The following is a 115,343-nucleotide window of genomic DNA, read 5'->3' as shown; positions in this document are numbered from 1 at the left end:
GACGACCTGGATGCTCGGAACCGCAGGCATGGGACCTGTACAAGCCTATCTGATTACGACCTACGGCAATTACTGGGGCTATGCCATCACGTTCAGCATGACAGGTGTGTTCTATATTTTGTCCTCCCTCGTCTACTATTGGATGTTCCGAGAATCTCAGGATACATCAAAGGGTGGTTAGAAAATGCTTTAGCACGCATTCTGTAACCACCCTCCACTATCATTACAACTTTATATCGTCCAGCTATAATCTCCAATAGAAAGGAACCCGCTAATGTCTTAGCTGTTTCAGCAGCTTGTTATGTACTCCGCTTAACAGAATCACGGCTGTCAGGGCACCAATCAAAGCAAGAAGCATATCCCATTGGGTATCCCATATATCCCCTTGGGTTCCCAAAAAGGCTTCTGCGGCCGTTCCAGTCGCCTTGGCTACGGCAAACTCAATCAGCTCATATGCAGCACTAATCGCAAGGCATACACTAACCGTGAGAAAGGTCAGCCAACCTCCGCTTCCCAAGGTCGTTTTACGCAGCAGCACTTCTCTGACAATAAGCGCAGGCACAAAGCCTTGCACAAAATGCCCAAGTCGGTCGTAATAGTTACGCTCCAGCCCGAAGGTATCCCGAATCCAGTTGAACAGGGGCATTTCCGCATAGGTATAATGCCCGCCGACAATCAGAATGAGCGCATGCAGCCACATCAGGGTGTATACCAGATTCGTAAACCGGAATTGGCGGTAAACCGCCACCAGCAGTACAGTTCCCACAATCGCCGGGAGAACTTCCAGTACCCAGGTAAAATGATCCGCCGGATGGATAAAGGACCAGATGAGAGCAAGCACCAGTAATACAAGCAAAACAAACGGATAGCGATCATGTTTCGACCTTGTCGTTGCCTGATTCATACGTCATTCCCCCTCAACCCGCAGTCTCTATCCTTCATTGGTTACGATATGTTTGACACGCCCAACCTGTCCGTCTGCCAAACGCACTTTAATTCCATGCGGATGACGTGGAGAATTGGTCAAAATATCCTTCACCGTTCCTCGCGTCAGCTTTCCGGTAGGCTGATCTTTTTTAAGCACAATATCCACCTGAAGCCCTGCGCGAATATCTGATCGGTTCTGTCCGTTCATTGTCTCTATCCCTCCTTTCTATTCAAGCTTATGAAGCTACTCAGCCACTTGGTCTTATTGACATTACCAGTTACGCCATTCATCCCGACGGCTGTTGCCGATCCAAACCACGCACATCGTGGATACATAGCTAATGAACAAAATAGCGAATACCATCCCGCTAAACTCCATAAAATGAGTACGCTGTAGGGTATCTGCCCATATGGAGGACACCTGCGTATATAACTGGGAAGGCGCAGATATAATATCCCATGTGTTCCCCCGAAAGAAACGGCCGATATAAATGCCCAAGCTACTTAGCAGCAGTACAGCCAGCACAAACAGCCAGCTTATAAACCCGCCGCGTGCACGCTGTACTAGCTGTCGTACAGATTCGAGCGATACAAATCCCATCGTCAGCCCCAGGACAGCGACCAACAGCATCCCCAGTACATGATTCCAGAAATACGGCTCTCCCCAAAAGCGTTGCTCCCCAAGAAAAGGATATCTCGCGAACACATGCAGCAAATCTGTGATTAAATACGGTGTGTTGGGATAAAAAAAGAACCATACCGCTCCCGTTATCCAGAGCAAAAATGTTCTCGTTCCCCGCCGCCAGGAACTATAAATCACATCAAGCAGCAGCGTTAAAAGCATCGGAATCCAGGCCAGCATCATATTCCACCAAATAAAAAGATAAGGGCGGCCTCCCGAGGGCAGCCGCACGTTAATGATCCACAAGGTGCTTATCACTGAGCATACGGCCAATACAATAAAAACATACCCTTTTACAGGATAATTCAACGATCTTAAACGGGCATACATAAGTGTCCTTCCCTCCTTTGCAACCGTCCATCCTTCCTGACGTTCCAATTTACACCTGTTCTGGACAGTGTACACCACAATCGCTTCAAGCTCAATGGAAGCGCTCCATTCAGCATGACTCAAGACACCAAAAAGCACCTGTTTCCGAGACTGACCTCATTCCCGGAAACAGGTGCTCATCGTACCTCAAATTTCACTCACAGGCAAAGGAGACATACGGATCGTGATCGTCTGATCGAACGGAGCCATCCAATTGACCAGCAATGTGTGACAATCCACAGGGTGAGCAGCCCCCCGAACCGAGGTAGCCGAATGCTCCATCGCTGTTCCTGTCAGCTCAAACCATGCATTTCCCGATTCATAGCGCGCCATACCCCCAGTCCAGCATTGCACCGCTCCATTAACCAGCCTGTATTCCCCGCAAGTGAATTTCCCTTCACGTCCAAAAACAAATAAAATCTGTGTCATACAATCCATCGGGCCTTCTGAGCGAAAACGAAGCGTCCACACATCCTCCTGACGATCCACATCCACCCGGATTTCATGCTTCTGTTCATGGGTAAGTGGCCGTTTGTGGTGCGGGAGCAAATACCACGGACTAATTTCCTCCTGCGAGGTGGGCGGCAGATCAGCCGCTGCAACAGGCCCGTAGTAGCCTTTGGCCTGCTGACCCGATAGGGCCCATCCGGTTTCATGCGCAGTCAGCTCCTGCATAGGCACGAAGCCTGGCGAGAAATACGAGGCTGCCTGAACCGCCAGCAGACGTGCATCTCCATGCCGCAACGACAGGAACGACGAAGCCTCAGTCATGAGTGTCGCGCTGGTATCCTTCTGCCGATATCGAGCAACCGGAGCGCCAAAGTCCGTATGCAGCCTGCTGTGATAAATGTGCTGATGATGCCCTGCCTCATCCATCCGGCTCAGATAGTCAGCCCTCGGAAAACCTCCGTTCAGCAGCTTGTTATAGGTGACAGGTAATGCAGCTGGCGGTAGTTTGCGGGTTTGCAAACGTGGCTCCAGCAAAAAGCGCACAGCCGCATTAATCGGAGCACCGCCCGGATGATCCGTTACTTGAACCGCGGCGACAGCCATCGCTTCGAATATAGTATCCTCATCCTCGGTAGCCAGCATGGCATACGGGAGAAGATAGGAGGATAAATTCATAATCACGCCGAAGTCCTGTCTTCCTGAATACTCTGTGACCACTTCCCCATCGGGATGGACAAGGTACACCATCATGTGCAAATTGCGCCGTACCGGCTCCAGCAACTCCGGCAGCTTCAATAAACGGGCGGCATGAATCAGCATAATATCGCTGACAGCATTATAAATTCCATTGCTGCGTTCCGTCCATTCGCCATCCGGCGTTTCGTCCAGCCCTTCTGCCAGCCACATACCGGCCCGGGCGAGCGCCTCGGGCAGATCAAACAGCTCGTGCAGGAAGCCCAGAGCAGCGCACAGCACCCAGCGATGATTCGGCGTATGGCACCCCCCGGTCAGCATGACCGGAATCGTCCGCTCCAGAAACAGGCGGATCGCGTCAGTCACCCGGTGCAGCTCCAGCCAGTCGTCACCGATCAGCAACTGGTAGACCTGAGCGTAGCCCACTACCACGAACGCCGTATCCGGCGGCGAGTGAAAATTGGTCCAGCCCGGCGAAATAGAACCGTCCTCATGCTGTACACGCAGCATGTACTGTGCCGCCAGCTCCAGCCGGATCAGCACATCCTCATTCCGGTAATAGGCGGAATCCGGATTGACGAGCGCGGCCGCCCAGATTGCCATTGCCGCAGGAGTGCCAACCGAATGATTAGGCCAGGCAATCCCGTTCTCATCATCGGTCACCCCGCCGTAATAACGGCTGTCGACATCCAGCACCTGATGATCCATGCCCGGTTTCACCCAGGCATCGTTGACCGCTATGATTTTACTGTACATTCCCTCAACCCCTGTGATATGCATAATCGTTGATCATCCTTGCATCTGAAGTTTCGCTATCTTACTTGTCAGCAACTCATGGCTGCGTTCAATGTCCTCTGGCTGGCAAGCCGCTTTCAGCTCATACACCTTGATCGGCGCCTGCCGGATGATATGAATGAAACGATCAAAGAACTCCAGATCACCGCTATGAATATAAGGGCACCAATGATCGGATAATCCTATCGTTTCATGGATGTGGACACCGAGAATATAGTCGATCATTTCATTGGCTTCCTTGGCATTATCGTACAATCCCATCCGATCCATGATCATGCCGTGTCCAATGTCATACCATAGATACACGGGTGCGCCCTTCAAATCGTCTATGATCGTCTTGGCCTCCTGTAAGGTAGGCATCTGATAACAGCGTGAACGAGTTTCGATACCAATTGCTACATCATAGCCCTTGGAGGCGATACGGTCACACACCTCTTCCAGACTGTCGCGGATACGTTGTACATAATGCCCACTCAGCGCATTCCGCCGCTCCAGCATTTGTGTCCACAGCGCTTGATAAGCAGCCGAATCCCTGCCCTGCTCACGGTAAATCACTTCCAGCTCTCCGCTGATATCGTAAGGAAACGGAACCTCTCCGGGATGCACAACCACCGCCTTTGCACCATATCGATGCGCATATTCCGCAGATTGTACCAGCAGCTCTATCGCGCGTTTTCGCTTCGTCTCATCATCAAACCCGAGCAGAACGGAATCCGTACCATAATCCGGGTCAGGCGTGTGAGGAAACGTATTATGCACACTCGATATGCCGATTTCTCCCCGCTCAATCATAGGCTCAATCGTCGTCAGCATTTCCCGGGTAATGTTATAATTCAGCTCCACCCGGCCAAAGCCCAGCTCACGGATTTCCTCCACAAGCTCTCGGCCGACTGTATGCCTTTTTATATTCCAACAGGTGGAAAAGGAGTATTCCCCCTTCGCCTTCATCGTCATCATCCTTTCACCGCTCCAAGCATCACGCCGCTGACAAAATATCTTTGCAGCCACGGATAAACAAGCAGGATCGGAACCGTTGCGAAAATAACACTCGCCGCCTTCAGCCCTTCAGGTGTAATTCTCGCACCGCTTGCTCCTTCCAGCCTCGACAGCTCGGACACCATGTTATTTTGAATCATTTGATACAGCTTGAGCTGCAACGGGAATAAATCCGGGTTTTGAATATACATCAGCGTATCCTGAAACCCATTCCAGCGCCCCACACCGTAAAACAGACTTAATGTCGCCAGCACAGGCAAGGACAGCGGAAGCACAATCCGAATCAAAGTGCCGAATTGACTGCTGCCGTCAATCTCTGCCGCTTCCCCCAGACTCTCTGGAATCCCGTTAAAGAAGGAAATCAGAATAATCAGATAAAACGGACTGATCAGACCGGGTAAAATAAGGGACCACATATTATTCAGCAAATGCAAATCGCGAACCAGAATGTATTCTGGAATGATGCCGCCACTGAAAAACATCGTCACCACAATCATAAACATAATCGTTTTGCGGCCCTTTAAATTTTTCTTCGTTAACGGATATGCAGCTATCACTGTCATCAGCATACTCAGCACCGTCGTGATCACAGTCAGCATGACCGTAAACCCGAGCGAACGAATCATGCTCAAATCGGAGAAAACCTTCCCGTACGCCTTCAGATTGAACTCAACCGGGAACAAGGTAACTTCTCCGGACGTAATAGCCCGGTTTGAGCTGAAGGAAATAGACAAAATATGAATAAACGGGGCCAAACACAGCAGTACAGCCACAGCCACCAATAGGGTGGTTACAATATCAAAGGTGCGGTTCGCAGTACGTTCACTCATCAGGTGCCAGCTCCTTTACCACTTACAAAATACTTTCATCCGTCAGCTTCTTGGAAGCATAGTTCGCGCCCAGTACGAAGATCAGACCGACCACCGCCTGAAACAGCCCCACCACCGTTGCCAGCGTATATTGCCCGGATTCCATTCCGATACGATATACAAACGTACTTAGTACATCGGAATAGTCCCGAACCGCCACGTTGCCAATAACATAAGGACGATCAAAGCCAATGGTGATCATATTGCCCAGATTAATGATGAGCAGCGTAGCAATCGTCGTTTTCATACCTGGGATCGTAATATGCCAAATTCGTTTCATGCGCCCTGCACCATCCACCTCAGCGGCCTCGAACAACTCCCGGTTAATTCCGGTCAGTGCAGCCAGGTACAAAATCGTTCCCCAGCCTGCACTTTGCCACACACCCGTAAGCAGATAGGTGATCACCCAATCATTTTTATCCGTCAAAAAAGGAATCGCCTGAAATCCGAGCGAGGTCAGCACATTGTTGATCATGCCGGACTGCGTACCAAATACCTGGTACACAATCCCGCCGATAATCACCCACGAAATAAAATGGGGAATGTACAAAATCGTTTGCGACAGCTTCTTGAACCAGACCACTTTCATTTCATAAAGCAAAATCGCCAAGATTAAAGGTGCCGGAAAAGAAACCAGCAGATCCAGCAGATTCAGCACGATGGTATTGCGCAGTGTTCTATAGAAATCGTCCATGCGAAATACTTCCCGAAACGCGTCAAACCCGATCCATTCACTTCCGGTAATTCCCTGAAAAAAGTTGAAATCCTTAAATGCAATCTGCACGCCCCACATCGGGCCATATTTGAACACAATGAAGTAGGCCAAGGGCAGCACAAGTAACGTGTATAATTGCCAATATCTGCGGAAGTAAACGTTCCCTTTCATGCGCTGTCTCCTCCTTTACATTCCGCCTTCTTACTTGCCTGTCATGGCCTTGTAAGCCTCTGTGTGCTCATCCAGTATCGCTTGACCGCCGCTTGCCATATAATCCTTCAATGCCGCTTCAAAGGTCGCATCAAATTGTGCCGATGGTGCCATCACCGATTTCACAACCATTTCATCAAACTTGTCCAGCAGCGAGTTGCTGTATTTGGACTCGGATTTGATTGGATGGTCAAATTTCAGCGGAGGCACGGTATCCGTGTTGGAAATATCCATCGCTTTACGTACATCCTCCTGGAACTGAGACGGCATGCCCAGAATAAAGGCTTCCTTGTTTTTCTCATCATCGCCTGCAATTTTGCCGTTCGCAACGATAACCACATCGCCCTGATTATAGATACGGTCTTGTGATTCTTGTGTCGGGTTTTCCTTGGCGACTGGAATTCCGTCTTTCAAGGTATAATTTTCGCCTTCCACACCATTTTGCATATCGAGCAGCACCTTTTCGGAAGACATCCAGTCGAGGTACTTGATCGCCTCAATCGCATGCTCACTGGATTTAGGCACCATAATGTAGAGTCCATTGGATGCAAATTCCGGCTTGGCATGCTTGCCCTCGCTGTTGGTGTACGGGTCCATCGGAGTCAGCTTGGCTTTCGGCTGGTTGGCCAACAGGTTTGCATAAGCGGAGTCGTTGTAAAAAATGTTGTCGTAATCTTCACTGAAAAAGCCGGTATTACCGCTTTGAATATCCTGAGTCAGTTGTTTTTTATCCTTATCCAGACCGAAGTCCTTGCTGATCAGATCTTCATTGTAAAGCTTGTTCATAAACTGAACTCCATCCTTGAATCCAGGCAGCAGGATCGGATAATCACGGGAACCCAGCTTTTGAGTCAACGTATATTTCTGCTCATCCGTCACCGGCTTGATAAAAGACCACAGCAGCGAATCATATTGTCCCGGCTCCATCGTCATACCCAGTGGAACCACCTTGCCGCCGGTCTTGCCGGGGTCTTTTTCCTTGAACGCTTTGAGCGTGTTATATAATTCGTCTGTCGTTTTAGGGACAGGCATTTTCAGTGTATCGAGCCAATCCTGGCGTATGAAGGAAGAATATTTCCCTAAAATAGTACGCTTACCCGGAATGGCGAACTGCTTGCCTTCCACCTGACCGTAGCTCAGCGTATCTTCACCGAGGAATTTTTTGAGATTCGGGCCATACTCATTCAGCAATGGGGTCAAGTCCGTCAATCCCCCCTGCTCTGCGTACCGCTCAAAAGTGCCGGAATCGTAAGTGAATACGATATCAGGTACATCGCCGCCGCTCGCCATCAGGACATTCAGCTTGGTGACCTCTTCCGAGCGCTGAACAGGCACATACGATAGATCAATATTGTTGGGTTTGCCAAAGTTCTCTTTTGCATAACGGGTTAAATAGCTGTCAGTAATGGTGTAGCCTTGAGGTGTGTTGCCTCTGTCAAAAATTTCAACCTTCAATGAACCACCCTTGTCTCCGGCAACCGTCGAATTTTTGTCCGCCTCACCCGACGAGCATCCGCTCAATACAACCGACAGTGCAACCGTAGCTGCAAGCAGCAGACGCAGCTTCTTCAAAGTTCCTCCAGCCTTATTTCCTCTCATTCCTGAACACCCCTTTGTCTGCTTTTTCCCGTTCGCCCTTCTTCTTATCAGAAGGTTATGGCATATCATGCATCGGCATGTGTCTGTCCCTTGTGGGTCCGGGATGTGCCTTAGTATGACATGACCGTAGGAAAACTGACAATAAACTAGTTTCCCGGTCATAAACAGTTTAGATGAAAGCGATTACCAAATACGATAAAACGCTTACTTTTATAAAAGATCACTATTTTCCTGCGAATAAACTATTTTCTCTGTTCAAATCATGTTAGGTATATTGTCATATCAAGTAACTTAAAAGTTGCTTTTATGCAAAAAAAGCATCCTCCCTCTCATCAGGGTTAGGATGCTCTCTGTGTTTTGTTAAGTTTTAACGATGCAGTAGCTTCACTATGCTACTCCTGCGCCGAAGCCTCTGATGGAAGACTCATGGATAACTTGCGCACCTTCCCCGTCTTCCCATCCTTACGGCTGCGTGATACATAAACCATCATTAACGCACCTAAGGTCGCGCTGATCAGACAAGCCAGGTTCATAAGCTGCGGTCCCCCGGCATGAAGGAGGTATCCATTCAACAGATTACCTACAATGCCCGCCAGTCCGGCGAATACCATATTGAACACGCTTTGTCCGGTGGCCTGCATATCCTTCTCCGTCACATGCGATACATATTCAACGGCCGCAATGTAGAAAAATCCAAACGACAGCCCGTGCAACACCTGCACAGCAATCATAACCGCAGGATCAGGAAACGCCAGTTGAACTCCCCAGCGCAGCATATAGGCTACAGCCCCTAGCAAAAGGGTTCTCTCCAGCCCAATCCTGCGAATCACCCGGGAAGCCAGCAGCATGGAGGGCACATTCGTAATGGAAGCAACCAGCAGAGCAACCCCGACCAACCCCGTAGGTCCTCCCGACATTTTAAAAGCCAGTACAAAATAGGTGTTAAATGCGGTCAACGTCTGATTCACCAAAAAGCTGCCACCCAAAAATATTAAAAACGTCCTGTTACGGATTAATTGACCGATACCGTCAGAAAACGATTTGCGCAACGCCAGATCTTCCTCCGTATTTTTCGGAAGCGCCAGTGCCGTCAAGGCCGCAAGACCGTTCAGTACCAAAAAAGGCACCCAAATCATGGACACCGATAGAAGCGACACGAACAGCCCCCCGGCATAACCGCCCACCGCGTTACCTATACTCGCCATAAATCGTATGCTGCCGTAGGTCGCCCCTGCCTTTTTTGCTGTCACGATCGCATAAGAATCAGCGATCGGCGCCTGTGTTGCCGTGAATATAGCCATGATCGAATAGACAAGCGCCATCAGCACAAAATGCTCCGACTGATAACATACCGCTATGACTCCTGGGACCGCTACACTCAAAATAAGCACCAGCCGCATTTGACGGTATTGATCCACAATAATTCCCCATATTGGCTGAACCAGAATGGATACCAGCGTACCGATCGCCATCAGCGCACCAACACTGGTACTCGTCAACCCATTCTGAACCAGCAATAAGGTCAAATACGGGTTAAACATTCCCCCTGCCAAACCAATAAACAAATAAAAGCCTCGCAGCTTCAGCATTTGTGAGCCAACCATCTGGAATCCTCCCTGTTGTTTAGCGTACCGCGCTGCCCAGAATCGTCGCCAGCGCTCCGATGGCCCCGGCTTCATTACCCAGCCCAGCAGGTACAATGGTACAAGGAATGTCCGTCCATAAGGCTACTCTTTGCCGAATTTCATCCAAATAATACGTGCTCCCTTCAGCCACACCGCCGCCTACAACGATCATTTCCGGGTTCAGCAAGCTGATCACATTCGTCAGAGCCATCGCCATATGAGCCAGCGCAGGCTCCAGAATCGTCTGTGCTTCCACATCTCCTTCGGCTGCCGCTTGCAGAACATGTCGCGCCCCAACATGGTCCCGTTGGCCATCCGCCAGCCGTACCATGTGCGTACCTGGTATGCCGGACGCAAGCGCCGATTTTACACTGTACGTTATTGCCGTACCCGACGTTAAAGATTCGAACACACCGAACTCGTCCGTCCCTCTTCGCTCTGCCGCTTGCCGCGCCTGTTCTTCACCTGCAATCCAGTAGGCCATTTCCCCAGCTCCGCCTGCGGCTCCCTTGTATAGCTCCCCGTTCAAAATAAGACCACTTCCAATGCCTGTGCCTACCGTTACCATCAGTACATGACGTAATCCCCGCGCTGCGCCCAGCCATTGCTCTCCCAACGCAGCCATATTTACATCATTATCCAGCACCAAGCGTCCGCTATAGCGCTGTCCAATGACAGATCGTATACCGCCATGCGTACCACTGTCATGTGCACTGTCGTGCATGCTCCATTGGAGCGCCGGGGCGTGAGTGATCCTGCCGCTATCGTTATCTACCACACCGGGAAAGCCGATCCCGATTCCTTGTAATTGCTCTAGCGTCAAGCCTTCCTGCTCCAGACAGCTTTCCAGCTCCCCGAACAGACTTTCAAAGAAAAAGGCTGCATCCTTCGTATGCACCGTCGGAATTCTATGCCTCACCACCACTTTCCGTTCCGCTGTACCGATACAGATCAGCGTCTTCGTCCCGCCGACATCAATGCCTGCCGCCCAGCCGGAAGCCTTCGGCTCATCCCCATATTGCTTTTGTACATCTATGTCCGCCATAGCCCATCCTCCGTCATTCCGGTTCGCCCTCATGCCTGCCAATACATCGGCCGTTGACGCCCTGTAGGTTCAAGATATGGACATAAGTATCGCATTTGTCCTCCTGTGCCGCAATAAACTAAATTCCGCTCCATAAACCGACACCGTCTGCCCGCCTTTTAACGAATAAAATGCTAAAAAGGCGAGCGCCTAAAGCGCTCCCCCTGTTAATGATGAATCTTCCGGCTTCAATCTCAGCTTGCGATAATCTCCCGGCGTGACACCAACCACACGCTTAAACACCCGTCCAAAGGTAATCGAATTGGCATAACCGACCTGGGTTGCAATGTGCTGAACCGTCTCTGTAGTGTTACACAGCATTTGCTGGGCATGGTTCATACGCAACCGGGTCAAAAAATCCACGAATTTCATATCAAACTCGGTTTTAAACAAATGACTGGCATATTTAGGCGACACATCAAAACGTTCGCTCAAATGATTCAAAGATAAATCCGGATTCGTATAATGCTCTTCAATATATTGTTTCATCTCACTGACCATAGCCCGATAGCTCTTGGTTTCACTGGCTGCAACATAAGTACGGTACACGGTGGTCATGTGCTCCAGCAGCAGAGTGTGCATCAGGGCCAGCGAAGGAGCAGACTCTACCTCAAATCTCCATCTCTCCGCCTCCGGCCCGTTAAAATAACGATCCAGCGCACCCGACACGTCCTTCATCTCGCGCATTTCCCGTTCCAGCAGCTCTTGTAGCCACTGAATCACGGTTAAAATATCCCCATCCTTCAACTTGTCCGTTTCCATCGATGCGAATAGACCTTCCAACCGTCCACGCCAATCATGGCTGGCCAACCGAAAAGAACGGATGGTCTCCGAAATCAGCGGCAGATACGTATATAACGGAATTTCATTGTCCTGCGGAACCTGGTCACTAATCACAATATCGTGCACCCCGAGCGTTAACCGATACCGAAGGGCAGAAACAGCCGCCCGATAGGAATCCTTAATATACTCCAACTCGTGAGTTTGACCGCCAATTCCGATGGTGAGCTGTACACCCAGATGGCCCTGTAGCCACTCGCAGCCCGTTTGCGCCATCTCCTGCAGCTTCACAGCCAGCAACCCTTCCCCGTCATCATCCTCTTTTCTTAGCAAAATGGCAATTCTTTCGCGGCTCATCCATTCTGCCCAGCCCTGCCAACCATAAGTGGCTGCAAGCTCCTGCATCACACCCAGCAACGACAGGCTCAGACGTTGATCTTCACTTCCATGCTCATTCGAACTTCTGTTGCCCGCTTGTGGTCCTTCGGTTGTGTACGGCTGCTCCAGTTCCAGATCATGCAGTTCTACCACCATGACAGCGTAGACACGGATAGCCTCTCTCTGAGTATCGTCCACAAAAGGAGACAGATTATCCAAACGCACTGTGGCCGTTTCCATGGTTGTACCTTCCATCAGATCAAGGAACAATTGCCGTCGCCGAATAAGTACATTCGCATACTCTTGCTGTTCATAATCGACCGTTTGCCGAATCAGACTTTGCAGCGCGTGATCAATCATCCACAGCTCATCCTTGTTGGTTCCCTCATCAGGACTGCCTGGCAATTGTTGAATGCGCTGCATCATCAGTTGAATCGGTCGGTAATTTCTGCGTGTTACATAGATAATGTAAACTACTGCCAAGACGACAACAGCCAGCCCGAGCACAATCCAAACGTAAGAAATGACAGACACCCACTCGAACAGTTGCCCGGCACGAATGCCACTTTCGAAGCTCCAGCCTAGTCTAGCCGACGGCAGATGAGTCAATTGCTGTCCGTCTTCCTCTTTTACAGCTCCTCCTGCGTCGGATGCAGCCGGGTAGATCGTATGCCCTTCGCCATCCTTAATCACCAGATAAGAAACCGCCGGATTCGTCATTTGACCGATCATTTGCTCCAACGGATACACACCGATATTGATCACCAGCAGCCCTTGCCCCCCGAACGGCAACGGAAGCCGCTTATGCATCGAAATCACACGATCTGACGTATGTTTGCCCGGCTCCTTCCATTCCCGCACAGGTGACCACTGCCGATCCTCAGACCGCAGTGCCTGCTCGATATACGGATAATCGCCAAATGTCTTGGCATCCTGAAGGCCGCTCCTGGTTAGTATCTTTTGATCCTTCATCCTGTAAATATAAATGGAATGTACCAATTCATGATTATCCTTGAGCGCACGCAAGCTTCCTGCCAGTCCATACAACATCGTGCTGCCGCTCTGCGCCTGTCCATTCAAAAAGTAGCTGTAGCTCTTATTGGTTTCCGCCTCGCTTAATACGTCCATTTCTACCTTCGTCAGCGACTTTTCCACACTGTCCATCACAAATCCGGTCGTGATCCGATTCGCCTTCCCCGTCTCATTACGTGATATCTCATTCACGATCAGGAAGGATAAAAAAATGAGAATGGACACGGTCAACATAAAAATCGGGAAATAGGAAAAAAGCAATCTCCTGTACCAGCTCTTTCTCATCATATCCCTCCTGCCGCCTAATGCTTCCATGACCCTCTTTATAGAGCTTCGTTCAACAATAAGCATACTCGTGATGTCAGCTTTAATGCGGTCTTGATTATACTTTGAACCTATTCTACCAAAATTAGAGGCTAAATAGATAGATTTCTCACAAATATCCGTTGATATTCAATTCAAAAACTCATTTCTGTTAAATATATTAACATAATGAAAACGCTATACATATCATCACAAAATCATTTATACAGCAAAAAGGGCTTATCCGCCTAAATGAAGTACGGATAAACCTAAGCTGTTCTCTAACCTTGTATCCAATCTACCAATGAACATACCGTCAGCTTGCCCGGCGAAGCTGTCTCAAAGGCCGAATCCCCCCTGCCCAGAGCCAAAAATTCCACCGTTTTCGGAATACCAGGAGCCAGATCCAGATGATTATCGCTGAAAATGCCTTCCTGCTCCGCTGACAGCCATACATGCCTCGCCAGTACATCCGAGCGAAGGTTAAAGCGGCTTCCTCCACTTCCCTGTACTTCTATCACTTCAATATTCGGCTGTGGCAAATCCATCTCTTTGGTGTCAGCAAAATAAACCTCACAGGAAGCCACCTGTTCACCGTTCTCTATCAGACGTGCGACCAGCATATGCTCCGCAGGGCTCTGTCCATTCAGCCATTTGTCGGCAGGCAATATATGTACCAGCCCCGCTGCATTAGCTTGCTGCTCTACCTGGATATCCTCTTCATGGATGGCCTTGCTACCCCGAATATGCAAAAGCGTCAGCCGCAGCGTGCCCTGAACAGGTTTTAGCGTATCGTTGACAATATGCAGCTCCTTATTACCCTGCTCCGTATCCGCTACGCTCAGCAGTACATCGGCAAAGCTGCGCTTAGCCGTATATTGCAGCGCCTTCCAGCGACCAAAATAGTCCATACTCGACCAGGAGGCAACGGGCCAGCAATCATTCATTTGCCAATACAATGTGCCCATGCAGTAAGGCTTGCGACGCCGATGGGCCTCGATGGCCATTTTCATCGCTTCCGCCTGTAAAATCTGACTCATGGGAAGAAAAGCTTTAAAATCCTTCGGCTCCCGCATGTACCGTTCCATATATTCTTTAATCAGGCGATTGCCTGCCCCGTTCTTCTGATGCGCCAGCATTACTGTTGATTCCAGCTCCAGCTCATTCTCTTCTGCATAGAAGCGCACGGACTTGTATTCGGGAAAGGATTGAAAGCCATATTCACTCATAAAACGCCCCACATGCACATGGTAATTCTCAAACGCCTCAGATGCGTGCCATACGCCCCAGTAATGAACATCCCCCGCCGTCGAAGACGGATGAGCATGCTGATTTCGGTCTCCAGACAGGCCGATCAGCGGAGACGAGGGCCAATATGCCGTCTGCGGGGACCAGATGTGTACCACTTCCGGTAAAATCCGGTGGAAAAGTGTCTCATAATCAGACCACAAGCGCTCTCGCTGCGCTGGCGTGTAATCCTTTTTCCAGCCCCAGCCCCCGTTCTCCTCATAATGCGCCCAAGCCGAATCAATCTCATTATTGCCGCACCATAATACGATACATGGATGATTCCGCAGACGCTTGATATTGTCCTCCGCTTCCTTTGCCACATTGTCCAAAAAAGCCTGATCTCCCGGGTACATGCTGCACGCAAACATAAAATCCTGCCATATCAATAAACCGTATTCGTCACAAAGCTCATAAAATATGTCTTCCTCATAAATACCGCCGCCCCAGACCCGCAGCATATTCATATGAGAGGCAGCAGCGCTGGCAATCTCATGCCGATATCTCTCCCGTGTCACTTCCGTCGGAAAGCTGTCATTCGGAATATGATTGGCTCCCTTCGCAAACACCGGAACCCCGTTCAGCTCAAAATAAAAGCTCTCTCCCGCCGCATCCCGTTCACGCACAAGACGAATCGAACGCAAGCCCGTCTTCACCGTTTTTTCCGCGATGACAGCTCCTTCATCCCGCTCCACAAGCTCGGCTGCAAACGTATATAGATGCGGCTCTCCCAGCCCCTGGCACCACCACAGCTTTGGCTGCTCCATATACAACTCCAGCTCCACCGTTTGCCTTCCCTTCAACAAAGGAACAGGCTTCGACCACTCCCTCCCGTCAGCGGAAATACGAAGATCGGCTTCCCTGATCTCACCCGCATTTTCGATCTCTGCCACAGCCGTGAGTCTGGCTCCGTCTGCACTGATTTCATCCTGCCGGATAAACAAGTCTCTAACAATAAGACCAGACCATGCCTCCACCCGCACCTCTCTCCAAATGCCGCTCGTCACCAGCCTCGGTCCCCAATCCCAGCCGTAGTGGTAAGGAGCCTTACGTGCGAAAACGCTTACCTTTTTGTCCGCCAAACCACCTGCTTCGGACTGATCATTTGGCGCGGGAAGAGCGTAACCCAGTTGCTCCAGCTTGGGTACATCCACAGCTATCGGAGAATGGAACACGATTACCAGCCGATTCTCTCCCTGCTGAACCCATGCCTTCACATCCCGCCTCCATATCCGAAACATATTGTTGGCTGACAAAACGGGATGCCCGTTCACTTGTACCTCCGCATACGTGTCCAAGCCCTCCAGCACCAGTTCTACACATGGGCACTGAAGCTGATCCGCTTTCATTTCAAAACAGGCTTCGTATACCCAGTCCTGTTTGTCAATCCATTGTACCTCCGCCTCGTTCGTTCCGATAAAAGGATCAGGAATTTTGCCATGTCGTAAAAGATCCGTATGCACACATCCCGGTACTTTCGCGCTAAGCCACTCATCACCTGATGCGTTCCTAAACCTCCAGTTATCCAACCCTGTCACATTGAACATCGTCGCAAGCCTCCCTGTAAAGATGATTGGGAACATCTGGACTCCTATATAAACATAACAAAAATAACATTAAGCTAACAAAATAGTCAAATCGTTTTTGTGACAAAACAAATCGAAAAACAACAAAGAAAAGTCGCCTCGCCCCAAAAGGCTAAAAAGCGACTTTTTATCTTCCCCCGTGTACGGAGCTCGATCATCTATATCTGGACGTCAACTATATTTGATTGTGCTGATTGGGTGTTCATGATCATCATTTCCCTGACTGAGCCGCGGCGCATACCCCTCCCGTACGACCAGTTCCGCGTGCAGCAGCTTTTTCTCGACAGGCGAATCCGGGTTAGTTATACGCCATAGCAGTTGATCCACCGCACGCATGCCCAGCAGTTCCTTATCCACTCTCACCGTCGCATAAATCGGCATCTGCTCGCTCGTATCGTCAAAACCAGTCACTCCACAGCGCCTTGGGACGTCAATTCCCTTTTGTTTGAGCGCATCCACCACTTGCCCGGCAGTCACATCATTCACACATACAAACATCTCCGGCAATTCATCCTCGGTCAGCTTGTCCAATTCCTCGGCAAGCTCCTGCGCTGCTCCCATATGTAGCAAAGCTCTGTTTTGCTTTAAGGATATTCCCCCAAGCTCCAGTGCGGAGCGAAAAGCTTCCCAACGTTCATAAAAACTGTGAGCATCGTTGATATTTCCGACAAATTGAAAGCGGGTATAGCCTCTGCACAACACATTTCTCATGAGTTCACCCATGCACGTTCGGTTATCCGTGAACACCGTATCGCTTAAAAATGCAGAATCCCAATGATCCACCATGACGACCGGGATGCTCATCCGATAAATATTCAGCAATATTGAAGTGGAAATGGACCCCACCGTGATAATGCCCGTGATCGCCTCCGGATTCAGCAAAGAAAACATATCCTCTGTCGAAGGCTCCGTTAACGTGAGCATGTTCATCCCCTTTCGGTTCAGACGCTCGGAAATACCTTCAAATACAGGGCCCCAATACCTGGATTCTCTGTTCTGGTACCGTATATTCGGAAATAACACCAGCACAGTACCCGACCATTCCCCGGCATCCGTGTCCCGAGGTTCCACCCCCGTTGTCTTTGGATGATTGCGAAAATAGCCCATCTGGGCAGCCAGCTTGACCAACACTGCCCTCGTCTCCTCACTTACTCCGGGCTTGCCGGACAATGCACGCGAAACAGCGAACTTTGAAACGCCCGCCGCATCCGCAATTTCCTGCAACGTTACTTTTCCACGCATCTTCTCACCCAACCCTATTCGGAATCTTTTTTCTGCCTCTGCCTTTCCAATACATGGGCGTGCCAATAAACTGGTATCATCGTAGCACACTTTGTTTTAGATCATCAAACGATAGATTTGCACAAATCCACACCATCCACCAAAATATGTTTGCATAATAAAAAAACAAACACATAACAAATCAACAGAAATAACTTGACGGCAGGTTCGCTATTTCCTACAATTTACTATTGAAAGCACTTAAATTATGTGAATCATACTTATAAAGGGGGATTTTGCAGATGTTCAAAAACAGGTCGGTACGACAAGGCTCCATCCTGCTCCTGGCTTTGCTGCTGCTCGTGACAACGGGCTGCGCGAATGGAACGGGCGGTACGGCAGAAAAGGAAAATCCCGATGACACCAGCCCTGTCACACTTACTTTTTTTGGTGGTGACGCCAGCTCCAACTGGAATAATATGAAGGATGCAGTCGGGCAGGAAATCATCAAAAAAACGGGCGTCACACTGAACGGGGAGCATGCCGTCAATGGCCGGAGTGAGGAAAAGTTTGCTCTGATGGCTGCCAGCGGAGAGTATCCTGATCTGGTCTATCCCAAAAATGATGTCGGTAAGCTGGTCGATGCCGGGGCACTCATTGACTTAACCGACCTGATTGACAAATACGGCCCCAATATCAAGAAAGTGTACGGAGACTATTTTAACCGTATTAAATATAGCCATGACGACCCTGCCATCTATACGATCCCAACCAATTTGGGCGTAGATCACATCGCATTTGACGCACAAACCGGGTTCGAAATCCAGCATCAGGCACTTGAGAAGCTCGGTTATCCGAAAATTCGCACTGTTCAGGATTTTGAAAAAGCGCTCAAGGACTATGTCGCCAAATACCCCACCACTAACGGTCAGCCTACCATCCCCCTCTCCCTTGACGCCGAAGATTGGAAAATTCAAATTACTGTAACCAATCCGGCAGTTACCGCTACAGGCGGACCGGATGATGGAGAGTATTATATCGACCCCAAGACGCATAAAGCCATTCTCCACTACAAACGCCCGGAGGAACGGGAATATTTTCGCTGGCTGAATCACATGTACAACGAAGGACTGCTGGATAAGGACACTTTTGTGCAAAAAAGCGATCAATACAAGTCCAAAATCGCCGCAGGTCGTGTGATTGGACTCATCGATCAGGAATGGAACTATCAGGATGCCGAAAACGCACTCAAAGCGTCGGGCAAGGATGAATTTACCTACGCGCATTTTCCAGTCACGTTAAGCGAGAAATATGAGGATCATTCCCTCCAGCCACTCGGCTTTGATGCTGCATACGGGATCGGAATTACAACCTCGTGCAAAAATCCCGTGCGTGCCATCAAGTTTCTGGATTTTCTGGCCTCCAACGAAGGACAAATTTTGCGCAACTGGGGAATCGAAGGCCAGCATTACAATGTAGAGAACGGCAAACGAGTTATTCCGGACGATGTGCAGCAACGTAAAAACACCGATAATTCCGCTTTTACGAGAGAGTCAGGCATCGGTTTGTACTGGATGTGGGGGCCGCATTACGGTGACGGCATCAAGGACCCTTCCGGCAACTACTATACGACGAACTATCCGGAGATGATTACCGAAAATTACAGCCCGGCCGAAAAAAAATCCTTGCAAGCCTACAATGCTCGAACGTGGAAGGACCTGTTCCCGAACGAGAAGGATTTTCCGGTAAAAGAATGGGGCGCCGCCTACAACATGCCTGTGCCGACCAATACAAACTACAATGTTATTTATCAGAAGTCGCAGGATATTGTGCGCAAACGGATTCCCGAAGCCGTACTCGCCAAACCGGATCAATTTGATGCTGTCTATGACCGCATGCTCCAAGAGCTGGATCAGGCAGGTGTGCCGAAGGCTGAAGAAATCTACACCGGACTGATCCAAAATCGGCTCAAGCTGTGGAACGGGGAAAAATAACGATTAAAGGGGCTGACAGCCTGATGCTGTCCAGCCCTTTTACATGGAATGTTCTTTTTTGTTGCTTTCTTCTTTCCAAGAATTACTTTTGTTGGACATCCGATTGACGTACAACAATAAAAAGATTGGAATCAACGCAATCCCGCCACACATCACCCAAGATATTTGAATGGGTGTTTGGTCCGAAGACAAATCCGTAAAATTACGACTGATGATCCCCGTCACGATTAAACCAATACACATGCCTAATTGGGAAATTGCAGAATCCAAGGATAGTAATGTAGAACGATATTCATTAGAGATTCTTTTATTCAGGAAAATTTGTTTGGCTACCGGGTACATTCCTCGCCCAATCTCATAGATTAAAAAGGTAAGCAGTACAGGATAAAAAGTGTTGAAAGCCCCGGCTAAAATAAGCCAAACAGCGATCATTCCGCAAGCGCCCATGAGTATATGTACATCACTGTATCGCCTGCCCAACTTTCGAACCAGATAGCTGCCCAAAGTCATACATAATGAATAGCCTGCCTTGATAAATCCCATAATCCAAATCCCCTGTTCGGAAAGACCGACAAGACGTGGCTGTTGAAATGTATTACCCGCCGAGTTCGAAAAGCTGATAAATAAACCGATGATAAACACAATCCAGATCGACTTATTTTCCAGCCCGATACGGATGCTTTCTCCGATAATTGTTTTAATACGAGTACCAGACATTCTTCTATGGGCTATATTCTCCTCATTCATGTAAAAATAGCACAGAAAAATGCATAGGATAATAGATAAAATGCTGGCCAACCAAGGAAGTGAATAGTTGAAGGTTGCAAGAAAAGCTCCCAACAGCCCACAAATAAATCCCGAAATATACTGTATGCTGTTTGAGGTTGTAAAAAGGACTTCCATTGGCTTATCACTATTTTCCACAACCCAGGATTCCAACGAACCTGATTGTAAACATATAGCCAGACCACCAAAGATTTGCGCTAAAACAAGCACCACGATATGATCCGTCCAAACGAACAGCACACTATAGACTAAAAAACAACAAAGTCCCAAAACAACAGAAATTTTCCTTCCATACTTATCTGCAATCGCACCTGTAGGAATTTCAAACAAAAAAATACTTACAAAATATACAACCAACAGGAAATTCGCACTTTGTAGGGAAAGGCCTTTCGCTAATAGAAATAAGATGAGCGTAGTCCCCGTAATCTCACTCATAAAAAATTGAAGAAAGCTGACGGAATAAAATAACTTATGTGCTTTCATTATCGAGATTCCGTCGTTTGTTCCGCAGCCTCATACTCACTTCGCAAAATCCCCATCTGGATGATGTCATAGTATTGGCCTTCCCTGAACAGCTTTTGCCGCAGCCGACCTTCCTCCTTGAAGCCGCAGGCCAGATAGCAGCGATATGCACGCTCGTTGTATGCATAGACCTCCAGCTCCAGCCGATTCAGGTTCAGCGTATGAAATACAAATTTCTGTAATAGCCGGATCGCTTCACGTCCGTAGCCTTTGCCTAGATTATCGTCGCGTCCAATCACAATGCCGAGCGTGGCATGCCGATTCATCCAGTTGATTTTAAATAAATCCAGTTGTCCAATATAGTCCAGTGTGTCTTTATGCGCAATAACAAAGCCCTTCATCTCGGAGTTACCGTCGATCATCATCTGTACGTAGGCTTCGCTATTCGTCTGAGAATGAGGATAAGTAAAAACATCACTCAAACCGCGTGTAATATCCGGGTCATTGACCCATTTTCGTATTTCCGGTATATCCTCCTGACGATACTCCCTCAATACGATGCGTTTCCCAATAATATGTGGCATAGTACATCTTCCCTTCGGTTATGTATGGGTATCCTGGCAGTTACCCGCCCCCAGCTAATATGGCTTACGCTTCCATCGCTCTCACGAACTCCAGAAAGCGCGTGCCTTTATAACGAAGCTCCCCCCGATCTCCAGTAACAATCATGCCAAAATCCCTATCCTTCACCTCCAGCTCCTTGCGCTCGCCCCCATCAAACTCAAAAGTAACATAATAATCTGTCGAAGCTGAAAAATCGCCTGAGCCCCCGCGAACCCTCGTTCTCTTGTCCACCACCTTGCATGAACGTTGTTCCAACTCAGCGGCTTGATTCGAAAGCCCCGTACCGATTGCCTTGGCAATGATAGCGATAAATCCAATTGCAATGATTCCAAAAACGATAAAAAATATGGCATCAAACGACCCTGAATCCATAAATCCATTTCCCATCATACGTATTCCCCCTACAGTAAAAGGTAGATTTACCACTGTATCTCCTATTGACAAATCGTACATCTTCACGCTCCAAAACTCCAGTACATTTGTAAAATTCGCACGAAAAAAAAAGTTATTCCGCTTATCCCGCACCCCGCTTGGACTTGCCCCCAATCCTTGTGCCCAACCTTTTAAAAGTGATTGACCTCACCTATATATAGATATAAAATAGAAATCGTACTCTAAATATAGTGTATAGCGCGTATTTTACACATATATCTTGAAAATACAGATATGGAAGTACCGATATAAATAGGCGTTAAAATTTTGGCGAAGCGCAGCCAGCAAGGGTTTGCGAATCTTTACAGGATTTCGAGCCTTGGGCAGATGCCGTTTTGCCAAATGTCAAGGAGGATGAATACAATGCTGATTGCTTATGATTCCAAGACCGGCAATGTAAAAAGATTTATCGGGAAGCTCAAGCTTCCGGCGGTCCAAATCCAGGAGCAAATGACTATAGAGGAACCATACGTACTCATTACATATACAACGGGGTTTGGACAGATACCTGAAAGGGTATCTTCCTTTTTGCAAAAAAATGCTCAAAACCTCGTGGGTGTGGCTGCCAGCGGCAACCGTAACTGGGGCGAGTGCTTTGCCAAAAGCGCGGATTTGATCTCCGACCATTACAACGTGCCTGTCATCAGTAAATTTGAATTATCCGGAACGTTCGGCGATGTAGAGCGTTTCAAACAGGAGGTGAGCCGAGTTGCGGCATATTGAATTGAACAACATGTTGATGAAACGCGATACAGACGGCTTTTTTCAATTGGAAAAGGACCAAGAGGCTGTAGACGAGTTTATGAAGGAAGTCGATGAACGGAGCTTGAAGTTTGCGGATACAGCGGCTCAAGTGCTCTACATGATTGAGAATGATTATTACGAAAATTTCTATAGTAGCTATACGGCTGACGAAATTAAGGATATTTTCCATATCACTCATAGTTATAATTTTAAATTTCCTTCCTATATGGCAGCATCCAAGTTTTATACAGATTATGCAGTGAAGAGTAATGACCGTAAGGTCTATCTGGAGCACTATCCTGATCGGGTGGCGGTCGTCGCCCTGCATTTGGGACGCGGTAACGCCGATACGGCGCGCCTGTTGTCCCGCTCGATGATGGAGCAGCGTCTCCAGCCGGCAACGCCAACCTTCCTGAATGCAGGCAAAAGCCGTCGTGGAGAACTGGTGTCCTGCTTCCTGCTCGAAATGGATGACTCCCTCAACTCGATCAACTACGTGCTGAACACATGCATGCAGTTGTCCAAAATCGGCGGCGGTGTCGCGGTCAACCTGTCGAAGCTGCGGTCACGCGGCGAGGCGATCAAAGGTGTAGAAGGCGCGGCTAAAGGAATTATGCCTGTGCTGAAGCTGATGGAGGACGGCTTCTCTTACGCGGATCAGATGGGTCAACGTAAAGGTTCTGGCGCAGCATACTACAACATTTTCGGATGGGATGTACTGGAGTTCCTGGATAGTAAAAAAATCAATGCCGACGAAAGAGTACGCCTCAAGACACTCTCCATCGGACTGATTGTGCCGAACCGCTTTTATAAGCTGGCTCAGGATAATGAGCCGCTGCATGTATTCGCTCCTTATAGTGTGTACAAGGCCTACGGTACGCATCTGGACGATATGGATCTGGATGAAATGTACGATACACTGCTCGCTGACGACCGGGTGAAGAAAAAGGTAGCGATGAGCGCGCGTGACATGCTGACCAAAATTGCCATGATCCAGTTGGAATCCGGCTATCCATACATGATGAACAAAAGTAACGCGAATCAGGCACATGCTCTTAAAAACGTGGGCCAGGTTAAAATGTCAAACCTGTGCACAGAAATTTTCCAATTACAGGAGACCTCTGAAATTACAGATTACGGCCAACAGGATACAATCCGTCGGGATATTAGCTGTAATCTGGCTTCTCTCAACATTGTAAATGTGATGGAGCATGGCAAAATCCGCGAATCCGTTCACGAGGGTATGATTGCCCTGACCTCGGTCAGCGATATGACCCAAGTCGCGAACGCTCCGGGTGTTGCCAAAGCAAACCGTGAAATGCATTCTGTCGGTCTGGGTGTCATGAACCTGCACGGCTACCTTGCCAAGAACAAAATTGCTTATGAAAGCAACGAAGCGAAGGATTTTGTCCGTACCTTCTTCATGACGATGAACTATCACTCGCTGGAGAAAAGCATGGAGATTGCGCAAGCGGCCGGACAAAGCTTTTATGGCTTTGAGGAATCGGATTACGGGACTGGTGTGTATTTTGACCGTTATCTGAATACAGATTACCGTCCGACAACGACACGCGTACAAGAGCTGTTCAACGACATCTATATTCCTTCTCCGGAGGATTGGGGCAAGCTGAAAGCAGACGTGCAGAAGAACGGCCTGTATCACGCTTACCGTATGGCGATTGCGCCGACGGCCAGCATTTCATATATTCAAAATGCGACGTCCAGCGTGATGCCAATCGTGGAACAAATTGAAACACGTACCTATGCGAATTCGACGACCTATTATCCAATGCCTTACTTGCAAAGAGATAATGTGTTCTTTTATAAATCCGCTTATCAAATGGATCAGTTCAAAGTGCTTGACCTGATTGCAGAAATCCAGCCTCACGTGGATCAAGGGATTTCGACCGTGCTTCATGTGAACAGTGACGTGACTACACGCCAATTGGCGCGTTGCTATCTGTATGCTGCTCACAAAGGACTCAAATCGTTGTACTACACACGTACCAAAAAGCTGTCTGTAGAAGAGTGCCTCACCTGCTCGATCTAAGACCGTGCTCATAAATTAACATTAGAAATCCTCATATATATGGATGCTTTTCATTAGAAGCTGTATCCAGCGCGATGTTCCGCCCTTTATGGGTTGGGACACGGCCTCGCGGATGCAGCTTCCGTATGTCAAGCATACGATGATTCGCCTACATCACCTTATTGTGACTCTAGGAAATCTCGGAAGCTGAAGGGAGAATGCTAAACAATGACAGGTATACAAGCTGTAAACTGGAACCGCTCGGACGATGATTTCACATTGATGTTCTGGAATCAGAATATTATGCAATTTTGGACGGATGATGAAATTCCGCTGTCCGACGATAAAATGAGCTGGGTCACCCTCAGTGATATTGAAAAAGATGCCTACATGAAGGTGCTCGGCGGTTTAACGCTGCTGGATACGATTCAAGGCGGCGTAGGTATGCCGCAGATTATGGAGCATGTGGACGGGCTGCAACGCAAAGCTGTACTGAGCTTTATGGCGATGATGGAGCAAATTCATGCGAAGTCGTACAGCAGCATTTTTACAACCCTGGCTTCTACCGAAGAAATTGATGGTGTATTCCGTTGGGTAGAGGAAAATCCACACCTTCAGAGCAAGGCGGAAACCATTCGTCAGTATTATATGAATATCCATACACCCAAAGACCTGTATCTCGCGATGGCAGCGTCGGTGCTGTTAGAAAGCTATTTATTTTATAGCGGCTTCTTCTACCCTCTCTATCTGGCGGGTCAGGGCAAGATGACATGCAGCGGAGAAATTATCGACCTGATTTTACGGGACGAAAGTATTCACGGTGTTTATGTGGGTGTGCTGGCACAGGAGATTTATGCAGAGCTGGACGAGGAAGATCAACGGGATCTGTACCAGACGCTGGTAGGGTTGCTGCGCTACCTGCACAATAACGAGGAACAATACACCGAGCAAATTTATGCTCCTATCGGGCTGGTGGACGATGTCAAAGTCTTCTTGCGCTACAACGCTAATAAAGCCATGATGAACCTGGGCTTTGATCCGTTGTTTGAAGAAGAAGAAGTCAATCCAATTGTATTCAACGGCATCAGCACCCACACTAAGCAGCATGATTTCTTTTCTAAAAAAGGAAACGGCTACGTGCGGGCGATGAATGTGGAGCCGCTGACAGATGATGATTTTAATTTTGGCGTATAAATACAAAATACGTGAAATTAATTTAGCAAGGTGATACTATGAAGAGCCATCCGCATGCGGATGGCTCAGACTGTAGACAAATAGGGTTTCAGAACTTGTCCCTAAGTTCTGAAACCCTATTGCCTAAAGAAAGTAGGTAGTTTACATATTTATATTCGTTCTCTTATACAAAACTGGTATTGCCGCTGCTATAAGGATCATACCCATAAAAGCGGGTGCGGCATGACCAAGTGATACATAGATTTGACCTCCAATGATAGGCCCAATCATTCTTGCTAAAGCCTGAATAGATTGGCTACCTCCTTGAATCCTTCCTTGTTCACTAGAATCGACAGACTTGGAGAGCATCCCATTGAATGAAGGCCCGAAGATCGAATCACCAAAACCAAATATAAACATGCCAGCGATAAGAAGAGGATAGAATGAGAACAAAGTAGATAGCGCAATAAGACTGTAGCCTATAATCTCCGAAACCATTCCAAGAATTGCTATCTGTTTATCATTAAGCTTTATCAAAAGCTTTGGCATGATGAAACCTTGTGAAATGATGTCTTGGACGCCCATAATTGAGAACATAAGTCCGATTAGTGCAGGCTTCCAACTGAAAGTATCCATTGTAAATTGTGAAAAAACGGCCTGTAAAGATCCGTTGGGTATCCAAAGTAAGAACGCTGAGATAAGTAGCCTGTTTAAGTTTTTCATGGAAAGCAGGTTTGCAAGCTGTATGAATGGATTAAGTCTTACAAAAGTAATTTCTTTCAGTCTATGTTTCTTGTCAAGGCTCTCAGGCATAAAAAAGAATCCATATATAACATTTACTAAAGTTATGATTGCTCCAAAATACATGGGTGCAGAATAATCAAACTTGGCGAGTAATCCGCCTAGAGTTGGGCCAATGATAGTGCCTACACCTACAACCGCACTCACCCATCCAAAGTATTTGGTTCTCTGTTCTTGAGGAATGATGTCTGCAAAATATGCGAAGATCGTGCTTATGCTCCCACCTGTTATACCCTCTATTATGCGCCCCGCAAATAGTACCCATAGAGCTCCTCCTATGCCAAAAACCAAGTACCCGATTGCGGAACCCAAAAGGCATACTAAGAGCAATGGACGACGGCCATATTTGTCGCTCAGAGCTCCAAGTACGGGGGCCGCAAAAAACACGCAGAAGGCATAAACAGAGGTCAGCAGCGTGACAACGATAGCTTGTTCTCCCGGATTGCTTATATAAGGCTGTACTAAGAATGGGACGACAGGTGCTATGATACTGAAGCCTATTCCGCAAAGAAACACAGAGATAAGACCGAATATTAAAGCGTGTTTATCTACGGTTTGTTCTGTGTTCTGTTTATTGTGTGATCTAAATTTGAACATTAAATTCTCCCCTCAAAAGCTGTGGTTTTATTTCCTTGGAAACATTATTATCGTATCGCTATTTTGTTTCCTTGTCAACAAAATAATAACGATAAAAAGGCAGCCTGTTCTCAATAGAGCCCGGCTGCCTGTGGTTTCATTTTCATTATTCAAATTTATTCCGACTTAATATCTACACCCAGTTTCTTTATTTCTGCATCCAAATGCCTATTATACTTTTCCACGAAGTTAAGCATACTGTCAAATTGTTCCTCGGTTACCTGCTTAAATACGACTTTATCTCGCTCTTGAAACTCTTTGTGCAGGTCCTCATGGATTTTATAAATTACTTTCCCTTGCTCCGTAAGCCTAAAATAGATTTCTTTCTTGTTATCCGACTTTTGGTAGCTTTCGATAAGGCCTTTTTTTATGAGCTTCTTCGTTATTTTACTTATGGCACCGCTAGTCATATAAAGGGACTCCGCAAGTTTTGTCACATTGGAATCTACATTTTTTTCAATGTATTCGATGCAATGTACTTCAGAAGGCTTATAACCCTTAAGACTGTCTTCCATCTTATCCTTATTAAGCCAAACCATCTTGTTAAATAAGTCCCTGAAACCGATTATGACCTGTTCTTCTTTGTTCATGGCCTATCCTCCCACCCGTTGGTGCATTACAATATTATATTAAATTTTTGTTTCCAGTTCAAAAATATTAAAATATTTTATTTTAGGAATTGAGCTAGAGGACATGCACGCAAAAAAAACGGCCAGATCGCTAAAGTAGCGAAATCGAGCCGTTTTCCAATTCTTAAGACCGAGCCTCTGTGAACATTTGAAAGGTGACACCAAACTTGTCTGTTACATTCCCATAAGCTGGGCTAAAATGGGTTTCCTGCAAAGGCATTCCCACCTGTCCTCCTTGCTGTAGAGCATCAAACATTTTTTGAGCTTGCTCCACACTATCGGTTGTAATACAGATGCTCACCTGATTCCCGCTGCTAAACGGTGATCCGGGAAAGGTATCAGAAAACATGAGCTCTGTCTCACCCACTTTAAGGGTGGCATGTCCAACACGTTCCTTGACCTCTGCGGGAATGGGAAAATCGGGGTTTTCCGGCATTTCCCCAAAGGTTTGAATAAAAAGCAGTTGAGCATCCAATGCCTCTTCATAAAATTCGATTGCTTCTTTTGCATTTCCATCCATCGTGATGTAAGGAATCAAACGTTTGGACATCTTCAACACAGCTCCTTTAATTCGAGGTAATTAACTCAGCCATTTCTCCTGTATTATATACAAAACTTGTCAAGAAAAACAAATCTGTATTCTTAGCTCTCATGCACCTGAACGCCAAGCTGCTTTAGCTCCTTTATCGCTTCCGTAACATCACGCTGTGGATGAAGTGCAGAGATCATCTGTATAGTGATCGGAACGCCGTTGAAAATGTGGCTTACCACCCCTAGAGAAATCGGCAACTCATAGTAACTTTCAGCCCAATCCTGATATTCCTCCGGTGTAACTATAATTTTCCCCAGCAAAAAGGATGAGCCATCGTCATACGCCTCGGGGATGTTCACCTTGCCCATACGCCATGCCGTATCTCCTGCTTCCCTCCACATACAAAAGGTAACGTCCTCTTTCTCCAGTGCTTCATCTTCCAAGAGCTCCATCATATTATCAGGCACACCGTCATACATGCCCGGCCAGACCTCATATTCGTCTCTCGCATGAGGACTTACAGGGGATTCGTGGTCAAAACCCTTCAACAGCACACCTCCACGCGTCCACAACATATGGATCGTATCTCCAGCACCGTTGTTCACCTCACCCAGGCACACATCACCAGACCAATCAGACTGCATACGATACGTGCGTAACCAATCTTCTGGAGACAATATAATGTCCAGCGCTGACAGCAGCATCATTCTGTCTTTTAAACCATTCGGCGTTACCTGTGCATCAAGCATCATATTCTTCATCATTCCTCCACCTTGTCCATGAGAGCCTCTGCAATTTTACTTTGCTCTTGCATATACTCTTCAGCCCACTGCGGGTCATACCCGGATATTTCCACCTGCGAGGACATACATGAACACACCTCCACTAGCTTTCTAAAAAATGCCTTCTAATCGTGCTTGGCACAAATCAGAAGGCACTCTCTTGTTCAAATTAAAAATCATTCAGCAACTCCAGCCCTATTATTATTCGGTCTCTCAATCACGATCAGACAGGTGCTGTCTGGCAAAGGAACCCGCTGGCCCTGCTCATCCATGAACTCAACACGGCTGGACAGCGCCTCGGCATAGCCCTCCTGTAAATAGTGGCGGCTCACCCGGATAATCGCTTGTGATCCAAGTGTGTTACGAATACACTCTTCAAACTGTGACGGGGTAAAATACCCAAACTGCTCCTGCACTTCATGCACATAGGCTTCCGCCCCCCAAGTATAGGTATATAGAAATTCCATCGCATCGTTCACAGGCAAAATAGCCTCATGCTCCCCCACACGCTCTATTTCAATGTGGCGGCCCGCAAAATCTTGCGCATACCGTATCAGCCATTCCATTCCATCCGGCTCCAAGAATCGAATTCGTCTGCGCTGCTCTGCTGGTTCGGTCATAATACCGTCACGGATAATGATCCGTCCGCCTGGTGCCAGCACATGATAGGCGCTTTGCAAAGCAGCCTCTACCGTATGCAGATTGAACCGTGCCCCATCCCGTTCGATGTAAGAATACAGCTCATGGAGAATGGAAGAGAAAATGACCGTGTCCATGCTCCCTGTTTCCACATATTCCTCCAACCGGAGCGCATCTCCTTTGATGACATCCCAACGATGGCGCTCCAATTGCTTTTTACGTTTAAGTGCCTCAATGACATTCACAGAAATATCAAGACCTAATGGCTTCGCATCTGGTCTTTCCTGTTCGATCAGATCCAGCAGCACGCCCCCGCCGGGTCCAATATCCAGTATGCGGGTTCCAGTCACGTAATCCAAAATGACCCTTTTGTAATCTACGGTCTGGTTCATATCTGTAAGGTACGTCTCCTCATTGTGAAAGCGATCATAAGCATCGCGCCGTAATCCGAACAGATCGAACAGCAGCAGGACTGCTTTGTCATACAGAGGAGTTTTTTCTGCCTCAATACAAAAGTCGATCAGTTTCTCGGCCGCAGATGAAAATACAAAATTAAAAAATACAGTACTCGGCAGTTCCTCTTTATGTTCCACGATCACACTCAAATGAGGATTATGCTTCCGTTTCCCTTTTGAAATGTCCTGCCAGGACAACGCGCTTAAATATTTTTCTATCATTCGTTTTTTGTATACGTTAATTTTCTTGAGACCACGATAGTCATAATACATCGTATTCATGAGCGATTCGAAACTGATATGGCGAACGGTCGTAGGCTGTTCCTGCCCCGTGCCATCCCTCAACGTGAGTAAGAATACCTTTACCAGTTCTTGAAGTGAAAAATCCTGCAAAGCTGATTCCACATACCACAGTGTCCGATTCTCCAACGGGGCCAGCACCTTCTCTACATTCAACTCCCGCTCTAGTTCTGTGTAAGCCTGCTCGAACGGCTCCCCTTCATGAATCGAAACCGACCGTAATCTCTCCAGTCGCTCCTTTACACTCCAGACTACAGGTGCGTTATCCCATGCAATCCAGCCGATCAGCTGCTCCACTTCACTGCGTACTTGGTCCCATAATGCAGGTTCTACCCCGGCGATAATACACTCGTTCAGGGCCCGTAAAACAAGCTCCAGTTCCTCAGGGCTCAGCCAGCCCTTACGAGTAATTTCGAGCAGCAGTCGATTTTCCGCAAAAGGAATTTCTCCCCGTATATATTGCCCGATCAATCCATGCGTCTCAATCAGAATTCGGGTCATGCTGTTGCGCGGGTATGCAGGGGACTCTGCTTGAGCCTGTCTGACATATAGCTGGGAGGAGCCAATATTATGTACAAACAAATTAATGCCCTCATGCTGCCAGCGTAGCCGTTCGCGGACTGTACCTCCTTTGGCTGTCTCAGACCATACCAACACATCTTCCAGTAGCTCTTTAACCCAGAATGACAATGGAAGTCCGTCCAAAATAAGCAACGTGCGCTCCACATAATCCAGTACAGGATTGGCATCCTTTAACTCACCTATGGATCGAATGCGTTCCAGATTAACAATACGCTCCTCAGCCGAAACAAGCAGCTTTAGCCAAGTCGGTGTATCCCAGGCCAGATCATTTTCTTTCCTGTAGTTAGCAATGGCTTTTAACGATTGCAGCATTTTTCTCACCTCGTGTGATTCGGATTCGGTATGCACAGGAGACTTTGGATAAGACATTTGGATAAAACCTTGTATATACTACACTTTACCATACATTTGTAGCTTCCATCTCGTGGAAAATATTAAACATTTTTATCAATCAAGCGCTTGACATGCTCGCCAAACGCATACATAACCCCCAAATGTACTTTGGCTTGTGTATATTTAAACAATTACGGCCAGACTTGCCGTCCCAAAAGCAAAAAGATATCCTCCAGCCTGAAGGCTCAGAAGATATCCTATTGCTCTTGTTATACGCAGCAAAATCATGATTTCCTATGATTTCTAGAAAGTTACAGTGCCGCTGTACAACACGTCAACCATCTATAATAGATTTCGCTTATCTATCAACAGAAACGCCATCTGGTACTGGAATACCAAAATCAGGTGTTCCATCTTCCTTCCAGTTGAACGGCTGAACACGTGTATGGCGATTCGGATCATACAGCGGGTCGCCTGTAATTTCCTTGTAATTCCGGGCGTGATATACGATAACATCGCTACCGTCAGCAGCAACCGTAAAACTGTTATGACCTGGCCCAAATTGTCCTGTTTCCTCATTCGTACAGAATACCGGCTCAGGTGATTTTGTCCATGATTTCGGATCAAGTAAATCCGCATTCTCATCTGCCGTCAACAGGCCCATGCAATAATTGTGGTCTGTGGCGCTAGCTGAATAACTGATAAAGATCCGCCCGTTCCGTTTCAGAACTGCCGCTCCTTCATTCACCTTAAAACCGATGACTTCCCAATCATATTCAGGGGTCGAGATCATGACCTGCTCACCGCGCAGCGTCCACGGATTGCTCATTTCGGAAATATACAGATTGGAATTACCGACGATGTCCGGGTCCTTCTGTGCCCACACATAATACAGAACTCCATGATGCTGGAAGGTTGTGGCATCAAGCGCGAACGTTTCCCAACGGGTTTTGATCTGCCCCTTTTCCACCCATTCTCCTTCCAGCGGGTTGTCCGAAGCATTTTCCAGCACGAACATCCGGTGGTCGAACAGGCCTTCCTTCGTTTCCGTTGTACGAGCTGCTGCAAAATAAATGTACCATTTGTCGTTAATATAATGAATTTCCGGTGCCCAAATGTTCGCACTTAACGGGCCCGTTTCATATTTGTGCCACACTGCGACAGGCTCTGCTGTACTTAAATCTTGAATATTACGTGCTCGTCGAACCTCAATGCGGTCATACTCTGGTACAGATCCGGTAAAATAATAGTATCCGTCACTATGCTTGTAAATCCAAGGGTCTGCCCGTTGCTCAATGACCGGATTATTAAAGGGTACAGATTGATTCATGGTTATTCTCTCCTCTATGTGTAGTATATAGTTCATACAATTAATCGCCGATACGCTTACCCCAGATGGAAATTCCCTTGTCGTCCATCCCTGTAAAAATTAAAGTTTGGCGACCCAGCTCCCAATCCCATGAAGGAAGCAATAACAATTCTTCCTTTGTTCCTTCGGATGTATCGCTCCAATCCATTGTTAGAGTACGCTTGCCATCAAAGCTCCAGTGACCTTCAAGAGAACCACTGGTTGCCCGCCCTCCATCTTCCAGCCGGAGCGGTTCAGCTTCCACTTGACCGTCCACTTCCTGCTTCATCACGATGCGTTCCCAACTGCCGGATAATAATCTTTGAGGTATGTCCTGTTCCTTCTCGCCCGCATACCGTTCCGGTGATACGACAGGCCAGCCCTCAGCGGTCCATAATATTTTGCGTACATGCAGGTACGGCCAGCTCTTGTCCGTTTCTCCCCGCGCATGATGTACAATATAATAATCCGCACCGTCCTTCAGGACAGAATTGTGACCTGGCGCAACCCAGCCTTCTCCTTGACTGAACCGATAACCGCCCAGTACCTTGTTCCCAATCTCGTATTGGGGCAAATAGCTGGTATCTGCCATATCATGTCCATTGATATCCACATACGGCCCTGTGATCGAATCCGAGCGGGCAACGCGTACATTATAATCCTCGAACAAAGAATCATACGAGACAAACAAGTAATATTTGCGGAATGCGGGATTATACACAATGTACGGCCCTTCCACAGCACCGTCCTCTGTTGCCCGATCTCTGGCGGCAATATTTTTGCCATAGCCGGATTCTTTGAGCTTTCCAGTCTGGGGATCAAGCGGTGTAATATAGATGCCTCCAAAAAACGAGCCGTACACCATCCACGAATTCCCCTCCGCATCCAGCACCGGATTGGCATCAATCGCATTCAGCTTGTCATGCTCCTTCGTTTTAATGACAAGCCCTTCATCCTTCCACGGGCCTTCCGGCGAGCTGGATGTCTGCAATCCGATGGCTGATCGTGTGCTTCCAAAGGTAGAGGCTGAATAATACATCCGATAGGTATCGCCCATCTTAATAACGTCCGGTGCCCACAGATTGGTTGCTGACGACCATGCCTCCGCTTCCTTGGGAATGCCAGGCAGTGCATACTGTACCCAGTTCCAGTGAATCAGATCAGTCGATTTGCGTACCATGACACCGGGTCTCAATTCTCCACCTGTCTTTACATCCGTTGAGTAGACATAATAGCCCTGATCTGTTTTGATAATCGCCGGGTCATGTGCATTGTTAATGGTCCAGCGCTGTTCATCGTTAATCGTACTTTGATCATACAAGTGATCGGGAGGCGGAGCCTGCGGATACACAGGATCCGGAGTGTTATCCCCACAGCCGGATAGACCCAGCATGAGCAGCATCACCATAACTGTTATTCTCCTCCTTCCTTTACCCCTTACAGATTGTGATTGCCTTGCATCATTCATCCGTACCCTCCAGTGGCTACACTTAACCTTTTACACCGGAAATAGCAACCGACTCAATAATCTGTTTCTGGAAGATCAGGAATATAATCAGCACAGGTAACAAAGCGACTATGGAAGCTGCCATAATGAGCGGATAATCCGTCTGAATGGCATAGGTCGCATTAAAGTTTGCTATGACCAGCTGCAATGTCTGCGTTTCCGGTGAATTCAAATAAATAATAGGTGCCAGATAATCGTTCCAAATCCCCATGAACCATAAAATAAGCTGCGCGGCGATAGCTGGCTTAATGAGCGGGAACGTAATCGACGAGTAGAGTCGGAAATAAGAGCTTCCGTCAATTTTGGCAGCTTCGATAATGGCATCAGGTATGCTAAGTAAATACTGCCGCAGGAAAAAGATCATGACCACATTCCCAAACAGACCCGGAACGATCAGCGGAAGAAGCGTGTCTACCCAACCGAGCTTGGAAAACATCATAAACTGTGGAATCATAACCGTCGGATACGGAATCATCATCGATGCGATCAAGGCCAGAAACAGTTTGTTTTTATGAGGAAATCTCAGCTTTGCGAATGCAAAAGCGGCCACACTGGATGTAAAAGTACCAATAACGGTAACACTTACGGCCACAATCACACTGTTTTTAATCCCGCTGAGCAAAGGCCCTGCTTCCCAAATCTCCTTGTACTTGCTGAACTGGAACACTTCTGGTATCCATACTGGCGGAAGAGCAAAAACATCCTGCTTTTCCTTAACCGAGGTGGACAGCATCCAGAGCAACGGTGCGATCATCACAATCGCTCCAATGGCCAGAGCAATAAAGATAATCGTATTGGTAACTTTTGTTCTTTGACTATGGGACATAATCAGACTCACTCCTTTCCGCGAAAATCAATCCCCATCAAAGGATGACTTTTCATTCATTTTGAATTGAATCAACGTTACGATAAAAATGAAGATGCCGAGAATCATAGCCATCGCGGAGGCATAGCCCATTTGCAGGTTTTTGAATGCCTTATCCCAAATATAGAAGACGATTGAAGCGGAGGAGTATTCTGGACCACCCGTTGGTGTCATAATGTTCATTTCGGTAAAAATTTGCGAACCGCCAATGATATTGGTTACGACTAGGAAAAAGGTTACCGGCTTCACCATTGGCCATGTAATGTTGCGGAACATTTGGAATCCGCTGGCTCCATCCAGCTCTGCCGCTTCATAATAAGAACGAGATACACTTTGCAATGCCGCCAGATACAGCAACATGGTGTAGCCAAGACCTTTCCAAACTGTCATGAGAATCAAGGCTGGCTTGACTGTATCCTTATCCATCAGCCAGTTAGGACCTTTGATGCCGAACAGCTCAAGAAATTGGTTCACCAGACCATAGTCTCCGTTGTATGCCCAGTTCCACATTATAGAAACGGCAGCCAAAGAGGAAATAACCGGAATATAGTAGATCACACGAAATGTCGTCGTGCCTGGAATCTTGCGATTCAACCCCAGTGCTAGCAGTAAAGCTAATACTAGACCAATTGGAATACCCAGCATTAAGAAAAGAGTATTGTACATCGATTTGTAAAAGAGCTCATCGCTAAATAAATCCCTAAAATTGTCGAGACCAATAAAGTTCATTTGTCCCAATCCGTCCCAATCTGTAAAAGAGCCGTATAACGAATAGAGAAACGGGAACAACGTAAAGATTAGCAGACCGAGAATAGGAGGAAGAATAAATAAGTATCCATATATCTTCTCTTTGCGGTAGAGATTAGATTTGGTTATCACAGGGCTCACCTCTGTTTCTAATTTGGAATGAAGATGATGTCAGCAGCATGGTATCAGCCACTAACATCATCCCTTATCCGCTATTTACGCATTATTTCTGTGATTTTTTCTCTTGCTCCACCGCTTTATCCAGCAGTTTCTGCATCTTTGGTTGTTCCTGTTTCACATAATCCGCTGCCGTAATCTTACCGTCCAGCACAGGTTGAATATCAGTGAAGAAAATATCGTACCATTCGGCATTATACGTATAGTTGCCTGGCAACGAGCGACCATAGTCATTCACAATATCAATAAATTCTTGTTTGTTAACAGGCTTGGTTTTCGTATCTTTGGCCCACTCATCCGCCATATCCAGCAGATTCGGAATTTGTACCTTTGCGTCTACGAGCTGCTTCATTCCTTCTTTGGAAGTCGTCAGATAGTTGACCAGAGCTACAGATTCATCCGGGTACTTTGTTTTAGAGGAAACACCGATACCCAGAGAACCAATCCATGTTGCCGATTTGCCAGTCGATCCTGCCGGGAAAGGCAACAGATCATATTCAAATGGCAGTTTTTCAAATGTACTCATATCCCAAGGACCTACCGGGAAGAATGCCATTTCGCCCTTCATCCAGCGTTGATAGGTGTCCAGTGTTTGTGATTGTTCAATACCAGGTGTAATTTTATATTTGTTTTGCATATCAGCAAAGTACTGAAGCGCTTCCGCAAATTTCGGATCATCAATCGTTACTTTAGTTTTGCTCTCATCCAGCCAATCTGCCCCATTGCTCCATACAAAGGCTTGCAATGCCCACTGAACGTTAAAGCCTGTACCGTATTGATCTGGCTTGCCGTCACCATTGGTATCTTTGGTCAACTCTTGGCTGACCTTGATGAATTCATCCCATGTATACGGTTTGTCTTTATCAGGCAAGGGAACGCCCGCTTTTTCGAACATCGTTTTGTTGTAGCCGAGTGCGAATGGACCCAAGTCCTTTGGCATACCGTAAATATTTCCTTGGCCAGCCATTTTACCGTCATAGCGATACAAATCCACACCGTATTTCCAAATGTTATCCAGGTTTATATCCTTGTTCTTCTCAATGTAAGGGGTGAGGTCCTTCAGTACCCCACTATTTACATAAGCCTTCACATCTCCAGGGTTAAAATAAAAGACATCTGGAAGATTATTCCCTGTGATCGCAGCTCTGAGCTTTGTAGCATATTGATCCGCTGCTGTCACGACCATTTTAACCTTTACTCCAGGATGTTCCTCTTCAAATTTCTTGATAACTTCCTTATATGCCTTCTGCTCATCTGTTCCGCCACGGAACATGAACGTCAGCTCCTTGCTTCCATCACTACTGGAGCTTCCTCCACTACAGCCAGCCAGTGCAGCAACCATCAACAACAACACAACCATTGTCATTGCAAAACCTTTTTTCTTTATCAACGCGACCCCTCCTAAAATTGAAATGAAACCGCATACATATAGTGTTAAAATAAATTCATACCACTTGGCCTGTATTCACCTGTGCGGTACATCATCTGTTGTTCACTCCACCCTGTGATCATCATCCCTCTCATGCTCCATATAATTAACATTTTACTTTATTAATAATGTATTCGTTTACAAACAAAATATAGCATGCCGTTCAACGGTTCGTCAATGTATTTTTAGATCTTTTTAAACAAATATAAAGTATAGAATTGAATAGCATGAAAAGTTAAATTAAAACGTATTTAAGTTCATTTTAACTGTATAATTCAATCGAATAACTTTAATACGTTTTATTTTGATGAAAATCGATTCTGGGGTTCGTTTCACTCTCCTTTTTATTTTCATAAAAATAATTTACAGCAAAGCAGTTTACTTCTTTCTGATTTTATTTTAACATAAGTCAAAACAAATATATAAGCGCTTACAATACATTTTTTAGAGATAAGGAAGGTCTATAGCTATGATTTATATTAAGGACTTAATGTCAGGGCTAGACATTTTCAAAGCGCTCGGTTCGGAAATCCGCATTCAAATTCTGGAATTACTCGCCGCCCATCAAGGACAAAGTATGAATGACATCGCTAACAAGCTTGATCTGAGCAACGGCACGATTACGATGCATATTCGTAAGCTGGAGGAATGTGGCCTTGTCGAGATCAATACCGTGAGTGGCAAGCACGGAACCCGAAAAATGTGCTATCTGAATAAGGAAAAGCTGATGGTGGACTTGCGTAGCAGAGAGCAGAAGAATGTGTATGAGGTTGAAATTCGCATCGGGCATTATAGTAACTATCAGGCAGTACCTACCTGCGGCTTGGTGACCAGAGACAGCATTATTGGCGATTTTGATGATCCCCGCTATTTTGCAGATCCCGGGCGGCTGGATTCTGAAATGATCTGGATGGCAGATGGTTTTCTGGAATATCGGATTCCTAACTATCTCAAAGAGAATCAATCCTTTACCGAAATTCAATTTTCCGCAGAGCTGGGCTCAGAAGCACCGGGTTATTGTGAGGAATACCCGTCCGATATTTGTTTTCATGTGAATGATATTCCCATCGGTCACTGGACCAGCGCCGGAGACTTTGGAGAAGTGCCCGGGGTCCTCAATCCCGATTGGTGGCCGCCGCACTTGAACCAATACGGCATGCTCAAATTAATCCGCATCAATCAACACGGAAGCTTCATCGACGGATGCCGTATATCCGAGGTCACACTGGAGGATATCGGCCTGAACTATAAAAGTGATATTACATTACGTTTATCCGTATCCGATCAGCCGCAGAACAAAGGGGGGCTCACCATTTTCGGCAAAAGATTCGGCAATTTCAGTCAGGATCTGCTGGTGCGTGTGCTTTATGAAGAACACAGGGAGGACAACCTTAGCTGATGGCTTCCCACATGTAAAAAGGCCGAGGCCCGTATTCGTGGAATACGTATCCTCGGCCTAAGCGTGCTTCTCCTCACTTAAAGAGATATAGATCAACAAATAAAAAATGACCACGATTCCAAACACCAGCCAGCTAAATGACAACAAATGAAGCCTTGCTCCGGCATGTACGACCCATTTCCAAACATCCATCACGATCACCATGGGTTGCAACGCCACATCCCAGCTATTCCAGCGAGCAAATCTGCCGATATATACACCTACACTGGACAGCCACAGGAACATAAAAACGGTAGCCCACGCAAGCCAGCCGGAACAAACCTTTTGCAGCATACGGTGGATCATAAATATACAAATGGAAGTAAGAAAAAGACCAATTCCTGCCGCCGAAAAAGACGTAAATAAGATCAACCAAAATTGAGTATTCAGCCAAAAACGCGAGTCAGGATTCACATCATAAAAACGGAATGCATGTAGTAATTCAGTCAGCAAATACAGCGCATTCGGCAGAAAAAACAACCATACGACTCCGGCAATTAATAAAAGAAGCCTTCTCACTTTTATGTTTCCCAGCCTGGATAAGGCGATCATTCCCAGAGAAATCAAGACTGGAACCCATGCCAGAAATAGATCCCAGTACAAAAATTGATACATTTTCGTCCCACTTGTGGACTGCACATACATAATAAGCCCATAACATCCCAACGTAGCTACAAGCAGTACACCCAATAAGCCGGGTAGCTTATATCTCTTTCCTTTAAACAACAAACTCTTGTCCAGCCCCCTGCCTGAATATACGTATATACATCATGCTGCCATACTTGTTTATAGAAATGCTCACTCCGTTTATTACACAGTTCGTATGTCCCCGGATACGTGATTCTCCACAGTCAAAACATCAAAAGTAACATCACAACCTTCTCCGACCGGAGATTGTGCAACGACCCCAACCTTTAGCTCGTTTGGAACATCCATGCCAAAATATCTCGCCAACTTCCATTGCTGCCCGTCTGATGAATAATGAAAAGCAAAGCAATTGCCGGCTCTTGCCACTCGCAAATACGGATTGGAAACGTCCATCGTCCCAGATATACAATCATCGGACGTATCCCGTGTGACCACACTAAGAATAGAGGGAGTGCTTTCAAAATATTCAAAGCATAGCTTGGCCCAATGGGTATCATCCGCCATAATCATCAAGCATCCTGAATCATAAGGCTGCTTCATATCGACACGAACCCTCGTCCATATTGTAAAATCACCTTGAAGCGTTGTATGCAAAAAGGGTGCGGACGATTTTATCGCTGCGCCGGACGGATCTCTAAAGAAATCCGCCTGTGAAGGTGCAGATACCTGTAAAGCCTTGGATTCATCGAATCTCCATACAGTCGGTTCGTTGATCCAGCCCCATCCCGCAGGCAAAACCTTGCCATTAAAGCGTTCAAATACGTTCATATGGATACCATTCCTCTCTAGCCAATATTGTCAAATATCATGGTGAAATCGGAGGCCCAATCCCCCTTGATACCACTATATACGTTATTTTCCAATCGTCAATGATGATGCTCCTGTCTTTAAATTTATAAAAAAAGACTTGCCATCCTGAAATGTTGTGCTTATAATTACACCTAACTTGATACGGTAACAAATTTCAATGACGAGAACGAGTAAGCTATACAGCGGATTTGCAGAGAGTTGGGGCAGGTGAAAGCCAACATTCCGAGGGTAGCCGAACGCCATCTCCGAGAAGCGGGCTGAACTTGAAGTAAGCTCTGCCGCCTTTCCAGCGTTAACCGGAACACGTATTGATGGATACGTGAACAGAGTGTCATTTCTTATGGAATGAAACTAGGGTGGTAACACGGGTATAAACTCGTCCCTTTACAGGGGCGGGTTTTTTTGTTTTTCAAAAAGGAGGAAATCAACATGACGAACGTATCGACCACAGTATCTATAAGCGATTTTTTAACTCCAGCTGTACGGGAAATGCCGCCTTCAGGCATCCGTAAGTTTTTTGAATATAGCGCAGGCAGAAAAGATATTGTTTCGCTTGGTGTCGGTGAACCGGACTTTGTGACCCCTCAACATGTCAGAAAGGCTTGTATCACAGCACTGGAAAATGGCAAGACCTCGTACACACCGAATGCTGGCCTTCCCGAGCTGCGTGAGGAGATTGCCGGGTATCTGGAGAGCAGCTTTAACACGTCCTACAATCCGGCAAATGAAATCATGGTAACAATCGGTAGCAGTGAAGCGCTGGATTTGGCGCTCCGTGCCCTGATTACGGAACACGATGAAATTCTCATTCCTGCTCCCTGCTATATTTCGTATTCACCGATCACATTCCTGAATGGAGGGCATACGGTAACGGTTGAGACCTCTGCTGATCAGCAGTTCAAGCTGACGGCTGAAGCGCTCAAAGCCAAGCTGACTCCACGATCCAAAGTGCTTATTCTCTGTTATCCGAACAATCCGACAGGTGGAGTAATGACTTATGAGGACTGGCTACCGATTGCCCGCTTGGTGGAGGAGCATAATCTAGTCGTGATCTCCGATGAAATTTATGGTGAACTGACCTATGGACAGAAGCATGTAAGCTTCGCCGCTTTGCCGGGCATGAAAGAACGAACCCTGCTCATCAGCGGCTTTTCCAAAGCCTTTGCGATGACGGGCTGGAGAGTCGGCTATGTATGCGGCCCGCAGGAGCTAATTTCAGCCATGCTGAAAATCCATCAATATACCGTTATGTGCGCTCCTATTATCGGGCAAATTGCCGCTATTGAGTCCCTGCGCCACGGGCTGGAGGAAAAAGACCGCATGATGGAATCGTACAATCTGCGCAGAAAATGGTTTGTTGAAAGCTTGCGTCAGACAGGACTGCCGTGCCATGAACCGAACGGTGCCTTCTACGCTTTTCCATCCATTACACACACGGGCTTAAGCTCAGAGCAGTTTGCCAAGCGGTTACTGGAAGAAGAGGGTGTCATTACCGTACCCGGCTCCGCATTCGGACCGGGCGGCGAGGGCTTTATCCGCTGCTCGTACGCATCGTCACAGGAACAACTGGAAATCGCCTTGGAGCGCATCAGCGTATTCTTGAAACGTCTGTAATCAGCCGGCCATTCCCCTATCCAGCGATTCTACCTTCTATAGTAACAATGTGAAAACCCGGGATGTCCGGCCGTCCTAATCTTTAGGATGGTCCGGCATCCAGAACGTTTTGCACAAAATCGGTTTTAGCGTCCGTGTACGCTTCACGATCATGCTGATTTTCCATTGCCAGCTTCCTTTTTAATGCATCATATTGCTGAACCAGCTCAGGCCGTTCACGAAGACGGTTCCGAAACAACAGTTGTTGATCCCAATGCTCCTCATGTTCCAGCATCAGATGCAGATGTCCCTTTCTTTGATCCTGTTCCACTTTAACCAAAAATCTTCTCCATTCCCGACCGTCCAGCTCAGGCGGAACATAGCTCCAGCCTGTTGGTTGCAAAGCAGATACAATCTGTTCCAGCCTATCCCAGGATTCCAATTTTGCCATAATGTCTATGATGGGCTTGGCGGAAAGATTGGGAATTGCCGTGCTTCCTATGTGCTCCATTTCCGTCACATTAAACGGCAGTAGCAGCTCCCGCAACTCGTGAATAACCTGCAAGCCCTGCTCTGACCAGTCAGGATCAGGATTCACTATTTTTACAGGCTCCGTAGCCCACACTGGCCATTGTTCCTGATTTTGCTCCTCATGCATTCACTTATCCCCCTTATACCCACTCAAAAATAATTTCATTCAAAGCAGTATGCTTCTGTACAAAACGTGTCACTTCCCGCAGTGCAATATCCGCTGCCGTCGCTCCCGTATAATGTCTGGATCTTTTTACCATCGTTGGTGCCACAGCATTAACCCTTACATAAGGTGAAAAATTCATGGCACAGCTTTTAGTAAAGCCAAAATACAACTCTCAAGTACTATCAGTTATATGAAAGAAGTTACTTCAGTAACATAAGTGTAGTCGCAACCGCATGATCCACAAAGGAACGCTCCGGACGTGACTTCATCATTACGGTAATCCCGATTAACAACGAGATCATCGTATGAGCCAAAGCTCGCGCGTCCGTAGTAGTCTCAAGCTCCCCTGATCGTATACCACGCTCGATGGTTTCTTGAAATACAGTAGAAAGATACATCTGATGTTCCCTCGTCAAAATTTCAAACTTCTCATCATGTGGGGCCAATTCTACCATTGTATTGATGCAAAAGCACCCCCGGTTAGGGCCTTCATCATATTCTTCTGCCACTATCCCTTCAAAAAAATTGCAAATTGCCTCTTTGACAGAAGCGCTACTTAGCAGTCTGGACTGTACATAAGCAGCGTGGGATTGTGTATATTTGCGCAGCGCGGCTTCGAATAATTGCTTTTTATCCCCAAAGGCAGCATAAATACTGGGGCGCTGAATTCCCATTTTGGAGGTTAAATCGCTTAAAGACGTAGCCTCGAACCCTTTTTCCCAAAAAAGCTGCATCGCTGCATCCAATGCCTTTTCCTCATCAAATTCCCGTGGTCGAACCATAAATAACCCCTTCTTTTCGTATCGTTCAGTATATTAAGATTGTATGATTATCAGAAGCGACTGTCAAATATGTACATGATAAACTCTTGACATCTCATATGGACGCAAGTTATATTAACCTAAAATCATTACGTACCAATCGGTATATTATACTTGTCGGTATGTAACTTACAGAAAGTGATGTGGTATGTGAAAATGAAGACGTCAGAAGAAAAAGCAGTACTCCTGCCCCATCAAACTGTAGCCAACGCTGCCGAAACAGCCCCCGTTCGTTCCATGTCCCGATCTGTGGCACTCCTATTTGCCATAGCCTGTGGGCTGGCTGTCGCCAACATTTATTACGCGCAACCATTACTGGACGCGCTGGCGCACGAGTTTGGCATCACACATTCATCGGTTGGCATCGTCATTACAGTCACGCAGATTTGTTATGCATTGGGACTGTTTCTGCTCGTCCCGCTTGGCGATCTTTTGAATCGGCGGCGGCTGATTACCGGACAAATGCTCCTATCCGTGTTGGCGTTAGTCGCGGTTAGCCTGGCTCCCACGCGTACAATCCTGCTCATGGGCATGGCAACGGTTGGGCTGCTGGCTGTCGTCACACAGACACTTGTTGCGTTCGCCTCGACCTTGGCCGCCCCGGCTGAACGCGGACGCATCGTAGGTCTGGTGACCAGCGGTGTCGTTATCGGTATTCTGCTGGCACGAACCGTGGCTGGTGTATTGACCGATCTCGCGGGTTGGCGTTCGGTGTACCTTGTTTCTGCCGCATTGACGCTATTCATGGCTGTAGCGCTGTTTCGGGTGCTGCCACAGAATGAACCCAAAGGAGCAACGCTATCCTATCCGCAGCTACTTCGCTCGGTTCTCACCCTGTTCGTGCAAGAACGGATTCTGCGTGTCCGAGCCGTGCTGGCTTTGCTCATTTTTACTGCGTTCAGCATATTGTGGACTTCGCTGGTACTGCCTCTCAGTGCCCCGCCGCTATCTCTTTCACACACTGCCATCGGGGCCTTTGGTCTGGCCGGAGTCGCCGGAGCATTAGCGGCTGCTCGGGCAGGGCGTCTTGCCGATCAAGGCTCAGGACAGCGGACGACGGGTATTGCGCTGGCTCTGCTACTGCTATCCTGGTTGCCTATCGGCTATACCGAGCACTCGCTGTTCGCTTTGGTCCTCGGCGTTATCCTTCTGGATCTGGCGGTACAGGCTGTGCATGTGACGAATCAGAGCATGATTTTCACTGTACGTCCTGAGGCACGCAGCCGATTGACCGCAGGCTATATGATATTTTATTCCATCGGCAGCGCCACCGGGGCCATCGCTTCGACTCATATGTACACATATGCCGGCTGGAACGGGGTATGTCTATTGGGTGCTGGCGTCAGTGCTCTGGCTCTCGTCTTTTGGGCAGTAACCTGCCGTTCAACTTGAATGAAGGGTCGACTACTATGATTTAAACAGCAAAAAAAACGTCCGCACCACAGCAATGGTCGGACGGCTCTCTCTGTTTTTACTACCTAATCATCACTTGATCGCAATGTAAATCAGAACAGGCTCATCAGGATTGCCATACACTTCAAAATCACCTGTGTACGTCCGCTCTGCTTGTCCCGAGGCGGCCCAGCTCCAAATCGCTTGCCATACCCGAAAGACCGAGGAAGGTTCGGGTGTAGCTTGAAAGACAGCGTAACGCGCAGCCGGAATAACGAGTTGTTTAAGACCGTCAGAAGCTTCACCATCCATATCCGCTTCTTTTCCGATAAAAAAGGTATAGTCGCCAAAAACCCCATTTTCATAATTGGTATAGCAACCATAGACAGAACGGTGTTCTTCATGACCGCTTATCCGTCCAGGCACATCTTCACTCCAGAAGCGTTCCCACATGCCTGGAATGATCGCCTGGGATGTTTGCTCATTCCGGTTGCTTGTACGTGCTGCCAGTCCGATCAGGCGAATCTCCCCCCGACTTTCCTCCCGGATCGGTTTAAAATCTTCTTCACGTTCCGTACTCTCCTGTGAACGCCAACGCTTCAAATTCGGCAGATAATTACGCATCATCGCCACAGCCTCTTCTTTTTGCATCCCCTGCTCTGCGAGAATAGGCGCGCACTGCTGAATCATCTCCTCCATCGTCAAATCAGGCTGCACAAACGCACCTTCCTTATAACAATACTTACAATATTCATCTGTTTTGGCCTGATGAGCGTCCGTTCCGTATTGTTCCTCATGCTCCAGCGGCATCCCGCAGCTTTGACAAGCTTTATCCATTTTCGTAAATCCCCTTTCGTGATTGATATGGCTCCAGTATAACGAAACAAACCTGACAGCTATCCGTCAGGTTTGTTTTTTTATATTCTATGTTTTTCGAAATTCTCTATAAGAGGCTCTCCATAATTGGATGCAATACGTAACGCCATATCCCGAATCTTTTCCCGTAAATGGGCAGGTTCCTTGACAATCACATCCGGTCCCAGACTTAAAATAAATCCATACATCCACGCATCCTCGGGAAAAGGAACCGAAACTGTGTACATCCCTTCTCCCTGCTCGGTCAATGCTTCCACGCCAAACCAGTCTTCCGCCAGATGCCGGGATTTGTGGTTAAATTGCAACGTAAAAGGCTGTACCGCCCTGACCGCCGCCAGCCGTTCTTCATTCCATGGCAGCACTTCATAGGAAAGGTCCCGGCGAGTGAAAGCCGTCTCCGTAACAATAAGATCACTCATGCGGGATAGTTTAAACAAACGAAATTGCTCCCTGTCGAGACAGTAGGCGTATACAAACCATTGCTGTCCTTTCAGAACGAGCGTGTGCGGCTCGACTTTCCGTGCAGTCACGGCTCCCTGCGCATTCCGATAAGTAAAAGCAATCGTACGCGCTTGACTCAGCACCTCCTTCACCTTTACCAGCTTAGCCTCCTGCGCAGACTGATTTCCCCAACCCGAATGATCGACGATGAACTGTGTGGTATTAACACTGAATTGTGCTTTTCCCGAATCTGGTATAATACTTTCAAATTTATCGAGCAACCGGGTCACATTCGGTCCACCAAACGACGAGGACAAGCTCTGCAAGCCCATCACAATGTCCTTCACATCGCCTTCCGTCAGCATACTTCGATCCAGACGGTAGCCATCCATCAGGCCGATTCCCCCATTTACCCCCTGATAGGTTACCACCGGAATGCCAGCCAGGCTAATCGCCTCAATATCTCTGTAGATCGTCCGTATCGAAACCTCATACAAATCTGCCAGTTCCTTCGCCTGAATTCTATTTCTTTTCAACAGCAAAATGACGATAGAAAGCAACCGTTCAATTTTCATCTCTCCAAAACCTTTCACCATTAATCGCACTAGCTTCCAGCCTCAAATTCCAATACGCTTCAGCATCTGCTGGTTCTATGTTCCTGATTAAAATCATTACTTCCAATGCCTCCAAATGTTTTCTTCCATCTTACTCTATCTCTTATCTAAAATGAATCCGTTGCCAATAGCAAAAACCTCAGGCATTCCATCCCGTTGGATAGAACTCCTGAGGTTAAATCATTTATTTCACTTATGGCTCGTAACGCTTCATTACGATGACCGCATTGTGGCCGCCAAAGCCGAAGGAATTGGATAGCCCGATATTTAATGAGGCCTTGCGTGCTTCGTGAGGCACATAGTCCAGATCACAGGCCGGGTCCGGGTTATCCAGATGAATCGTTGGCGGAATGATGCCTTCCCTTAGACTCTGTACGAGTGCAATGGCTTCGACGCCGCCTGCGGCTCCCAGCATATGACCGAGCATGGATTTATTCGCGGTAACCGGAATTTGGTAGGCATGGTCACCGAACAGTTTGTGTATCGCGAGAGTCTCAGCCAGATCGCCAACGAGCGTACTCGTTGCATGCGCACTGATCACGTCCACCTCTTCAGGCGTGATACGGGCGGATTGAAGGGCTGCTTTCATCGCCAGATAAGCTCCGGTTCCTTCCGGGTGCGGTGCAACCATATGGTAAGCATCCGAGCTAGCCCCATAGCCGATGACCTCGCCAACTATTTCTGCGCCACGCTGAACAGCGTGCTCCAGCGACTCCAGTACCAGAATGCCAGCTCCTTCGCTCATAACAAAGCCGTCGCGGTCCTGATCAAACGGTCGGCTCGCAATCGAAGGCTCCTCGTTACGAGTCGACAAGGCCGTTGCATTGGAGAAGCTCGCAAGCGCCAGTCTGTTCACCGCTGCCTCCGCTCCACCTGCAAAAATCACATCCGCATCTCCTGTGCGAATCGTACGAAACGCCTCTCCAATCGCTGTATTTCCAATGGAACAGGCCGTAACCGGCGAAAGCGTTGGCCCCATCGCTCCGAACGCAATACTGATTTGCGCTGCAGCCATATTTGAAATCATCATAGGCACCAGTGTCGGACTGACTCTGCCCGGCCCACGATTCTGCAATACATTCACATTGTCCACCAACGTATCCAGACCGCCGACTCCTGATCCTACATAGACACCAACACGCTCCAGATTCGTGTTATCCAGCTCCAGACCGGAATCCTTCAGCGCTTGCTCTGCCGCAAACAACGCAAACTGCGTGAAGCGATCCATTCGTCTGGCGTCTTTACGTCCCCATTGCTTTTCTGCATCAAAATCCTGTACCAGTCCAGCGATCTGTGCTTTCAAATCGGACACGTCGAACGTGTCTATTTTTCGTATACCTGAATGACCCTCCAGCAGATTCTTCCACAGCGTGTCCACGTCATTGCCCAGTGGTGAAACCACACCCATACCTGTAACTACAACTCTTTGCATACGCTCTTCATTCCTCCTGCTCGTTTGCTTACTTATAATCCTCATTTTACCCTTAGCTTATCCTATTACAAGTGTTTGTTTATCCTGGTATAATGAACACTACTATAGTTAGAGCCTTAACTGCTCATTACTTATCCACCGTCGAATGGAGAGAACTCGCTATGAAACCGGAAGCACGTCTGGAAGCACTATCTGTTTTTCTCAAAACCAAAAGAGCCCGTTTACACCCGCATATGGTCGGTCTGCCGAACGGATCACGCCGCAGAACACCCGGCTTGCGCAGAGAAGAAGTGGCTCAATTAGCAGATGTCAGCACCACATGGTACACCTGGCTGGAGCAGGGACGCGATATCAAGGTGTCCGCCTCTGTACTGGATGCCATTGCCGCCGCCTTGCAGCTAAACACGGATGAACGAAAGTATTTGTATGATTTGGCGCTTGAAACCGGATTTCAGACACCTCCTGCTCTTGCAGAGCAGACGGTTATTTCTCCATCCCTGCAAAAAATAGTACAGGAGCTGCGCTACTGCCCTGCTATTATTTCAGATCGGCGTTGCCATATTGTCGGCTGGAATGCGGCGGCGGCTCATGTGTTTATGGATTTTGCAGAGCTGCCCCATGAACAGCGCAACATGATTGAGCTGCTGTTTACCAAAAAAGAGTTTAAAAGTCTCGCCGTAAACTGGGAGCATTTTGTAAAAGGATTCCTTGCTATTTTCCGCGCTTATTACGGACAATATGTGACGGACCCTTGGTATGCACAGTTCATACAGAACATGAGCCGAGCTTATCCGGAGTTTAATGAGCTTTGGAACCAAAGTGAGGTCAGCTCTGCGCCGGAGGTGCTGATTGAATTTCGTCATGCCAAGGCAGGCAAAATGTTGTTTGACCTGACCTCCCTTCAGGTGCAGGGCAGCGTCGATCTGCGTTGCAGCATCTACACCCCGAACGCACAAACCTCTACAGAAAGCAAACTCCAAAAGCTAATGGAAGGCAGCTAAAGGATTTCACCCCTCCTGTTATGAATATATCTTTTTCCGTCCATACTACATCTACGATCTGTGCAACATAGATGCCAACGATGTGACAGAACCAAGAGCTTCATCTGCGCCATTACTAGGAGGGAGGGAATTCATCATGAAAGCCAAATCGACAAGTTCCCCACAATCACAAAATCAGACACCACTGCCTGTTTCGGTGCAATTTGACCGTAGCTGGCAGGATGAGCTGGACCAACGCCTCCGCAAAGGAGGACCTTGGGGAGATTGGGGTCTATATCAGTTGGCGATTGAGGCGGAAAAGGCCAAGCTGGTCCCCAGCTTTGATGAGCTTCAATGTCTGAAGCATTTGCAAGACCTCACTCCGCTGCCCCATCAGCTGGATACGGCCCGTAAGGTATTGTTTGAAATGTCCGGTCGCGCCATCCTCGCTGATGAAGTCGGCTTGGGTAAGACGATCGAAGCTGGAATGATTCTAAAAGAATATCTGGTTCGCGGGCTTGCCGCTAAAGTGCTTATTCTTGTCCCCGCTTCCCTGGTGCTTCAATGGGTTCGTGAGCTGAACAGCAAATTTGGTATTTCGGCTGTCGCTCAGAAAAAAGCATATTCCTGGTCGTCCGAGATCGTCGTGGCCTCTATGGATACAGCCAAGCGGGAACCACACAGCAACATCCTGCTGGACACCGATTATGATTTGCTCATTATCGACGAAGCCCACAAGCTGAAAAATAAAAAAACATCCAACTACCAGTTTATTATGAAGCTGCGAAAAAAATATTGTTTGCTCCTGACCGCTACCCCTGTCCAAAATGATCTGTCCGAACTGTTCAATCTCATTACATTGCTCAAGCCCGGTCAGTTAGGACGACACGGGGATTTTTCAGCCAACTTCGTTGTGGATAAACGTCTACCTAAAAATGAGGATCAGCTCAAGGATGAGCTGTCCAAAGTCATGATCCGCAACCGTCGCGGCGAAGGGCCGGTCCAATTCACCAAACGAAATGTTTCCAACATTCACTTGGAGCTTTCGCCGGAAGAACAAGCGCTATACGATGGAGTCACTTCCTTTGTCAAGGATCAATATCAGGCGAATGGCGGAAATTTGAGCAGTATGCTGTCTCTTGTTACCCTTCAGCGGGAAGTGTGCAGTAGCCGGGATGCGGTATTCGTAACGCTTGTCAATTTGTCTAAAAAGATGGCGCCCGACTCTCCCTTACGTGATCGCGTCTGGGAATTGGTCGCGCACATCAAAGCGATTAAAGCCAATTCCAAGGCGGAAAAAGCGCTTGAACTCATTCGTCAAATGAACGAAAAAGTGATCATTTTTACCGAATACCGGGCTACACAGGAGTATTTGCTGAACTATTTTCGTGACCGGGGACTATCCGCTGTTCCTTATCGGGGCGGCATGAACCGGGGACGCAAGGACTGGATGATGGATCTGTTCCGCGGACGCATTCAGGTGATGATTGCCACGGAGGCGGGCGGCGAGGGCATTAACCTGCAATTTTGCCACCATATGATTAACTTTGACCTGCCGTGGAACCCCATGCGTGTGGAACAACGGATTGGACGTGTGCATCGATTGGGACAGACGCATGATGTTAATATTTTCAACCTGTCCACTACCGGAACGATTGAAGAGCATATCCTCCACCTGCTGCATGAAAAAATCAATATGTTCGAAATGGTTATAGGCGGGCTGGACGTCATTCTGGAACGGTTTGAAAAGAAGGAATCCATTGAAAAGAGCCTGTATAGAATCATGCTTGAATCCAGCAGTGATGATGAAATACGCCAAAAAATGCAAAAGCTGGGTCATTCGCTGGATTCGATCAAACAGGAAATGAAACAGATTCGCACAGAAAGTCCATCTACTTCGGATACGCCAACCGATATATCATCCGAGACAGATCAGATCAACAACGGGCGTCTGACGGGAACAAGCCAAAGCACCGCTGCTTTGCTAGGCTTGTCAGGCAGCGCTGTCCCTCCAGCCAAAGCCCGACGCAGCGCGAAAGGAGGCCGCTGATATGACCATGAATTCACAGCAGGTACAGCGCTTTGTCCTCACGTATCTGGAAGCCACCGGATGCAGCGTGATCGAGAGGTCGCCCAACCATGTGACCGTCAAGCTTTCTCCCGAAGCGGATAAAGCTCTAACGAACCGCCCCTACTACTGGGGCTATGTGGAGCGCACTGGTGTTCCTGCGCAAACGATGTCGTTCACCTTTATTTTCGATGGGGAAGCCTACCGGACGGCACAGGAGAGTTCGATAGACAATACGTCGCCCACAAAGAATACGTCTCTCCCCACGTCACAAGCCCAACCGGGACAAAGACCACAACAAGCTCCAGCGTCCGGCAGTCCGGCGCAAGATCAAGTCATGGGCCGTTACTTCGGTCATGTTCCGCCGTTACCGCAGCTGGGGCCCGGACGTATTTTGCAGGAAGAGCTTCGCTATGGGAGTCGTCGGCTGCATCAAATTTTTGAAGCTGCACGGGATGGAGGGAAATATGTCAATTTGTTCGAGCAGCCCAATGCTCGTCAATTATCCGCCCGTTCTCCCGCAGTGTATGAAGCCTGGCTAGGCGTTTGTTACAAGATCGAATTTGCCTGTGATTTGAAGCGGGAAGAGCTGCATTGGCTCGGGATTTCGCTCAAAAGCGGCACGATTGTACCCGATTTTGGCAGCATGCTCGAATCCAGGCAGCTCAGCCCGCTGCTGGCAGGCAATATGCATGTGCAGCCTGCAAAGTTATCTGTTCCGGAGGCCTCCACCTCGCTGGAAAACTTTCTCAATGTTCAGCTAAGCCAGCAGGATTACGAGTGGGCTGAGCAGGCCAGAGAACGGCTGCGCGAGGAATTGGAGGTTATTGATCACTATTACGATGATTTGGTCAAGGAGCAAAAAGAAGAAGAGGAAAAAAAAGAAGCCGTTCAAGAGCAGCATCAGGCCCGCCGCAAAGAAATGGTATGGCAATATGAACCGAAGGTGCTTGTATCCGCCATTAACTGCGGGATATTTCATCTGCGGTAACCGATATCTCACGCTCCTTCGCAGGCTAGTTGCAGAGGTATCGTCAGCTTTTAACATCGTGCTTCAGACTATATCGGGTTTATTGCTGTACCGACAAGCTTTGCCAAGCCTGCCGCTACTTATCGACAGCAAAAAACGAACCCGGTCAGGACAGATGTGCCGACAAGGTGTAGCAGTCTTTTTATCGGACAAGCTATATGCTGGATAAAAAAGCTTCCATCGGTGCATTATGCCGTCAGAAAGGTGGATTCCATTGAAAAAAAATTCCGGACACTATAGCGTTGGTATGATTGCGGCTGTTCTGATCGGTCTGTCCGCAGTCTGTCCGTTTGCTTCCATTCAAGCGGCCCCCTTAGCCACCCAGGATCACATCGCAAACCCGTCACCCCCTTACGAAGCAAGTTCATTGGTTTCCCCAGCGGAACCCACGAACCAAAGCCAAGCTGAAAAGCAGGGGCAAACCGAGGCGGCTCCTGTAAGCCCTTCCCTTTCTCCGGGTAACTCTTCCGCAAGTCCTCCTGCTCAGGAGCAAGGGGTACCAACGGACGTAAAGCGGGTTTCCTCCGATACGGTGCAGTCGCTATCAGCACAGCCTCCATTTGCCCAGTGGAAAGATGCCGAGCTTAGCTACCATCCCCTCGGACCCGGAACCCATAGCTGGCTCGTGCAGGTGAATCGTGGAGGTGAATACATTGGCTACCTGATTATCGGGGCAGATCATAACGGCGCTTATCAGCTTAATGAATACGGAAACGGACTGGGCGGGCCGTACAGTATGAATTTACTCCGCCAATCCCTTAAATCCCTCACAGAAACCGACCTTTCATCCATCGACAAGCTGCAAATTACTCCCATGTATGAGGAACCGCTATTAGCCTACTGGCGAGTGCGTTCCTCCACGGGCAGCGAAGTATGCATCGACGCTTTTACGGGTGATCCATTGCCTGCGGAGGTAGCCAATGGAAGCTGGAAAAACAAGCTCCACAGCAGCACAAATTCTTCTTCTTCTGCTCTCTCTCTGAAAGCAGGGGCACAGGCGATTACCCTTTCGGCTGAGCCTTTTGATCCCTATGACGATCTTAGCTGGCTTCTACCCAAACAAAAGCTTTCCATTCATAACGTACAGCAGTTTACTAGCACACTGAATGAATCATCACGTATCGTATTTTCTGCGACCAGCATAAATTTTGCCTTTGGCGGCCCTTTGGCTATTAACGGATATCAATCCTGGAACCCTTCGCCTGATCTGTCTCATCCTATTATGTATGCGGCAACTTGCCGCACCGGGCTTTCCCGCTTTGTGCCGCTGGATCGGCTGTTATCTAGCGGTGAATTTTATCGTATCCATTCTTAGTCATAAATTACGAAATCATTCTTGAACATTTCTATAACACAAAAAGAGACCTCAAACGGCATTCCGTATGCCTCTTGTGGTCTCTTTGGCGAGTTTAATGCCGATCCTTTCGCCCTTTGCGTGCAGATTTAATCCACATATTCAGAGCGAGCGGCAGCATTCCGAACCATTTGTATACCCATGGCTCTCTGGATCGTTTGCGGCTACGGCGCACATCGCGCGGCGTTTCCATATACCGAACAATTCGCTGCGTAATGTACGTCACCAATTCATCACTCTTGGCCATCCTCCGCGACCTCCTTCAATCTGCATCCCTGACATTTTGTTCGCATTGCAGGAAAACCATTAAATTCACACATTGGATGCAGATAAGCTTAGCTTGCTCATTTTCCAAAAAGTCTAACCCTGCGGGAATAACTATGCATGGCTTTCCTTAAATGGAACATACTATCTTAAAGCTATGCTGCTTGTTTATGGTTGGTTTTCAGAAAAGAACAATCCCTCTACTGGAGGAATGGGACGTGCGAAAAGAAAAGCTATACATCAAATGGTTAACTGGACTGGGATTAAGTTTAAGTGTCCTTTGCAGTGCTGTATTTACACCCTTTGCCTATGCAAGCGCCCAGCCCGGCGAAAATAGCATCTATCCGAACAAGAACACAGAAAGCCAATTCAACGTACATTCGTCGTATCACGCTTTTGCCAAACCCGTTGTGCTTATAGACGTCGGTCATGGAGGCGTGGACGGTGGAACGAGCGATAAAGGGCTTCTGGAAAAAGACATCAATCTCGCAATAGGTCAAAAGCTGTACCTGATTTTGCGCTCGCAGGGCTATCCCGCGGTCTTAAACAGGGACAAGGACTATGCTCTAAGCGACGATAACCGTTGGCTGAATTCCAAATCACGGCACCTGAAAGACCTGGCTCAGCGTAAAAGCCTTACCGAACAGTTACCTACTGCTTTGGTTGTAAGCCTGCATGTGAATTGGACCAAACGTGCCGAAAAACGGGGACCGATTGTTTTGTATCAGGATGAAGGCAGCAGCTATCTGTTGGCAGAGCGGATTCAACATTCATTAAACCGCTTATTCTGCATGAACAGAGAAACGGTTTACGGAAAACCCTTCTATCTTCTGAATAAAATCCAGCATCCCGCAGTAATCGTGGAAACCGGATTTATCAGCAATGAACAGGACAGAGCCATTCTTTCCGGGGATCGCGGTCAAAAAAACGTCGCAGAAGCGATAGCCGAAGGCATTATTGCTCATTTGACGGTATGGTAGTTTGGGTGGCAGGAGCTCCCTTCCATCCCCATACGGAACGCACCAAATCACTAATGCCCACAAACTTGGCGTGATCCTTTAGCGCAGGAACCGATGAATGAAGTGCCGAGAACGTGTGCATGCCAGCCACACCAACGTGACCAATGGTTACACAGGTATCGTGCTCGTCCACCCATTCAGCCACCTTGGTTAATTGCCGATTCACATGGGCGAGTGTATGGGCATCATCCAGAAAAATGTCATTGCGCACTGGTGGCATTCCCTTTTCAACAGCAAGCTTAGGCACTACTGACCAACAGTTCGTACGGCTGTCGACAAAAAATAGTCCATACTCCTTGCAAACATCGAGAACGATGGACATAATGCGTTTGTCTGAGGTAACCTTGGAGCCCATGTGATTGTTCATACCTATCGCAAAAGGGACCTCCTTAATGGCTGCTGTCACCTTGGCACGTACTTCTTCATCCGACATATTCGCCTTAATCGCTCCAGGCCCAAGCCATTCAGGCCTTCCCTGCTTTGGCTCCATTGGTAGATGCACAATGACGTCATGACCTCGCTTGTGAGCTTCTATGGCATCCTGCTTGGTGGAGGGCAGAAACGGCATCACCGCAACCGTGATTTTAACCGGCAAATTTAAAATTTGCTCTGTCCCTTTCATGTTGTTGCCTAGGTCGTCGATAATGACGGCTACCATCTTTTGATGCTGATCCTGCTTACCCGTAGCGTTTGCTACATCCATGCTCCAGACATTCCCGCATACCGTAAAAACAAGACCTACCACAATACACGCGGCTAAGTTTTTTTTCATTCTCGGATTTTGGCAAACCACATATGCACAGGTCGGCTCTTTACGGCTGCGAGTAGCCTGTATAGCCTTCTTTATGATATTTCTCAGGTGAAGTTTCGTTCGTTTACTCATTACAGGTCAGCCTCCTTCTCTGTCCCTTCATTGTGTGAGTAACGTCGCCTAAATATGTATGGGCAGATCCAAGAGGTCATCCCCGATCTGCCCTACGTACGCAAAACGTATGCTAAACCTGCTTACCAGTTCTGATGTATAAACTCATCACGGCCCGATTGGGCGCGGTCTTCCTTGTAATGCTTCACATTCTTTTTGCGATAATCCTGATGGTAATCCTCTGCCGGATAAAATATGGAGGCCGGAAGAATTTCCGTCACGATGGGCTTGTCAAAACGTCCGCTTTGTGCCAACTGCTCCTTGGACTGTTGCGCAGCATCCCGTTGCTGCTCCGTATGATAAAAAATAGCGGTTTTATACTGTGTGCCTCGGTCCTGAAATTGACCTTCCCCGTCGGTAGGGTCTGTTTGCGGCCAATACAATTCGAGCAGCTTTTCATAAGGAAACAGCTCAGGCTAAAAGTAATCTGCACCACCTCGTAGTGACCTTCCAAAAATAACAATATCACTTCGGATGTCTGCATTAAGTTCAAGTCTCCTAAAATGGTATCGTGCTGTTGTAGTATCTGACTGCTTTTCTCTAATTGGTTTACCTGGCATCAATTTCTTAATAATTCAATTGAACAATTGATTATTTTAGTGTATATTGAATTACATGAAGGAGGTGAGAGAACATGTTTCGAGTAACAGAAGGTGCTGTAAATGAATTTAAAAAATCGTTGAGCAAGCGTTATAGTGAAGCCGATTATCCATTTATCCGTTTGAGCTTGGGAACAAGCTGAGGTGGGTGTTCGAAATTCGACGGAGTAAAATCTCTGATTAACATAAGTAATTGGGAATATTTCAAATATTTCAATCTGTATTTTGTTGTTAATTTATTCTGCATAAGCAGTTTTAAATTAGTCCGATAATAATTCCTTAGGCCCTTTTTTTCATTGTTGGATAAAAATAATTTAATGAAGCAAGATACTTTTTAAGCCGGGTACTTGGTGTCCCCCTGGTTTTCAAAACCAAGCGGGAGGCGTTTTAGGTCTCTGGTGGGTTCGATTCCCACAGAGATCCAGAAATTAAAATGGAAAGAAAGAGGGAAGAATAAAATGGATATTAAAAAATATGACTACATCATTATAGGAAGTGGCCCTGTTGCCTATAAAATGGCTATTGGATTGAAAAATTCAAATAAAAAAATACTAGTTGTTGAAAACGACAGATTCGGCGGGATTTGTCCAAACTATGGGTGCGAACCTAAAATATTTCTTGAAGGGGCAGTGAAAACAGTACTAACGGCTCGTCAACTTCTCAATAAAGGGATTTCGGTGGCAGCCGAAATCGATTGGCAACAATTAATGAAATATAAAAAAGAAACATTTGCCCCTTATCCACAAAATGCAGAAAAAGGTATGCAAAATAATAATGCGGACACCATTAATGGGACAGCTTCTTTTGTAAATGAGCATACTTTGATGATTAATGATGAACAATACTATGGATCTAAAATAATTATTGCTACAGGTCAAAAACCAAATAAATTGCCAATTAAGGGTAAAGAATTAACATATAGCAGTACTGATGTTTTATCAATGGAACATTTACCTAAACGAGTTACTTTTATTGGTGGTGGTTTTGTTAGCATGGAATTAGCTACAATACTTAATGCTGCTGGGTCACATGTAGAAATTATTGAGTATGGAGATAGACCACTACAGCCGTTTTATTCAGCACATGTTAAAGACGTTGTTTCTGAGATGAAAGCGCAAGGTATTATATTTCACGTTAACCAATCAGTAAGCGAGGTTGTAAAAGTCGATTCTTACTATAGCGTTAAAACTGCTCAAGGATTAATTGTTGATACTGATCTTGTTGTAGATGCTAGTGGAAGAATTCCGAACATAGAGCGATTGAACTTAAAAAATGCAGGGATAGAATATGACCGCGGGGGAATATTGGTTAATGAATTTCTAGAAACAAATGTAAAAGGGGTTTATGCTGCGGGAGATGTGGTAAGTAAAGATCCTCGTATTGCACCTAAACTGACAACAACTGCTCATTTTGAAGGAGAGTATCTGAGTGAGAATTTAGAAAGCAATAACCCTGTACCTATTAAATATCCAATAATAGGTACCGCATCATTTACGTTTCCGCAGATTGCACAAGCAGGCATGAATGTTGATGAAGCATTAAATAATCCTGATTATAATGTCATTACACATGATTTAACTCCAGATTTCTTTTATACAGGTACAAACGATTATAATGCAAAATTAACACTTATTTTCGATAAAACGAATAAATTAGTGGGGGCTTCTGAAGTTAGTCAAACTGCGGCAGATGATATTAATAATTTTGTTGACGTTATTGGTTTGAACTTAAATACTGATTCTTGGAAAAAAGAGTTTCTTCCTATCTTCCCGGCTTTAGCCTATAAAGTTCGTGATTTAATATAATTTTAACTAATATAGACTAACAAAAAAAGTACATGGAAACTGAGATATAGCTACACTTGTATATCTCAGTTTTTTTATATGACGGATTGTCAAACCAAGTGCTACAGCTCCCGCGGTCCCGACTAATGGCGCATGATGCCTGCCCAGTTCCTGAGCAATGGCTTGTGCACTTTTCCCCTGCTATGCTCAACCACGCATAAAAGAAATTCGCACTAAGCTACTAATTTTTCAAGGACCACAAAAACAAACAAGCCGCCAACTTGACGACTTGTTTGCAGACATATTCGACCTGTTTATCTCAATTATTTGTTTCCATTACCCATTCCACACAATTCCTCGACTTTCTGATTCAAGAACATATGCTTTTAAAAAGAAATGATCGCATCAATCGTTTTTCTTCCGTGACCAGACTACGACTGGAATAAGAAGTAATGCTAGGAAAGATCCAATCAAAGAGAGTGTAGAAAAGCTGGATTGTGCCACAACCATACCAGATAGCACACCTCCGGAGGCTCCCGCCAAGGCAATCAAAACATCTACCGCGCCTTGCGTCTTCGCACGAACTCGTTGAGGTGTTGCATCCACTATAGCTGCCGTCCCGCTAATCAAACCAAAATTCCAGCCCAACCCAAGAAACGCAAGGGCAAGAATAAGCATTACCATTGAATCATCTGGTGCAAATGCAGCAAGCAAGCCTGACAATAACAAAGTAAGTCCGGAGGCGTACGACATCATTTTATATCCGAATTTATCGACGAGAATACCGGTGATTGGAGAAGGAAGAAACATCGCAGCAACATGGATGCCAATGACAATGCCAACCTCACCCAATCCGTAACCATGGTGCTGCATGTGAACGGGAGTCATGGTCATAATTGCAATCATCACAATTTGGGTTAGTACCATTACCGCTGCGCCAACAATGATACCCTTTTTGTTGACCATGTCTTCTTGAGCATGGGACTGTTCCAAACTATTAGGGGTTGCATTGGCGTGCTGCACATCAGCTATGGCCTTAGCAACAATAAACGGATCAGGCCGCAAGAAAAAGAAAATTATCAGGCCAGCTATAATATACGCCACGGCTGCCAGCATGAAAGGACCTGACAATGGAGGTGCACCTATGGAAGTAGCTACCTCTCCAGTAAGATTCACAAGATTTGGACCAGCGACGGCGCCAAACGTTGTGGATACCATAGCCATACTTATCGCTTTTGCTCGATGTGTGGGCAATGCCAAATCCGTACCAGCATAACGTGCCTGCAAGTTTGTTGCCGTGCCTGCTCCGTAAATCAACAACGAAAGAAAGAGCAATGGTATGTTATTGAATAGCGCCGCGAGAACGACTCCAATAGCTCCCAGGCCGCCCGCCATGAATCCCGTAGCCAGTCCGGCCCGGCGTCCCAAGCGTTGGGAAAGGCGGCCTACAAAAAGAGCAGCGCCTGCAGAACCTAAGGTGAATAGAGCAGTTGGGACCCCTGCATAGCCGTCTGTACCAAGCATGTCTTGTGCAAGTAATGCTCCTACTGTGACACCTGCAGCCAAACCAGCTCCTCCAAAAATTTGTGAAAAAACGACGATCCTCATCGTTTTTGTATGTAACTGACGCTGTTTCTCAGATGATTTCACATAATCAATTATCGATACTGGCGTTTTTTTCTTTTTTTCTTCAAGGTCTAATGTATCTGATAACATTCTGTATTCTCCCTTTATTCGACAAGCCACTCATAATATATCTCGTATTGCAAAGTTGTCTCATCATAAGTGTAAACTATCTATTTGGCAAATTTTATTATTCAACTGCAGGCCCGACTTTTTTGATGGTGTAGTAGTTTGCCTAATTGGGTAAGCCCGGGACAAATGATTCTAAAATTCAAACAAGAAAGTCGCCAATATGGCGACTTTCAAAGGACTTATAATACTACCTGGACCTATGTCGACCCGGGATTGGAACTTCTATTGACACAATTCGCATGATCATCATGCGAACAACTTATGCGAGTGTCTTTAGCCTCGATTGCACGCTGCAAAAATTGTTCAATCTCAGCTTTGAAGATAAATAAGGATTTAAATTATCATTCCAACCCATGTTTTTCAATATAGTTACTTGTCAAATCATCTCCGGAATCAATTGAAACCTTGCCTTCGACTCCTATGGAAACACCAGCTTTTATCAAAAGTTGACCAACATGACAATCTTTTTCAGCTTGCAGCATCAAGGCCTCTGCCATGGATACATCCTCTTTCGACGCTTCAGATGTCAACACAATGTGCGGACGATGCGTGAACACCAATTGATCTCCGTTAGCTGTGGTTCCCTCAGTATCCATAAAGAGTCCTGAAACGGGAACTTTTTTTCGATCGAGCATGTATGCTAATGTCATTATATAACAAGCCACGGCTGAAGACATAAGAAGCCGTTGTGGTTCAGTCCCCTGTCCACTGCCGCCTTTTGCAGCAGGAATAGCAATTTGAGTCTGGAAATTGTCACTTTTAATTCGACCATCACCTTTTGCATCTTTGTACCAGATCGTATTCATATTAATTTTTTCAGTCGCCATATTAATCGCTCCTTTTTTTTGTTTTGTAATATTCAGTGTGTATTGTTTGAATTTGACATGTCAGTAACATTCCTTAGTTAAAAATGACGAGAAATTAAAAACGTATCGATTACTCAAAAAATATTCAATCAATCAATCAATCAATCAATCAATCAATCAATCAATCGAATTATAATACATACTTTGCCTTTTTGTCAAGTCTTGATCCAATAGTTTAAGCTCATTAATTCAATGTTTCAATTGCGTCACGCGTAAACGGAACCAATTCTTCTGTTCGTCCATCACGGATTTTGCTTACCCAGTCAGGGTCAGCCAATAATGCACGCCCAACTGCGACCAAATCGAATTCTTCACGTTCCAATCTCTCGACTAAAGCCCCTATCGTGGTTGATTTGCAATTCGCATTTTCCCCGTTATCAAAGAAATCCAAAAAATCAGCGTCAAGACCGACAGATCCAACTGTAATTGTTGGTTTCCCTGTCAGTTTTTTTATCCATCCTGAAAGATTCAAGTCAGATCCTTCAAAAGCTGGTTCCCAAAAGCGACGAATAGAGGCATGGAAGATGTCAACGCCTGCATCAACTAATGGCGCTAAGAAGTCTTTTAGTTGTTCTGGAGTTTCTACTAATTTTACTGTATAGGCCTCATATTTCCACTGTGAGATTCGCAACACAATTGGAAATTCTGGTCCAACAGCACGTCGGCAAGCTGCGATAACCTCACTAGCAAAGCGTGAACGCTTGACAATGTCGCCACCGTATTCATCGGTACGCGAGTTTGTTTTTTCCCAGAAGAATTGATCAATTAAAAATCCATGGGCTGCCATAATCTCGATGCCATCAAACCCAACTTTTTTAGCATTGACTGCTGCCTGTGCGAAAGCCTCAACCAATTCCGAAATTTCTTGTTTTGAGTAATCATTAGCGTTGCCTCGTGCACCCATATGCCACAATTGAGAGAAAATTTTTCCACCGGCCTCATGTACTCCATCAACTACTTTTGACCAACCGTTTAGCGCCTCTTCTCCGTATATGTGTGGTACGTCCTTCTGCCATGCTGGCACCTCGGATGCAACATCAGGATGGTTGATAAACGTACCTTCTGTCAGAATAAGTCCAACGCCATTTTCAGCTCTACGACGATAATACGCAGCGACATTCTCCCCTGGCACTCCATTTGGAGAAAAATTTCGAGTCATAGGTGCCATCACAATACGATTAGATAGTTTGAGATTTCCCATTTCGAATGGTTTAAAAAGAGCTGCAATAGATTGAGAATTATTCATAAAAAAACCTCCAAGTTTTATTTAAAGAGAAATTAATTCAAAATTTGCATTATCCCTTTAGGGAATGTTTCTTCTGCCTCTGTTTTTTTCTCATATAGACTGTACCAAGCCTCCGCTACCTGATCTGGATCAAAACCTGTACCCTTTTTGACCAAAGGACTAATGGATAAATGGCCAACATATACCCCCTTAGACTGCAAACGCTCGTGCAAATTAAGGATATAGTTTCGCAATCCTGACATGGCTATACCTGAATTTCCGAACATATGGCTGGGACTCATTGCTGAAAGATCGCTTGTAAAAAGAAGTGCTCCTTGACCTCGTTCAGTCATTTCTGGAATGACTTGTCTTGCAGAATTGATGGCTCCGATAACCACATTGTTGAAGATTTCGGTAACGCTCTCTTCTGTCGTATCCAGAACAGGTGTTACAGAGGTATTTCCATTATGGGGACTAAACTCCAAGACATCTATTGTGCCAAATGTATTTCTAATTTGTCCAAATGCCTTTGTTAGCTGCGTTTTGTTGGTAATATCAGCTGCAAATCCTTGAGCTTCAATTCCCAGCTTGTTCAGCTGCTCCGCATATTGATCAAGCTTCTCCTGAGTTCTTGAAACCATAGCAATACGGAATCCGTGCTTTCCAAAAGTCTTAGCCAGCGAGAAACCAAGACCAGGCCCAGCACCAATTATAACCATTGTTTTCATTTAATAATCTCCTCTTGTTAAGACATAGTCCACAATGTTAGTACAAATTTTAGTGACATTAGACTGACTTTGTTCCACCATTCCATTCCGTTACCACTTGAAATTGTGCAATCCCATCATTTGAGTTTTGCTCTACATCTTTCTATTGACTTAAATTACAAAGAATCACTGCTTTTAATTAACTACTAGTAGTTAATTAAAAGGCATTGACCACTATTGTCAATGTACTAACGCTAGCGGGACAATGTTGTACTCTACTTTAAAATAAATTGACCTCGTTTTATTTGTGCATGCTCAAATAAAACTTTATTTAATTATTCAATTTATAAATTGAATAATAATCCAATTCCTCAAATCAGTCAAGTTTTTTTTGATATATCAAGGTTTCCTTTCTTGTGTTCATTAATCTCATATTTATTCCACGTCATTAGCTCCTTTTCAGAAATGATTAAATTTCCATTAAATAGTACGTAGATAATTTGTTCATATGCTCAAAATAAATACTATTCCTATAAAATTTATCGATTTATATTATTTTCACTTGACTACAATCAGGGACATGATAAAATTCTATTAGTCAATTGATTAACATTACTCATTACCCTATCCTGAACATAGGGGTTAATAAATAAGAAGAGAATTGAGGTTGAGAATCATGGAAGAATTATTGAACTCTGCGAAGTTATTTAAGGAAGATCTCTATAAACAGTTGGCTAGAATCGGTAAATGTTTGTCTAGTGACAAGCGTCTGGAAATTATGAATGTGTTATCACAGGGATCTAAAACTGTTGAGAACTTAGCTACTTGTACGGACATGAATGTCGCAAACGTATCACGTCACCTACAAATTTTACTGGATGCAAAGCTAGTTAAATTTACAAAAAAAGGAACATACGTCATCTACTCACTGGCAGATCCTGAAATTATTGATTTTCTCGCGTCTCTGTGGCGAATCAGCGAAAAACAACTCCCTGATATTGGAAGAATGAAGGATGATTTCGCAAATAACCTCGATGACATTCAAACTCTTACAATGGATGAGGTTATGCAAAAACTCAATGCAGATTCCATACTACTTGTGGATTTACGTCCTAAAGAAGAATTTGATATGGGGCATATTGCTGGAGCGATTTCGATACCAATGGAAGAGCTAGAAGCATCTTTACGCGAATTGCCAAAGGGTGCAGAAATTATTGCTTACTGTAGAGGTCCGCTTTGTGCATATTCAGCGCTAGCAGCTCAAAAATTGCAAGAAGAAGGATTTACAGCTTATCGTATAGAAGAGGGCTTGAATGAGTGGCAGAAACATTTTCATTTAAATTAAAGTCAGTTTTTCTTGCCCGCTTCGTAGCTAACAGTTAAATAAATAGCCTTTATAAAAAAGACTTCAAGGCTGATCTTGCCGGCTCTGAAAGTCTTTTTGTGATCAAAAAGATAAAGCGATCTGATCTACCTGAAATCTTAGCGTGTAATCGTTTTATTTTGATGGAATTGAGGTAAATACTGTTTATGTGCCTCAAGAAGCTCACCAACAACGCTTAAGCCACATCACCACTTTGTACAAGTGGGTTTATTGTAAAAGCTTGTAATGCTGTAGCATAATCACCAGTAACTGCAGCTTCGATGGTCAATTCCTTCATACATTTCATTATTTGTTGCAATCCCCGTTGTGCGGTTGAGAATGATCCGACCGCTTTTATCATTTTGCAAAATAGGTTGAATAACACCAACGATAGACTGAATGCGCTAGAATACACATTAATAGAGCGAAATTCAACATAAATAGGAAACAAAATAAGAACCACCTGTTCATCCCGAACAAGTGGTTTCAAGCGCTGTTACACGTCATATTAGTTTGATTATCACTGTAAATATTTAGAATTAAATTGGTCGTAAAATCGTCATGTAATTCTTCACAATGGAGTCGTAGTACCCTATATCACCAGATGATCTAGACAATAACTGGGCACCTTGAACAAAAGCAATTAGTGCTTTTGCCTGTTCCAGAGAACCACCAGAAAAAGTGAACTCTCTAGATTTTTTTCCTTGACCGAGTACATTTTCAAGCCAAGCTGTGTTCGCGTCAAAGAAAAAATTCAGTTGATTGCGGATTTCCACTGGAAATGAATTTAATTCAGCTGCCATCATCGAGCATAAACAAAGTTTGGTGCTATTCTCCAATGTTTCGCGGTACAAAGCAAAAAAGAGCTCGATTTTTCGAGACCAGCCATAAGACCCATTACTAATTTGCTGCAGTTTATCCATAAAATCTTTACGATATTGGATAAGGACAGCTTGTACGAGATCTTGTTTGGAAGGAAAGTGATAATGTATGCTAGCTTTGCGAATACCTATAGCTTCTGCAATATCCGCATAACTAAAACCGTTATAGCCTCGTTCCTGGACTAATGTGAGTCCGATATCCATAATGTCTTGTGATGTATTTTTCTTCGTATTCATAAATGAAATTTACCATTCAGTAAAAATACTGTCAAGGTGTTATCCTCCTTTTACATTTGAGAGAAAAGGTCAACCACTGAAGTGATTGACCCGAAATAATATATTATCTAAGGCGGGCAGTAACCCCGCCATCCAGAGGAAGAACAACCCCAGTGATCCATGAAGCTGAATCACTTGCTAAAAACAGAATTGCTTCAGCCACATCTGCTGGAGTTCCATTACGTCCAATTGGATGGAATGCATTAAAGGTTGGTAGTACTTCAGCAACTTCTTTTTCTGTCATAAAGCTATTGTAGATTGGTGTTTCAACTACAGCAGGTGCTACTGCGTTCACTCGAATCTGATCCCCAGCGAGTTCTACCGCCAAATTTCGAGTCAAAGCATGACGTCCGGCCATTGCAGCTGAGTACGCAGCTGAAGGTGTTGATTCCACCGCTTGTATTGCCCACATCGAACCTGTATTTACGATGGCCCCTCCCCCTCTTTTCTTCATTTCAGGAATGACAGCTTGAGAAGGATAGAACGTCCCTTTCACAATGGTGTCCAGGTAGGATTGCAAATCTTCTGGTGTATGTTCAAGCACAGGCGTTGGAACAAATTTACCTGTGTTATTTACCAGAACATCAATTCCTCCAAATGCTTCAACAGCGGCATGAACCAGTTTCTTCGAGGTTTCAGGCAGACTGATATCACCGGTTACAGCCAGTACTCGCTTCCCTGATGGATCAATTTCCAATGCCGTTTGTGTTAATACATCCTCTCGACGACCGTTGATAATTACATTGGCCCCTTCTTCAAAGAATCGTTGTGCCGTTTTCTTCCCAATGCCCGTTCCTCCACCTGTTACAATCACTGTTTTGTTTTCAAATTTCATTACTGACATCTCCTTTATCCATTTATGATTCATTTCTACTCTGGCTATCTATCCGATTGATTTAATTTTACCTACTAGTTGGTAGATTGTCAAATGAGTTTATTATTTTCCTCATAGTTATCGATCACAAGTTTAATGGGACAAAAAAGGAAACCGTTTTTTTAGTCTCTCAAATCAAGATGAGCAGCGCTCATAAAGAGAGCCGCCCAAAGCTTACATGGCTTCATCTTCTTGTGAAACGATTTGATACATTTTGTCAATTTGTTCTTTCAACTGCTCAAAGCGTACAAAACGATCGGCTCTGAGATATTCTTTGCTTTCAATCATCAAAAGCAACGTAGGAACTGTAAAAACCAAAAATCTTGCCGCTACCGCTTCAACCTGATTGGCATTGATATGACCCAGTTGGATCTGCGGATAATGCTCAAGAAGATCTCTTAACTTGGGTAAGATGGAGTGACAAACACTGCACTCTGGTCTAGATATATAGAGGAAAGCCCATGTATTATTCTCCATAAACGCTTCAATACTATCAAGCGAAGTTAATTCGTGAACCTCTTTCATATCCTCCACTCCCTAGATAATCGATTTTTCAATCCTCATTATTTTACCCCTTTTATTTTGTACGTGATGAGCGAATCAACTGAATGAGCGTTGCCAACACACCAAGTAAATGCTCTTTAGTGTCCCTTGGACTCTAGAAATTTTTCACTATCGATGGCCGCCATAGCGCCACTGCCAGCAGCCGTGATGGCTTGGCGATAATGACTGTCCTGTACGTCACCGCAAGCGAATACGCCGGGTATATTTGTTTCAGTCGTACCTGGAGTCGTCAGAATATAGCCATTCGCATCCGTAGTAATTTGTCCCTTCAGAAAGTCGGTGTTCGGATGGTGCCCAATGGCTACAAACACCCCATTGGCCTGAATGACTTCCTCATTCCCCGTTGCATTATCCCGGACTTTCAATCCGGTTACTCCATGATCGTCAGTAATGACTTCAAGCGGGGTCTTGTTGAGTGCCCATTCGATTTTTTCGTTAGCTCTTGCTCGGTCTTGCATGATCTTTGAAGCTCTCAGTTCGTCACGCCGATGAACCAAGATGACTTTGGAAGCAAAGCGTGTCAAGAAGTTCGCTTCTTCCAGCGCGGTGTCACCTCCACCAACTACAATCAATTCTTTATTCCGGAAAAAGAACCCGTCACATGTCGCACACGTGCTGACACCACGACCGATATTCTCTTGTTCGTTAGGAATTCCCAGGTACTTGGCACTCGCTCCAGTAGAAATAACGAGCGTTTCGGTTACGATCTCACCCTTCCCTTCCACATGCAATGTAAAGGGTCGTTCAGACAGATCCACTTGATTTACCCAACCGGTATAAAATTCAGCTCCAAACCGTTCCGCTTGTTTTCGCATATTGTCCATCAATTCAGGACCTAGAATACCTTCTGGAAATCCAGGGTAATTTTCAATTTCCGTCGTTGTGGTTAATTGCCCGCCAGGCTCAGGTCCTTCAATAACAAGAGGGTTCATATTAGCACGCGCCAAGTAGATAGCTGCAGTCAGTCCTGCGGGACCTGTTCCTATGATAACCGATTTATACATGTTCAATTCCTCCATTTATATTGTGTGATATTTCTGTATTCAATTGAATAATTGAATTATAGTGCTAAATGTCCCGTTCGTCAAGATAAAATTTCTTTCTATGACTTCATTCCATCTGTGCATAAAAAAGCACAGTCATATCGGACTATGCTTTTAGCGAGGCGATCGTATGGAATCGATCATATTATCGACTATAATGTTTCATGAGTTCAGCCACTGCTCGCTCCGCTGATCGAAGCGCACCTTCCAGGTGCCCTCCCTGCTCATAAGCAGTTTCAGTGCCGGCAAAATAGATTTTCTCTCCCCAACTATTGGCGGTTATAGAACCATAACTTGGGTAGTCGCGTAGTGGTTCCGCATCTTCTTCAACAGCCGTTGCTGCATCACTGGACCAATCCTTATATAGAAGTGCGCGCACATTTTCCGCAGACGGTCCGAAGAGTCGGGTCAACTGTTCCACGACGAGTTCGAGGATTTTTTCTTCCCCAAGATCTTGACGAGTTTTTGCTGGTATTCCAAAGAAACCAAAAAGTGCACCTGCGCCTGTATCAGGGGATGCATCATGGATTTCCTGCAAAGGGCCTGCCCAGCTCGACACGAAGCCAGAAAGTCCTTTTTCACGCCAAAATGGACGGTCATAAATTGCAACGGCTTTAGCCTGTCCCGCCATCCATGTAGGTTTGTTGATTAAGTTAGCTCTTAGAGCAGGAGAAAGTTCAGGCCGAAAAGTAACGTTTTGCGCAACGATTCGGGGTGGCAGTGTGATTATGATTGCACTCGCACGAATACGTTCGCCGTTAGCTTCCAGACTAAACATTCCATTTTCCTCCTGAAGAATCGCAGTCACTCGCGTATGAAGCTGGATCGTCTCTGGAGGTAGCGTGGCGGCAATCCGGTCGATAAGGGACTGAACTCCTCCAACAAACCGGAGCGATCTTTCCACTGCTCCTTCAGGCAGAATGTGTTGCTGTGCGGGTTCATTTGGAGATCGCTCAGAAAGCATACGTCCCGCGCTATATTGCTCAAATGTCTTTAAATCAAGTTCCTCAACCAGTTTGGTGATCGTCCGCTCATAACGCGGCCAGAACCATGTCGGTCCTAAATCGAATCTGCCGAGATCTGGCCTGTCGGCTACCTCGTTACTCAAGACTCTTCCACCGATACGATCTCTAGCCTCTAATATGATACACTTGACACCTTGTTCATTAAGCAAGGATGCGGCACGAAGCCCGCTTAGCCCTGCACCAACAATAATCACTGGGTCATTACCATTCATTTGAAATTCCACTCCTGCACCCCTTCGTCGATCCGGTAAGCAGTAAATCCCTTTTGCTGTATACGTTCCACGGCCTCCGTTGTATTCACACAATAGGGGCCTCTACAATAAGCTGCAAGCTCTACATGCTGTGGCAGCGTTTGAAGGTATGCATCGAGTTCTTCCATGGGTACCGATATTGCGCCTTCAATATGCCCCGCCTCATATTCGTCTTTAGGACGAAGATCCAACACAATAATCGTGTTTGCGACCATTCTCTTAAGTAACTCTTCTTTAGAAATCGTCTGAATACCTTTATATTGATGTAGCAGGTCTTCTTTAATACGAGGTATATCGGAAAGCCGATTCTCACAGAGCTTCCATAAGACAATTAAAAACTCGTTCACTACAGGATCTTCTAGACTATAGATTGCGTAGGTTCCCTCTTTTCTGAATTTCACCAGTCGTGAATCCAACAAGATTTGAAGATGCCGCGATACGTTGGCAACACTCATACCGGTCTGTTGAGCTAAACTATCGACAGATTTAGGGCCGTTCGTAAGCAAATCCATGATTTCAAGTCGCTTATCACTGGACAAACTTTTTCCAATGCGGGCATATTGCTGATACAGTCTTTCTTTAATGGATGGTTCTGAACGTGAGTGGTTCATAAGATCCCCCCCTTTTCCATTTCCATTGAAAATCGGCAATTGCTTATCCAAAGCATTGCCGATTTCATTCTATTCAATCCAGTTTAATTACTAGCCAGCTTTACGATTTTTTCTTTGAGTACGTGCTTTTGGTTAATTCCCACCATCGTATCAACCAGTTGGCCATCTTTAAACAAAAGCAGAGTCGGAATACTTCTGATGCCAAATTGCGAAGCCAACTCTCCCTCTTCGTCGACATTGACTTTCGCAAGTGTTGCTTGTCCCTTCAGCTCATCAGCTAATTCCTCAACAATCGGAAGCTGAACTTTGCATGGCCCGCACCAAGGTGCCCAGAAGTCAACCAAAGTTACGCCAGATTGAATTTGGTTATGAAATGTTTCTTTCGTTAATGTTGTTGCGCTCATAATAAAAATCTCCTCCAAATATATTTTATTTTTCACTAAAATCAATTATTCAATTAATTAATTGAATTATAATATAAATAATATTCTTCGTCAAGCCTATTTTAAAATTGCAACAAAATTCACGACAGCTGTATCGAAATACGGGAAATACGCGATATCACTCAAGGACCTTGCCAATGACTAAACGCCTTGAACTAAAGCGACCACGATCCTTGCTTGTTGTTGCGTGTGATCAGGAATCGAAGGACTCCTCTTCATTCCGCAAGTACATTTTCTAGCCAACTATCTTAATTACGAAAAAAAAGATTCAGTTCGTCACGTATTTCTTAAGGCAAAGAGTATAATTTTGCAGCCATCATCGAACATAAGCATAATTTGTATCTGTTATCTAATGTTTCTCGATACAAGCCAAAAAATCCATTAAGTTTCTATATAGGATCAAAAATTTTAAAATAGGGTCAACCCATTAAAGATCGGCCGAGGATGCGCAAATTATCTCAGGCGAGCTGTAACTCCACCATCTACTGGCATGACGACACCTGTAATCCATGAAGCTGAGTCACTAGCAAGGAACAGAATGGCTTCCGCTACATCCTGAGTAGTACCGTTCCGTCCAATCGGATGAAATTCATTAAACGTCGGGAGCACTTCAGCTACTTCCTTTTCACTCATAAAGGTGTTGTAGATCGGTGTTTCAACAACAGCAGGTGCTACAGTATTTACTCGAATGTGGTCACTGGCGAACTCAATTGCCAAGTTCCGAGTCAAGGCGTGCCGTCCTGCCATGGCGGCGGAATATGCAGACGAAGGTGTTGATTCTACCGCTTGAATAGCCCACATCGAGCCTGTATTAACGATGGCCCCTCCCCCTCTTTTTTTCATTGCAGGAATGACAGCTTGAGAAGGATAAAACGTTCCTTTCACAATGGTGTCCAGGTACGATTGCAAATCATCTTGCGTATGGTCCAAGAAAGGCTTCGGATTAAATTTACCCGTATTGTTTACCAGTATATCTATCCCCCCGAAAGCATCAGTAGCTACTTGCACCAATTTTTTCGATGTTTCCGGTAAACTGATGTCACCTGCCACGGCCAGCACTTTTTTACCGGATGGGTCGATCTCTAACGCCGCTTTCTTCAGGACGTCTTCGCGGCGGCCATTGATAATTACATTCGCTCCTTCTTCAAAGAAACGTTGAGCTGTTCTTTTTCCGATCCCGCTTCCTCCACCTGTGACAATAACCGTTTTGTTCTCAAATTTCATTTTAGCCTTCTCCTCGATTTTAATTTAGTTTGTAAATAATTATACCTACTAGTAGGTAATTTGTGCTCAAAAAAGCACCGCATGGAGATGAAGAATAATCAGCAACAGTTTATTTAAACCAATCATTTGATCCACCAACTTTCCGTCTTTAAACAGCAGCAAAGTTGGAATACTTCTTAGCAAACAATTGATATATTGTTCAATTGATTGATTGAATTATAATACTAATTCTCTGGTTACGTCAAGTCTATTTTAAATTTGTCAAAAGCAGGTTCTGTCTTAAGCTTGAACAGCCCTTTCTTATTCCTATCGTCAGTACTCACTCGCATACTGGCTGTGGAATATGAGCCTCGATCCCAAGAACGCGGTAATAAATCCTCTCATATTGAGCTGTAATTAGATCATTGCAAAACTGCGTCCTTCCCCTGTGCAGACACGCTTCCCGGAACTTGGCGTATAGCCGCTCATCACGGAGGAGCCGGATGGCGTGGTCCGCTATCTCATCCGTATCGCCAACTGGAGACAAATAGCCAGTTTCTCCGTTCGTGATTAGCTCAGGAATTCCTCCGACAATTGATCCGACTGTCGGGACACCGCAGGCCAAAGCTTCCAGTGCGACCAAACCGAAGCTCTCCATCTCGGATGGCAGAAGCATCAAATCCGCGATCGAAATGATATCAGCGACTTCATCTTGCTTACCGATAGTGCACCCGATATATCCAGTAGCTTTCTCGTTTCTCGAATCAGATCGTTCGAAACGGCTGTCACGGCATCACTGGAGTTAATGACCAGACGGATTAAATCTTTGTTTGCATCGTCCTTGGCGAGCACGGTAATATCCGTTCCGTGCAGTGTCGTTACGGTACGCTTCACACTGGGCCGTTACAAAGGCTCATATGACAGCAGTATTAGACTGATTTTTGAATTGCAAGCAGTATGGTGAAGTTGTTGCCAATTTTCACAAAGAATCGAGGTCAACAATTATAGAGGACATGCTAAACTCTGCAAAGGTGTAACTGGGGCTATATCAGCCTCCATGCCACTGTAAAGTGAACTGGAGTCTTTTTTTGTTTATAATGAAAATTCAAAAACGTACACTCTATTCTTATATGATACTCATATTCTGTATTTTATACATTGCTTCTTCAAAATTGGACGCAGCAATAATTCCTTCTGGTCTAGGTCTACTATCTCTATTTAACCAAATAGCTCTTATTCCGATAGATTCTCGCGCATTTCTCGGCTTAGAGTATTATGCTTGCTCACTGGTAAAAATACCATTAGGTTCTAAACTAAGATTTTTAACTGCCTCGCAAAACAAATAAATCATCACTATTAGTTACAAAGTAGTTGGTAGACCCATATTTTTCATAAATATTTTTGTGTCTTCATAGATAGGTGGATTGCACCAATGTTCAACCATTAAATTGCATACCTCGACCTGTCGGACTTGCTCGAAATATGAACATTCCTTATCATGATTCTAGCATATGTATAATAAACAAAGACGATTGGCCAGATAAAGTATGTAAGAAAGAGCACACCAAACCTGACCAATTCTTTATTTTGTTCTGCATAGTTTTTCATGGTCTCTCTTTTGAGGCATTTTCAACCATGACACTCAGTACATTTTTAAAAGTTTGAAGATCCTCCTCGGAAATACTGGTTATCGTATCGTCTTTAAACTTTTCGGCAACTGGCAGCAAATCGAGATAGATCTGTACTCCCTTATCTGACAATTCCAACTGCTTGACTCGCTTATCTGCATGGGTGCCAGAGCGATGCAAGAAACCCTCGGATTCTAATTTTTGAACCAACCTGACAACGCTGGGCTCTTTTATAGACATTTTATCTGCTAGTTCCCTCTGAGTAATGGATCCACTAGTATAGATGTAATACATCGCAATCCATTGGCTCCTGGTCATGTTATACGGCCGAAATTCCTTCTCCAATGCTTCCGCGAATATTTTTGCACTACGGTTTGCAATAAAGTCAATACAGTCATTTAAATTAAACAATGTTTACACCAACCAATCCCAACTGTTTTATCTTAAAATAATCTCCTCTTTTCTTATTTATTTTAGCAAAATATTTATGGAAGCTGAACATACTTTTCCAATGTGGTCAAATAGTTCATTTGCTTGGAATAACCACCGTTTCCACTTGCTTTGGAATGCAGTAAAATTTAGAGCTTACAGACTGTCGTATGGATTCTTAGACGATGTATCCTTCTCTCCTCCATATCTGCAGATAAGGCCACATTACCGAAAACAACTTTCTTTCCACGATTAAGGATAACAGCAGGATCAGTCTCCCGAGATACGTAGATACAGTTTATCCTTGATGCAACGCCCCAATTCCTAACCCGAACGCAGCTTCATGAATCACTTCCCCGGTAGTTGGATGGGCGAAGATCGTCTGTGTAATCTGTTGTTCGGTAAGCCCATTGGCAATCGCAAGAGTAAGGCTACTAATCAGGGAAGACGCATCGGGACCAATGATAGACCCTCCAACGATCTTTCCGGAGCGATTATCTTTGATCAGTTTGATAAAACCTTCCGGTTCATTCATGGTCAGCGCCTTTCCGTTACTAGCAAAAGATACCTTACTCACACGATGGTCCATTCCCCGCTCCTTACATTCATCTTCCAACAGACCAACGCTGGCAATCTCAGGAGAGGTGAAGATTACATTCGGCACAGCGGAATAGTGCATACCTTGGGATTCACCAAGCAAGGCATCTACAGCCGTAATACCCTGATGTGAAGCAACATGGGCAAGTTGTATAATGTTTGTGACATCGCCAATCGCATACACATTCTCTACGTTCGTACGCATTTGTTTATCAACGGCAATACCTTTACCACGTTCATTCAGTTGAATACCTGCTTTTTCGATATCCAGCCCGTCTAGGTTAGGCTCGCGCCCAATAGCAACCAACACCTTTTCACTAACAAGAAGATGCTCACCCTCGGTATTCTCGTAGGTTACAATTGCCTGACCATCATCAGCACGTTGGATTTTAGATACTTTGGAGTTGGTGTGAATATGAATCCCTGCCTGCTGAGCTAAATACTTAATTTCTTCTGAAATATCGCTGTCCAGCATCGTGAGCAGACGGTCCATAAATTCCACAACATGAACTTCAACTCCTAGGTTACGGTAAATGAAGGCGAACTCCATACCGATAACTCCGCCACCGATGATAGTTATGGTCTTTGGCAACTCTTCGCAGGAGAGTGCTTCCGTACTGTTCATTACAAATGGCAGATCAATTCCTGGGATGTTCACCTTGGAAATCTTGGAGCCTGTTGCCACAATAATATTTTTGGCCGAAATATGGTAATTATTCTTGCCCGCTACATTCACTGTATGCGCTGAAAGGAACGAAGCGTGGCCACGAACAACCTGAACATCGTTCTTTTCCATTAAATAACCAACGCCGGAGACCAATTTCTCTTTGACTTCATCTTTACGACGAATAACCTGCTTCATATCCACTTGAAGATCAGTTCCTGTTTTTATACCAAACAAAGAGGAATTCTTTACGCTATGACAGATTTCAGAAGATTTGACTAGGGACTTCGTAGGGATACAGCCCACATTTAAGCAGGTACCGCCTAATTCTTCTTTCTCAATCATCGCTACCTGAAGCCCTTTTTTCGCTGCATAAATAGCGGAAACGTAACCTCCTGGTCCTGCTCCAATGATAAGCAAGTCTGTGTTTATAGCATGAGTTTGTTGAGTAGTAACTGATGGCTGTTGCTTAGATGATTGGGCAGGAGCATCCACCTGAATCGGATTTACTTCAAACAAAACTTGTTTCGAAGTAATCTCGCTACCTTCTTCAAATAATATCTTGCTTATAGTCCCCTCTTCTGCAGCTTCAATCGATCGATTGCCTTTTCCGGTTTCGATCTCTACCAAGGTATCTCCCACCGATACCTTGTCGCCAAGCTTGACATTTACCTTGCCTGCTTTCCCTTTTTTTCCACCAGGAATCATTGACATTTTTATTAGTCGTGCCACAACAGTTGGCTGTTGTTCAGATGATGCAGCAGGAACTTCCTCGAGGATGGGCTCTACTTCAAACAAAACTTGATTCGAAGCAATCTCGCTGCCTTCTTCAAATAATATCTTGCTTATAATCCCCTCTTCTGCAGCTTCAATCGATCGATTGCCTTTTCCGGTTTCGATCTCTACCAAGGTATCTCCCACCGATACCTTGTCGCCAAGCTTGACATTTACCTTGCCTGCTTTCCCTTTTTTTCCACCGGGAATCATTGACATTTTTATTTCCATCGTTATGCTCCTTATATACTTGAAGGGGCACATAAAGAGCCCCTTCAAGCGAACGTATTAGTGTCTGACTACGCCTGCTTTTACCAACTTCACACCGTTAGCAAGACAATCCCCAACAGGACATGTCTTCTCGATAAAGTCTGCAAAAGCTTCCGCCTTTTCCTGGCTTTCGTTGGTTTTGAAATTCATGACAAAACGAATTTCTTGGAATCCACTTCTCACATCCGCAAAACCCATGAAGCCATCCGGGTCTAAGTCTCCTTCAAGTTCAACATAAAATTCTTCGTAGTTAAAATCATTAGCGTCTGCAAATGCAGCAGCTACAATGGACTGACATGCACCAAGTGCACACAATAATACCTCAACGGGATTCATACCAACATTGGTTCCACCCATATCCTCCGGTTCGTCTATAATGATTTTGAAACCTCTTGAATTCGTTTCAACTTGCAATCCATCAGGTAGTTTTTTAGCTGTTGCTTTAAAAGTAGTTAACATAAATATTACCTCCTCATTAAGTTTGTGAAAATAATAACATGATTTTTGTCGAATATCAATAGTTAGCTAAGTAAATATTATTGTGATATAGTGAAAATTATCTCAAAGTCTGAATTCTCTTTTAACTTAAACTTCCATTTTATATTTTTTCTGACCTAGGGTTTCCTTTTTTCTTCTTGGCCCCCATTTCACCACAGAGGGGAGATGGTAAATTGTGAGAAGCGATAACGAGGCTATAAATTCAGTAGAAAAGCATTCAACAGTTACATCAAAACCTGTCTTGCTTTTATTTTGGCAGTTCGTCGCTTTGATCTTAGTCGTTACCAATAAAACACGAATAAGCCATGCAAAGAATCTTCCGCATGGCTTATTCGTGTTTAACCGTACCTTGCTGTTATTTTAATAATTTGGATCATACTTGATGTCAGTCGCGGCGATCTTTTGGTGATATAAAAGGGCTGCGATATCTAGGAGGAACGAGCTGTGATCGCAGGCCACTTCCAGGAAAAGAAGGGACTACGCCGGATTCGCTTCCATGATCTCCGTCACAGTTGTGCCAGCTTGCTACTGGCAAATGGAGTGTCTCTAAAAGAAATTCAGGAATGGCTCGGCCGCAGTCATTATTCGACAACGGCCAACATCTACGCTCATCTGGAGTATCATTCCAAGATACTTCAGCCTAGGTCATGAGTAACAGTTTGAGTCTGCAACCAACATAAAAAGGTTCGCAATTGCCTGAGCAACTACGAACCATATCTCTAAGGTATGATGCGGTCGAGAGGACTCGAACCTCCACGGGGGTTAGCCCACACGGACCTGAACCGTGCGCGTCTGCCAATTCCGCCACGACCGCATATATATTGTCGTTTGTCCTCGAAAGATCGATCTTTCTTAGCGACAAGATAGATCATACCATGCTCATAAGAAGAAGTCAAACACTTTATATTTTCATTCCCTCTTGATAAATTAGGTATAACACGCTAGAATAAGAACATAAGTTCCCGAGAACGCTAGTTCTTTTCGTTCAGTCAGATATAGATTATCATCACATTTTCCTAGGCGGTGAATGGTTATGATCTCTTCAGTTACTACTCAGAATGAATTGTCTCTTGTGAAAAATTATCTGCTCCTTACCTTTATTCAAAAGGTATTTGAGCGGGACAGTCTTATTCTTGAAGAAAGCGGTATGCTGAAAACGCCTGATCTTTATGTCGAAGTGGTTAACGCAGGAGTAGATCGTACCGGAATCTTACTATCTGAGATAAAACATGAATTTAATAAATGTCATATTCGTGTTTTGGACATACAACAAAACCACTCAGGCGTTCACGCCACCTATATAAGTAAAGGAAATAAAGAGCAGTTCAGTATGGCTATGCCTGCATTCCGCAAAGAAATGTATGAACGAATGCGCGCTTATCTGGGGCTTTCTACCTCTATGCCTCATACAGCTGCCTCCTTCCTTTTATCCGAAAAGCAACGCCCCGAGTTTCCAGACAGCCGCCCAGCTTCCAAGCACCTACGGTTTGTTGAACGAAGTCTGGTTACATCCTCCTCGGCCTATAAGCGTAAATCGCTTCGCCCTGCTGCTTCTGCCGCAAGCGGAAGTGCATAATCCCCGCACAGCCCGCAAACGAAAGAAGCTTCCGCAGGCACAACCGTGCTCGGAAGCTTCTTTACATAATCAGCTATCGTCATCCATTCCTACCCGCTATGAACGAGTATGAAGCATATCCATTAATAATTCGCTTTATTGCAGCGCCTTCTGTACACGTGTAACCCCTTGGCTAAGAGCGTGTCCTCCGCCTACCGCTGCAGCTACAGCAATGGTCTCCATAATCTCCTGATCACTTGCTCCTTTGGACCGAGCCTCATCAACGTGATAAAATGTGCATACCTCATTATTGGCAAACAAACCAATACCTAGAGCGATCAGTTGCTTGCTCTTTTCATCCAGACTCCCGGCTTGAAAACACTCTCCGGTAAAACGGTGATATGCTTGGACTACCTCAGGCAACTTATTCTCTAAATGACTGATTTGATCCTTATACGCATGTATTTTTTCATTCATAACCGTCAAGACACAGCACACCCTCTCATATGGAGTATATTCTTATGTACTGTGCCCGGTTTACAGGCTGCATATGCCATCAAGGCGTACACCTATTTTTTCCAGTCACTTCAAACCCTTTTATCCAGCCAACCCGAAGCCCATTCCCCTAATCCATCTCTACCGGATTGTGACGCGGCTCGCTGAAAGGCTGATATGTATAGCTGCGATCCAGCTTGACCACACGCCGATTCTGGCGGCGAATAAGCACCTGCTCCTCGTCCCACGCCAGCACAATACCAATCACATCGTTGGACTCCAGTCCATCCCGCACGACGCGTACCTTCTCACCGGAGAGCCGATAGGCGTCTAAATCTTCATCCTTAATCATCCTTGTCCCTCCTTATACACTTTTTTCTAATATTGCGGCTATCATTTATGCACATTAAAAAGTTTAAAAAGAGACCTAAACAAAATCATTTAGGTCTCTTCCCTCTTACTACTTATATGGATTGCCAACAGAGCAACAAATTATCCCGATTGATTTACACTGTGATCATGTTCTTTTGTATCGTTCTTCTCGTACCAGAAGTCCAGCACTTGTGCAGACAACACTCGCTGATCTACGTACTCCACTTGGTGGGCAGTAAATTCTTCTTTCCAAGAGAAGGACAATTCTTCGCATAAGTTAACCAACGTCAACAACTCAGACCAGGCTACATAGCGTTTGTACCAAAAAAACTGAGGATGTTCAATCATATAGGGATACAAATCGTCAAATTCCGTATGCTTACAATCCAAGGCACGTTCAAAATGTACTTTAGCCGCTGCCAGTTTTTCCAGAAAAAACTGTTCGGTCAATTGCTCTTTCCCCATGTTGCTGCCTCCTCTCCCAAAACCTTATCTATATTATAAGCGAAATTGAAGCTCATGCAAAGGTTATTATTAGAAATAAGGATCAGCAGTTTCTGAATTGTTACTATTCGGCAAACTCGATCTTGCCGTCCGTTAACGATGAAATTCTGACAAGTGACTCTACCCGTATACCCTGCTCCCGGATCGTTCTCGCTCCGGCCTGGAAGCATTTTTCCACGGCCACGCCGAATCCGACCAGCTCCGCACCGGAGCGTTGAATGATTTTGACCATACCTCTTGCGGCATCACCATTGGCGATAATATCATCAATGAACAGAACACGGTCATGCTCATGAATAAATTGACGGGACAGCATAATGTCCGTGACAATGCCTTTCGTAAATGAAGGCACACGTTCGCATAATGCGTCCGGGTCGGCCAATAAAGTTTTTTTGCGGCGGGCAAACACCAGCGGTACACCCAGCTCCAATGCTGTTGCGAAACCTATGGCAATACCTGAGGATTCTACGGTTACCACTCTCGTAATATTCTCTTCCCGGAAACGGGCTGCGAACTCTCGTCCCATTTCCATCGTCAACTCCGGATCAACCTGGTGATTAAGTAAGCCATCCAGCTTCAACACCTGATCCGACGCAACGACGCCTTCTTTTAAAATCCGTTCCTTTAATACTTCCATTCCATGACCTCCCACGGCATTCCTATGCGGTAAAAGTACCATACATCACCTGACGTTTTCAAGCTATAGCTTGCTTTCCCATACGTTCATGTGACATTTTTTTTACGCTTATTCCAAAACCACGCGACTATTCCTCCCAAAATAATCAGAAGAATGACCGCCAGCCCTACCCGATGTGTCACCTTTTCCATCAGCTTCGCCACCTGTTCCCAGTGCATGCCCACCGCATGTCCAATTCCCAGAAACGTACCGCACCACAGCAATGCGCCCGCCGATGCATACATCATATAGCGAAAGACGCTCAAACGGGTCGTACCTGCCAGATATGAGGACACATGTCGCAAGCCAGGGACAAAGTAACCGAACAGAATGCCCCAAGTGCCGTAACGTCCGAACCAGTTCTCGGAAGAAGCAATTCTCGATGGCGTAAGCCTCACCCATTTACCGTATCGGTGCAGCAGCGGCTTGCCAAGCAAACGACCGAGCGTATAACTGAGCATCATGCCAGTCATACTTCCGGAAAATGTGACTGCCAGCGCGGCAATAAAGTTGTAGTGTCCTTGAGACACAAGCCCGCCGAAGGCGATCATCAGCACTTCGTCAGGTATCGGCATACCAGCTACTCCAAGGGCAAGCAAGCCGAACATTGCCAAATATCCGTATTCCAGTATCCATGCAAGGATTTGACCCATAAATTACGCTCCCGTCAAGCTAATCGTTAAATTCAAAATAATTATTTTCAGTCTCATCCAGTCATGTCCCATTTCAGTTGAACATAGTTTGTATTATATGCTCGCTACAGCGTTATTCAAGCAGGCAAGGAGGGACTGGGGATGAAACGTAATATTCATGTTTTGCAGATTGCTTTTACATACATCGGAACAATCGTCGGTGCCGGATTTGCTACCGGACAAGAAATATTGCAGTTTTTTACACAGTACGGACGTTGGGCTACACTCACCATCATGCTGTCCACACTCATATTTGTATGGCTGGGTACGAAAATGATGCTGATCGCTCACGATATTTCAGCTCGGTCCTACGAGGATCTGAACAAGCACCTTTTTGGAGCCAGAGCCGGCAAATGGATTAGCTGGTTCACGCTCATCATACTCATTGGTGTCAACAGTGTCATGCTGGCAGGAGCGGGTTCTGTTTTCGTTGAACGCCTCCACCTGCATTACCAGACCGGACTGCTCATTACACTGATCGGAACATATCTACTGCTGAGCAAAGGAATCAAGGCTATCCTGCATATGAACACCATTGTTGTCCCTATGATGATGATTATGTCTATTCTGCTCATTCACAGCACACTCTCCATGCCAAATCCGCAGAGCTTTATTACAAATACGTCCGATCATAGTATGCTGCGAGCCTGGATTTCTCCGCTGCTGTATACTTCCTTCAATCTGGCAATGGCCCAAGCAGTGCTTGTACCACTCGGCAGTCAAACCTTCTCCCGCAAAACGATCCGCTGGGGCGGGGTTTTGGGCGGGATCGGCGTCGGGTTTATGCTGATGTCTGCTCACTTTGCCATGTCGGCACATATGCCGGGAATTCGGCAATTTGAGATCCCGATGGGAAGCATTGCTTACCGTCTGGGGGCCTTGGTCGAAATCATTTATATTTTACTCATTTTCATGGAAATCTTCAGTACCTTCGTGGCCGACATTTACGGTGTCAGTCTGCAAATCCGCCAGCATATCCAAATTTCACCTAAGCTCATCACACTATTCATTATGCTCACATGTTTTCTAATCAGTCAGTTTGGTTTCAGCTCACTGCTGTCTGTTCTTTATCCCATTTTCGGGATGCTTAGTCTGATGTGGGTGAGCAAGCTGATCATGGCAGGACGTGGGGGACCCTTCCGTTCCTCACGTCCTCGCTCCAGCTTTCGGCATTCTGATTCAAAATCAGGTGGTACACGCCATGGTTAGGGCTGGAATTTCAAATACATTTTCTTTAGCTCATTAACAGCCCTGCTCAGGGAATAGCTCGATTTAGCCTTGTCGCAGGCAGATCGCGCCAGCTCATAACGATAGGCAGGATCTGCGATAACCTTTTCCAATGCGTCTGCAAGTGCCTCCGGACTGTCGGGTGGCACAAGCAGACCATTTACGCCATCCTCAATTTGCTCCGGTATTCCCCCCACCTCTGTACCCACCAAAGCCAAACAGCTCAAGGCGGCCTCCGCAAACACGGAACCAAAGGCCTCCGCTCGTGAAGGCAAAACAAACACATCAAAGAAAGGCATAAACTCTTCTGGATGAAGCGTGTATCCATAAAAGATCGTTTCATGGTAAATATCCAACTGCCGCGCCATCTCTTCCAGCTCGGGTCGAATGGGACCATCTCCGATAATATGCAGCACATAATGCTGATTTCTCATTTTCAACTCAGCGCAGGCCTGTAACAAAATATCCAATCCTTTAGCTGGGACGAGGCGGCAGACGGTTATAAGCTGTGTCACTTCATTTTCATGTGGTATGGGCTTAAAACGTTTCTCATCATATCCATTCGGAATGACCACAATATCTTGCGGATTTTGTACATAAGGCGTCAAGTAATGCTGGAAAGAATGAGATACTGCAATCAGGCGATCGGCCTTATGCTCCAGCTCCCGATACAAGGACACCAGAAATTGATGCTCGGGACCGTTCTCCTCTATTTTACCGTTTAGAATTAACTCCTTCTCATAAGAAGAGTGAATCGTCTGAACGAGCGGGATGTCGGGAAAAACAGTTTTCATAGCAATCCCGGCAATCGGGTGATGAGCATGAATGAGATCAAAGGGCTTCTGAATGCGAAGCCGGGTCCACCACAAATAGTCACGGTACGTCTGAATATATTTTTGGACAATCGGATATTGTTCATATTGCGTCCAGTCAAAGGTATCAAATATCACTTCATCCCTGCCCTTGTTGCGAATCCGTTTAGGGATTGAAAATAGCTCCATTTCCCAACGCGAGGACATAAATCGCTCTTGCAGATATGGAATCATAGATGAAACGCCGCCCGGTTGCTCGGGTGGGAAAAAGAGAGCCTGTAGCAATTTCATGACGTGCTTCCCCTTTCAAGCGTTGTACTGCCCGGAACACAGGTTGTATGTATAGGTTTCCGGATTTTCTGAAAAATGATATATTGAGAATAATTGTTAAGTACAAAAGAAAATTATAACATTTTAAATGGAATAAATCCTGTCTATTGTATCGGAAACGATATCCCCCGTTCAATAGACTGACTATCTATACAGATGGAGTCGGTGACGTTGACGTTGTTGTCCTTATCGGGAACCTTCGGTTTCCCATCTCTGGCCGGGGCTGTAAGTGCCGCCTGCGGTTTGTATATTATACTCATGATGGCGCTGATGTGCGTGATCATATATAGCAGACAACGAAAAAAAGCCTATATCCCTTTTTCGGTTGCCACTATTTTTATTATGACATATGAAGCCATGAATCTCTATTCGGCAGGTGGCGGCACAATGCCGCTGCAAGGAATCGTGTGGCAAAATACGCTGGAGGCTGCTGCCTTCGTGCTTACCAATGCCGCCGTATTTCAGCTCTACCGGAAGCTAAAACGTGCGGGAGCATGGTCTTTGCTGTTGCTGGGAGCGCTACTGATATTGCCAGTTAGTGCATGGGCTGCCGGATTGCTGCCCAGTTGGATCAGCGCAGCAAATCTCGTCGGGTTCACCCTGCTTTATCGACTCATTGTGCTTACTTTAAGCCTTGTGTTCATCATCCCACGAATCGGTCAGCCCAAAAAGTTTGCACTGGGCTTACTGTTCTATTTGCTTTGGCTTGGCTGTCTGTGGTTGCGAGCCGACATTCCGGCTGAAAAAGGTGCAACAAGCACAATCCTATGGATGTCATTTTTGCCATTGCTGTATTACACTACGTTGTTTCTAATCCTGTTCGAACGGATTGTGGAGCTACTTCAACGGATTTACCGTTCCTCCATTACTGATGGTTTGACCGGCCTGTATAACCGTAAATACTTTTCGGGGCGATTGCGGCGATATATGGAGCAGGGAATCCGCGTGTCGGTCATTTTTTGCGATATTGATAATTTCAAAAAGCTGAATGATACGCAGGGCCATGCCCGCGCGGATGATGTACTTAAACAGGTTGCACAGATTATGGAAGAAGAACTGGATGAAATCGGACTAACCGGAAGATACGGCGGTGAGGAGTTGGTCGCGATGGTGGTTGATCGGCGGGCCAAGGTCGGACAGGTCGCGGAACGAATCCGTGAACGGGTCGCCGTTGAAAGCATCGTGACCATCAGCGTCGGGCACAGCACGTTAAAGAAGGAAATGAACCCGGATGAACTGGTTAAACAGGCCGATCAGGCTATGTACATATCCAAAACAACGGGCAAAAACAAGGTCACAGCTTATAAGGCAGCAGAAGTGAAAAAAAGCCGGGCGGCACGCGCACAATAAACATGCAGTCTCCCATATGTTAGCTGTAAATCATAGTTTGTATAGTAAAATGACGCACAGGGAACTCCCATAAGAGCCTGTGCGTCATTGTTGCTTCACTATATCCATCAAGCCTCTGACGTTGCAAATGCCAAATCCCGGCCGATCCATGCCAACTCCTCGTTTGACAGCTCACGATAGCTGCCCAAGGGTAGCTGATCATCCAGCGTTAACGGACCCATCGCCGTTCTTTTCAAATACGTAACCTTTTTGCCAACCGCCTCAAACATGCGCTTCACCTGATGAAACTTTCCTTCATGGATCACAAGTGAAATGTATGAAATGACTTCTTCATCTGCCCCTTGCGCTTTTTCATGACGAAGAATGGTCAATTGGGCCGGAAGGGTAACATAGCCGTCATCCAACTCCACCCCTGCTGCAAATTGACGTATATCCTCTTCCGTCACATGTCCCGACACCGTAGCCTCATACGTTTTGGGAACATGTCGTCGTGGAGATAAGAGTTCATGCGCCAGCTTGCCATCGTTCGTTAACAATAGTAGCCCTTCCGTGTCCTTATCCAGCCGTCCTACCGGGAAAGGCTCAAAATGCCGTTCCTCCGCACTCAGTAAATCCAGCACCGTCTGCTCTCTTGTATCCTCGGTAGCGGATATAACGCCCGGTGGCTTATGCAACATGATATAAATATACTCCCGAAAAACAACCCGTTCCCCGTTCACTTCAATCTGATCGTTGTACGGATGAACCTGCAAGCCGCTATCCTTGATAGTCCGACCGTTCACGGTAATCATCCCCTGCTTTACCTGTCTCTTGATATCACTGCGCGAACCGTATCCCATATGGGTTAGAACCTTGTCCAAACGCTGCGTCTGTCTTCCTTTCCCACTCATACCGATGTCCACCTCCAGCCTGTAGGGTATTCATTTTTGAGCATACCGTCCTGCCATTTGCCCCATCCGGCAGAATATCCGTCAATGCATACGAGAGCGTAGCCTTTGGGCTGTGCTTCGTCCCGCAACGTCATTCTCTCGGCCGGGATGGATAACGTTTCACCTTTCAAATAACGGATGGCTTCTGAGTCTGAACTGGAGAGGTTTATGCTCCTGACCGCCTCAGAAGGACGCAAAGCCACCGCCAGCGGGTGCGAAGGCACAAACCGACCATTCTTGTCTGTTCCCATAAACCAGCCCGGACGGACCACCTTAAGCCCGTCCAGACGATGAGATTCCAGCGGCGACTGATAAATCCGATCTCCGTAAACTACCATATGGCCTGCAAATGACGCCTCAAGCTGCTCCTGTACAAAATAGAGATAGGACTCCAGTACATCATGTTGTCCGCTCTCAGCCCATTTTGCCGTATCTTTGCCGAAACGAGATTTGTTGGTGCCGAAGCCGCGTGCATTCGCTCCTTTACCCGATTTCCCGCCCATCCCTTTGCCACTTCGTTTGTACTTTCCAGTTGCAGACCTGCTCTGTCCATCTGGCGTCGGCACTTCCTTGACGGACAGCCGCTGCTTCTTACGAGCACGATCCACACCTACGCTCGTACCAATGCTCAAAGTCTTTTCGTCCTTGTCGGCGGATTCAAAGGATTCGACCGTTCCCTGATTATCCGCTGTAGCTGTATGACTGCCTTGATGCTGCAACACAGCGATAAAATGACCCTCACCCTCTATGAGATGGGGCCAAAGGCGTGCCGTTCCACGCAGTTCCGGATGGTCTACCGCAACCGCTTCACTCACCCATTCCGGGTGACCTGGAGCAAAACCCGTTCCTGAAGGAGCAGGAACAACATCAAAATCAGGATGTGCCTCCAGAAACTCTGCGATCATCCCTTCATTTTCTTCCGGCGCAAAGGTACAGGTCGAATAAACAATTCTTCCACCGTTACTTAACATAGATGCTGCCACTCGCAAAATATCCCGCTGCATAACTACACATTTGTCCACCGAATGGTTTTCCCATTGCTTCGCCATATCCTCATCCTTGCGAAACATCCCTTCACCCGAGCAAGGTGCGTCAATTAATATTTTGTCAAAAAAATAAGGGAAGGCATCTGCGATTCGATCCGGACTTTCATTCAGTACCACGGCATTTCGCACACCGTATAATTCCACATTTTTAGCCAACGCCTTGGTTCGATCCGCGCTAATATCATTCGTTACGAGCAGACCGCTTCCTTGCAGCTTGGCCGCAATTTGGGTCGATTTCCCGCCCGGTGCAGCGCACAAGTCCAATACAGCCTCACCCTGAGCAACATTTAGCAATTCTACCGGAGACATTGCACTTGGTTCCTGCACATAATACAGTCCCGCATGATAATAAGGATGTAACCCCGGCTTGGTGCCGTACGGAACATAAAAACCTGTATCACACCACGGAATTGGCCGCAGTTCAAACGGCGAAATCGCCTTAAACGCCTCCACCGAAATTTTTAACGTATTGACGCGTATCCCGGCATGAGGCGTATGGTCATAAGCAGCCATAAAAGCCTCAAACTCGTCGCCGAGCAATTGCTCCATGCGCTTCACAAATGCTGTAGGGAGCTGTACACCCATAATTGTAATCATCCTGTCCTTTTAAAATAAAATTTATTGTACCATAATCAACAAGTTAAGCTGCAATATCCGTGTGATTTACAAACTTTCACTACAAGCTGTAATGTTGTATAATAATGAGATTCATAGCTACATATTTTGAATTTTGATAGGAGAGATTGCATTGAACGCTCAAAAATCCAACAAAAAAAAGCTTATACCTGTCATTGGCTTTTTTGTTGTGCTCGTCATTTTGCTTGGGGTGCTGCTCGCTTTGAATTCAGGCACTAAAAACAAGCTGTATGGCGTTTCCACAGCCTCGTTAAAGCCTGCCACCCAAGAGCTGCTAAATGATCCAAACTATCAGCAGATTATTAAACCGGAGGATCTGCAAAGCAAAATTGACAAAAAGGAAAACTTTTTCGTCTATCATTTTGCATCTGACTGTGTTCATTGCCGCGCCACCACTCCCAAGCTCATGTCTTTGAGCAAGCAGGAGAACGTCACGATGCACGAATTTAACCTGCGTGAGTATGAGGATGGCTGGGACAAGTATAAGATTGAGTATACCCCTACGCTTATTTATTACGAAAAAGGCGTGGAAAAGGAACGCATGGTAGGCGGGTTGAAGGAAAGTCCTTCGGACAACGGGTACACACTCGACGATTTCAAAGCCTTCTTTGACAAATATAAAAAGAATGTAACTTCCTAAACAACCTCCTAAACGACTTCCACACGGCTAGGCTACTGAACGATAAAGCAGCCCGATCCCCTGAAACGGATCGGGCTGCTTGCTTTCATGGACACGCCTCAGATTACGTCGTCCCCTTCGTACTAGGCGAGGCAGAGGAACTGCGGGCCGCCTGTCTACGCCTCACAGAAGCCTCAAGCGCCTGCTGGCGCTGCTCATGCTTCTCCCCACGCCGCGGGCCTCTCTGCTGCGGGATGTTGGCTGGTATGGACGGCGATGCCTCCTCCACAGCCTGGCGTAGCACGGGATTGACGATTTCAATCGTCAAATCCCGATAAACCGGCGGCTGGCGCTGGAGATCTGCCGAGCCACCTACAACAGCCGCAGCAAGCTGACGGGCGCAAACGCGCGCCTCGTCCACCAGCTTCGCCATGTTAATGCCCAGCGCCTGCGGAGACGCAGGCTCCAGCTTGTGTACCGCGCTGTCCAGCAACATATGTCCACCGCGAAAATTTCCGTTACGGAAGTGATACAGCCCTACAGCAATTTGCAGCAAACCTTTATATACAGGGTCACGGTCCAGCTTTAGCCACAGCTCTTCCAGTACCTCGTGACATTCAAAATAATCCCGATCCCGATTGAAGTATACCAAATAAGTCACGTACAGCGGTTCGTAGGAAAGGTTTGTCATTTAATCCTCATCCCTGTCTTCTTCCTTGGTAGAGGCTTCTAGCATCTCTTTGACCTCATCGTGAAGCAGCTTGATTCCTTCCATGTCGTGCCGCTCCCACAGCTCATTAAACCTGCGCTGCGCATCAATCGTTTCACTGATCTTATGGTAGAAATACAGTCGGTGCATACCTGTCAGCACTTTGGATACAATATTCGCTTCATCCTCGAACTTCTTCTGCGCTTCCAATATTTCAAGACGCATCGAAGACATCTCGTTGTCCAGTACGAAGGCCGCCTCGGCTGCCTTTTTTAACCGTGTACGCATATTATCTGGTAAGCTCTCACGATACTTATAGCTGAGGGAATGCTCAATGGTCGCCCAAAAATTCATCGCCAAGGTACGAATCTGAATTTCTGCCAGCACAATTTTTAATCCAAGCGCTGTTTGCACCGGATATTCCACAATCATATGAAAGCTGCGGTATCCGCTATCTTTATAATTGGTTATATAGTCCTTTTCATACAGTACGGTCAAATCCTTGCGTCTTCGAATGTACTCGGCTACCCGCCGGATATCCTCAACAAATTGGCACATAATGCGGATTCCTGCAATATCCTCGATTCCCGTCTCCAGCTGATCAGAAGGAACCTGTAATCTCTTCGCTTTATCGAGGATGCTTGATATTTTTTTCACCCGTCCGGTTACGAATTCGATAGGAGCGTATTCCTCGCGCTTTTTCAGCTCCGCACGCATTGTTTTGAACTTGACCTTAAGCTCCTCCACCGCCTGATCATATGGCAGCAAAAATGTTCCCCAGTCTCTTCCGTCCATCCCGTACCTCCTGTCTCTTCCGACAACACTTTTTTATCTGTGATCTGCACCAACAGCCTCGCTAATGTGTCTAAAGCCGTCCTTTCGCAGCAGCTCACGCAGACCGGCATGTAATGTCCGGTTCACTTCCGGTCCCTCATAGATCAATGCTGTATAAATTTCAATCAGGCTTGCGCCTGCTTTAATTTTGTCGTAAGCATCACGACTGCTGAAAATACCGCCCGATCCGATAATCGGCAGCTTGCCATCGGTTTGGCGATACACTCGTCCGATGACCTCTGTAGAACGGTTACGTAGCGGCTTACCACTAAGCCCGCCCGTCTCACCCGCATTCCGGTGCGTCAGGCCAGCCCTCGAAATTGTCGTATTCGTCGCGATGATGCCGTCCACTCCACTGGCCGCAATCGCGTCTGTCATATATTCCAGTTCCTCATCCGATACGTCCGGCGCAATTTTGACGAGCACTGACTTGGCTTCGCCATGCTTCGTTGCCTGTACTCCCATTTCTGCACGTACTGCCTCCAGTAGCGATTTTAGCTCACTGCCATGCTGAAGCTTTCGTAGATCCGGCGTATTCGGTGAACTAATATTTACTACAAAAAAGTCCGCATACGGATACAGCGCGGAAATGCACTTCTCATAATCCTTATGGGCATCCTCATTAGGCGTGTTTTTGTTTTTACCAATATTCACAGCGACCGGAACAGGCCGATGTTTCAGCGTAGCCAGACGTTTAGCCATGCTTTCCGCACCCAGATTGTTAAAGCCCATCCGATTCACTAACGCCTCATCGGGAGGCAACCGGAACAAACGAGGACGGTCATTGCCGGGCTGTCCCACAGGTGTCACCGTGCCTACTTCCATAAAACCAAAACCAATGGAAGAAAAACCGACAACCGCTTCCGCATTTTTATCCAGTCCCGCAGCCAGTCCAATCGGATTGGGAAAATGAATACCGAACAGATCGACGGCCAAATCCGGCGTCTCCTTGACCCCGTACATTCCCCGCAGCGCTGTCGCTCCGCCAGGAAGTGAGCCCGCATGCTTTAACCCGTCAATGACTACATGGTGGGCCGTCTCTGGACTCATTTTGAAAAAAACAGGTTTCACAATCCTTCGATACAACACGATTCATCCACTCCGTTCTATGCCCTTGCGCAATCCTAAAAAAACATCTCTACAAAATAGTTTAGCTTTTTCCATACCAAAAAGAAAGTAATTTGCGGAGGTGCAGCATCAGGAACAATTCAGTTGTCATGGAGATGTCATTGAAAATGTATAATCAAACCATTTACAATGGACATAGTAAGACAGGGCTATAGCCCGTCAGAAAAGAGGGATTGCTGATATGAAGACCAAGCGCAAGCCGCCAAGTCTGCAAAAGAAAAAGGACGAGGTGAACAAGAAAGCGATTGTATGGACCGCCGTCAGTTTTGTTCTCCTCATCATTGTGATTGTTCTGGTCGTTGTTTTGGCACAAGCGGGAAATCGTTAAACTACACGTAGCAATAGCGTTAAAGATTAATTTAGCCAGTGATAGGTTTTGCGGGGATTGGTCTGGTCGTGCTGCGGCTCAGTCGTAAATCGGGAGCCAGGCACAAGCACTTGATCAGGCAGTCCCCCGGTACCAATGACCACCTCCGTACCTGAAGGTACGAGAGCAAATAACTCCTCCACATCCTGTTTGCCCATACGAACGCAGCCTAGCGAATCATTTTTGCCAATGCTGTCCGGCTCGTTCGTGCCGTGGATGGCATAATTCGTTGCAGACAGCTGCATACCGCGGCTGCCAAACTCACCGTTGGACTTGCCGTTCGGATTTACAACTTTATCCGTAATAACAAACTTCCCTTCCGGAGTCCGCTCTCCGCCCAAACCGATAGGATAATTGCGGATCAGCACATTGCCACTCACCAATCCGAGCCTGTGCTTCGACTTGTCTACCACAATCCGAAGCGGCTGCCCCAGAAAAGGCCGTCCATGCAGCGAAGACGCCAATAAAGGACTGCTTGCAGCCGACGAACCAGCCTGTTGAACCGCTGTTCCTTCTGCCTTCTGTGCCTGTGAAGCAAGTAAACCTCGCATAGGTGCAAAAGCCTTATTCATTCCGTCTGTCGTACCGTACATCATATTATTCGGAAAGCTTCGGGTCAGCTCATCGAGACTTTGAGGAAGACGTTGATGCTGCGTACGAAAAGCACGCATGGAGCTATTCAGCACAGCCAGTTCTTCCTGTCCCGCAGCCCATTGCAGACCTGCTTTTCGAAGCTTTTCACTGTCAGACGGCTTACAAGCACAAGCTGCTGCGTCGTAAGACTGGACGGCTAAGCCTCCATTTCCTTTGTTTTGCAAGCTAAGCAGCGGCTTCATACGATCTCTCCAGAGCAGCCAAGAACCGCTTTGCTCCATACCCAGCACTGTAGTCTCGGCCGGAAGACGACCAGCCTTTGCCAACATATCTGCAAGTGCCGTTCCAGCTGAACTGCCTGTGCGTGCTTGGGCCGTGAACACACCCCCAGCACCAGGCCCACCGATCTGAGCCACTTTATTCGGGTTAGAAGCTTGCTCTCCTGCCACTTTGACATTGTCGGCTGCCACACGCTCTGTTCCAGGCGGAACGGATGTACTTTCCCTCGAATGACCCGGCGAATTGGCTGAAGGTACCCATATTAGAAGAAGTACCATCAACGTAGTTAGCAAATAACGCGTTCGAGCCGTTCTCCGCGCCTTCTCCTTGGACATCTGCACCACTTTATCCTGATACTCCATCCATACGTCTGCCGGAATCTGTTTATGCTCGAAGGCTTCGAACACTTCACCCGCGCGATTGAAACAATAATTTGCTTTACCCTCCTGACCACTGCTCTCATACTCTTTGCCGAGCAAATACCAGGCCATTTTATTATCAGGGTGCATTTTTACATACGATTTAAGATGAGGCGAATGATTCATCGGATCCTCCTGATCGTGTAGTCTTACCCTATTCTTTACTATGTATATCGGTCAAAACAGGCCATATGGACAGCACATAAAAAAACAGCACCGACAGCACCTTTTCACCGTTGTACGGCAAAGAGTGCTGTCGGTGCTGTGCCTATCCAAGATAGCGTAGACTTAACCTTCTTTATTGAAAGGCTCGTCTGCAACTTTAATAGAATCTGTAGGACAACCATCGCAAGCATCCTGCATATCATCAAACAGGTCATCTGAAATTGCCTTGATGCCTTGGTTACCATCCCCATCAAAGATCACTTCAGCCAAGCCCTCATCATCATAATCATAAATGTCCGGCGCTGTAGCACCACAAGCTCCGCACGCGATGCATGTATCTTTTTCTACCCAAGTGTATTTAGCCATAACTCTTCTCTGCCTCCTATACAATCAAACAAACCAGCTTTTGCATTCTATTCACATATTAATACAAACAAAAAAATTTTACAAATTATTTTCATTGATCCTTTATGCAAAAAATACTTATATCGTACGCCTCGCTGCTTCACATAAACTCATCCAAAAGTTTACTCAGGCGTCTGGAGATTGTCTTTTTGCAGCGAAGTTCCGCGCAGTTTGGAGTTCCGAAGAAGTACCGAAGGGTCATCTCCCAACATCCCGGCGGTCAGAACTGCATTTTCGCCAAACTTGTCTCGTAATGCATCCATCGTCTTCAGCAAGCTTTCCTTTTTGGGCTGGTCCTTGTATTCAAATAGATCCATTTGAACGGCAGCTTCTTCCTTCGGGATTAGCTGCTGAAGCGTAATTCCCAGCAGGCGAACAGGCTTGCCCTCTCCCCAATGCCGCCGATACAGCGCACAAGCTTCCTTATATATGTCCTCTGCGCTTTCCGTAGGAATACTCCTTACCTGAGAACGCGTAAAGGTCTTCATCTCCGGCGTCCGAATGGTCAGCTGAATACCTCCTGCCAGCATGCCATGCCGTCGAAGCCGGCGGGCTACCTGATCGCTGATATTGAGAAGCACCCGTTGGGCTTCCTCCAGCTCCACCACATCCATGGGCAAGGTAGTGGTGTGTCCGATCGACTTGTTCGGCTCCCGCTCGGTATTGACCGGAGAATGATTAATCCCGTTAGCAGCCAGCTTTAACCACGAGCCAGTCACGCCAAATACGTCGATCAGCATATGCTCGTCCGCCTTGGCCAATTGGCCAATGGTGCGAATATTCATTTCCCGAAGCTTATCGGCCGTTTTTCGTCCCACACCAAACAATTGACCACAGGGGAGATTCCACAAAACCTTTGGCACATCACGCAAGCGCAAGACAGAAATTCCGCGCGGCTTTTTCAGGTCAGAGGCCATTTTGGCAAGCAGCTTGTTGGGCGCCACTCCGATTGAGCAAGGCAGTCCCAGTTCGTCAGCTACTCTGCGCTGGATTTCCTCCGCAATCTCCATGGGTGTTCCAAACTGCTTGGACCCTGTAATATCCAGATAACATTCATCAATTGAAGTTGCCTCCAACATAGGTGTATACGAATAAGCAATGCTCATAAAAGCTTTGGAATAACAACGGTACAAGTGAAAATCAGGCTGAATCACGATGAGCTGCGGACAAATCCGCCGGGCCTGCTGGACGACCATCCCTGTTGAGATGCCCAATCGCCGGGCTTCATAGGAGCAGGTTACGATTACACCTCTGCGCAGCTCACTGCTGCCCGCGACCGCTGTAGGCAACCCCTTGTATTTCTCCGGTTCCTCCGCTGCATGAACAGAACAATAAAATGCGTTCATATCGACATGCAGAATAACCCGTCCACCAACCGGATAATAAGCACTGACATCTCTCATGCTCAACCCTTCTTTTAACTATAAATTATTAAATAACGCTATGCCCTATTTTACATGAAAAATAAAGGTTTTGCGGTCAAAAATGATATTTATATATTACATTTGAAGTCATAAGTTGATATAATCAAAAATCATACGAATCAAGGCAGGTTGACACTTTTCTATTTTCACGCGTTAAATCATTAAATAAGCTGCTTAAAAAAGCAAAGCACTACCAATCTATGCATCCGCGAAGGAGGAGTCCTCATGTCCACCGCTATCTCTATCTTCGATACAACACTGCGCGACGGAACTCAAGGAGAAGGAATTAGCTTGTCTGCTGACGACAAATTGAAAATCGCCAAAAAACTCGATGATCTCGGTGTTCATTATATTGAAGGCGGGATTCCCGGAAGCAACAGCAAGGATATCGAATTTTTCAAACGGGTTCAAGAACTGGGACTAAAGGCCAAGATTGTTGCCTTTGGCAGCACACGCCGTAAAGATAGCATAGCGGCACAGGATGCCAACCTGCAACGGATTCTGGAATCCGGCGCCCAAGCGGCTACTCTCGTCGGCAAATCATGGGATTTTCATGTACACACAGCCTTACAGACGACACTCGAAGAAAATCTGTCCATGATTTACGACTCCATCGCCTTTTTAAAGCAAGGGGGCATGGAGGTTATTTTTGATGCCGAGCATTTTTTTGACGGATATAAAAATAACCCCGAATATGCACTCGCCGTCATGAAAAAAGCGGAGGAAGCAGGCGCAGACTGGCTCGTCATGTGCGATACCAATGGCGGCACCATGCCGCATGAGATACAGGAAATTGTCACCACACTGCATAGCCAGCTCACAAGGTCAAAGCTGGGCATTCACACACACAATGACTGTGAATTGGCTGTAGCCAATACGCTGAGTGCAGTGCAAGCAGGCGCGAGACAAATCCAAGGTACGATTAATGGATACGGCGAGCGTTGTGGTAACGCTAATTTATGCTCCGTCATTCCAAATTTGCAGCTCAAGCTCGGCTACGAGTGTTTGGACTCCGACAAGCTAAAGCAGCTTCACAACACGGCCCGCTTTGTCAGCGAAGTTGCCAACGTGAATTTGCCAGTGAACCAGCCTTATGTCGGCAATGCTGCCTTTGCCCACAAGGGCGGTATCCACGTGTCAGCTATTCTGCGCGACTCGCGAACCTATGAGCATATCGCTCCCGAACTGGTAGGCAACAAGCAACGGGTGCTGGTCTCTGAACTTGCCGGGCAAAGCAATGTTGTGTCTAAGGCGCAGGAGCTGGGCATAACCCTTGATCCGTCCAGCAATGAGGCACGTGGAGTCATTAGCCGCATCAAGGAGCTGGAGCATCAGGGCTACCAGTTTGAAGGAGCCGATGCTTCGCTGGAGCTGCTCATTCGTGAAGCAGGCGGTGAAGTGAAGGAAATGTTCACATTTGAGTCCTTCAAGGTGCTGGTGGAGAAAACAGCGGGTCGCTCGGTTGTATCCGAAGCGTTCTTGAAGCTGAATGTTGCAGGCACAAGCGTTTATACTGCCGCTGAAGGCAACGGTCCGGTCAATGCGCTCGATAACGCACTGCGTAAAGCTCTTTCTCAATATTTCCCGGCACTGCGCGATATGCATCTGGCCGATTATAAAGTACGTGTACTCGATGAAAAGGATGCCACCGCTGCCAAGGTACGCGTGCTCATTGAGTCCAAAAATTATGAGGACGTATGGAGTAACGTGGGCGTATCCGAAAATGTAATTGAAGCCAGCTGGGAAGCACTGGTGGACAGCTTCCGTTATGCGTTGCTGGAAGCTCCGTCTCCGAAAAATCAGCAGAACGAGCTATCGCCCCAAGGACTGGTAAATCACTGATTGGATGGTTGCTCTTTGATGAATGCTTTTTATTTAATAAGTGGTGTCTTTTGCGGTCTATTCAGCCCCTAAAGACACCGTCTTTTTTTGCAGCAATTCTATTTTTCGTTCCAGCTCACGTTCGCTGAGCATGCCGATTATGATTTCACGTACCTGTCCATGACGGTCAACCATGACATTCGTCGGAAATGCAGCACCCCCAAATCTTTCAAACAGCGCTCCTTGCTCATCCAACAAAACCGGAAATTGAAGGTTTAGCGAGCGGGAAAACTTTTGCACATCCTCCAACCGATCATAGCGTGTTACATTAATCCCATACACGTCCACATCATGCTTGTACTTGCTATATAGCCCATTCAGTACAGGTGCCTCCAAACGGCACGGATCACACCACGAGGCCCAGAAGCTGATCACCAGTGCTTTATTATGCTTGGCTCCTATATTGTAGGATTTGCCGTCCAAACCTTTTAAAATCATGGAAGGAAGCGGTTGACCAGGCTGTATCTTTTGCATCACTTCTATAGCATCTAACCCTGTATCTATCCCTTTGCCAGTTTCAAGTCTTCCCTCACCCTCATATTCCTCCTGAATTTGCACATTTTTAGCCGGTGCGCTTGCCGCATAAGTCATGTTTGTTGCTCCTCCCGATGAAGCTACTCCTACAATCAGCATTACCATCAGGAATTTAATAAAAACAACTTTTTTCACAGTCCAATCACCCGGCCTTTCATCTGGCTCTCACCTTCTCCATATGGTGCCCATCCTGCTCCCACCTCTAACCCTTCCAATCTGTACAGGTGCAAAAAAAAAAACAGCAAACCCACGAACGATCGCAGACTTGCTGTAATGTTGTCCTATATTTGTAGCTTGTGCCCTGTACTGAATCAGGCATGGCTTAAATGAGCATACACATCTGCCAAATTGGTCACATTACGCTTCAGCATTTCCTGAACGTAAGCCACCCACAGCTTTGCCGTCATTTTCGCATCCTCTAACGCATGATGCCGCCCCTGAATGGGTATGCCCTGATAGGTCAGCAGCTCATCCAAACTGTACGTTTGGTGCTGCTGCGGTTCCAGCCATTTAGCAAGCATCATCGTATCCAAAACACGGTGGGTCAGTTGCACTTTAGAGGTTTTCCACAACGCCGCATTCAAAAATGCCTTGTCATGAGCACTGGCATGCGCTACAAGCACCCGTCCCCCTACAAAGGACATAAAGTCATGCAGCCCATCCATAAGAGGCAAAGCCTCATCCGTCATTTCCCGGGTAATCCCGGTAAGCTCCGTAATGTGCTCAGGAATGGCCGTACGTGGATTGACAAGCGTGTAAAATTGCTCTTTTTCCATTATCGTATCTCCAACAACCCGAATCGCACCGAACGATAAAATCTCATCTCCATGCTGCGCTGAAAATCCCGTAGTTTCCAAGTCAAAAACAACCGTTTCCAAACGCTCCAGCGGGGTTCGCAATACCTCTGAGCGCCGTTGCTCCCGAGTTAAGGAACGGATAAAGGCCATCTGCTGAGCCGTAGGAGCTCCCATCACAGAAGCGATGGCCGACGGTACCCCTCCTCTGCGAAGAGCGCTCCAAAAGCCGCCTCCCTGCGCTGGTTCCTTCATGACCTTCTCCCTTCCGTAAACCGCAACTGTCTTTGCAGCGCACGATGTAGCCGCCGCACCGTCGAAAGCGCCTCGCGCAGTTCATGCCAGCCCTTACCTTGCTTCAATGGTTTGACAGCAAGGTAACCCTTGCTAACCAAGAGTCCGTTCTTTTCCTGCACCGGAGTAGCCATCCGAAGCTGTAGCGCGATCCGAAAGGCCCGCTCACAAGCATCCAGCAAAGGTGACGGTGCTGCTTCCAGCAGCGCGAGCCGCCTGAGCCTTTTCAACGTAGAGGTCTCCTCCCCCCCGTGCTGCAAAGCCCAAAACCGTACTGCATTTACCAACGGGATGTATAAACCGTATTTCACATCAAAATCGCCCGCGTGCTCCCCGAAGCGCTCGGTAACGATCTGACCCAAAATATTAAGTGTCGCTTTATGCCTTACCGTGTTCCTAAGTACCGCGGACGGCAAATCCGGATGCTTACGCAGCAACGCATAAAAGCTCCGCTTCCATTCTGCTGACAATTGCTCGTCTCCAGCGATGTGCCTCATATCAGAAGAGATAATCAGATAACGAATCGGCTCCCATGCAAAATCATCGGACCATTTTGCCAGCTGCTCCTGCCACTCAGACAACGTTTGGCGCCATAGCGGCTCTGAACACATCACTTTCCCTTCACATTTCGGATATCCCAAATATTCCAGCATTGCAGATATCCTCTGGCCGAACTCCATAAAATATGATTCTTTCCCGACAGATGCAGTGTCACTAATAATCATACCGTTATCTTGGTCACTCCATAGCGTCGACTCCGAGCGTCCCATGCTGCCGAAGGCTATAAATGCGTAAGGGACGGGAGGAAGGCCGAAGCCATCCTCAACCATCCCTTTTTCGCACATTTGCACAGCTCTGGCTGCAATGCGGTCATGCATATCATTCGCCGTTTGTAACCAGTCTGATAACGGAGCGGAGGCTTGGGAAGCCAGCAGCCATTTTTGAGAATCGACCCTGGCCTGCCTTAGCGATTCAGGCGTATCTGCATGATCAATCGCTTCGGCTGAACTCACCCAAGGTGCCGTATTTTGCAGTTCCATACTTCCATCTCCTCCGCTCATTCATACTGGCTCTTTATATTTTACATATTAGCTTACAGTCCCAGAACGCTTCTCAGCCTCGGCAACCAACTTCATTTGCTCAGGATAGCCGTACGTACCATGCTCACTGATATCCAGTCCCATCGTTTCTTCCTCTTCCGTAACACGAATACCCATAATAGCTTTCATCGAACCCAGAATAATGAAGGAAATGACGAACACGAAAGCCAAAGTCCCTATCAGTCCCAGAAGCTGCACTCCCAATTGCGTAAATCCGCCACCATAGAAGAGCCCCGCTTGACCAACACCTGTTATTTTCACCAGTTCAGGAGTAGCAAACAATCCTGTGGATATCGCACCCCACATCCCTGCAATACCATGGACGGAAAATGCATATACCGGATCATCTACTCTTGCACGCTCAAACCATTGTGCAGTGAAGAAGGTAATAATCCCTGCTACCGCACCGATGACCAGAGCCGCCCAAGGAGCTACAAATGCGCACGCCCCTGTTATTGCTACCAAAGCCGCCAGTACACCGTTCAGCATGGACGGAATATCCGCTTTTCCATAGACCATCCAAGATACCAGCAGGGCAAATACTCCACCTGCCGCCGCCGCAAGATTCGTGGTTACCGCCACATACCCGAAAAATCCGTCATTCATAGCCGATACAGCACTACCCGGGTTAAATCCAAACCAGCCGAACCAGAGAATAATAACCCCCAGAATGGAGTATACCTGATTATGTCCAGGGATAATATTCGGTTTACCGTCCTTGTTGAACTTGCCCAGTCTTGGTTTCAGCAGCAATGTAGCGACGAGTGCCGCCGTAGCTCCTGTCAGATGGACTACCGTCGAGCCGGCATAATCCTGCATGCCCAGCTTGCCAAGCCAGCCGCCGCCCCATACCCAGTGAGCTACAACCGGATAGATTACGATGGAGAACAAAATACCGAAAATGATGTATACACTTAATTTTGCACGCTCTGCCATTCCCCCGCATGCGATAGAAAGAGATACCGCAGCAAAAGCAAAGTGGAACAAAAACATGATTGTAATCGGAACATCCAGACTTGAAAGGGAGTCAAACGATACAGCAGCATCCGTGCCGCTCATGAAGAAACCCGTCAGCCCCATAAATCCGTTACCGCCATCGTTACCGAAGCCTAGCCCGAACCCGAGAGCCCAGAAGGATAATGCTGCAACGCCTGTGGTGAGAATCGTTTTACCAGCGACATGCCCCGCATTCTTCATTCGTGTGGAGCCAGCCTCCAGCAATGCAAATCCCGCCTGCATGAAAAACACAAGAATAAATGCCAAGAAGGTAAACGCCGTGTTTAATCCCGCTTGAAGCTGAATATTTGTCGGACCGTCAGCAGCGAACGCACCTACCGGAAAAGCCAGTACCGTCAGCATGGCCAGTAATGCAACAAACCACTTTTTTCTCATGAAGCCCACTCCCTCAAATGTTAAGTTTCTTTACACTTCGTGAAATTCTTATTGTCATTATAATCAGAATACATGAAACTTGACAAGATTTTTTTTATTGTTCGGAAAAAAAGTGATATCTAACTTTTTATGTTACGTTTAATAACTATAAAAGTAGCTTGTTTCACGGGCTAGAAAAGCATGACGTTTGACTGTACGGTTGGGAATCATGTAAAATATTTTTATAAGCACTCTGTTTGCAGATGCATAATATTGAAGGCTGAATGAAGAGCGCGAGGTGAGGACAGATGGGGATATGAAGCTATATCGAATTGGCGAGCTAGCCAAGACGGCTGGTGTCAGCGAACGGACCATTGATTATTATACGAAACTCGGTTTGATCGCACCTGAAGAACGGTCTTTGAAAAATTATCGGCTATATAATGGTGAAACTTTAAAAAGGCTTGAACGTATTAACCAAATGAAACAAGAGAAGTATAGCCTCGAGGAAATTAAACAGACGTTAATGAAGTGGAATTCGGTTTCGGGCGAAGAGCACGTCACCGACAAGCTGACAAGTCTGGAGATGCACATGCAGCGCCTGGAGCGCGAAGTCAATGAGCTACAGCCTCTTCTGGGGCAGCTCAAGCCCGTTCAAGCACGCAAGCTGCTTACTGGTCTACTACCGCAAAGCGCCGCTTGTATCGAAGCTCTGAAGTATTTGCTGGAGCACAGCTCTATGATGTAGATCCCCAGGCTGTTTTGATGAAATAATAATGGAGGGTTGCTTTATGATGGGGATGTATATATTGATTATTCTTGCGTTCGGTTTATCCTTATGGGCGCAATTTCGTGTGAAAGGTACTTTTAACAAATGGTCTGATGTTCCCAACGAAAACGGGTTGACAGGCTACGATGCCGCCCGGCATATGCTGGATCGCAACGGTTTGCACGATGTGCCCATTGAACCTGTACCTGGGGCGTTATCTGACCACTATGATCCGATGCAACGCGTAGTACGCTTGTCCGAGCCTGTATATTATGAAAAATCTATTTCCGCAGTTGCTGTGGCTTGTCACGAGGTCGGTCATGCGATTCAGCATAAAGAGCATTATCCTATGTTAGCGCTGCGTCACCGGATTTTCCCGATTGTCAACTTCGCATCCGGCATTGCACCGTTTCTGTTGATTGCCGGGTTCCTGTTCAGCTACACAAACCTGATTGGCTTGGGCATTATCTTTTTCTCGGCTACTGTTGCTTTTCAATTAATTACATTGCCGGTCGAATTTAATGCTTCCAACCGTGCCCGTGAAATTATGGTGTCTGAAGGATTTATCCGCAGTGATGAAGAACGAGGTATAGCTAAAGTATTGAATGCCGCTGCATTAACATATGTGGCCGCCGCTCTCGTTTCCTTGCTGGAGCTGATTCGCCTGATCGGTATCTTCAACAGCCGTGACTAATCGCTTTTGTAGCAAAAAAGGTTGTTCCTCCGCCATGATGATGGTAGAGGAACAACCTTTTTATATTTTATCCAATTCCCTATACTCTCCTGTCCGTTAGTCCGCTTTAGCACTTCCATCCGTCACAGTGCCGCTACCTTGGAGACCAAAATATTGCAACAAGAAAGTGCGGAACGATTTGGCAACCAACGGAAGCTTGTCATCCCTACGGTGAATTAAGCCAATGGTTCGCGTCACCTCGGGATCAACAATGGACACTCTCGCGGGCTGTAGCGGATTGGTCTGGAACAACGCCATTTCCGGCAAAAGACTGACCCCCATGCCTGCGGCAACTAATCCGCGGATCGTATCCGTCTCCTCGCCTTCAAAAGCGATGTCAGGCGTAAATCCGGCCTCCAGACAAGCCTGCCAGACAATCGGACGCAGGGAGTAACCGTCTCTGAACAAGATGAACTTTTCTCCTTTAAGCTGATCCAGTGTGATCTGCCCGGCTGAAGCCAAAGGATGATTAGGGGGAAGAACCGCAAACAGCTCCTCGGTCAGCACCACATCTCCCTCGACATGATCATGACGATCCGGAAAAGGGGATACAAAAGCCAAATCCACCTCACCCGCCAATACATCACGGATCAAACTTGGGTACATCCCCTGTTTAAATCTGAATTTAACATTCGGATACCGTTTACGAAATTCAGCCACAACCGTAGGAATAAGATGAATGCCCAAACTGTGCGGGAAGCCGATACGAATTTCTCCACCCTCGGGGTCTAAAAACTCATGAACCTCCAGAACAGCCCGCTCCAAATCCTTTATAATCGTTTCAACCCGTTTGCAAAATAACTGCCCCACCGGTGTAAGCTGCAAGTTGCGGCCCTTTTGCATAAAAAGGTTAACCCCCAGCTCCTCTTCAAGCTGATGAATTTGCCGACTGACCGCAGACTGCGCCACATGCAGCTCCTCGGCTGCCTGTGTGACATGTTCCTTTTGCGCTACCTTCATGAAGTATTGCAACTGTCGTAATTCCACTCCGTTATTCGCTCCAATCTATTTTTCAACATCCGGAAGAAGAGGTTGGACGAACCCCTTCCTCTTTCTTGCCCTGCCGACTTACGGTAAAGCTGTCTTTAGTGACGTTTACGTTGGCCAGTCAATCTGATCATTAATCCATACAAGAAAAACCCGCTGAGCAGTCCTCCAAAATGGGCGGTCCAGTTAATGTTCGCCACAGCGAACGAAAACAGGATACCAAACCCGAGCAGCGTATACAGTGTTTTGCGTGAAGCTTCATCCATCAGCGTCCGCTGAAACAGAGCGACGTACAGAAAGGCGCCGTAGATACCATATATCGCTCCTGACGCCCCTACAGAGACCGTGGTTTCCGCTACCATGTTGTAATGCGCAATGGACAGCACGTTTCCTACAATGCCTGTAGCGAGGTACAGCAGCACGTAGCGAAAGGACCCGAGCAGACGTTCCAGCGGTGGAGCAAATACGAGAATTGCAAAGGAATTGAAGAAAAGATGATCAAAACCCGCGTGTAAAAACATAGCTGACACATACCGCCATAACTGGTCGGTAAACGGCTCCTCATTGATCAAGGCCCCATACCGGATTAGTGTCAAACTATTTTCCGATCCACCATGTACGGTCAGCACAATAAACATCACGATATTGATAAGCAGAATCAAACAGGTAACCGGGTAAAAACGCAAATAACTTTTCCAGTTCTCATAACGTAAAAAAATCAAGGCAATCCTTCCTTCATGGGGTGTCTCCACCTTATTCAAATTGGACAATGTCTTTTATAAAAGATTATAATAGATTTCAGCAACGATAACCAATGCTAAAAACCAAGGAGGCTATTACATATGGCACAAGAACGTAAAGAAGCTGCTACTTTTAAAGGCAATCCTTTGACTCTCGTGGGTCCTGAACTGAAAGTTGGAGACCAGGCCCCTGATTTTAAATTGCAAAAAAATCTGCTGGAAGCTGCTACGCTTCAAGACTTTGCAGGTAAAGTCAAGCTAATCAGCGTTGTTCCTTCTCTTGATACAGGCGTGTGTGACGCACAGACCCGTCGTTTTAATCAAGAAGCGGATTCTCTCGGAGATCAAGTCGTAATACTGACTGTCAGCGTGGATCTGCCGTTCGCCCAAGCTCGTTGGTGCGGCGCTGCGGGTATTGACCGTGTATTGACACTGTCCGATTACAAGGACCATTCCTTTGGCGAAGCCTACGGCGTGTTCATTAAGGAATTCCATTTGGATCATCGCGCTATTTTCGTGATTGATCAAAACGATAAAATCGCTTATGTAGAATATTTGAGCGAAATGTCCGAGCATCCTGACTATGATCAAGCGATTGCAGCGGTGAAGAAGCTCGTCTAATTCATTCTGCTTACGTTAAGGCTGATTCGAATATTAAAAAAGCGAGTGAAGGGTTGCCTTCCTCGCTTTTTTGACATTAGTCTGCCACTTTGCTGCTCACACGTCTGCAATCACTGTACGACCTTATGAGCAGACAGTTTCTTGTCAATCACGGCAAACAACTGCAAAATAATGCGATAATTTGCACCCATGTCCCCCAGCGATCCGCGCGAAGCGGAATAAATATCCACAGCACTCCGAACTGGCGAGACGGACAATATAGAAACGGTAATGTCGACAGTTCTGCCGAATGCCGTTCGCTTCTCAAGCGTAATCTCACCTACGGATGGCACCTCATGCAGCACCTTGTATCCAGGAATCTTTTTTAAAACGGACGATACCTCTTCCCAAGCCTTGTCTCTCGATAAGCTATAATAGCGTGTCTTCATTTGGGGGTCTTTGACCCGGTCGCTTGTACCTTCTTGGCTGCGCACAATCCCTACCAGAGTCCTCTTCAACGACAAGACATTTCCTCCTTCACGATAATCGTTGCTGAATACAGCACATCGATTTCCCTTTGCTGCAAGCGCTTTATAAAAACGTTAAAACGGCAAAGTGAACCCGATCATACCTGTGGTATGCGACCTTAGTACCTTATTTCTTATTTTAGCATTATTACATACAAAAAACACCCTGTTTCTGCACGAAGCAGTATCAGGGTGTGTTGATTACGTTATAGAGTACCCGCCGATGCCGTCCGACCATAGCGTCTTCTGAACCTGCTTTAGCAGGTGGGTGATCGCAGGACAAACTTTTGAAGTCCCCTTGTCAGAATTGACAGGGCTTTTCAGCTGTCCACCCGTATTGATCTCCCTAGACATTGTCATTGGTTCAAAACAACAAATGACCGTAACGTGCATCGCAGGATGTGACCTTATTATAGCGCTTCTCACTCGGAAAGTAAATGCTAGGATAAATCTGTTTTATTTTTGAAGGTTATCACCTTTCTTGTCTTCCGTGCTAGCTGCCTCTTCGTCTTTTTGCTTCATCTTTTCCATCTGATCCTGCATTTTGAGGAACATTCCATAAAAATTAAAGAAAGCGAACCAGGCCACCACACTACCAATGAAGAACAAGAACAGCACAGGGTATTTGACTCCAATAAAGATAACAATCGCGCTGCCGAGCATGGTAGAAAATACACGAAACGGTCGAATGAGCGTCAGCAAAACCGCATTTTTGATCAGTAATCCGATGGACATATGATAATGAGCAACCATCGAGAAAAAGTTAAACATGGATACGAGCAAAATAATGATAAGAATAAGCATGATTATGCCTACAATTTGCAAATTGCTGAGCTGCGTCATATACACGGTATAATCCACATACATAATGACGAATAGCAGCGTGTAGAAGATGCCCCCGATCAGGCTCTGCTTATAGTTTTCCTTGTATCCTTTAAAGAAGGTACGAAACACACCTGCATCCGTATCGCCCATTACCCATTTGCGGACGACGGAAAACATGGCCGATGTAGCCGGAAACAAAGTAAGCGGTGCCAAAACAGCCAGCGCCCAATTCATTTGTAAAGATTCATTAGCCAAGTTCTGATTCATCACAAGTAGTTTGAGTATGAGACAGAACATAAAAGGCGACGAGCATAACACCCATAACAAATTGGTAGCCGCCAGTCGGGTAATCCATTCAGTCAGGCGATAAATACCACCCATAGCTCCTTTAAACTCCAACGTTAGTCTCTCCCTCCGCAAGCCCTGGCAGTTCCACGGCTCATGTTGCTGTGCCTGTAAATTCCGGCTGTTGACTATATCATACCGTATTTCATCCCCAATGCGCCAGTGAAATCAATACTTCAACCGTCGAAGCAGGCTGCTAAGAAGTTTGCACTTTTTGATCTCATAGCAAAAAGCCGAAGCGAGCATTCACTTCGGCTTTGCTGTTATTTCAATTCTTATTCAGAAGAGGAATCTTCGCGTCTTGCAGGACGACGAGTTTCTCCGCTACTGCTTGGACGTGGTCTGCGATCTCCACTATTGCGGCTCGCGGAATCACGGTTGTAGCTACCGCCTTCTTTGCTGCCACGATTGTAGCCACCATATCCGCCTTTGCTGCCACTACCACTGCCACCAGTACGGTTGGAGTTATAACCACCGTTGCTGCGTCCGCTGTAGTTAGACGGCTTGCGTCCGCCGGAACGAACATCCGGTTTACGACGTTTTGCACGAATTGGATCTTCCGGAGTCAGCTCAATAGACCCTTCTCTCTTCTCGCCAGTCATCAGCTTCAGAGCTGCGGAGAGAAGTTGTACGGAGTCATACTGCTCCAGCATTTGAATAGCCAAGCCTTTGTATTCGTTCAGCTCACCGCTTTCTACAGCCTCGAGGAGACGTTCTGCGATGATACGTTGTTTGCCTTCCAAAGCTTCAGCCAAGGTTGGAAGCGGCTTACGCGCAATACGGTGACGAGTTACACGCTCAATGAAATGCAGATGATCAATTTCACGAGGCGTTACGAAAGACCATGCTTCTCCTTCTTTACCTGCACGTCCGGTACGTCCAATACGGTGAACATAGCTTTCCGGATCTTGCGGAAGGTCAAAATTCACAACGTGGGTTACACCGGAAACGTCCAAACCACGGGCAGCCACATCAGTTGCTACGAGCACGTCAATGCTTCCGTCGCGGAATTTGCGCATTACGGCATCACGTTGGTTCTGAGACAAGTCACCATGCAGACCGTCTGCGGAATATCCACGTTTTTGCAGCGCTTCAGCCAGCTCGTCTACCCGGCGCTTGGTACGACCGAATACGATAGCGAGTTCTGGGGATTCCATGTCGATCAAACGGCTCAAAGCTTCGAATTTTTGACGTTCAGGAACTTCAATGTAGGCCTGATCAATCAGTGGAGCACTAACTTGTTTAGGGATAACGGAAACATGCTCAGGGTTTTTAAGGAACTGTTCAGCCAATTTTTTGATATTAGGAGGCATCGTAGCCGAGAAAAGCATCGTTTGACGCTCGTCCGGAACCTGCTTCAGAATGGATTGGATATCTTCCATAAAGCCCATATCCAACATTTCATCCGCTTCATCCAAAACAACGGTGTTTACGTCTTCCAGCTTGATGGTTTTGCGGTTAATATGGTCGAGCAAGCGACCTGGTGTACCAATGATAATTTGAGGTTTCTTTTTCAAAGCGCGAATCTGGCGCACGATATCTTGACCGCCATAGATTGGCAGAGTGCGAAGACCTTTGAAGCGGGACAGTTTTTCGATTTCTTCAGCTACCTGAATGGCAAGCTCACGTGTTGGAGCCATAATCAGCGCTCTGATTTTGTCGTCGTTTTTAGAGATTTTGCTGATCAACGGAATACCAAAAGCTGCGGTTTTACCCGTACCTGTTTGGGCTTGGCCAATCATGTCTCTTCCTTGCAACGCAAGAGGGATGGATTGGGATTGAATCGGCGTCGCTTCTTCAAAACCAAGCTCTGTAATCGCCTCAAGTACTTTCGGTTCAAGATTAAATTCTGCAAATGTCGTCAAATTTATTCAAACTCCTTCATAATGGTGGATGTGGTGGACAATCCACAATGTTGTCTGTATTCTTAAGTAGCGATATTATTGTATAGGTTTACCCAATACAGTGACAGTTTATTTAGGCCTATAACTGCATCTTTCTGTATAAACTCGGGTAACCTTATCCGATACATCTTAAACGAATTTATCCTTTTTAAAACAGTTTAAATTTTAAGTGTTTCTCTGGACAGAAGGTCCCTACTCAAGAATATCCACATCGCATTATAACACAAAACAATTCATGAATACCAGCAAGTTACTGTCCGTATATTTTAAATGAGGTGAAAAAACGTTGTTAAAAATAGTTTTAAACTGTTTTGTTGTCATTTTGGGAGCCGCTGCTATAGCAAGCGGTTTTAATCTGTTTCTCGTGCCGCACCACCTGCTGAGCGGCGGAGTAGCAGGGCTTTCCATGTTAATTGGCTACTTTACAAAATTCGATATCAGCGTGATGTATTTTGTCCTAAACATTCCGATGCTCATTGCAGGCTGGTTTATTTTAGGGAAACGATTTATTAGTATGAGTATTTTGTCTGTTGTCGCCACAACATGGATTTTGGCCTGGATTCCTGTGCATGCCCTTGTTAAAGATACGCTGCTGGCCTCCGTTTTTGGTGGAGTGCTGATTGGCGTTGGAGCTGGTATTTCCTTTCGGGTGGGGGGGTCTACTGGCGGTTTTGACATTATCGGCTCCATCGTCACCCGTTACCGCGATTTCCCTGTAGGGACTGTGCTCGTCGGTTTGAATGGGCTGGTTATTCTGGCAGCGGGATATCTGAACCAGGACTGGAATGTTGCCCTTGCATCCATGTTATCCATTTTCGTGACCGGCAAGGTGTTGGATCAGATTTATGTGAGTCACACTAAAATAACCGTTTACATCATTACTGAGCATACGGAGAAGCTGCTCAGCCGAATGCTGACAACGCCGCGTGGAGTCAGTAAAATTAAAATTGAAGGTGCATTTTCTCATACCGAAAAGGATATGCTGATGACAGTTACAACACGCTACGAGCTGGTAGAACTGAAACGCATTATTAAGAAAGTAGACCCTTCTGCTTTTGTTAATATCGTAGAAACGGTAGGGGTTATGGGCTCATTCCGCCGAAGATAAGCACGAGCCCAAGTGTCAAAATGCAGTTTCTGTGGTACACTATACGTGCGCTGTTCCCATATTATATAAAGACCAGCTTTACCTGCTATTTCACAGGCACTTTGCTTTTTCGATTCGTACCGAATGATTCTTATGGAATGATTTCGAGCAGGAAAGGGTGATTTTTGTGGAAATGGAAACGGTAAAACTGTCCGACATTGTCTTGAGATGGTATCCAGAAATGCTCCCGTTTCTCAAAAAGAATGAGCTGAACTCGATGATTGTACTTCGGGACGGGATGGCCATTCTCAAACACACGGATGCGCTCGAAATTATTCAGTACAGTATTTGTGAGCATCAGGACAATACGTATCTTCAGTAAATATCTTCATTAAATCTCTCCACCAAGTGCCGCTTCTTCCGGTCGCAATTGCGCAGCCGCGAAGAAAGCGGCATTATTTATGCCATTTTACGGATTCAATGAACAAGGGTTGGGTTAATCATGTAAGACTGTGCCTGATGATTCCAGTATTGGTTACAACCACGTTGTTTTTCGATACATAACTTTACGTATAATCAGGTAAGCGACTTACATAAGGGAGAGAGTTAGGAAATGAATATGATTTGGGCAATTATGCTATTAGCAATGGGAATAGGCGGAAACGGGGAGCATTCAGCCAACGCCCCAAATGTAAAAGATACGGTGGCGACGACAATCAGCAGTGCGATGATTCAGGCTCAGCACAGTAATATGAAGGTGGATGCCTCCAATCCTCCGGTTAAAATTGACCCACAGCCGACGACTCCTGCTATCAAGGGCATCTATGTTACGGCTTATAGCGCAGGCGGTTCGCGTATGACCCAGCTGCTTGAACTGCTCGACAAAACAGAGCTCAATTCCATGGTTATTGATATTAAGGATGATGCAGGTTACATCACCTATCCAACGACCAATCCCGAGCTGCTGAAATTGGGCAAGCCGCAAAAATTCATTCGGGATATTTCCGGTTTGATGGACCGATTGAAAAAGCACAACGTGTACCCGATTGCCCGTATTGTAGTATTTAAAGATACGGTATTAGCCAACAAAAATCCCGAAATGTCCTTCCGCAATCCAGACGGCTCTGTCTGGAAAAACGGCAAGGGCGACGGGTTCGTCAATCCCTATAATAAAGAGGTTTGGGATTATAATATTGCTATCGCCAAGGAGGCGGCAAAGCTGGGCTTCAAGGAAATTCAGTTTGATTATGTACGTTTCCCTGAAGGCTTTGAAAAAAGAGCTGACAAGCTGAAATATACCAAATCCGATCAATCACGTGTGGATGCGGTCGCTGAGTTCGTGCAATATGCCCGTAAAGAGCTTGCTCCACTGGGTGTACGGGTATCGGTAGATATTTTCGGGTATGCCGCATCCGTTCCCGCTGCGGAAGGAATCGGACAGGATTTCGCCAAAATTTCAGAAAACGTGGATGTCATTTCTCCTATGGTTTATCCAAGTCACTATACAACAGGCTGGTTCGGTGTAAAGGACCCTGACAAAAATCCGTACCAGACCATTAAAGGTTCGATGGCAGATACGCACAAAAAGCTTGACCCGACAGGCAAACTGAAACCAATCATTCGTCCATGGATTCAGGATTTTACCGCAAGCTGGCTGGGAAGCGGTCATTATGCCAAATATGGTAAAACCCAGGTCGAGGATCAAATTCGAGCGCTCAAGGATATGAAGGTTGACGAATATTTACTCTGGAATGCTACAAACCGCTATACTAGCGGAGTAACGTACAAATAATCCATGTATCCCGGTCTTATCATTATTTCTACACAATACACCAAATCATTTAAAGGTTTCCAAGGCTGCCCCATTCGTTTGATCATGGGTGCAGTCTTTTTTGTTGCTGTTCAAATACTGCTACATCCCTTACAATAAATACTTGACACGTTATGATATATACGATTGATAACTTCCAAGTGAGTGAGGACATAAACATGCATTTGACGCTAACTAACAGCCAAAAATGGAAGCAGCTTTTTAACATTTTGCTCCCTATTCTGGTAACACAGCTTGCACTATCCGCGATGACTTTTTTTGATACTAATATGTCGGGACACTTTTCTTCTGCCGATTTGGCTGGTGTAGCCATCGGAGTGAGTCTGTGGGTCCCTGTACAAACAGGCCTCAACGGAATACTTATGGCCATCACCCCTATTGTATCCCAATTGGTTGGAGCACAGCGCAAGGACAAGGTTTCTTACTACGTCATTCAGGCGCTATGGCTCTCGCTCACTCTATCGATGATTGTTCTGATTGCAGGTATTTTTCTCGTTAAGCCCATTCTGCACGGGATGAATCTGGAGTTGAGGGTTCATAATGTGGCCTTGTACTACCTTTGTGCGATGGCCTTCGGCATTGCCCCGCTCTTTGCTTATACGGTTCTACGGAGCTTTATGGATGCACTGGGACAAACCCGGTTTACGATGACCATCACGCTGATGTCGTTGCCCATCAATGTCTTGTTGAACTACTTACTCATTTATGGAAACTGGGGTTTTCCTCGTCTGGGGGGTGTAGGCTCTGGAGTGGCAACTGCCGCTACGTACTGGATTGTTATGCTTGTTGCTGGCATCACCGCACATCGGGGAAAGATATTTGCCGAATACGGGATTTTCAACAAGATATACAGCATTGCTACCAGTGCCTGGAAAGACCTTATCAAAATCGGGGTACCCATCGGCTTTGCGATCTTTTTCGAAACTGCTGTCTTCGCAGCCGTTACCCTCTTCATGAGCAATTATAATACGGCAACAATTGCAGCTCATCAGGCCGCTATGAACTTTGCGACAACACTGTATATGATTCCGCTCAGTATTTGTATGGCACTCACGATTCTGGTCGGGTATGAGGTGGGGGCAGGACGGCCGCGGGATGCAAAAATATACAGCGTAATGGGAATCAGCAGTGCGGTTGGTCTGTCATTGATCACGGCTGTTGTGCTTGTGATCTGGGGCGAACAGGTCGCCAGGCTGTACTCCACCGATCCACAGGTTATTCAGTTAACGCAACATTTCCTGCTCTATGCGATTTTCTTCCAAATATCCGACGCTATCGCTACACCTACTCAAGGAGCACTGCGTGGATATAAGGATGTCAATTCGGCCTTTCTGATTACGTTTCTGGCCTATTGGGTTATTGGACTTCCTGTAGGATATATTATCGCACGTTGCACATCATTTGGTCCCTACGGCTACTGGATCGGCTTGATTACAGGTTTGGCCGCGGGAGCAGTGTCCCTTCTCTTCCGCCTGCTAGTTGTACAACGACGTTTTGCCGAAAAAAAACAACACGCAGAGGCTGTTTAGCCTTTGCGTGTATCAGCGTGTTTCCATGACATATGCAGTACCCGAAGTTATTCTTTTTTTCTCCACAATAGCTACTTCGTTCAGCTTTGGAGGATACAGAAAATGTCTCTCCACATGCTGGTCCACCGCCTGAAATGCCTGCTCCTCATTTTCCGCAACGAGAATAACGGTTAAGGCTCCTTCCGAGCTGTCCACTTCGATTTTGAACAAATACATATTTATTCCCTCCAGACCTGCTTTAAATGTTAACTTTAAATGTTAAAAAATAAGCGGATGACTCGGGTCATCCGCATGAGTTTAAGAATTCCTAGATGTGAATCCATCTGGTACATACAATAGCTAATTATTATTGGGACAAGCGCAAGGCCAGCTCGTAAAGCTCCATATTGAAATCTTTTTTCGTATTTACGACCTTGTCAATATCAGTGGCTACCAGCTTGCCATCAATCGTTCCGCAAGCCTTGTCCGATATACCCTCAATCAATTGACGAACAGCAAAGTCACCCAAACGGCTTGCCAGATTACGGTCAAATGCGGTTGGTGTGCCTCCACGTTGAATGTGTCCAAGCACCGTTACACGCGGCTCATAATCCGGACAGTTTTCCTGGATTACCTGTGACACGGCTTCACTTTTTCCTGCGCCTTCAGCAACGATAATAATACTGTGGCGTTTGCCGTGCTTAAAGTTTTGCTTCATCCGATCAGATACTTCATTCAGGTCAAACTCTACTTCGGGCACCAAAATCGTTTCTGCGCCGGAGGCCAGACCTGCATGCAAAGCAATATCGCCGCAATGACGTCCCATAACTTCTACGATAGAAGAACGTTCGTGGGATGACATCGTATCACGCAGCTTGTTGATGGCGTCCACTACGATACTAACCGCCGTATCAAAACCAATCGTGTAGTCGGTGAAGGAAATGTCATTGTCAATTGTACCTGGAAGGCACATTGTTTTAATTCCTTGTTTGGTCAGTTTGTTAGCTCCTTGATAGGAACCATCGCCACCGATCACGACTAGGCCATCAATTCCATGGTTACGCAAAATTTCAGCGCCTCGCTTCTGTCCTTCCTCGGTCATAAATTCCAGACACCGGGCAGATTGAAGTACAGTACCCCCACGTTGGATAATATCTCCGACGCTTCTCAGATCCATCGGAAAAATATCATCATTCAGCAGGCCCTGATATCCGCGCTGAACCCCGAATACTTCAAGTCCAAAATACAAGCCGCTGCGCACAACGGCGCGAACTGCGGCGTTCATCCCCTGTGAATCTCCACCACTCGTTAATACTGCGATTTTCTTAACTGCTGTCATGATTTATGACCTCCTCAAAATGTTCATAAGAGCCTTCTTATCCATCGACTGTTTAAAAAGAAAAACAAACGCATCAGCGGACTGTTTTTCATTAAACGTTTCGAAACCGAGCGCACATCCTGCTGCTCGCTAACTTTGGGGTCGGATAAATATAACGCCAGCAATCCCTCGATAATCATCCGGTGAAAGGAGCTGGCAGGGACATCTGCAATATCAACCCGCGCCCGATTCACAACAAAGGCGATCCGGTCCAGCATCATGTCGGTATCTTCATAATAATTGCAGAAGTTAAGATCTCCGCCCTTCCGGTCTTCGTCTTGATCGATTAGATAATCCAGCAAAATATGAAGACTGCACACATGTGGAAAATACGATACATGTATTGAGGCAGCCCCCGCATCCGTGAGATGCTGGTCGCTAGCAGCAAGAAACAGCATAAACACCCCCAGGGTTGAACCGGTAGCCGCAGCAAATTCGTTCCAGCGCAGCTCCGGTGTACGGTCCTTATGAACCGACCACCAATCCAATAGCGCTTGTTCGCGCAATTCGGGTTTAATATGCTTGTAAACTTGCAAATCCGTGTATAATCCCGCCAGATCCTGAACGTAAGGCATTGCCGCCTCATAGCCCGGAAGCCTGCTTACACAAGACTGACAGGTTGTCACCAGCCCGGTCAAATAACCGCCATCCTCCTGCTCACGACGCAAAGCGTAATAATTCACTGGCTTAGCTGCGGGGTTGACCGCATCCAGCATAGACTGATGCAACAGCCTGAAATCATCCGGGTCCATGGACGTGCTGCGATCACACAGGTTGTCCAGATAATCGCTAATCGTCTGGTACGCCACAATAAGCGGAATTAACGTCTGCCGGGCAGACATATTCCCTGCGGCATACACCGCCCCGCCTACACAGTGAAACGTCTTCTCTGCTATGCTTGCAAGTGCCTGACTTCTCAGCTCGGGATCCGGAATCTGTTCAGCCTTGTGTTTCCAATTTGCCAATTCCTGCTTCGTTTCAGGGAGAATGTGCTTATACATTCGGCTCATTAGACCTATGGGGCCTCTCGGAACTTGATAACGTCCTTGCTCAACATAACTCAAATGACGGTGCCTCCACATTGTTGTCTACGTAATTATACCTATCCAAACCATATTCATTATAATATGATCGTCCTTTTAGCACAAATGAACAACCTCACTTTTTCTTTAATATTTAAGAAAAACGATTCATTTTCACAAAAAATCTTTATACATGTCATCATTAAATACACAAAAATTGAAATTAAACAAAATTTACCCTGATAATCTTATTAATTTCAAAATAGGTTAAAAGCCCTGCCAACCTCTTAGCCGCTCCGGGTTTCACGCCTTGAAAGCCATCCCCCATGCTCACCTGCTTCCATTTTCCAAAAGCATAATAGAAAATGACCGCCTCCGCATTCCAATCCATAGCGTATATGTGACTGCCATATCCACAGATTCAACAGGTGTATTCAGCACACGAAGAATCCAGGGAGATCCAAAAAAATCCGATAACACCCACATCCTGCTCAGCCTTCTCATATCATAAACTTTTTTACGCAAAAAAGCGCAATCCCTTAAATTTCAAGGAACTGCGCTCTCAATTCATCGTTTAACCGTAATATATAAGACATCCGTATGAACGGAACATTTCTTACAATTCAGTTACACTTACAGTTTATTTACGTTAGCTGCTTGGGGTCCACGGTTACCTTCAGTGATTTCGAATTCAACCGCTTGACCTTCTTCCAAAGTCTTAAAGCCGTCGCCTTGGATTGCGGAGAAATGTACGAATACGTCCTCGCCACCATCCATTTGGATGAAGCCATAACCTTTTTCTGCGTTAAACCATTTTACTGTACCTTTCAAGTGAACAACCTCCTAAAAATACCGCCATCTATGGCGAATATCCATATTATACTTCATGCTTTTTCGCTATGCAATTGATGTTTTGAGGGCTTTTACAGGCTGGAATGATTTGCTTTTGCGGCGGAAACTGAGGTATCATGAACCAAAACATCTTTAAAATCGGAGACATGCATATGATGAAAAAACACGAAATATACAAAAAAGACAATTGGAACATGATGACTGTCGAGGTGCAGGGCCGTTACATCGTTCTACGGGAAATATCCGATGACTGGGGCGAAGAAGCCCACACGTTTTTGAGCCGTCCAGCGCTGATGCATTGGGCTCAAAATCGGTTTCCCAAGCAGTCCTTTCAAGATAACGAGGAAGAGTGGCAGCA

At 46.3% G+C, this 115,343-nt stretch carries 108 protein-coding genes, 2 tRNA genes, 1 other RNA gene, 4 pseudogenes and 1 other annotated feature (2 of these 116 only partly in view); of the genes and pseudogenes, 31 read left to right on the top strand and 84 right to left on the bottom strand.

Translation table 11 applies throughout. The features are described 5' to 3' along the window. On the top strand, window positions 1-181 hold the 3' portion of the coding sequence (locus AC0WRU_RS09135) for an MFS transporter (RefSeq protein WP_476128049.1). It extends 1,118 nt beyond the left edge of the window; 181 of the gene's 1,299 nt are visible here — the last part of the coding sequence; its start codon lies beyond the left edge, outside the window; it ends in the stop codon at window positions 179-181. Window positions 182-271: 90 nt separating this feature from the next. Here the strand turns inward: AC0WRU_RS09135 and AC0WRU_RS09130 are convergent, their stop codons facing one another. From AC0WRU_RS09130 to AC0WRU_RS09070, 13 genes are all read right to left on the bottom strand, one after another. Continuing rightward, the gene (locus AC0WRU_RS09130) at window positions 272-904 is read right to left on the bottom strand and encodes a DUF2238 domain-containing protein (protein WP_476128048.1); all 633 of its coding nucleotides are present in this window, start codon (window positions 902-904) and stop codon (window positions 272-274) included. A gap of 27 nt (window positions 905-931) precedes the next feature. Next, complete coding sequence (locus AC0WRU_RS09125; RefSeq protein ID WP_013309792.1) at window positions 932-1,135, bottom strand: YwbE family protein; 204 nt, start codon at window positions 1,133-1,135, stop codon at window positions 932-934. A gap of 63 nt (window positions 1,136-1,198) precedes the next feature. Then, complete coding sequence (locus AC0WRU_RS09120) at window positions 1,199-1,939, bottom strand: DUF1361 domain-containing protein (protein WP_476128605.1); 741 nt, start codon at window positions 1,937-1,939, stop codon at window positions 1,199-1,201. A 186-nt stretch (window positions 1,940-2,125) separates the two neighbouring features. Then, window positions 2,126-3,877 (bottom strand): hypothetical protein, encoded by a 1,752-nt coding sequence (locus AC0WRU_RS09115; RefSeq protein WP_476128047.1) that lies wholly within the window; start codon window positions 3,875-3,877, stop codon window positions 2,126-2,128. 33 nt (window positions 3,878-3,910) lie between these two features. Next, window positions 3,911-4,873 carry a sugar phosphate isomerase/epimerase family protein gene (locus AC0WRU_RS09110; protein ID WP_476128046.1) on the bottom strand — a complete coding sequence of 321 codons (963 nt, stop codon included), beginning with the start codon at window positions 4,871-4,873 and terminating at the stop codon, window positions 3,911-3,913. Beyond that, complete coding sequence (locus AC0WRU_RS09105) at window positions 4,870-5,742, bottom strand: carbohydrate ABC transporter permease (RefSeq protein ID WP_025685493.1); 873 nt, start codon at window positions 5,740-5,742, stop codon at window positions 4,870-4,872. The genes AC0WRU_RS09110 and AC0WRU_RS09105 overlap by 4 nt, the downstream gene beginning before the upstream one ends. Before the next feature lie 22 nt (window positions 5,743-5,764). Then, entirely contained in the window at window positions 5,765-6,667 is a 903-nt protein-coding gene (locus AC0WRU_RS09100) for an ABC transporter permease (protein WP_476128045.1), read from the bottom strand. A gap of 30 nt (window positions 6,668-6,697) precedes the next feature. Then, the gene (locus tag AC0WRU_RS09095; protein ID WP_476128044.1) at window positions 6,698-8,305 is read right to left on the bottom strand and encodes an extracellular solute-binding protein; all 1,608 of its coding nucleotides are present in this window, start codon (window positions 8,303-8,305) and stop codon (window positions 6,698-6,700) included. Between the two features lie 392 nt (window positions 8,306-8,697). Then, the gene (locus tag AC0WRU_RS09090; RefSeq protein WP_476128043.1) at window positions 8,698-9,909 is read right to left on the bottom strand and encodes an MFS transporter; all 1,212 of its coding nucleotides are present in this window, start codon (window positions 9,907-9,909) and stop codon (window positions 8,698-8,700) included. 19 nt (window positions 9,910-9,928) lie between these two features. After that, a complete protein-coding gene (locus AC0WRU_RS09085; protein WP_476128042.1) occupies window positions 9,929-10,975 on the bottom strand; it encodes an ROK family protein in 1,047 nt (348 codons plus the stop codon). Window positions 10,976-11,164: 189 nt separating this feature from the next. Beyond that, a complete protein-coding gene (locus tag AC0WRU_RS09080) occupies window positions 11,165-13,492 on the bottom strand; it encodes a helix-turn-helix transcriptional regulator (RefSeq protein WP_476128041.1) in 2,328 nt (775 codons plus the stop codon). 296 nt (window positions 13,493-13,788) lie between these two features. Next, on the bottom strand, window positions 13,789-16,341 hold the full coding sequence (locus tag AC0WRU_RS09075; protein WP_476128040.1) for a beta-mannosidase: 2,553 nt from the start codon (window positions 16,339-16,341) through the stop codon (window positions 13,789-13,791). Between the two features lie 210 nt (window positions 16,342-16,551). Next, window positions 16,552-17,622 carry a LacI family DNA-binding transcriptional regulator gene (locus AC0WRU_RS09070; RefSeq protein WP_476128039.1) on the bottom strand — a complete coding sequence of 357 codons (1,071 nt, stop codon included), beginning with the start codon at window positions 17,620-17,622 and terminating at the stop codon, window positions 16,552-16,554. Window positions 17,623-17,903: 281 nt separating this feature from the next. Between AC0WRU_RS09070 and AC0WRU_RS09065 the strand changes: the two genes are divergently transcribed. After that, window positions 17,904-19,595, top strand: a complete 1,692-nt coding sequence (locus AC0WRU_RS09065) for an ABC transporter substrate-binding protein (RefSeq protein ID WP_476128038.1) — start codon at window positions 17,904-17,906, stop codon at window positions 19,593-19,595. A 39-nt stretch (window positions 19,596-19,634) separates the two neighbouring features. Here AC0WRU_RS09065 and AC0WRU_RS09060 read toward each other — a convergent pair whose 3' ends face one another. The 3 genes from AC0WRU_RS09060 to AC0WRU_RS09050 form a co-directional block, all read right to left on the bottom strand. Beyond that, window positions 19,635-20,864 (bottom strand): MFS transporter, encoded by a 1,230-nt coding sequence (locus tag AC0WRU_RS09060; RefSeq protein WP_025685484.1) that lies wholly within the window; start codon window positions 20,862-20,864, stop codon window positions 19,635-19,637. Next, on the bottom strand, window positions 20,864-21,427 hold the full coding sequence (locus AC0WRU_RS09055) for a GNAT family N-acetyltransferase (protein WP_476128037.1): 564 nt from the start codon (window positions 21,425-21,427) through the stop codon (window positions 20,864-20,866). Before AC0WRU_RS09055 ends, AC0WRU_RS09060 begins: the two co-directional genes overlap by 1 nt. 64 nt (window positions 21,428-21,491) lie before the next feature. Beyond that, the gene (locus tag AC0WRU_RS09050) at window positions 21,492-21,854 is read right to left on the bottom strand and encodes a DUF2500 domain-containing protein (protein WP_476128604.1); all 363 of its coding nucleotides are present in this window, start codon (window positions 21,852-21,854) and stop codon (window positions 21,492-21,494) included. Window positions 21,855-22,262: 408 nt separating this feature from the next. On the opposite strand from AC0WRU_RS09050, the gene nrdI reads away from it, so the two are divergent. The 3 genes from nrdI (at window position 22,263) to nrdF (ending at window position 25,866) form a co-directional block, all read left to right on the top strand. Beyond that, window positions 22,263-22,622, top strand: coding sequence for a class Ib ribonucleoside-diphosphate reductase assembly flavoprotein NrdI (gene nrdI / locus AC0WRU_RS09045; protein WP_025685481.1), 360 nt, complete (start codon window positions 22,263-22,265; stop codon window positions 22,620-22,622). Then, the gene (gene nrdE, locus AC0WRU_RS09040; RefSeq protein ID WP_476128036.1) at window positions 22,609-24,693 is read left to right on the top strand and encodes a class 1b ribonucleoside-diphosphate reductase subunit alpha; all 2,085 of its coding nucleotides are present in this window, start codon (window positions 22,609-22,611) and stop codon (window positions 24,691-24,693) included. Before nrdI ends, nrdE begins: the two co-directional genes overlap by 14 nt. Window positions 24,694-24,900: 207 nt before the next feature. After that, window positions 24,901-25,866 (top strand): class 1b ribonucleoside-diphosphate reductase subunit beta, encoded by a 966-nt coding sequence (gene nrdF, locus AC0WRU_RS09035; RefSeq protein ID WP_476128035.1) that lies wholly within the window; start codon window positions 24,901-24,903, stop codon window positions 25,864-25,866. A gap of 141 nt (window positions 25,867-26,007) precedes the next feature. Here the strand turns inward: nrdF and AC0WRU_RS09030 are convergent, their stop codons facing one another. The 10 genes from AC0WRU_RS09030 to AC0WRU_RS08985 all read right to left on the bottom strand — a co-directional run bounded on the left by AC0WRU_RS09030 (window position 26,008) and on the right by AC0WRU_RS08985 (window position 37,568). Beyond that, window positions 26,008-27,243, bottom strand: a complete 1,236-nt coding sequence (locus AC0WRU_RS09030; protein ID WP_476128034.1) for an MFS transporter — start codon at window positions 27,241-27,243, stop codon at window positions 26,008-26,010. A 155-nt stretch (window positions 27,244-27,398) separates the two neighbouring features. Next, window positions 27,399-27,872: a MarR family transcriptional regulator gene (locus tag AC0WRU_RS09025; protein ID WP_476128033.1), complete on the bottom strand. Its 474-nt coding sequence runs from the start codon at window positions 27,870-27,872 to the stop codon at window positions 27,399-27,401. 163 nt (window positions 27,873-28,035) lie between these two features. After that, window positions 28,036-28,461, bottom strand: coding sequence for a VOC family protein (locus AC0WRU_RS09020; RefSeq protein ID WP_053325184.1), 426 nt, complete (start codon window positions 28,459-28,461; stop codon window positions 28,036-28,038). A 92-nt stretch (window positions 28,462-28,553) separates the two neighbouring features. Continuing rightward, window positions 28,554-29,207, bottom strand: coding sequence for a hypothetical protein (locus AC0WRU_RS09015; RefSeq protein WP_476128031.1), 654 nt, complete (start codon window positions 29,205-29,207; stop codon window positions 28,554-28,556). Between the two features lie 194 nt (window positions 29,208-29,401). Then, window positions 29,402-31,513, bottom strand: a complete 2,112-nt coding sequence (locus tag AC0WRU_RS09010) for a class I SAM-dependent methyltransferase (protein ID WP_476128030.1) — start codon at window positions 31,511-31,513, stop codon at window positions 29,402-29,404. A gap of 379 nt (window positions 31,514-31,892) precedes the next feature. Continuing rightward, window positions 31,893-32,864 (bottom strand): glycoside hydrolase family 43 protein, encoded by a 972-nt coding sequence (locus AC0WRU_RS09005; RefSeq protein ID WP_476128028.1) that lies wholly within the window; start codon window positions 32,862-32,864, stop codon window positions 31,893-31,895. A gap of 40 nt (window positions 32,865-32,904) precedes the next feature. Next, the gene (locus tag AC0WRU_RS09000; RefSeq protein WP_476128027.1) at window positions 32,905-34,290 is read right to left on the bottom strand and encodes a family 43 glycosylhydrolase; all 1,386 of its coding nucleotides are present in this window, start codon (window positions 34,288-34,290) and stop codon (window positions 32,905-32,907) included. 82 nt (window positions 34,291-34,372) lie between these two features. Further along, window positions 34,373-35,215 carry a carbohydrate ABC transporter permease gene (locus AC0WRU_RS08995; RefSeq protein ID WP_025685474.1) on the bottom strand — a complete coding sequence of 281 codons (843 nt, stop codon included), beginning with the start codon at window positions 35,213-35,215 and terminating at the stop codon, window positions 34,373-34,375. Window positions 35,216-35,242: 27 nt separating this feature from the next. After that, window positions 35,243-36,133, bottom strand: a complete 891-nt coding sequence (locus AC0WRU_RS08990; RefSeq protein WP_476128026.1) for a carbohydrate ABC transporter permease — start codon at window positions 36,131-36,133, stop codon at window positions 35,243-35,245. Between the two features lie 91 nt (window positions 36,134-36,224). After that, the gene (locus AC0WRU_RS08985; protein ID WP_476128025.1) at window positions 36,225-37,568 is read right to left on the bottom strand and encodes an ABC transporter substrate-binding protein; all 1,344 of its coding nucleotides are present in this window, start codon (window positions 37,566-37,568) and stop codon (window positions 36,225-36,227) included. Between the two features lie 508 nt (window positions 37,569-38,076). On the opposite strand from AC0WRU_RS08985, the gene AC0WRU_RS08980 reads away from it, so the two are divergent. Next, the gene (locus AC0WRU_RS08980; protein ID WP_025685471.1) at window positions 38,077-39,006 is read left to right on the top strand and encodes an ArsR/SmtB family transcription factor; all 930 of its coding nucleotides are present in this window, start codon (window positions 38,077-38,079) and stop codon (window positions 39,004-39,006) included. Window positions 39,007-39,063: 57 nt separating this feature from the next. On the opposite strand, the gene AC0WRU_RS08975 is transcribed toward AC0WRU_RS08980, so the two are convergent. Next, window positions 39,064-39,774, bottom strand: coding sequence for a DUF1361 domain-containing protein (locus AC0WRU_RS08975; protein ID WP_476128023.1), 711 nt, complete (start codon window positions 39,772-39,774; stop codon window positions 39,064-39,066). A gap of 81 nt (window positions 39,775-39,855) precedes the next feature. After that, a complete protein-coding gene (locus AC0WRU_RS08970; protein ID WP_476128022.1) occupies window positions 39,856-40,461 on the bottom strand; it encodes a DUF1349 domain-containing protein in 606 nt (201 codons plus the stop codon). Between the two features lie 190 nt (window positions 40,462-40,651). Continuing rightward, window positions 40,652-40,890, top strand: a binding site (T-box leader). Between the two features lie 42 nt (window positions 40,891-40,932). Here AC0WRU_RS08970 and AC0WRU_RS08965 point away from each other — a divergent pair. Next, window positions 40,933-42,117, top strand: a complete 1,185-nt coding sequence (locus tag AC0WRU_RS08965) for an aminotransferase class I/II-fold pyridoxal phosphate-dependent enzyme (RefSeq protein ID WP_476128021.1) — start codon at window positions 40,933-40,935, stop codon at window positions 42,115-42,117. Between the two features lie 82 nt (window positions 42,118-42,199). On the opposite strand, the gene AC0WRU_RS08960 is transcribed toward AC0WRU_RS08965, so the two are convergent. The 4 genes and pseudogenes from AC0WRU_RS08960 to AC0WRU_RS08945 all read right to left on the bottom strand — a co-directional run bounded on the left by AC0WRU_RS08960 (window position 42,200) and on the right by AC0WRU_RS08945 (window position 43,575). Beyond that, entirely contained in the window at window positions 42,200-42,754 is a 555-nt protein-coding gene (locus AC0WRU_RS08960; RefSeq protein WP_476128020.1) for a GrpB family protein, read from the bottom strand. Window positions 42,755-42,767: 13 nt separating this feature from the next. After that, window positions 42,768-42,899 carry a hypothetical protein gene (locus AC0WRU_RS08955; protein ID WP_476128723.1) on the bottom strand — a complete coding sequence of 44 codons (132 nt, stop codon included), beginning with the start codon at window positions 42,897-42,899 and terminating at the stop codon, window positions 42,768-42,770. Next, a pseudogene (locus AC0WRU_RS08950) lies at window positions 42,882-42,953 on the bottom strand (3-ketoacyl-ACP reductase); the annotation flags it as partial. The pseudogene AC0WRU_RS08950 and the gene AC0WRU_RS08955, both read right to left, overlap by 18 nt. Before the next feature lie 40 nt (window positions 42,954-42,993). Then, window positions 42,994-43,575, bottom strand: coding sequence for a TetR/AcrR family transcriptional regulator (locus tag AC0WRU_RS08945; protein ID WP_476128019.1), 582 nt, complete (start codon window positions 43,573-43,575; stop codon window positions 42,994-42,996). A gap of 195 nt (window positions 43,576-43,770) precedes the next feature. Between AC0WRU_RS08945 and AC0WRU_RS08940 the strand changes: the two genes are divergently transcribed. Beyond that, window positions 43,771-45,006 carry an MFS transporter gene (locus AC0WRU_RS08940; RefSeq protein WP_476128018.1) on the top strand — a complete coding sequence of 412 codons (1,236 nt, stop codon included), beginning with the start codon at window positions 43,771-43,773 and terminating at the stop codon, window positions 45,004-45,006. A gap of 93 nt (window positions 45,007-45,099) precedes the next feature. On the opposite strand, the gene AC0WRU_RS08935 is transcribed toward AC0WRU_RS08940, so the two are convergent. From AC0WRU_RS08935 to fabF, 3 genes are all read right to left on the bottom strand, one after another. Continuing rightward, on the bottom strand, window positions 45,100-45,843 hold the full coding sequence (locus tag AC0WRU_RS08935; RefSeq protein ID WP_476128017.1) for a zinc ribbon domain-containing protein: 744 nt from the start codon (window positions 45,841-45,843) through the stop codon (window positions 45,100-45,102). 80 nt (window positions 45,844-45,923) lie between these two features. Continuing rightward, complete coding sequence (locus AC0WRU_RS08930; RefSeq protein ID WP_476128603.1) at window positions 45,924-46,898, bottom strand: helix-turn-helix transcriptional regulator; 975 nt, start codon at window positions 46,896-46,898, stop codon at window positions 45,924-45,926. 232 nt (window positions 46,899-47,130) lie between these two features. Further along, window positions 47,131-48,369: a beta-ketoacyl-ACP synthase II gene (fabF, locus tag AC0WRU_RS08925; protein ID WP_476128016.1), complete on the bottom strand. Its 1,239-nt coding sequence runs from the start codon at window positions 48,367-48,369 to the stop codon at window positions 47,131-47,133. 161 nt (window positions 48,370-48,530) lie between these two features. Between fabF and AC0WRU_RS08920 the strand changes: the two genes are divergently transcribed. The 4 genes from AC0WRU_RS08920 to AC0WRU_RS08905 all read left to right on the top strand — a co-directional run bounded on the left by AC0WRU_RS08920 (window position 48,531) and on the right by AC0WRU_RS08905 (window position 53,762). Further along, a complete protein-coding gene (locus tag AC0WRU_RS08920; protein WP_476128015.1) occupies window positions 48,531-49,370 on the top strand; it encodes a helix-turn-helix transcriptional regulator in 840 nt (279 codons plus the stop codon). A 136-nt stretch (window positions 49,371-49,506) separates the two neighbouring features. Continuing rightward, entirely contained in the window at window positions 49,507-51,399 is a 1,893-nt protein-coding gene (locus tag AC0WRU_RS08915; RefSeq protein WP_476128014.1) for a DEAD/DEAH box helicase, read from the top strand. A 1-nt stretch (window position 51,400) separates the two neighbouring features. After that, a complete protein-coding gene (locus AC0WRU_RS08910; protein ID WP_476128013.1) occupies window positions 51,401-52,408 on the top strand; it encodes a YqhG family protein in 1,008 nt (335 codons plus the stop codon). Window positions 52,409-52,661: 253 nt separating this feature from the next. Beyond that, window positions 52,662-53,762, top strand: coding sequence for a hypothetical protein (locus AC0WRU_RS08905; protein WP_476128012.1), 1,101 nt, complete (start codon window positions 52,662-52,664; stop codon window positions 53,760-53,762). A gap of 94 nt (window positions 53,763-53,856) precedes the next feature. Here AC0WRU_RS08905 and AC0WRU_RS08900 read toward each other — a convergent pair whose 3' ends face one another. After that, window positions 53,857-54,048, bottom strand: coding sequence for a YqzE family protein (locus tag AC0WRU_RS08900; RefSeq protein WP_476128011.1), 192 nt, complete (start codon window positions 54,046-54,048; stop codon window positions 53,857-53,859). Window positions 54,049-54,283: 235 nt separating this feature from the next. Between AC0WRU_RS08900 and AC0WRU_RS08895 the strand changes: the two genes are divergently transcribed. Beyond that, complete coding sequence (locus AC0WRU_RS08895; RefSeq protein ID WP_476128010.1) at window positions 54,284-55,045, top strand: N-acetylmuramoyl-L-alanine amidase; 762 nt, start codon at window positions 54,284-54,286, stop codon at window positions 55,043-55,045. Here AC0WRU_RS08895 and AC0WRU_RS08890 read toward each other — a convergent pair. Then, window positions 55,020-55,967 carry a divergent polysaccharide deacetylase family protein gene (locus tag AC0WRU_RS08890; protein WP_476128009.1) on the bottom strand — a complete coding sequence of 316 codons (948 nt, stop codon included), beginning with the start codon at window positions 55,965-55,967 and terminating at the stop codon, window positions 55,020-55,022. The two genes, AC0WRU_RS08895 and AC0WRU_RS08890, sit on opposite strands and share 26 nt — an antisense overlap. Window positions 55,968-56,089: 122 nt before the next feature. Beyond that, window positions 56,090-56,457, bottom strand: a pseudogene (gene msrA / locus AC0WRU_RS08885) (peptide-methionine (S)-S-oxide reductase MsrA); the annotation flags it as partial. 488 nt (window positions 56,458-56,945) lie between these two features. Between msrA and AC0WRU_RS08880 the strand changes: the two are divergent. After that, window positions 56,946-57,029: transfer RNA gene (locus tag AC0WRU_RS08880), tRNA-Sec, on the top strand. 34 nt (window positions 57,030-57,063) lie between these two features. Next, complete coding sequence (locus tag AC0WRU_RS08875) at window positions 57,064-58,410, top strand: dihydrolipoyl dehydrogenase family protein (protein WP_476128008.1); 1,347 nt, start codon at window positions 57,064-57,066, stop codon at window positions 58,408-58,410. A gap of 384 nt (window positions 58,411-58,794) precedes the next feature. On the opposite strand, the gene AC0WRU_RS08870 is transcribed toward AC0WRU_RS08875, so the two are convergent. The 4 genes from AC0WRU_RS08870 to AC0WRU_RS08855 form a co-directional block, all read right to left on the bottom strand. Beyond that, entirely contained in the window at window positions 58,795-60,105 is a 1,311-nt protein-coding gene (locus AC0WRU_RS08870; protein WP_476128007.1) for an MFS transporter, read from the bottom strand. A 380-nt stretch (window positions 60,106-60,485) separates the two neighbouring features. After that, on the bottom strand, window positions 60,486-60,971 hold the full coding sequence (locus AC0WRU_RS08865) for an OsmC family protein (protein ID WP_476128006.1): 486 nt from the start codon (window positions 60,969-60,971) through the stop codon (window positions 60,486-60,488). A gap of 223 nt (window positions 60,972-61,194) precedes the next feature. Next, window positions 61,195-62,256: an NADH:flavin oxidoreductase gene (locus AC0WRU_RS08860; protein ID WP_476128005.1), complete on the bottom strand. Its 1,062-nt coding sequence runs from the start codon at window positions 62,254-62,256 to the stop codon at window positions 61,195-61,197. A gap of 32 nt (window positions 62,257-62,288) precedes the next feature. Beyond that, on the bottom strand, window positions 62,289-62,963 hold the full coding sequence (locus AC0WRU_RS08855; protein WP_025683158.1) for an SDR family NAD(P)-dependent oxidoreductase: 675 nt from the start codon (window positions 62,961-62,963) through the stop codon (window positions 62,289-62,291). A gap of 655 nt (window positions 62,964-63,618) precedes the next feature. On the opposite strand from AC0WRU_RS08855, the gene AC0WRU_RS08850 reads away from it, so the two are divergent. Next, the gene (locus AC0WRU_RS08850; RefSeq protein WP_025683157.1) at window positions 63,619-64,287 is read left to right on the top strand and encodes an ArsR/SmtB family transcription factor; all 669 of its coding nucleotides are present in this window, start codon (window positions 63,619-63,621) and stop codon (window positions 64,285-64,287) included. 137 nt (window positions 64,288-64,424) lie between these two features. On the opposite strand, the pseudogene AC0WRU_RS08845 reads toward AC0WRU_RS08850, so the two are convergent. The 13 genes and pseudogenes from AC0WRU_RS08845 to AC0WRU_RS08785 form a co-directional block, all read right to left on the bottom strand. After that, window positions 64,425-64,651, bottom strand: a pseudogene (locus AC0WRU_RS08845) (family 4 glycosyl hydrolase); the annotation flags it as partial. 193 nt (window positions 64,652-64,844) lie between these two features. Further along, the gene (locus tag AC0WRU_RS08840) at window positions 64,845-65,423 is read right to left on the bottom strand and encodes a TetR/AcrR family transcriptional regulator (RefSeq protein WP_476128004.1); all 579 of its coding nucleotides are present in this window, start codon (window positions 65,421-65,423) and stop codon (window positions 64,845-64,847) included. Window positions 65,424-65,526: 103 nt separating this feature from the next. Then, a complete protein-coding gene (locus AC0WRU_RS08835; RefSeq protein WP_476128003.1) occupies window positions 65,527-66,297 on the bottom strand; it encodes an SDR family NAD(P)-dependent oxidoreductase in 771 nt (256 codons plus the stop codon). A gap of 213 nt (window positions 66,298-66,510) precedes the next feature. Then, entirely contained in the window at window positions 66,511-66,861 is a 351-nt protein-coding gene (locus AC0WRU_RS08830) for a thioredoxin family protein (protein ID WP_476128002.1), read from the bottom strand. 116 nt (window positions 66,862-66,977) lie between these two features. Continuing rightward, entirely contained in the window at window positions 66,978-67,904 is a 927-nt protein-coding gene (gene trxB, locus AC0WRU_RS08825; protein WP_476128001.1) for a thioredoxin-disulfide reductase, read from the bottom strand. 184 nt (window positions 67,905-68,088) lie between these two features. Next, a complete protein-coding gene (locus AC0WRU_RS08820; RefSeq protein WP_476128602.1) occupies window positions 68,089-69,180 on the bottom strand; it encodes a flavin monoamine oxidase family protein in 1,092 nt (363 codons plus the stop codon). Then, window positions 69,177-69,830, bottom strand: coding sequence for an ArsR/SmtB family transcription factor (locus AC0WRU_RS08815; RefSeq protein WP_476128000.1), 654 nt, complete (start codon window positions 69,828-69,830; stop codon window positions 69,177-69,179). The genes AC0WRU_RS08820 and AC0WRU_RS08815 overlap by 4 nt, the downstream gene beginning before the upstream one ends. An 83-nt stretch (window positions 69,831-69,913) precedes the next feature. After that, the gene (gene trxA, locus AC0WRU_RS08810) at window positions 69,914-70,234 is read right to left on the bottom strand and encodes a thioredoxin (protein ID WP_025683148.1); all 321 of its coding nucleotides are present in this window, start codon (window positions 70,232-70,234) and stop codon (window positions 69,914-69,916) included. Between the two features lie 492 nt (window positions 70,235-70,726). Next, window positions 70,727-71,497, bottom strand: coding sequence for an SDR family NAD(P)-dependent oxidoreductase (locus AC0WRU_RS08805; RefSeq protein ID WP_476127999.1), 771 nt, complete (start codon window positions 71,495-71,497; stop codon window positions 70,727-70,729). A gap of 319 nt (window positions 71,498-71,816) precedes the next feature. Next, a pseudogene (locus tag AC0WRU_RS08800) lies at window positions 71,817-72,364 on the bottom strand (glycosyltransferase); the annotation flags it as partial. Between the two features lie 716 nt (window positions 72,365-73,080). Next, window positions 73,081-73,422, bottom strand: a complete 342-nt coding sequence (locus tag AC0WRU_RS08795) for a MarR family winged helix-turn-helix transcriptional regulator (RefSeq protein WP_476128601.1) — start codon at window positions 73,420-73,422, stop codon at window positions 73,081-73,083. 409 nt (window positions 73,423-73,831) lie between these two features. After that, window positions 73,832-75,799, bottom strand: a complete 1,968-nt coding sequence (gene lpdA, locus AC0WRU_RS08790) for a dihydrolipoyl dehydrogenase (RefSeq protein WP_476127998.1) — start codon at window positions 75,797-75,799, stop codon at window positions 73,832-73,834. Between the two features lie 57 nt (window positions 75,800-75,856). After that, the gene (locus AC0WRU_RS08785; RefSeq protein WP_025683143.1) at window positions 75,857-76,297 is read right to left on the bottom strand and encodes an OsmC family protein; all 441 of its coding nucleotides are present in this window, start codon (window positions 76,295-76,297) and stop codon (window positions 75,857-75,859) included. A 483-nt stretch (window positions 76,298-76,780) separates the two neighbouring features. On the opposite strand from AC0WRU_RS08785, the gene AC0WRU_RS08780 reads away from it, so the two are divergent. Next, window positions 76,781-76,987, top strand: a complete 207-nt coding sequence (locus tag AC0WRU_RS08780) for a tyrosine-type recombinase/integrase (RefSeq protein WP_476127997.1) — start codon at window positions 76,781-76,783, stop codon at window positions 76,985-76,987. A 79-nt stretch (window positions 76,988-77,066) separates the two neighbouring features. Here the strand turns inward: AC0WRU_RS08780 and AC0WRU_RS08775 are convergent. Next, window positions 77,067-77,150 (bottom strand) — tRNA-Leu (locus tag AC0WRU_RS08775). A gap of 219 nt (window positions 77,151-77,369) precedes the next feature. Between AC0WRU_RS08775 and AC0WRU_RS08770 the strand changes: the two genes are divergently transcribed. Continuing rightward, window positions 77,370-77,912 carry a YhjD family protein gene (locus AC0WRU_RS08770; protein ID WP_476127996.1) on the top strand — a complete coding sequence of 181 codons (543 nt, stop codon included), beginning with the start codon at window positions 77,370-77,372 and terminating at the stop codon, window positions 77,910-77,912. A 135-nt stretch (window positions 77,913-78,047) separates the two neighbouring features. Here AC0WRU_RS08770 and AC0WRU_RS08765 read toward each other — a convergent pair whose 3' ends face one another. From AC0WRU_RS08765 to AC0WRU_RS08745, 5 genes are all read right to left on the bottom strand, one after another. Next, on the bottom strand, window positions 78,048-78,377 hold the full coding sequence (locus tag AC0WRU_RS08765) for a carboxymuconolactone decarboxylase family protein (protein WP_025686485.1): 330 nt from the start codon (window positions 78,375-78,377) through the stop codon (window positions 78,048-78,050). Window positions 78,378-78,516: 139 nt separating this feature from the next. Next, a complete protein-coding gene (locus AC0WRU_RS08760; RefSeq protein WP_025686484.1) occupies window positions 78,517-78,738 on the bottom strand; it encodes a hypothetical protein in 222 nt (73 codons plus the stop codon). Between the two features lie 140 nt (window positions 78,739-78,878). Further along, complete coding sequence (locus tag AC0WRU_RS08755; RefSeq protein WP_007429850.1) at window positions 78,879-79,223, bottom strand: hypothetical protein; 345 nt, start codon at window positions 79,221-79,223, stop codon at window positions 78,879-78,881. A gap of 103 nt (window positions 79,224-79,326) precedes the next feature. Further along, window positions 79,327-79,899: a xanthine phosphoribosyltransferase gene (locus AC0WRU_RS08750; protein ID WP_025686483.1), complete on the bottom strand. Its 573-nt coding sequence runs from the start codon at window positions 79,897-79,899 to the stop codon at window positions 79,327-79,329. A gap of 86 nt (window positions 79,900-79,985) precedes the next feature. Continuing rightward, a complete protein-coding gene (locus AC0WRU_RS08745; RefSeq protein WP_476127995.1) occupies window positions 79,986-80,591 on the bottom strand; it encodes a DedA family protein in 606 nt (201 codons plus the stop codon). A 141-nt stretch (window positions 80,592-80,732) separates the two neighbouring features. Here AC0WRU_RS08745 and AC0WRU_RS08740 point away from each other — a divergent pair, with 141 nt between their 5' ends. Then, a complete protein-coding gene (locus AC0WRU_RS08740) occupies window positions 80,733-81,839 on the top strand; it encodes a YkvI family membrane protein (protein ID WP_476127994.1) in 1,107 nt (368 codons plus the stop codon). Here AC0WRU_RS08740 and AC0WRU_RS08735 read toward each other — a convergent pair. Next, window positions 81,836-82,960, bottom strand: coding sequence for a glycosyltransferase family 4 protein (locus AC0WRU_RS08735; RefSeq protein WP_476127993.1), 1,125 nt, complete (start codon window positions 82,958-82,960; stop codon window positions 81,836-81,838). The genes AC0WRU_RS08740 and AC0WRU_RS08735 overlap by 4 nt on opposite strands. A gap of 210 nt (window positions 82,961-83,170) precedes the next feature. Between AC0WRU_RS08735 and AC0WRU_RS08730 the strand changes: the two genes are divergently transcribed. After that, on the top strand, window positions 83,171-84,349 hold the full coding sequence (locus AC0WRU_RS08730) for a GGDEF domain-containing protein (protein WP_476127992.1): 1,179 nt from the start codon (window positions 83,171-83,173) through the stop codon (window positions 84,347-84,349). A 107-nt stretch (window positions 84,350-84,456) separates the two neighbouring features. Here AC0WRU_RS08730 and AC0WRU_RS08725 read toward each other — a convergent pair whose 3' ends face one another. Together AC0WRU_RS08725 and AC0WRU_RS08720 are read right to left on the bottom strand one after the other, a co-directional pair. Further along, window positions 84,457-85,239 (bottom strand): pseudouridine synthase, encoded by a 783-nt coding sequence (locus AC0WRU_RS08725; RefSeq protein ID WP_476127991.1) that lies wholly within the window; start codon window positions 85,237-85,239, stop codon window positions 84,457-84,459. Then, on the bottom strand, window positions 85,236-86,909 hold the full coding sequence (locus tag AC0WRU_RS08720) for an RsmB/NOP family class I SAM-dependent RNA methyltransferase (protein ID WP_476127990.1): 1,674 nt from the start codon (window positions 86,907-86,909) through the stop codon (window positions 85,236-85,238). Before AC0WRU_RS08720 ends, AC0WRU_RS08725 begins: the two co-directional genes overlap by 4 nt. Before the next feature lie 163 nt (window positions 86,910-87,072). Between AC0WRU_RS08720 and AC0WRU_RS08715 the strand changes: the two genes are divergently transcribed. Then, window positions 87,073-87,600 carry a thioredoxin family protein gene (locus tag AC0WRU_RS08715; RefSeq protein WP_025686476.1) on the top strand — a complete coding sequence of 176 codons (528 nt, stop codon included), beginning with the start codon at window positions 87,073-87,075 and terminating at the stop codon, window positions 87,598-87,600. Between the two features lie 103 nt (window positions 87,601-87,703). Here the strand turns inward: AC0WRU_RS08715 and AC0WRU_RS08710 are convergent, their stop codons facing one another. From AC0WRU_RS08710 to AC0WRU_RS08700, 3 genes are read right to left on the bottom strand one after another with little or no spacing between them, the layout of a single operon-like run. Further along, window positions 87,704-88,270, bottom strand: a complete 567-nt coding sequence (locus AC0WRU_RS08710) for a DUF309 domain-containing protein (RefSeq protein ID WP_476127989.1) — start codon at window positions 88,268-88,270, stop codon at window positions 87,704-87,706. Beyond that, window positions 88,271-89,083 (bottom strand): GTP diphosphokinase, encoded by an 813-nt coding sequence (gene yjbM / locus AC0WRU_RS08705; protein ID WP_025686474.1) that lies wholly within the window; start codon window positions 89,081-89,083, stop codon window positions 88,271-88,273. Between the two features lie 33 nt (window positions 89,084-89,116). After that, the gene (locus AC0WRU_RS08700; RefSeq protein ID WP_476127988.1) at window positions 89,117-90,211 is read right to left on the bottom strand and encodes a quinone-dependent dihydroorotate dehydrogenase; all 1,095 of its coding nucleotides are present in this window, start codon (window positions 90,209-90,211) and stop codon (window positions 89,117-89,119) included. Between the two features lie 220 nt (window positions 90,212-90,431). Here AC0WRU_RS08700 and AC0WRU_RS08695 point away from each other — a divergent pair, with 220 nt between their 5' ends. After that, the gene (locus AC0WRU_RS08695; RefSeq protein ID WP_014280871.1) at window positions 90,432-90,578 is read left to right on the top strand and encodes a hypothetical protein; all 147 of its coding nucleotides are present in this window, start codon (window positions 90,432-90,434) and stop codon (window positions 90,576-90,578) included. A gap of 26 nt (window positions 90,579-90,604) precedes the next feature. Here AC0WRU_RS08695 and AC0WRU_RS08690 read toward each other — a convergent pair whose 3' ends face one another. The 3 genes from AC0WRU_RS08690 to AC0WRU_RS08680 all read right to left on the bottom strand — a co-directional run bounded on the left by AC0WRU_RS08690 (window position 90,605) and on the right by AC0WRU_RS08680 (window position 93,882). After that, window positions 90,605-92,035, bottom strand: a complete 1,431-nt coding sequence (locus AC0WRU_RS08690; protein ID WP_476127987.1) for a L,D-transpeptidase — start codon at window positions 92,033-92,035, stop codon at window positions 90,605-90,607. A gap of 162 nt (window positions 92,036-92,197) precedes the next feature. Continuing rightward, entirely contained in the window at window positions 92,198-92,440 is a 243-nt protein-coding gene (locus AC0WRU_RS08685) for a ferredoxin (RefSeq protein WP_014280869.1), read from the bottom strand. A 161-nt stretch (window positions 92,441-92,601) separates the two neighbouring features. Continuing rightward, complete coding sequence (locus AC0WRU_RS08680) at window positions 92,602-93,882, bottom strand: DNA polymerase IV (RefSeq protein ID WP_476127986.1); 1,281 nt, start codon at window positions 93,880-93,882, stop codon at window positions 92,602-92,604. 246 nt (window positions 93,883-94,128) lie between these two features. Between AC0WRU_RS08680 and cimA the strand changes: the two genes are divergently transcribed. Next, window positions 94,129-95,745, top strand: coding sequence for a citramalate synthase (gene cimA / locus AC0WRU_RS08675; protein WP_476127985.1), 1,617 nt, complete (start codon window positions 94,129-94,131; stop codon window positions 95,743-95,745). A 57-nt stretch (window positions 95,746-95,802) separates the two neighbouring features. On the opposite strand, the gene AC0WRU_RS08670 is transcribed toward cimA, so the two are convergent. The 4 genes from AC0WRU_RS08670 to AC0WRU_RS08655 all read right to left on the bottom strand — a co-directional run bounded on the left by AC0WRU_RS08670 (window position 95,803) and on the right by AC0WRU_RS08655 (window position 99,898). Next, the gene (locus AC0WRU_RS08670; protein ID WP_476127984.1) at window positions 95,803-96,375 is read right to left on the bottom strand and encodes a TlpA family protein disulfide reductase; all 573 of its coding nucleotides are present in this window, start codon (window positions 96,373-96,375) and stop codon (window positions 95,803-95,805) included. A gap of 254 nt (window positions 96,376-96,629) precedes the next feature. Beyond that, a complete protein-coding gene (locus AC0WRU_RS08665) occupies window positions 96,630-97,367 on the bottom strand; it encodes an exonuclease domain-containing protein (protein WP_025686468.1) in 738 nt (245 codons plus the stop codon). Then, window positions 97,364-98,446, bottom strand: coding sequence for a DUF294 nucleotidyltransferase-like domain-containing protein (locus AC0WRU_RS08660; RefSeq protein ID WP_476127983.1), 1,083 nt, complete (start codon window positions 98,444-98,446; stop codon window positions 97,364-97,366). The genes AC0WRU_RS08665 and AC0WRU_RS08660 overlap by 4 nt, the downstream gene beginning before the upstream one ends. A gap of 48 nt (window positions 98,447-98,494) precedes the next feature. Then, window positions 98,495-99,898 (bottom strand): ammonium transporter, encoded by a 1,404-nt coding sequence (locus AC0WRU_RS08655; RefSeq protein WP_431089560.1) that lies wholly within the window; start codon window positions 99,896-99,898, stop codon window positions 98,495-98,497. A gap of 295 nt (window positions 99,899-100,193) precedes the next feature. On the opposite strand from AC0WRU_RS08655, the gene AC0WRU_RS08650 reads away from it, so the two are divergent. Together AC0WRU_RS08650 and AC0WRU_RS08645 are read left to right on the top strand one after the other, a co-directional pair. Beyond that, window positions 100,194-100,625, top strand: a complete 432-nt coding sequence (locus tag AC0WRU_RS08650) for a MerR family transcriptional regulator (RefSeq protein WP_476127982.1) — start codon at window positions 100,194-100,196, stop codon at window positions 100,623-100,625. Between the two features lie 43 nt (window positions 100,626-100,668). Then, window positions 100,669-101,340 (top strand): zinc metallopeptidase, encoded by a 672-nt coding sequence (locus tag AC0WRU_RS08645; RefSeq protein WP_023988023.1) that lies wholly within the window; start codon window positions 100,669-100,671, stop codon window positions 101,338-101,340. Window positions 101,341-101,436: 96 nt separating this feature from the next. Here the strand turns inward: AC0WRU_RS08645 and gltC are convergent, their stop codons facing one another. Continuing rightward, window positions 101,437-102,366 (bottom strand): glutamate biosynthesis transcriptional regulator GltC, encoded by a 930-nt coding sequence (gene gltC, locus AC0WRU_RS08640; RefSeq protein WP_476127981.1) that lies wholly within the window; start codon window positions 102,364-102,366, stop codon window positions 101,437-101,439. A gap of 98 nt (window positions 102,367-102,464) precedes the next feature. Then, entirely contained in the window at window positions 102,465-103,088 is a 624-nt protein-coding gene (locus AC0WRU_RS08635; RefSeq protein WP_134910313.1) for a rhomboid family intramembrane serine protease, read from the bottom strand. A 120-nt stretch (window positions 103,089-103,208) separates the two neighbouring features. On the opposite strand from AC0WRU_RS08635, the gene tpx reads away from it, so the two are divergent. Then, on the top strand, window positions 103,209-103,727 hold the full coding sequence (gene tpx, locus AC0WRU_RS08630) for a thiol peroxidase (RefSeq protein WP_134910314.1): 519 nt from the start codon (window positions 103,209-103,211) through the stop codon (window positions 103,725-103,727). 110 nt (window positions 103,728-103,837) lie between these two features. On the opposite strand, the gene AC0WRU_RS08625 is transcribed toward tpx, so the two are convergent. From AC0WRU_RS08625 to cshA, 4 genes are all read right to left on the bottom strand, one after another. Further along, a complete protein-coding gene (locus AC0WRU_RS08625) occupies window positions 103,838-104,230 on the bottom strand; it encodes a DUF1499 domain-containing protein (RefSeq protein WP_025686460.1) in 393 nt (130 codons plus the stop codon). Window positions 104,231-104,443: 213 nt separating this feature from the next. Further along, window positions 104,444-104,637: non-coding RNA, 6S RNA (ssrS, locus tag AC0WRU_RS08620), on the bottom strand. A gap of 52 nt (window positions 104,638-104,689) precedes the next feature. After that, on the bottom strand, window positions 104,690-105,457 hold the full coding sequence (locus AC0WRU_RS08615; RefSeq protein WP_476127980.1) for a YesL family protein: 768 nt from the start codon (window positions 105,455-105,457) through the stop codon (window positions 104,690-104,692). A 221-nt stretch (window positions 105,458-105,678) separates the two neighbouring features. Next, on the bottom strand, window positions 105,679-107,268 hold the full coding sequence (cshA, locus tag AC0WRU_RS08610) for a degradosome RNA helicase CshA (protein WP_134910317.1): 1,590 nt from the start codon (window positions 107,266-107,268) through the stop codon (window positions 105,679-105,681). A 325-nt stretch (window positions 107,269-107,593) separates the two neighbouring features. On the opposite strand from cshA, the gene AC0WRU_RS08605 reads away from it, so the two are divergent. The 4 genes from AC0WRU_RS08605 (at window position 107,594) to AC0WRU_RS08590 (ending at window position 111,754) form a co-directional block, all read left to right on the top strand. Further along, a complete protein-coding gene (locus AC0WRU_RS08605) occupies window positions 107,594-108,415 on the top strand; it encodes a YitT family protein (protein WP_025686457.1) in 822 nt (273 codons plus the stop codon). Between the two features lie 172 nt (window positions 108,416-108,587). Then, window positions 108,588-108,776 carry a hypothetical protein gene (locus tag AC0WRU_RS08600; RefSeq protein ID WP_476127979.1) on the top strand — a complete coding sequence of 63 codons (189 nt, stop codon included), beginning with the start codon at window positions 108,588-108,590 and terminating at the stop codon, window positions 108,774-108,776. A gap of 231 nt (window positions 108,777-109,007) precedes the next feature. Continuing rightward, on the top strand, window positions 109,008-110,186 hold the full coding sequence (locus AC0WRU_RS08595; RefSeq protein ID WP_476127978.1) for a putative glycoside hydrolase: 1,179 nt from the start codon (window positions 109,008-109,010) through the stop codon (window positions 110,184-110,186). Window positions 110,187-110,383: 197 nt separating this feature from the next. After that, window positions 110,384-111,754 (top strand): MATE family efflux transporter, encoded by a 1,371-nt coding sequence (locus AC0WRU_RS08590; RefSeq protein ID WP_476127977.1) that lies wholly within the window; start codon window positions 110,384-110,386, stop codon window positions 111,752-111,754. A 12-nt stretch (window positions 111,755-111,766) separates the two neighbouring features. Here AC0WRU_RS08590 and AC0WRU_RS08585 read toward each other — a convergent pair whose 3' ends face one another. From AC0WRU_RS08585 to AC0WRU_RS08570, 4 genes are all read right to left on the bottom strand, one after another. Next, window positions 111,767-111,970, bottom strand: coding sequence for a DUF3906 family protein (locus AC0WRU_RS08585; RefSeq protein WP_014280850.1), 204 nt, complete (start codon window positions 111,968-111,970; stop codon window positions 111,767-111,769). Between the two features lie 130 nt (window positions 111,971-112,100). Further along, window positions 112,101-113,072: a 6-phosphofructokinase gene (pfkA, locus tag AC0WRU_RS08580; RefSeq protein WP_025686453.1), complete on the bottom strand. Its 972-nt coding sequence runs from the start codon at window positions 113,070-113,072 to the stop codon at window positions 112,101-112,103. 23 nt (window positions 113,073-113,095) lie between these two features. After that, the gene (locus tag AC0WRU_RS08575) at window positions 113,096-114,175 is read right to left on the bottom strand and encodes a tetraprenyl-beta-curcumene synthase family protein (protein ID WP_476127975.1); all 1,080 of its coding nucleotides are present in this window, start codon (window positions 114,173-114,175) and stop codon (window positions 113,096-113,098) included. Window positions 114,176-114,766: 591 nt separating this feature from the next. Next, window positions 114,767-114,964, bottom strand: a complete 198-nt coding sequence (locus AC0WRU_RS08570; RefSeq protein ID WP_044646337.1) for a cold shock domain-containing protein — start codon at window positions 114,962-114,964, stop codon at window positions 114,767-114,769. A 173-nt stretch (window positions 114,965-115,137) separates the two neighbouring features. Between AC0WRU_RS08570 and AC0WRU_RS08565 the strand changes: the two genes are divergently transcribed. Further along, window positions 115,138-115,343, top strand: the 5' portion of a protein-coding gene (locus tag AC0WRU_RS08565; protein ID WP_044646374.1) for a hypothetical protein. It continues 28 nt past the right edge of the window; the window shows 206 of its 234 coding nt (coding positions 1-206); the start codon lies at window positions 115,138-115,140; its stop codon lies off the right edge, out of view.

Source organism: Paenibacillus sp. 1-8, assembly GCF_056316205.1.
This window is presented reverse-complemented; position numbering and strand designations above follow the sequence as displayed.

What these genes read in the sequence shown, in the direction of transcription:
- AC0WRU_RS09130 (WP_476128048.1), bottom strand. Translation starts at nt 904, where the DNA reads ATGAATCAGGCAACGACAAGGTCGAAACATGATCGCTATCCGTTTGTT.
- AC0WRU_RS09125 (WP_013309792.1), bottom strand. Translation starts at nt 1,135, where the DNA reads ATGAACGGACAGAACCGATCAGATATTCGCGCAGGGCTTCAGGTGGAT.
- AC0WRU_RS09120 (WP_476128605.1), bottom strand. Translation starts at nt 1,939, where the DNA reads ATGTATGCCCGTTTAAGATCGTTGAATTATCCTGTAAAAGGGTATGTT.
- AC0WRU_RS09115 (WP_476128047.1), bottom strand. Translation starts at nt 3,877, where the DNA reads ATGTACAGTAAAATCATAGCGGTCAACGATGCCTGGGTGAAACCGGGC.
- AC0WRU_RS09110 (WP_476128046.1), bottom strand. Translation starts at nt 4,873, where the DNA reads ATGATGACGATGAAGGCGAAGGGGGAATACTCCTTTTCCACCTGTTGG.
- AC0WRU_RS09105 (WP_025685493.1), bottom strand. Translation starts at nt 5,742, where the DNA reads ATGAGTGAACGTACTGCGAACCGCACCTTTGATATTGTAACCACCCTA.
- AC0WRU_RS09100 (WP_476128045.1), bottom strand. Translation starts at nt 6,667, where the DNA reads ATGAAAGGGAACGTTTACTTCCGCAGATATTGGCAATTATACACGTTA.
- AC0WRU_RS09095 (WP_476128044.1), bottom strand. Translation starts at nt 8,305, where the DNA reads ATGAGAGGAAATAAGGCTGGAGGAACTTTGAAGAAGCTGCGTCTGCTG.
- AC0WRU_RS09090 (WP_476128043.1), bottom strand. Translation starts at nt 9,909, where the DNA reads ATGGTTGGCTCACAAATGCTGAAGCTGCGAGGCTTTTATTTGTTTATT.
- AC0WRU_RS09085 (WP_476128042.1), bottom strand. Translation starts at nt 10,975, where the DNA reads ATGGCGGACATAGATGTACAAAAGCAATATGGGGATGAGCCGAAGGCT.
- AC0WRU_RS09080 (WP_476128041.1), bottom strand. Translation starts at nt 13,492, where the DNA reads ATGATGAGAAAGAGCTGGTACAGGAGATTGCTTTTTTCCTATTTCCCG.
- AC0WRU_RS09075 (WP_476128040.1), bottom strand. Translation starts at nt 16,341, where the DNA reads ATGTTCAATGTGACAGGGTTGGATAACTGGAGGTTTAGGAACGCATCA.
- AC0WRU_RS09070 (WP_476128039.1), bottom strand. Translation starts at nt 17,622, where the DNA reads ATGCGTGGAAAAGTAACGTTGCAGGAAATTGCGGATGCGGCGGGCGTT.
- AC0WRU_RS09065 (WP_476128038.1), top strand. Translation starts at nt 17,904, where the DNA reads ATGTTCAAAAACAGGTCGGTACGACAAGGCTCCATCCTGCTCCTGGCT.
- AC0WRU_RS09060 (WP_025685484.1), bottom strand. Translation starts at nt 20,864, where the DNA reads ATGAAAGCACATAAGTTATTTTATTCCGTCAGCTTTCTTCAATTTTTT.
- AC0WRU_RS09055 (WP_476128037.1), bottom strand. Translation starts at nt 21,427, where the DNA reads ATGCCACATATTATTGGGAAACGCATCGTATTGAGGGAGTATCGTCAG.
- AC0WRU_RS09050 (WP_476128604.1), bottom strand. Translation starts at nt 21,854, where the DNA reads ATGGGAAATGGATTTATGGATTCAGGGTCGTTTGATGCCATATTTTTT.
- nrdI (WP_025685481.1), top strand. Translation starts at nt 22,263, where the DNA reads ATGCTGATTGCTTATGATTCCAAGACCGGCAATGTAAAAAGATTTATC.
- nrdF (WP_476128035.1), top strand. Translation starts at nt 24,901, where the DNA reads ATGACAGGTATACAAGCTGTAAACTGGAACCGCTCGGACGATGATTTC.
- AC0WRU_RS09030 (WP_476128034.1), bottom strand. Translation starts at nt 27,243, where the DNA reads ATGTTCAAATTTAGATCACACAATAAACAGAACACAGAACAAACCGTA.
- AC0WRU_RS09025 (WP_476128033.1), bottom strand. Translation starts at nt 27,872, where the DNA reads ATGAACAAAGAAGAACAGGTCATAATCGGTTTCAGGGACTTATTTAAC.
- AC0WRU_RS09020 (WP_053325184.1), bottom strand. Translation starts at nt 28,461, where the DNA reads ATGTCCAAACGTTTGATTCCTTACATCACGATGGATGGAAATGCAAAA.
- AC0WRU_RS09015 (WP_476128031.1), bottom strand. Translation starts at nt 29,207, where the DNA reads ATGATGAAGAATATGATGCTTGATGCACAGGTAACGCCGAATGGTTTA.
- AC0WRU_RS09010 (WP_476128030.1), bottom strand. Translation starts at nt 31,513, where the DNA reads ATGCTGCAATCGTTAAAAGCCATTGCTAACTACAGGAAAGAAAATGAT.
- AC0WRU_RS09005 (WP_476128028.1), bottom strand. Translation starts at nt 32,864, where the DNA reads ATGAATCAATCTGTACCCTTTAATAATCCGGTCATTGAGCAACGGGCA.
- AC0WRU_RS09000 (WP_476128027.1), bottom strand. Translation starts at nt 34,290, where the DNA reads ATGGTGATGCTGCTCATGCTGGGTCTATCCGGCTGTGGGGATAACACT.
- AC0WRU_RS08995 (WP_025685474.1), bottom strand. Translation starts at nt 35,215, where the DNA reads ATGTCCCATAGTCAAAGAACAAAAGTTACCAATACGATTATCTTTATT.
- AC0WRU_RS08980 (WP_025685471.1), top strand. Translation starts at nt 38,077, where the DNA reads ATGATTTATATTAAGGACTTAATGTCAGGGCTAGACATTTTCAAAGCG.
- AC0WRU_RS08970 (WP_476128022.1), bottom strand. Translation starts at nt 40,461, where the DNA reads ATGAACGTATTTGAACGCTTTAATGGCAAGGTTTTGCCTGCGGGATGG.
- AC0WRU_RS08965 (WP_476128021.1), top strand. Translation starts at nt 40,933, where the DNA reads ATGACGAACGTATCGACCACAGTATCTATAAGCGATTTTTTAACTCCA.
- AC0WRU_RS08960 (WP_476128020.1), bottom strand. Translation starts at nt 42,754, where the DNA reads ATGCATGAGGAGCAAAATCAGGAACAATGGCCAGTGTGGGCTACGGAG.
- AC0WRU_RS08945 (WP_476128019.1), bottom strand. Translation starts at nt 43,575, where the DNA reads ATGGTTCGACCACGGGAATTTGATGAGGAAAAGGCATTGGATGCAGCG.
- AC0WRU_RS08940 (WP_476128018.1), top strand. Translation starts at nt 43,771, where the DNA reads ATGAAGACGTCAGAAGAAAAAGCAGTACTCCTGCCCCATCAAACTGTA.
- AC0WRU_RS08935 (WP_476128017.1), bottom strand. Translation starts at nt 45,843, where the DNA reads ATGGATAAAGCTTGTCAAAGCTGCGGGATGCCGCTGGAGCATGAGGAA.
- AC0WRU_RS08930 (WP_476128603.1), bottom strand. Translation starts at nt 46,898, where the DNA reads ATGAAAATTGAACGGTTGCTTTCTATCGTCATTTTGCTGTTGAAAAGA.
- fabF (WP_476128016.1), bottom strand. Translation starts at nt 48,369, where the DNA reads ATGCAAAGAGTTGTAGTTACAGGTATGGGTGTGGTTTCACCACTGGGC.
- AC0WRU_RS08920 (WP_476128015.1), top strand. Translation starts at nt 48,531, where the DNA reads ATGAAACCGGAAGCACGTCTGGAAGCACTATCTGTTTTTCTCAAAACC.
- AC0WRU_RS08915 (WP_476128014.1), top strand. Translation starts at nt 49,507, where the DNA reads ATGAAAGCCAAATCGACAAGTTCCCCACAATCACAAAATCAGACACCA.
- AC0WRU_RS08910 (WP_476128013.1), top strand. Translation starts at nt 51,401, where the DNA reads ATGACCATGAATTCACAGCAGGTACAGCGCTTTGTCCTCACGTATCTG.
- AC0WRU_RS08900 (WP_476128011.1), bottom strand. Translation starts at nt 54,048, where the DNA reads ATGGCCAAGAGTGATGAATTGGTGACGTACATTACGCAGCGAATTGTT.
- AC0WRU_RS08890 (WP_476128009.1), bottom strand. Translation starts at nt 55,967, where the DNA reads ATGAGTAAACGAACGAAACTTCACCTGAGAAATATCATAAAGAAGGCT.
- AC0WRU_RS08875 (WP_476128008.1), top strand. Translation starts at nt 57,064, where the DNA reads ATGGATATTAAAAAATATGACTACATCATTATAGGAAGTGGCCCTGTT.
- AC0WRU_RS08870 (WP_476128007.1), bottom strand. Translation starts at nt 60,105, where the DNA reads ATGTTATCAGATACATTAGACCTTGAAGAAAAAAAGAAAAAAACGCCA.
- AC0WRU_RS08865 (WP_476128006.1), bottom strand. Translation starts at nt 60,971, where the DNA reads ATGGCGACTGAAAAAATTAATATGAATACGATCTGGTACAAAGATGCA.
- AC0WRU_RS08860 (WP_476128005.1), bottom strand. Translation starts at nt 62,256, where the DNA reads ATGAATAATTCTCAATCTATTGCAGCTCTTTTTAAACCATTCGAAATG.
- AC0WRU_RS08855 (WP_025683158.1), bottom strand. Translation starts at nt 62,963, where the DNA reads ATGAAAACAATGGTTATAATTGGTGCTGGGCCTGGTCTTGGTTTCTCG.
- AC0WRU_RS08850 (WP_025683157.1), top strand. Translation starts at nt 63,619, where the DNA reads ATGGAAGAATTATTGAACTCTGCGAAGTTATTTAAGGAAGATCTCTAT.
- AC0WRU_RS08840 (WP_476128004.1), bottom strand. Translation starts at nt 65,423, where the DNA reads ATGAATACGAAGAAAAATACATCACAAGACATTATGGATATCGGACTC.
- AC0WRU_RS08835 (WP_476128003.1), bottom strand. Translation starts at nt 66,297, where the DNA reads ATGAAATTTGAAAACAAAACAGTGATTGTAACAGGTGGAGGAACGGGC.
- AC0WRU_RS08830 (WP_476128002.1), bottom strand. Translation starts at nt 66,861, where the DNA reads ATGAAAGAGGTTCACGAATTAACTTCGCTTGATAGTATTGAAGCGTTT.
- trxB (WP_476128001.1), bottom strand. Translation starts at nt 67,904, where the DNA reads ATGTATAAATCGGTTATCATAGGAACAGGTCCCGCAGGACTGACTGCA.
- AC0WRU_RS08820 (WP_476128602.1), bottom strand. Translation starts at nt 69,180, where the DNA reads ATGAATGGTAATGACCCAGTGATTATTGTTGGTGCAGGGCTAAGCGGG.
- AC0WRU_RS08815 (WP_476128000.1), bottom strand. Translation starts at nt 69,830, where the DNA reads ATGAACCACTCACGTTCAGAACCATCCATTAAAGAAAGACTGTATCAG.
- trxA (WP_025683148.1), bottom strand. Translation starts at nt 70,234, where the DNA reads ATGAGCGCAACAACATTAACGAAAGAAACATTTCATAACCAAATTCAA.
- AC0WRU_RS08805 (WP_476127999.1), bottom strand. Translation starts at nt 71,497, where the DNA reads ATGAAATTTGAGAACAAAACGGTTATTGTCACAGGTGGAGGAAGCGGG.
- AC0WRU_RS08795 (WP_476128601.1), bottom strand. Translation starts at nt 73,422, where the DNA reads ATGACCAGGAGCCAATGGATTGCGATGTATTACATCTATACTAGTGGA.
- lpdA (WP_476127998.1), bottom strand. Translation starts at nt 75,799, where the DNA reads ATGGAAATAAAAATGTCAATGATTCCCGGTGGAAAAAAAGGGAAAGCA.
- AC0WRU_RS08785 (WP_025683143.1), bottom strand. Translation starts at nt 76,297, where the DNA reads ATGTTAACTACTTTTAAAGCAACAGCTAAAAAACTACCTGATGGATTG.
- AC0WRU_RS08770 (WP_476127996.1), top strand. Translation starts at nt 77,370, where the DNA reads ATGATCTCTTCAGTTACTACTCAGAATGAATTGTCTCTTGTGAAAAAT.
- AC0WRU_RS08760 (WP_025686484.1), bottom strand. Translation starts at nt 78,738, where the DNA reads ATGATTAAGGATGAAGATTTAGACGCCTATCGGCTCTCCGGTGAGAAG.
- AC0WRU_RS08755 (WP_007429850.1), bottom strand. Translation starts at nt 79,223, where the DNA reads ATGGGGAAAGAGCAATTGACCGAACAGTTTTTTCTGGAAAAACTGGCA.
- AC0WRU_RS08750 (WP_025686483.1), bottom strand. Translation starts at nt 79,899, where the DNA reads ATGGAAGTATTAAAGGAACGGATTTTAAAAGAAGGCGTCGTTGCGTCG.
- AC0WRU_RS08745 (WP_476127995.1), bottom strand. Translation starts at nt 80,591, where the DNA reads ATGGGTCAAATCCTTGCATGGATACTGGAATACGGATATTTGGCAATG.
- AC0WRU_RS08740 (WP_476127994.1), top strand. Translation starts at nt 80,733, where the DNA reads ATGAAACGTAATATTCATGTTTTGCAGATTGCTTTTACATACATCGGA.
- AC0WRU_RS08735 (WP_476127993.1), bottom strand. Translation starts at nt 82,960, where the DNA reads ATGAAATTGCTACAGGCTCTCTTTTTCCCACCCGAGCAACCGGGCGGC.
- AC0WRU_RS08725 (WP_476127991.1), bottom strand. Translation starts at nt 85,239, where the DNA reads ATGAGTGGGAAAGGAAGACAGACGCAGCGTTTGGACAAGGTTCTAACC.
- AC0WRU_RS08720 (WP_476127990.1), bottom strand. Translation starts at nt 86,909, where the DNA reads ATGGGTGTACAGCTCCCTACAGCATTTGTGAAGCGCATGGAGCAATTG.
- AC0WRU_RS08710 (WP_476127989.1), bottom strand. Translation starts at nt 88,270, where the DNA reads ATGACAAACCTTTCCTACGAACCGCTGTACGTGACTTATTTGGTATAC.
- yjbM (WP_025686474.1), bottom strand. Translation starts at nt 89,083, where the DNA reads ATGGACGGAAGAGACTGGGGAACATTTTTGCTGCCATATGATCAGGCG.
- AC0WRU_RS08695 (WP_014280871.1), top strand. Translation starts at nt 90,432, where the DNA reads ATGAAGACCAAGCGCAAGCCGCCAAGTCTGCAAAAGAAAAAGGACGAG.
- AC0WRU_RS08690 (WP_476127987.1), bottom strand. Translation starts at nt 92,035, where the DNA reads ATGAATCATTCGCCTCATCTTAAATCGTATGTAAAAATGCACCCTGAT.
- AC0WRU_RS08685 (WP_014280869.1), bottom strand. Translation starts at nt 92,440, where the DNA reads ATGGCTAAATACACTTGGGTAGAAAAAGATACATGCATCGCGTGCGGA.
- AC0WRU_RS08680 (WP_476127986.1), bottom strand. Translation starts at nt 93,882, where the DNA reads ATGAGAGATGTCAGTGCTTATTATCCGGTTGGTGGACGGGTTATTCTG.
- cimA (WP_476127985.1), top strand. Translation starts at nt 94,129, where the DNA reads ATGTCCACCGCTATCTCTATCTTCGATACAACACTGCGCGACGGAACT.
- AC0WRU_RS08670 (WP_476127984.1), bottom strand. Translation starts at nt 96,375, where the DNA reads ATGACTTATGCGGCAAGCGCACCGGCTAAAAATGTGCAAATTCAGGAG.
- AC0WRU_RS08665 (WP_025686468.1), bottom strand. Translation starts at nt 97,367, where the DNA reads ATGAAGGAACCAGCGCAGGGAGGCGGCTTTTGGAGCGCTCTTCGCAGA.
- AC0WRU_RS08660 (WP_476127983.1), bottom strand. Translation starts at nt 98,446, where the DNA reads ATGGAACTGCAAAATACGGCACCTTGGGTGAGTTCAGCCGAAGCGATT.
- AC0WRU_RS08655 (WP_431089560.1), bottom strand. Translation starts at nt 99,898, where the DNA reads ATGAGAAAAAAGTGGTTTGTTGCATTACTGGCCATGCTGACGGTACTG.
- AC0WRU_RS08650 (WP_476127982.1), top strand. Translation starts at nt 100,194, where the DNA reads ATGAAGCTATATCGAATTGGCGAGCTAGCCAAGACGGCTGGTGTCAGC.
- AC0WRU_RS08645 (WP_023988023.1), top strand. Translation starts at nt 100,669, where the DNA reads ATGATGGGGATGTATATATTGATTATTCTTGCGTTCGGTTTATCCTTA.
- tpx (WP_134910314.1), top strand. Translation starts at nt 103,209, where the DNA reads ATGGCACAAGAACGTAAAGAAGCTGCTACTTTTAAAGGCAATCCTTTG.
- AC0WRU_RS08600 (WP_476127979.1), top strand. Translation starts at nt 108,588, where the DNA reads ATGGAAACGGTAAAACTGTCCGACATTGTCTTGAGATGGTATCCAGAA.
- AC0WRU_RS08595 (WP_476127978.1), top strand. Translation starts at nt 109,008, where the DNA reads ATGAATATGATTTGGGCAATTATGCTATTAGCAATGGGAATAGGCGGA.
- AC0WRU_RS08590 (WP_476127977.1), top strand. Translation starts at nt 110,384, where the DNA reads ATGCATTTGACGCTAACTAACAGCCAAAAATGGAAGCAGCTTTTTAAC.
- AC0WRU_RS08585 (WP_014280850.1), bottom strand. Translation starts at nt 111,970, where the DNA reads ATGTATTTGTTCAAAATCGAAGTGGACAGCTCGGAAGGAGCCTTAACC.
- pfkA (WP_025686453.1), bottom strand. Translation starts at nt 113,072, where the DNA reads ATGACAGCAGTTAAGAAAATCGCAGTATTAACGAGTGGTGGAGATTCA.